This is a genomic window from Breoghania sp. L-A4 (assembly GCF_003432385.1).
Lineage (GTDB): Bacteria > Pseudomonadota > Alphaproteobacteria > Rhizobiales > Stappiaceae > Breoghania.
The window spans coordinates 3,260,315-3,372,288 of the sequence record NZ_CP031841.1 but is presented as its reverse complement, the minus strand read 5'-3'; the positions used below and the strand labels follow the sequence as shown (position 1 = coordinate 3,372,288).

The 111,974-nt window shown below is 64.6% G+C and carries 108 protein-coding genes, 1 tRNA gene and 5 pseudogenes (2 of these 114 running past the window's edge); 59 read left to right on the top strand and 55 right to left on the bottom strand.

Going from position 1 to position 111,974, the window contains the following annotated elements; all coding sequences use genetic code 11:
* The 3 genes from D1F64_RS15425 to D1F64_RS15415 all read right to left on the bottom strand — a co-directional run.
* Positions 1-373, bottom strand: partial view of a metallophosphoesterase family protein gene (locus tag D1F64_RS15425; protein ID WP_117413146.1) — the beginning only. Its footprint begins 374 nt before the window's first position; the window shows 373 of its 747 coding nt (coding positions 1-373); it begins with the start codon at positions 371-373; its stop codon lies beyond the left edge, outside the window.
* A 4-nt stretch (positions 374-377) separates the two neighbouring features.
* Positions 378-1,706, bottom strand: a complete 1,329-nt coding sequence (purB, locus tag D1F64_RS15420) for an adenylosuccinate lyase (RefSeq protein WP_117413145.1) — start codon at positions 1,704-1,706, stop codon at positions 378-380.
* A gap of 165 nt (positions 1,707-1,871) precedes the next feature.
* The gene (locus D1F64_RS15415; protein ID WP_117413144.1) at positions 1,872-2,573 is read right to left on the bottom strand and encodes a hypothetical protein; all 702 of its coding nucleotides are present in this window, start codon (positions 2,571-2,573) and stop codon (positions 1,872-1,874) included.
* Between the two features lie 590 nt (positions 2,574-3,163).
* Here D1F64_RS15415 and amt point away from each other — a divergent pair.
* The 4 genes from amt to D1F64_RS15395 all read left to right on the top strand — a co-directional run bounded on the left by amt (position 3,164) and on the right by D1F64_RS15395 (position 8,113).
* Positions 3,164-6,403, top strand: coding sequence for an ammonium transporter (gene amt, locus D1F64_RS15410; protein WP_205470493.1), 3,240 nt, complete (start codon positions 3,164-3,166; stop codon positions 6,401-6,403).
* A gap of 224 nt (positions 6,404-6,627) precedes the next feature.
* Complete coding sequence (locus tag D1F64_RS15405) at positions 6,628-6,978, top strand: hypothetical protein (RefSeq protein WP_117413142.1); 351 nt, start codon at positions 6,628-6,630, stop codon at positions 6,976-6,978.
* A gap of 39 nt (positions 6,979-7,017) precedes the next feature.
* Entirely contained in the window at positions 7,018-7,842 is an 825-nt protein-coding gene (locus D1F64_RS15400) for a helix-turn-helix transcriptional regulator (protein ID WP_117413141.1), read from the top strand.
* Positions 7,826-8,113, top strand: a complete 288-nt coding sequence (locus tag D1F64_RS15395) for a hypothetical protein (protein WP_117413140.1) — start codon at positions 7,826-7,828, stop codon at positions 8,111-8,113. Before D1F64_RS15400 ends, D1F64_RS15395 begins: the two co-directional genes overlap by 17 nt.
* A gap of 2 nt (positions 8,114-8,115) precedes the next feature.
* On the opposite strand, the gene D1F64_RS15390 is transcribed toward D1F64_RS15395, so the two are convergent.
* From D1F64_RS15390 to D1F64_RS15380, 3 genes are read right to left on the bottom strand one after another with little or no spacing between them, the layout of a single operon-like run.
* Complete coding sequence (locus D1F64_RS15390; RefSeq protein WP_117413139.1) at positions 8,116-9,336, bottom strand: crosslink repair DNA glycosylase YcaQ family protein; 1,221 nt, start codon at positions 9,334-9,336, stop codon at positions 8,116-8,118.
* Between the two features lie 16 nt (positions 9,337-9,352).
* Positions 9,353-10,117 carry a DUF2259 domain-containing protein gene (locus D1F64_RS15385; RefSeq protein WP_117413138.1) on the bottom strand — a complete coding sequence of 255 codons (765 nt, stop codon included), beginning with the start codon at positions 10,115-10,117 and terminating at the stop codon, positions 9,353-9,355.
* A gap of 10 nt (positions 10,118-10,127) precedes the next feature.
* Positions 10,128-11,114, bottom strand: a complete 987-nt coding sequence (locus D1F64_RS15380) for a sodium:proton symporter (protein WP_117413137.1) — start codon at positions 11,112-11,114, stop codon at positions 10,128-10,130.
* A 118-nt stretch (positions 11,115-11,232) separates the two neighbouring features.
* Between D1F64_RS15380 and D1F64_RS15375 the strand changes: the two genes are divergently transcribed.
* Entirely contained in the window at positions 11,233-12,483 is a 1,251-nt protein-coding gene (locus tag D1F64_RS15375) for an FAD-binding oxidoreductase (protein WP_117413136.1), read from the top strand.
* A gap of 11 nt (positions 12,484-12,494) precedes the next feature.
* Here the strand turns inward: D1F64_RS15375 and D1F64_RS15370 are convergent, their stop codons facing one another.
* Positions 12,495-12,974: an Lrp/AsnC family transcriptional regulator gene (locus D1F64_RS15370; protein WP_117413135.1), complete on the bottom strand. Its 480-nt coding sequence runs from the start codon at positions 12,972-12,974 to the stop codon at positions 12,495-12,497.
* A gap of 167 nt (positions 12,975-13,141) precedes the next feature.
* Between D1F64_RS15370 and D1F64_RS25490 the strand changes: the two genes are divergently transcribed.
* Together D1F64_RS25490 and D1F64_RS25485 are read left to right on the top strand one after the other, a co-directional pair.
* Positions 13,142-15,346, top strand: coding sequence for an indolepyruvate ferredoxin oxidoreductase family protein (locus D1F64_RS25490; RefSeq protein ID WP_346432248.1), 2,205 nt, complete (start codon positions 13,142-13,144; stop codon positions 15,344-15,346).
* Complete coding sequence (locus tag D1F64_RS25485) at positions 15,343-16,647, top strand: DUF6537 domain-containing protein (RefSeq protein ID WP_346432247.1); 1,305 nt, start codon at positions 15,343-15,345, stop codon at positions 16,645-16,647. Before D1F64_RS25490 ends, D1F64_RS25485 begins: the two co-directional genes overlap by 4 nt.
* A 179-nt stretch (positions 16,648-16,826) precedes the next feature.
* Here the strand turns inward: D1F64_RS25485 and D1F64_RS15360 are convergent, their stop codons facing one another.
* The 3 genes from D1F64_RS15360 to D1F64_RS15350 all read right to left on the bottom strand — a co-directional run bounded on the left by D1F64_RS15360 (position 16,827) and on the right by D1F64_RS15350 (position 19,382).
* A complete protein-coding gene (locus tag D1F64_RS15360; RefSeq protein ID WP_117413134.1) occupies positions 16,827-17,846 on the bottom strand; it encodes a P1 family peptidase in 1,020 nt (339 codons plus the stop codon).
* Positions 17,843-18,796: a helix-turn-helix domain-containing protein gene (locus D1F64_RS15355; protein ID WP_117413133.1), complete on the bottom strand. Its 954-nt coding sequence runs from the start codon at positions 18,794-18,796 to the stop codon at positions 17,843-17,845. The genes D1F64_RS15360 and D1F64_RS15355 overlap by 4 nt, the downstream gene beginning before the upstream one ends.
* Positions 18,797-18,860: 64 nt before the next feature.
* Positions 18,861-19,382 carry a flavin reductase family protein gene (locus tag D1F64_RS15350; protein ID WP_117413132.1) on the bottom strand — a complete coding sequence of 174 codons (522 nt, stop codon included), beginning with the start codon at positions 19,380-19,382 and terminating at the stop codon, positions 18,861-18,863.
* Positions 19,383-19,884: 502 nt separating this feature from the next.
* On the opposite strand from D1F64_RS15350, the gene D1F64_RS15345 reads away from it, so the two are divergent.
* The 6 genes from D1F64_RS15345 to D1F64_RS15320 all read left to right on the top strand — a co-directional run bounded on the left by D1F64_RS15345 (position 19,885) and on the right by D1F64_RS15320 (position 25,719).
* Positions 19,885-20,820: a branched-chain amino acid ABC transporter permease LivH gene (locus D1F64_RS15345; protein WP_117413131.1), complete on the top strand. Its 936-nt coding sequence runs from the start codon at positions 19,885-19,887 to the stop codon at positions 20,818-20,820.
* Positions 20,821-20,823: 3 nt separating this feature from the next.
* Positions 20,824-22,362 (top strand): high-affinity branched-chain amino acid ABC transporter permease LivM, encoded by a 1,539-nt coding sequence (gene livM / locus D1F64_RS15340; RefSeq protein WP_117413130.1) that lies wholly within the window; start codon positions 20,824-20,826, stop codon positions 22,360-22,362.
* Positions 22,359-23,204, top strand: coding sequence for an ABC transporter ATP-binding protein (locus D1F64_RS15335; protein WP_117413129.1), 846 nt, complete (start codon positions 22,359-22,361; stop codon positions 23,202-23,204). The genes livM and D1F64_RS15335 overlap by 4 nt, the downstream gene beginning before the upstream one ends.
* Positions 23,201-23,989 (top strand): ABC transporter ATP-binding protein, encoded by a 789-nt coding sequence (locus tag D1F64_RS15330; RefSeq protein WP_117413128.1) that lies wholly within the window; start codon positions 23,201-23,203, stop codon positions 23,987-23,989. The genes D1F64_RS15335 and D1F64_RS15330 overlap by 4 nt, the downstream gene beginning before the upstream one ends.
* Positions 23,989-24,327, top strand: coding sequence for a DUF6867 family protein (locus D1F64_RS15325; RefSeq protein ID WP_346432246.1), 339 nt, complete (start codon positions 23,989-23,991; stop codon positions 24,325-24,327). Before D1F64_RS15330 ends, D1F64_RS15325 begins: the two co-directional genes overlap by 1 nt.
* A 288-nt stretch (positions 24,328-24,615) precedes the next feature.
* Complete coding sequence (locus D1F64_RS15320; RefSeq protein ID WP_117413126.1) at positions 24,616-25,719, top strand: branched-chain amino acid ABC transporter substrate-binding protein; 1,104 nt, start codon at positions 24,616-24,618, stop codon at positions 25,717-25,719.
* A 118-nt stretch (positions 25,720-25,837) separates the two neighbouring features.
* Here D1F64_RS15320 and D1F64_RS15315 read toward each other — a convergent pair whose 3' ends face one another.
* From D1F64_RS15315 to pcaB, 3 genes are all read right to left on the bottom strand, one after another.
* Positions 25,838-26,098 (bottom strand): c-type cytochrome, encoded by a 261-nt coding sequence (locus D1F64_RS15315; RefSeq protein WP_205470492.1) that lies wholly within the window; start codon positions 26,096-26,098, stop codon positions 25,838-25,840.
* Positions 26,099-26,274: 176 nt separating this feature from the next.
* Positions 26,275-27,060, bottom strand: coding sequence for a 3-oxoadipate enol-lactonase (gene pcaD, locus D1F64_RS15310; protein WP_117413124.1), 786 nt, complete (start codon positions 27,058-27,060; stop codon positions 26,275-26,277).
* A gap of 10 nt (positions 27,061-27,070) precedes the next feature.
* The gene (pcaB, locus tag D1F64_RS15305; protein ID WP_248304784.1) at positions 27,071-28,378 is read right to left on the bottom strand and encodes a 3-carboxy-cis,cis-muconate cycloisomerase; all 1,308 of its coding nucleotides are present in this window, start codon (positions 28,376-28,378) and stop codon (positions 27,071-27,073) included.
* 280 nt (positions 28,379-28,658) lie between these two features.
* On the opposite strand from pcaB, the gene D1F64_RS15300 reads away from it, so the two are divergent.
* Complete coding sequence (locus tag D1F64_RS15300; RefSeq protein WP_117413123.1) at positions 28,659-29,612, top strand: MoxR family ATPase; 954 nt, start codon at positions 28,659-28,661, stop codon at positions 29,610-29,612.
* Between the two features lie 13 nt (positions 29,613-29,625).
* Complete coding sequence (locus tag D1F64_RS15295; protein ID WP_117413122.1) at positions 29,626-30,855, top strand: VWA domain-containing protein; 1,230 nt, start codon at positions 29,626-29,628, stop codon at positions 30,853-30,855.
* Between the two features lie 16 nt (positions 30,856-30,871).
* Here the strand turns inward: D1F64_RS15295 and D1F64_RS15290 are convergent, their stop codons facing one another.
* Genes D1F64_RS15290 through D1F64_RS15280 form a run of 3 tightly spaced genes read right to left on the bottom strand, consistent with a single transcriptional unit; the run spans position 30,872 to position 31,913 of the window.
* Positions 30,872-31,336, bottom strand: coding sequence for a hypothetical protein (locus tag D1F64_RS15290; RefSeq protein ID WP_162901593.1), 465 nt, complete (start codon positions 31,334-31,336; stop codon positions 30,872-30,874).
* Positions 31,333-31,668: a methyltransferase gene (locus tag D1F64_RS15285; protein ID WP_117413120.1), complete on the bottom strand. Its 336-nt coding sequence runs from the start codon at positions 31,666-31,668 to the stop codon at positions 31,333-31,335. The genes D1F64_RS15290 and D1F64_RS15285 overlap by 4 nt, the downstream gene beginning before the upstream one ends.
* Before the next feature lie 5 nt (positions 31,669-31,673).
* Positions 31,674-31,913, bottom strand: coding sequence for a DUF2007 domain-containing protein (locus D1F64_RS15280; RefSeq protein ID WP_117413119.1), 240 nt, complete (start codon positions 31,911-31,913; stop codon positions 31,674-31,676).
* Positions 31,914-32,273: 360 nt separating this feature from the next.
* Here D1F64_RS15280 and D1F64_RS15275 point away from each other — a divergent pair, with 360 nt between their 5' ends.
* Positions 32,274-33,287: a polyprenyl synthetase family protein gene (locus tag D1F64_RS15275; RefSeq protein WP_117413118.1), complete on the top strand. Its 1,014-nt coding sequence runs from the start codon at positions 32,274-32,276 to the stop codon at positions 33,285-33,287.
* A gap of 126 nt (positions 33,288-33,413) precedes the next feature.
* A complete protein-coding gene (locus tag D1F64_RS15270; protein WP_162901592.1) occupies positions 33,414-33,770 on the top strand; it encodes a hypothetical protein in 357 nt (118 codons plus the stop codon).
* 88 nt (positions 33,771-33,858) lie between these two features.
* Here D1F64_RS15270 and D1F64_RS15265 read toward each other — a convergent pair whose 3' ends face one another.
* The gene (locus D1F64_RS15265) at positions 33,859-34,746 is read right to left on the bottom strand and encodes a 4-(cytidine 5'-diphospho)-2-C-methyl-D-erythritol kinase (protein ID WP_117414636.1); all 888 of its coding nucleotides are present in this window, start codon (positions 34,744-34,746) and stop codon (positions 33,859-33,861) included.
* A 19-nt stretch (positions 34,747-34,765) separates the two neighbouring features.
* Complete coding sequence (locus tag D1F64_RS15260) at positions 34,766-36,556, bottom strand: tetratricopeptide repeat protein (protein WP_117413116.1); 1,791 nt, start codon at positions 36,554-36,556, stop codon at positions 34,766-34,768.
* Here D1F64_RS15260 and D1F64_RS23490 point away from each other — a divergent pair.
* From D1F64_RS23490 to cueR, 6 genes are all read left to right on the top strand, one after another.
* Positions 36,541-37,035 (top strand): hypothetical protein, encoded by a 495-nt coding sequence (locus D1F64_RS23490; RefSeq protein WP_162901591.1) that lies wholly within the window; start codon positions 36,541-36,543, stop codon positions 37,033-37,035. The two genes, D1F64_RS15260 and D1F64_RS23490, sit on opposite strands and share 16 nt — an antisense overlap.
* A 198-nt stretch (positions 37,036-37,233) precedes the next feature.
* Positions 37,234-39,903, top strand: a complete 2,670-nt coding sequence (gene ppdK / locus D1F64_RS15255; RefSeq protein WP_117414635.1) for a pyruvate, phosphate dikinase — start codon at positions 37,234-37,236, stop codon at positions 39,901-39,903.
* Between the two features lie 49 nt (positions 39,904-39,952).
* Positions 39,953-40,918 (top strand): methylmalonyl Co-A mutase-associated GTPase MeaB, encoded by a 966-nt coding sequence (gene meaB, locus D1F64_RS15250; protein ID WP_117413115.1) that lies wholly within the window; start codon positions 39,953-39,955, stop codon positions 40,916-40,918.
* A gap of 166 nt (positions 40,919-41,084) precedes the next feature.
* A complete protein-coding gene (locus D1F64_RS15245; RefSeq protein WP_162901590.1) occupies positions 41,085-43,142 on the top strand; it encodes a nitrate- and nitrite sensing domain-containing protein in 2,058 nt (685 codons plus the stop codon).
* An 81-nt stretch (positions 43,143-43,223) separates the two neighbouring features.
* Positions 43,224-44,111: an NAD(P)-dependent oxidoreductase gene (locus D1F64_RS15240; protein ID WP_117413113.1), complete on the top strand. Its 888-nt coding sequence runs from the start codon at positions 43,224-43,226 to the stop codon at positions 44,109-44,111.
* A 37-nt stretch (positions 44,112-44,148) separates the two neighbouring features.
* Positions 44,149-44,580, top strand: a complete 432-nt coding sequence (gene cueR / locus D1F64_RS15235) for a Cu(I)-responsive transcriptional regulator (protein ID WP_117413112.1) — start codon at positions 44,149-44,151, stop codon at positions 44,578-44,580.
* Between the two features lie 56 nt (positions 44,581-44,636).
* On the opposite strand, the gene D1F64_RS15230 is transcribed toward cueR, so the two are convergent.
* The 6 genes from D1F64_RS15230 to D1F64_RS23485 form a co-directional block, all read right to left on the bottom strand.
* Positions 44,637-46,970: a bifunctional diguanylate cyclase/phosphodiesterase gene (locus D1F64_RS15230; RefSeq protein WP_117413111.1), complete on the bottom strand. Its 2,334-nt coding sequence runs from the start codon at positions 46,968-46,970 to the stop codon at positions 44,637-44,639.
* 161 nt (positions 46,971-47,131) lie between these two features.
* A complete protein-coding gene (radC, locus tag D1F64_RS15225) occupies positions 47,132-47,854 on the bottom strand; it encodes a DNA repair protein RadC (RefSeq protein WP_117413110.1) in 723 nt (240 codons plus the stop codon).
* Between the two features lie 422 nt (positions 47,855-48,276).
* Complete coding sequence (map, locus tag D1F64_RS15220; RefSeq protein ID WP_117413109.1) at positions 48,277-49,107, bottom strand: type I methionyl aminopeptidase; 831 nt, start codon at positions 49,105-49,107, stop codon at positions 48,277-48,279.
* Positions 49,108-49,797: 690 nt separating this feature from the next.
* Entirely contained in the window at positions 49,798-50,406 is a 609-nt protein-coding gene (locus D1F64_RS15215) for a DUF4145 domain-containing protein (protein ID WP_205470491.1), read from the bottom strand.
* A 119-nt stretch (positions 50,407-50,525) separates the two neighbouring features.
* Positions 50,526-50,611, bottom strand: a tRNA-Leu gene (locus D1F64_RS15210).
* Positions 50,612-50,634: 23 nt separating this feature from the next.
* Positions 50,635-52,230 carry a hypothetical protein gene (locus D1F64_RS23485; protein ID WP_248304478.1) on the bottom strand — a complete coding sequence of 532 codons (1,596 nt, stop codon included), beginning with the start codon at positions 52,228-52,230 and terminating at the stop codon, positions 50,635-50,637.
* Between D1F64_RS23485 and D1F64_RS15205 the strand changes: the two genes are divergently transcribed.
* Together D1F64_RS15205 and D1F64_RS15200 are read left to right on the top strand one after the other, a co-directional pair.
* Positions 52,205-57,139, top strand: coding sequence for an autotransporter outer membrane beta-barrel domain-containing protein (locus D1F64_RS15205; RefSeq protein WP_248304477.1), 4,935 nt, complete (start codon positions 52,205-52,207; stop codon positions 57,137-57,139). The two genes, D1F64_RS23485 and D1F64_RS15205, sit on opposite strands and share 26 nt — an antisense overlap.
* A gap of 224 nt (positions 57,140-57,363) precedes the next feature.
* Positions 57,364-57,927 (top strand): hypothetical protein, encoded by a 564-nt coding sequence (locus D1F64_RS15200; protein ID WP_162901587.1) that lies wholly within the window; start codon positions 57,364-57,366, stop codon positions 57,925-57,927.
* 575 nt (positions 57,928-58,502) lie between these two features.
* Here the strand turns inward: D1F64_RS15200 and D1F64_RS15195 are convergent.
* Entirely contained in the window at positions 58,503-59,126 is a 624-nt protein-coding gene (locus D1F64_RS15195) for a hypothetical protein (RefSeq protein ID WP_117413105.1), read from the bottom strand.
* A 296-nt stretch (positions 59,127-59,422) separates the two neighbouring features.
* On the opposite strand from D1F64_RS15195, the gene D1F64_RS15190 reads away from it, so the two are divergent.
* From D1F64_RS15190 to sfsA, 4 genes are all read left to right on the top strand, one after another.
* Positions 59,423-60,388, top strand: a complete 966-nt coding sequence (locus D1F64_RS15190; RefSeq protein ID WP_117414634.1) for an ABC transporter substrate-binding protein — start codon at positions 59,423-59,425, stop codon at positions 60,386-60,388.
* Between the two features lie 109 nt (positions 60,389-60,497).
* Positions 60,498-61,382 (top strand): ABC transporter permease, encoded by an 885-nt coding sequence (locus tag D1F64_RS15185; protein WP_117413104.1) that lies wholly within the window; start codon positions 60,498-60,500, stop codon positions 61,380-61,382.
* Positions 61,379-62,170 (top strand): ABC transporter ATP-binding protein, encoded by a 792-nt coding sequence (locus tag D1F64_RS15180; RefSeq protein ID WP_117413103.1) that lies wholly within the window; start codon positions 61,379-61,381, stop codon positions 62,168-62,170. Before D1F64_RS15185 ends, D1F64_RS15180 begins: the two co-directional genes overlap by 4 nt.
* A 906-nt stretch (positions 62,171-63,076) precedes the next feature.
* The gene (sfsA, locus tag D1F64_RS15160) at positions 63,077-63,775 is read left to right on the top strand and encodes a DNA/RNA nuclease SfsA (RefSeq protein ID WP_117413102.1); all 699 of its coding nucleotides are present in this window, start codon (positions 63,077-63,079) and stop codon (positions 63,773-63,775) included.
* A gap of 33 nt (positions 63,776-63,808) precedes the next feature.
* Here sfsA and D1F64_RS15155 read toward each other — a convergent pair whose 3' ends face one another.
* From D1F64_RS15155 to D1F64_RS15120, 8 genes are all read right to left on the bottom strand, one after another.
* Positions 63,809-64,477, bottom strand: a complete 669-nt coding sequence (locus D1F64_RS15155; protein ID WP_205470490.1) for a L,D-transpeptidase — start codon at positions 64,475-64,477, stop codon at positions 63,809-63,811.
* A gap of 95 nt (positions 64,478-64,572) precedes the next feature.
* On the bottom strand, positions 64,573-64,932 hold the full coding sequence (locus D1F64_RS15150; protein ID WP_162901586.1) for a hypothetical protein: 360 nt from the start codon (positions 64,930-64,932) through the stop codon (positions 64,573-64,575).
* 100 nt (positions 64,933-65,032) lie between these two features.
* Positions 65,033-65,539 (bottom strand): xanthine phosphoribosyltransferase, encoded by a 507-nt coding sequence (gene gpt, locus D1F64_RS15145; protein ID WP_117413100.1) that lies wholly within the window; start codon positions 65,537-65,539, stop codon positions 65,033-65,035.
* 64 nt (positions 65,540-65,603) lie between these two features.
* The gene (locus tag D1F64_RS15140) at positions 65,604-66,383 is read right to left on the bottom strand and encodes a molybdopterin-binding protein (protein ID WP_117413099.1); all 780 of its coding nucleotides are present in this window, start codon (positions 66,381-66,383) and stop codon (positions 65,604-65,606) included.
* Positions 66,384-66,494: 111 nt separating this feature from the next.
* Positions 66,495-67,685: an FAD-dependent monooxygenase gene (locus D1F64_RS15135; protein ID WP_117413098.1), complete on the bottom strand. Its 1,191-nt coding sequence runs from the start codon at positions 67,683-67,685 to the stop codon at positions 66,495-66,497.
* An 11-nt stretch (positions 67,686-67,696) separates the two neighbouring features.
* Entirely contained in the window at positions 67,697-67,966 is a 270-nt protein-coding gene (locus D1F64_RS15130) for a zinc-finger domain-containing protein (RefSeq protein ID WP_117414632.1), read from the bottom strand.
* A gap of 124 nt (positions 67,967-68,090) precedes the next feature.
* Complete coding sequence (locus D1F64_RS15125) at positions 68,091-68,378, bottom strand: type II toxin-antitoxin system RelE/ParE family toxin (RefSeq protein ID WP_117413097.1); 288 nt, start codon at positions 68,376-68,378, stop codon at positions 68,091-68,093.
* A gap of 3 nt (positions 68,379-68,381) precedes the next feature.
* Positions 68,382-68,630: a type II toxin-antitoxin system ParD family antitoxin gene (locus tag D1F64_RS15120; protein ID WP_117413096.1), complete on the bottom strand. Its 249-nt coding sequence runs from the start codon at positions 68,628-68,630 to the stop codon at positions 68,382-68,384.
* Positions 68,631-69,080: 450 nt separating this feature from the next.
* Between D1F64_RS15120 and D1F64_RS15115 the strand changes: the two genes are divergently transcribed.
* The 8 genes from D1F64_RS15115 (at position 69,081) to D1F64_RS15085 (ending at position 74,785) form a co-directional block, all read left to right on the top strand.
* A complete protein-coding gene (locus D1F64_RS15115) occupies positions 69,081-69,869 on the top strand; it encodes an alpha/beta hydrolase (protein WP_117413095.1) in 789 nt (262 codons plus the stop codon).
* Positions 69,866-70,294: an alpha/beta fold hydrolase gene (locus D1F64_RS25480; RefSeq protein WP_346432245.1), complete on the top strand. Its 429-nt coding sequence runs from the start codon at positions 69,866-69,868 to the stop codon at positions 70,292-70,294. Before D1F64_RS15115 ends, D1F64_RS25480 begins: the two co-directional genes overlap by 4 nt.
* Positions 70,240-70,746, top strand: coding sequence for an alpha/beta hydrolase (locus D1F64_RS25475; RefSeq protein ID WP_346432244.1), 507 nt, complete (start codon positions 70,240-70,242; stop codon positions 70,744-70,746). The genes D1F64_RS25480 and D1F64_RS25475 overlap by 55 nt, the downstream gene beginning before the upstream one ends.
* Before the next feature lie 415 nt (positions 70,747-71,161).
* Positions 71,162-72,157 carry a hypothetical protein gene (locus D1F64_RS15105; protein WP_162901585.1) on the top strand — a complete coding sequence of 332 codons (996 nt, stop codon included), beginning with the start codon at positions 71,162-71,164 and terminating at the stop codon, positions 72,155-72,157.
* Between the two features lie 181 nt (positions 72,158-72,338).
* A complete protein-coding gene (cysE, locus tag D1F64_RS15100; protein WP_117413093.1) occupies positions 72,339-73,178 on the top strand; it encodes a serine O-acetyltransferase in 840 nt (279 codons plus the stop codon).
* A gap of 137 nt (positions 73,179-73,315) precedes the next feature.
* Complete coding sequence (locus tag D1F64_RS15095; protein ID WP_117413092.1) at positions 73,316-73,531, top strand: DUF3126 family protein; 216 nt, start codon at positions 73,316-73,318, stop codon at positions 73,529-73,531.
* Positions 73,532-73,875: 344 nt separating this feature from the next.
* Positions 73,876-74,202, top strand: a complete 327-nt coding sequence (locus D1F64_RS15090) for a hypothetical protein (RefSeq protein ID WP_205470488.1) — start codon at positions 73,876-73,878, stop codon at positions 74,200-74,202.
* Between the two features lie 55 nt (positions 74,203-74,257).
* The gene (locus D1F64_RS15085) at positions 74,258-74,785 is read left to right on the top strand and encodes a gamma carbonic anhydrase family protein (protein WP_117413090.1); all 528 of its coding nucleotides are present in this window, start codon (positions 74,258-74,260) and stop codon (positions 74,783-74,785) included.
* Between the two features lie 150 nt (positions 74,786-74,935).
* Here the strand turns inward: D1F64_RS15085 and D1F64_RS15080 are convergent, their stop codons facing one another.
* Positions 74,936-75,553 (bottom strand): transglutaminase-like cysteine peptidase, encoded by a 618-nt coding sequence (locus D1F64_RS15080; RefSeq protein WP_117413089.1) that lies wholly within the window; start codon positions 75,551-75,553, stop codon positions 74,936-74,938.
* A gap of 740 nt (positions 75,554-76,293) precedes the next feature.
* Here D1F64_RS15080 and D1F64_RS15075 point away from each other — a divergent pair.
* Entirely contained in the window at positions 76,294-76,917 is a 624-nt protein-coding gene (locus D1F64_RS15075; RefSeq protein ID WP_117414631.1) for a PilZ domain-containing protein, read from the top strand.
* 47 nt (positions 76,918-76,964) lie between these two features.
* Here the strand turns inward: D1F64_RS15075 and D1F64_RS15070 are convergent, their stop codons facing one another.
* Positions 76,965-77,597, bottom strand: a complete 633-nt coding sequence (locus tag D1F64_RS15070) for a PAS domain-containing protein (protein WP_117413088.1) — start codon at positions 77,595-77,597, stop codon at positions 76,965-76,967.
* A gap of 623 nt (positions 77,598-78,220) precedes the next feature.
* Here D1F64_RS15070 and D1F64_RS15065 point away from each other — a divergent pair.
* Positions 78,221-78,967 (top strand): rhomboid family intramembrane serine protease, encoded by a 747-nt coding sequence (locus D1F64_RS15065; protein WP_117413087.1) that lies wholly within the window; start codon positions 78,221-78,223, stop codon positions 78,965-78,967.
* A gap of 17 nt (positions 78,968-78,984) precedes the next feature.
* Here D1F64_RS15065 and D1F64_RS23480 read toward each other — a convergent pair whose 3' ends face one another.
* Positions 78,985-79,293, bottom strand: coding sequence for a hypothetical protein (locus D1F64_RS23480; protein WP_162901584.1), 309 nt, complete (start codon positions 79,291-79,293; stop codon positions 78,985-78,987).
* A gap of 15 nt (positions 79,294-79,308) precedes the next feature.
* Between D1F64_RS23480 and D1F64_RS15060 the strand changes: the two are divergent.
* Positions 79,309-79,739 (top strand): annotated as a pseudogene (locus D1F64_RS15060) (CBS domain-containing protein).
* Here D1F64_RS15060 and D1F64_RS15055 read toward each other — a convergent pair.
* The 3 genes from D1F64_RS15055 to folE all read right to left on the bottom strand — a co-directional run bounded on the left by D1F64_RS15055 (position 79,721) and on the right by folE (position 82,097).
* On the bottom strand, positions 79,721-80,836 hold the full coding sequence (locus D1F64_RS15055) for a patatin-like phospholipase family protein (RefSeq protein WP_346432243.1): 1,116 nt from the start codon (positions 80,834-80,836) through the stop codon (positions 79,721-79,723). The pseudogene D1F64_RS15060 and the gene D1F64_RS15055 overlap by 19 nt on opposite strands.
* A gap of 88 nt (positions 80,837-80,924) precedes the next feature.
* Positions 80,925-81,395, bottom strand: coding sequence for a phosphoribosyl-AMP cyclohydrolase (gene hisI / locus D1F64_RS15050; protein WP_117413086.1), 471 nt, complete (start codon positions 81,393-81,395; stop codon positions 80,925-80,927).
* 75 nt (positions 81,396-81,470) lie between these two features.
* Positions 81,471-82,097, bottom strand: a complete 627-nt coding sequence (gene folE / locus D1F64_RS15045) for a GTP cyclohydrolase I FolE (protein WP_117413085.1) — start codon at positions 82,095-82,097, stop codon at positions 81,471-81,473.
* Positions 82,098-82,401: 304 nt separating this feature from the next.
* Between folE and D1F64_RS15040 the strand changes: the two genes are divergently transcribed.
* Both D1F64_RS15040 and D1F64_RS15035 read left to right on the top strand, forming a co-directional pair.
* On the top strand, positions 82,402-82,848 hold the full coding sequence (locus tag D1F64_RS15040) for an iron-sulfur cluster assembly scaffold protein (protein WP_117413084.1): 447 nt from the start codon (positions 82,402-82,404) through the stop codon (positions 82,846-82,848).
* 133 nt (positions 82,849-82,981) lie between these two features.
* Positions 82,982-83,290 carry a DoxX family protein gene (locus D1F64_RS15035; RefSeq protein WP_346432242.1) on the top strand — a complete coding sequence of 103 codons (309 nt, stop codon included), beginning with the start codon at positions 82,982-82,984 and terminating at the stop codon, positions 83,288-83,290.
* Positions 83,291-83,377: 87 nt separating this feature from the next.
* On the opposite strand, the gene D1F64_RS15030 is transcribed toward D1F64_RS15035, so the two are convergent.
* Together D1F64_RS15030 and D1F64_RS15025 are read right to left on the bottom strand one after the other, a co-directional pair.
* The gene (locus D1F64_RS15030) at positions 83,378-85,018 is read right to left on the bottom strand and encodes a BCCT family transporter (RefSeq protein WP_117413082.1); all 1,641 of its coding nucleotides are present in this window, start codon (positions 85,016-85,018) and stop codon (positions 83,378-83,380) included.
* Positions 85,019-85,103: 85 nt separating this feature from the next.
* Positions 85,104-85,520: a universal stress protein gene (locus D1F64_RS15025; RefSeq protein WP_117413081.1), complete on the bottom strand. Its 417-nt coding sequence runs from the start codon at positions 85,518-85,520 to the stop codon at positions 85,104-85,106.
* A 451-nt stretch (positions 85,521-85,971) separates the two neighbouring features.
* Here D1F64_RS15025 and yidD point away from each other — a divergent pair, with 451 nt between their 5' ends.
* The 5 genes from yidD to D1F64_RS25470 all read left to right on the top strand — a co-directional run bounded on the left by yidD (position 85,972) and on the right by D1F64_RS25470 (position 89,724).
* Positions 85,972-86,286, top strand: a complete 315-nt coding sequence (yidD, locus tag D1F64_RS15020; protein ID WP_117414630.1) for a membrane protein insertion efficiency factor YidD — start codon at positions 85,972-85,974, stop codon at positions 86,284-86,286.
* A gap of 130 nt (positions 86,287-86,416) precedes the next feature.
* Entirely contained in the window at positions 86,417-86,941 is a 525-nt protein-coding gene (locus D1F64_RS15015) for a hypothetical protein (protein WP_117413080.1), read from the top strand.
* A gap of 158 nt (positions 86,942-87,099) precedes the next feature.
* The gene (locus tag D1F64_RS15010; protein ID WP_117414629.1) at positions 87,100-88,209 is read left to right on the top strand and encodes a GNAT family N-acetyltransferase/peptidase C39 family protein; all 1,110 of its coding nucleotides are present in this window, start codon (positions 87,100-87,102) and stop codon (positions 88,207-88,209) included.
* A gap of 28 nt (positions 88,210-88,237) precedes the next feature.
* Positions 88,238-89,218, top strand: coding sequence for a RimK-like ATPgrasp N-terminal domain-containing protein (locus D1F64_RS15005; RefSeq protein WP_346432241.1), 981 nt, complete (start codon positions 88,238-88,240; stop codon positions 89,216-89,218).
* Positions 89,218-89,724: an ATP-grasp domain-containing protein gene (locus D1F64_RS25470; RefSeq protein WP_346432327.1), complete on the top strand. Its 507-nt coding sequence runs from the start codon at positions 89,218-89,220 to the stop codon at positions 89,722-89,724. The genes D1F64_RS15005 and D1F64_RS25470 overlap by 1 nt, the downstream gene beginning before the upstream one ends.
* A 14-nt stretch (positions 89,725-89,738) precedes the next feature.
* Here the strand turns inward: D1F64_RS25470 and D1F64_RS15000 are convergent, their stop codons facing one another.
* Positions 89,739-91,325 (bottom strand): cation:proton antiporter, encoded by a 1,587-nt coding sequence (locus D1F64_RS15000; protein ID WP_248304476.1) that lies wholly within the window; start codon positions 91,323-91,325, stop codon positions 89,739-89,741.
* A gap of 984 nt (positions 91,326-92,309) precedes the next feature.
* On the opposite strand from D1F64_RS15000, the gene thrS reads away from it, so the two are divergent.
* The gene (gene thrS, locus D1F64_RS14990) at positions 92,310-94,268 is read left to right on the top strand and encodes a threonine--tRNA ligase (protein WP_117413078.1); all 1,959 of its coding nucleotides are present in this window, start codon (positions 92,310-92,312) and stop codon (positions 94,266-94,268) included.
* 47 nt (positions 94,269-94,315) lie between these two features.
* Here thrS and D1F64_RS14985 read toward each other — a convergent pair whose 3' ends face one another.
* On the bottom strand, positions 94,316-95,164 hold the full coding sequence (locus D1F64_RS14985) for a hypothetical protein (protein WP_205470487.1): 849 nt from the start codon (positions 95,162-95,164) through the stop codon (positions 94,316-94,318).
* Positions 95,165-95,706: 542 nt separating this feature from the next.
* Here D1F64_RS14985 and D1F64_RS14980 point away from each other — a divergent pair.
* Complete coding sequence (locus tag D1F64_RS14980) at positions 95,707-96,279, top strand: nitroreductase (protein WP_117413077.1); 573 nt, start codon at positions 95,707-95,709, stop codon at positions 96,277-96,279.
* A gap of 10 nt (positions 96,280-96,289) precedes the next feature.
* A complete protein-coding gene (locus D1F64_RS14975; RefSeq protein WP_117413076.1) occupies positions 96,290-96,916 on the top strand; it encodes a flavin reductase family protein in 627 nt (208 codons plus the stop codon).
* A gap of 84 nt (positions 96,917-97,000) precedes the next feature.
* On the opposite strand, the gene D1F64_RS25465 is transcribed toward D1F64_RS14975, so the two are convergent.
* The 3 genes and pseudogenes from D1F64_RS25465 to D1F64_RS14965 form a co-directional block, all read right to left on the bottom strand.
* The gene (locus tag D1F64_RS25465) at positions 97,001-97,192 is read right to left on the bottom strand and encodes a hypothetical protein (RefSeq protein WP_346432338.1); all 192 of its coding nucleotides are present in this window, start codon (positions 97,190-97,192) and stop codon (positions 97,001-97,003) included.
* A gap of 65 nt (positions 97,193-97,257) precedes the next feature.
* Positions 97,258-97,883 (bottom strand): annotated as a pseudogene (locus tag D1F64_RS14970) (CoA ester lyase); the annotation flags it as partial.
* Between the two features lie 5 nt (positions 97,884-97,888).
* Entirely contained in the window at positions 97,889-98,362 is a 474-nt protein-coding gene (locus D1F64_RS14965) for a MaoC family dehydratase (RefSeq protein WP_117413075.1), read from the bottom strand.
* A 23-nt stretch (positions 98,363-98,385) separates the two neighbouring features.
* Here D1F64_RS14965 and D1F64_RS14960 point away from each other — a divergent pair, with 23 nt between their 5' ends.
* A complete protein-coding gene (locus D1F64_RS14960; RefSeq protein WP_162901583.1) occupies positions 98,386-100,035 on the top strand; it encodes a hypothetical protein in 1,650 nt (549 codons plus the stop codon).
* Between the two features lie 150 nt (positions 100,036-100,185).
* Positions 100,186-101,331 (top strand): DUF2336 domain-containing protein, encoded by a 1,146-nt coding sequence (locus tag D1F64_RS14955; protein WP_117413073.1) that lies wholly within the window; start codon positions 100,186-100,188, stop codon positions 101,329-101,331.
* Between the two features lie 49 nt (positions 101,332-101,380).
* On the opposite strand, the gene D1F64_RS14950 is transcribed toward D1F64_RS14955, so the two are convergent.
* Positions 101,381-101,893 (bottom strand): Hpt domain-containing protein, encoded by a 513-nt coding sequence (locus D1F64_RS14950; protein ID WP_162901582.1) that lies wholly within the window; start codon positions 101,891-101,893, stop codon positions 101,381-101,383.
* A gap of 192 nt (positions 101,894-102,085) precedes the next feature.
* Positions 102,086-102,910, bottom strand: a complete 825-nt coding sequence (locus D1F64_RS14945; RefSeq protein WP_117414627.1) for an NAD kinase — start codon at positions 102,908-102,910, stop codon at positions 102,086-102,088.
* A 423-nt stretch (positions 102,911-103,333) separates the two neighbouring features.
* Here D1F64_RS14945 and cutA point away from each other — a divergent pair.
* Positions 103,334-103,689 (top strand): annotated as a pseudogene (cutA, locus tag D1F64_RS25460) (divalent-cation tolerance protein CutA).
* Positions 103,690-103,746: 57 nt separating this feature from the next.
* Here cutA and D1F64_RS25145 read toward each other — a convergent pair.
* From D1F64_RS25145 to D1F64_RS14930, 3 genes and pseudogenes are all read right to left on the bottom strand, one after another.
* Positions 103,747-103,872 (bottom strand): hypothetical protein, encoded by a 126-nt coding sequence (locus tag D1F64_RS25145; RefSeq protein ID WP_256372904.1) that lies wholly within the window; start codon positions 103,870-103,872, stop codon positions 103,747-103,749.
* Between the two features lie 156 nt (positions 103,873-104,028).
* On the bottom strand, positions 104,029-104,943 hold the full coding sequence (locus D1F64_RS14935) for a cytochrome c (RefSeq protein ID WP_117413071.1): 915 nt from the start codon (positions 104,941-104,943) through the stop codon (positions 104,029-104,031).
* Between the two features lie 51 nt (positions 104,944-104,994).
* Positions 104,995-105,317, bottom strand: a pseudogene (locus D1F64_RS14930) (cytochrome c).
* Here D1F64_RS14930 and D1F64_RS24690 point away from each other — a divergent pair.
* The 6 genes and pseudogenes from D1F64_RS24690 (at position 105,237) to D1F64_RS14905 (ending at position 109,246) form a co-directional block, all read left to right on the top strand.
* A complete protein-coding gene (locus D1F64_RS24690; protein ID WP_248304837.1) occupies positions 105,237-105,425 on the top strand; it encodes a hypothetical protein in 189 nt (62 codons plus the stop codon). The pseudogene D1F64_RS14930 and the gene D1F64_RS24690 sit on opposite strands and share 81 nt — an antisense overlap.
* 280 nt (positions 105,426-105,705) lie before the next feature.
* The gene (locus tag D1F64_RS14925; RefSeq protein WP_117413069.1) at positions 105,706-106,506 is read left to right on the top strand and encodes a pentapeptide repeat-containing protein; all 801 of its coding nucleotides are present in this window, start codon (positions 105,706-105,708) and stop codon (positions 106,504-106,506) included.
* Positions 106,507-106,753: 247 nt separating this feature from the next.
* Complete coding sequence (locus tag D1F64_RS14920; RefSeq protein ID WP_117413068.1) at positions 106,754-107,098, top strand: metalloregulator ArsR/SmtB family transcription factor; 345 nt, start codon at positions 106,754-106,756, stop codon at positions 107,096-107,098.
* 55 nt (positions 107,099-107,153) lie between these two features.
* Positions 107,154-107,703: pseudogene (locus tag D1F64_RS14915) on the top strand (arsenate reductase ArsC).
* Positions 107,700-108,773, top strand: coding sequence for an ACR3 family arsenite efflux transporter (arsB, locus tag D1F64_RS14910; RefSeq protein ID WP_305764465.1), 1,074 nt, complete (start codon positions 107,700-107,702; stop codon positions 108,771-108,773). Before D1F64_RS14915 ends, arsB begins: the two are co-directional and overlap by 4 nt.
* A gap of 143 nt (positions 108,774-108,916) precedes the next feature.
* Entirely contained in the window at positions 108,917-109,246 is a 330-nt protein-coding gene (locus D1F64_RS14905; RefSeq protein WP_117413066.1) for an SMR family transporter, read from the top strand.
* A 57-nt stretch (positions 109,247-109,303) separates the two neighbouring features.
* Here the strand turns inward: D1F64_RS14905 and D1F64_RS14900 are convergent, their stop codons facing one another.
* The 4 genes from D1F64_RS14900 to D1F64_RS14885 form a co-directional block, all read right to left on the bottom strand.
* Positions 109,304-110,227, bottom strand: coding sequence for a LysR family transcriptional regulator (locus D1F64_RS14900; RefSeq protein WP_248304782.1), 924 nt, complete (start codon positions 110,225-110,227; stop codon positions 109,304-109,306).
* Between the two features lie 226 nt (positions 110,228-110,453).
* The gene (locus tag D1F64_RS14895; protein WP_117413064.1) at positions 110,454-111,395 is read right to left on the bottom strand and encodes an AEC family transporter; all 942 of its coding nucleotides are present in this window, start codon (positions 111,393-111,395) and stop codon (positions 110,454-110,456) included.
* Positions 111,395-111,697 carry a YciI family protein gene (locus D1F64_RS14890; protein WP_117413063.1) on the bottom strand — a complete coding sequence of 101 codons (303 nt, stop codon included), beginning with the start codon at positions 111,695-111,697 and terminating at the stop codon, positions 111,395-111,397. Before D1F64_RS14890 ends, D1F64_RS14895 begins: the two co-directional genes overlap by 1 nt.
* A 245-nt stretch (positions 111,698-111,942) precedes the next feature.
* Positions 111,943-111,974, bottom strand: partial view of a hypothetical protein gene (locus D1F64_RS14885; RefSeq protein ID WP_117413062.1) — the 3' portion only. It continues 439 nt past the right edge of the window; only the last 32 of its 471 coding nucleotides appear in the window; the start codon falls outside the window, past its right edge; it ends in the stop codon at positions 111,943-111,945.

Sequence of the window (111,974 nt, the reverse complement as noted above, 5' to 3'; positions counted from 1 at the left end):
TCGTCTCGCACAGATAGGTCAGATCATCGTCAGGGGTGCCGTGGCACAGAAGCATGTCCTGCGTCCAACGGATGACCGGCGGCAGATCCTGAAGCCATGAGCGGCTTTCCGCAGACAGGCGCTCGATTGTGAAGCTGTCCGTGCGGTTGCTGGGCGGGATGGTGCCCGCCGCGACGACTCGGTCGTGATTGCCCCGCACGGTTGGCCAGTTCGTCTCGCGAAGGATCGCGGCGGTTTGCTCCGGCCACAACGGACCCGAGACGCAGTCGCCGAGATTGACCACGGCATCGGGTGCCTCGCGCTTGAGGTCGGCGAGGACCGCCTCAAGCGCCAGCACATTGCCATGGATATCCGCGACGACCGCCAGTTTCATCCGCTCAACTTTCGCCAAAAACCCGCTTGAAGATCACGTCGACGTTCTTGGTGTGATAGCCAAGGTCGAAGCGCTCGCGGATCTGTTCCTCGGAGAGGTACTTGCGCACGTCGGCATCGGCCAGAAGCTGCTCTAGGAAGTCGACCGAGGCGGAGCCGGCAACCTGGTAGCTGTCCCAGACCTTCATGGCGTTGCGCTGCACGAGGCGATAGGCGTCCTCGCGCTGCGCGCCTGCCTGGGTCAGCGCCAGCAGGATGCGTTGGGAATGCACCAGTCCGCCGAGGCGGTTCATGTTGCCCAGCATGCGCTCGGGATAGACCAGCAGCTTGTCGATGACGCCGGTCAGCCGCACCAGAGCGAAGTCGAGCGTCACGGTCGCGTCCGGCCCGATCATCCGCTCGACGGAGGAATGGGAGATATCGCGCTCGTGCCACAGCGCCACGTTCTCCATGGCGGGCAGGGCGAAGGAGCGGACCATGCGCGCCAGCCCGGTGAGGTTTTCCGTCAGCACCGGGTTGCGCTTGTGCGGCATTGCGGAGGAACCCTTCTGGCCCGGCGCGAAATATTCCTCCGCTTCGAGCACTTCCGTGCGCTGCAGGTGCCGGACTTCGGTCGCCAGGCGCTCCACCGAAGACGCCACGACGGCCAGCGTTGCGAAGAACATGGCGTGGCGGTCGCGCGGGATAACCTGCGTGGAGACGGGCTCCGCCGTCAGGCCCATGGCCTTTGCGACATGCTCCTCGACGCGGGGGTCGATGTTGGCGAAGGTGCCGACGGCGCCGGAGATCGCGCAGGTGGCGACTTCCGCGCGCGCAGCCACCAGACGGGCGCGGTTGCGCTCGAACTCGGCATAGGCCTGGGCCAGCTTCAGGCCGAAGGTCACCGGCTCGGCGTGGATGCCGTGCGAGCGGCCGATGGTCACCGTGTCCTTGTGCTCGAACGCCCGGCGCTTGATGGCGGCCAGCAGCGCGTCCATGTCGGCCAGCAGCAGGTCGGCGGCCTTGACCAGTTGCACGTTGAGGCAGGTGTCCAGCACGTCCGACGAGGTCATGCCCTGGTGCACGAAGCGCGCGTCGGGGCCGACGATTTCCGCCAGATGGGTCAGGAAGGCGATGACGTCGTGCCTGGTCTCGCGCTCGATCGCGTCGATGCGGTCGATGTCGAAGGTGGCCGCACCGCCCTTTTCCCAGATCGTCTTCGCCGCTTCCTTGGGGATGACGCCGAGTTCCGCGAGCGCGTCGCAGGCATGCGCCTCGATCTCGAACCAGATACGGAATTTCGATTCCGGGGACCAGATGTCGGTCATCTCGGAGCGGGAATAGCGCGGGATCATGGCGCGGCCTTTATGCGGTGGGAGGATTTGCGCCCGCATCTAGCAGGAAACGCCCGTGATCACAATTGGCGCCGACCGCTTCTATGCGGCATATGGTCGGCTACGGCCGGAGGCAGCCACAATGCTGGTTCCGCCGTCTCGTTCTATACTGTCCGACTCGGGGGTTCAGGTGCCGCCGCTGGTAGTCTCGTCCAGCGCCTTCATGTCGTCAGGATTGTTCAAAGTGCAGGTGAATTCTTTGATGGACGCGGCGCCAACCTGCAACCTTCGGCTCGGATGGTCGTTGCAGATGGTCCCGGTCCGTTTCGCGGCGACGAATGTGAACTGATTTACGGAGTTTCCAAGCGCGCCAGACAACGTTTCCCTTGCTCGTTCTATCCATAATTCTTCGTCAGAGGTTGGCGGAAGTACGACCACGTAGCCCGGTTTGAAACGAGTTATGTAGGTGTAGTCACCTGCACGGAAAATGGTCTTGTTGAGGTTCCCGATATTTCGCAGGCCATGGGAGTATGCGTAGATATTGTCATCTCGGGCTTCGCTTCGTTTGAAGATCAGGCGCATGTCCTGTGTGCCTGAAACCGCCAGGGTGCTTTGTGCCGTGATGGCATCGGAGACTGTTGCAGGCGGCACGATATCGAACTTGATGCTTTTCGACGCGGGGCAGGAGTCGAACACGCCTTCGGACGAAACAGGGCAAAATTCTTCTGGGTACAAAATGTTCTCGCCGCTGAAAAATTTGACGATGTAAACGTCCCGGACGTTGACGTGGTTCACATCAACCGAACCGGGACCATCAGGATAAAGTGCGGATGCGCATCCTGCGAGAAGCGTCATGAACATGCACACCGCGAAACCTTGTTTCATCATCAAACACTTCTTTTGGAGGGAAATGGAGCAATTACGGGACGCGTGGCGTCACCTGATGCGGTGATGTCAGTTTTGTCAATAATGCCCGTGGGTTTGTCAGGCGGTCAACGTGTCATTCCGTCATCTGTCGCAAGCGGGTTTCAGTGTCTCGCCTGACGGGTGCTTTGTCCGTGGGCGTGGTTGCCGGCATTGGCATGCCTCGGCACGTCAGATGTCAAAGCATCAATGCAGAAACGATGTCATGTCGATTGCAACCCGAAAGCGCTGCGTTCGGAACGTTGGTCGTTGGCTTTGATCAGTTTTCCTCGATCGCGTGAGCCGTGAGTGCTGATTTTTTACATGAACCGTGATTTGATTGCTTTTTAAGCAATGAGCGCGTTTGCGAGGCAATTTTACTCGACTTAATAAGTCGTCAATAATTTCCTCGCTGTATCCCGGGCGTTTCTTCATATTCTTGAGTCGACTATTCTGAAAATTATTTCAATTTTAACGGTACCTCCCGAAAACTGACACCATCAAATTCAGAACAGATCAGGTATGCGGGGATCCTGATGAGCGCATGTTGGCGTCACCTTGCTGCTGTTGCAGCGTTGAGTTTTTCGATCGGCCTTGTTGCCGTCGCACCGGCTGTTGCCTCCGATCCGTCGGACGTTGGACTGGCGGAGATCCATGACGCATTGAAGGTCGCGCAACAGCGGCTCGACTACGTCTGGATCCTGATTGCCGCGGCGCTGGTGTTGCTGATGCAGGTCGGCTTCATGCTGCTCGAAGCCGGCATGGTGCGATCCAAGAACTCCGTCAACGTCGCCCAGAAGAACATGCTGGACTTCACCTTCTCGGTGCTCGCCTTCGCCTGCGTCGGTTTCATGATCTCGTTTGGCGCGGGCAACGGCTTCTGGATCGGCGTTGATTCGAAGTTCTTCATGCTGCGCGAGGTCGAGAGCTGGGGGCTGGCCTTCTTCGTCTTCCAGGTGATGTTCTGCGGCACGGCGGCGACGATCGTTTCCGGCGCCGTCGCCGAGCGCATGCCGCTGATCGCCTATCTGCTGTGTTCGCTGCTGATCGCGGGTCTTGTCTATCCGGTCTTCGTGCACTGGGCCTGGGGCGCGGCTCTGGTCGAAAACTCTTCCGCCTTCCTCGGCAACATGGGCTTTGTCGATTTCGCCGGCTCGACCGTGGTGCACGGCACCGGCGCCTGGATCGCGCTGGCCGCCTGCATCGTGGTGGGCGCGCGCAAGGGCCGCTTCGACGCCGCTGGTCGGCCGGTGCGTATTCAGGGTCACAGCCCCGTGCTGGCTACCGCGGGCGCGTTCTTCATCTTCGTCGGCTGGATCGGCTTCAACGGCGGCTCGACCATCGCCGCGGTGCCCGACATCGCCCATATCGTCGCCAACACGGTGCTGGCCGCGGCGACGGGCGGCACGGCCGGTTTCCTCGTCGGCTGGCGGCAGGACGGCATCTTCCTGCCGGAAAAGGCGATTTCCGGCATGCTGGGCGGGCTTGTGGCGGTCACCGCCGGCTGCATGGCGCTGGGGTCGCAGGGCGCGATGCTGGTCGGTGCGCTGGGCGGGCTCGCCGCTGTCTACAGCAACACCATCCTGGAAGCGCGGTTCAAGATCGACGACGCCGTGGGCGCGGTCGGTGTGCACGGCGTGGCGGGCGTGGTGGGCACGCTGTCGGTGGCGCTGTTCGCGCCGCTCGAGCATCTGCCGACCGGCGCCCGTCTTGACCAGCTCGGCGTCCAGGCTCTCGGTTCGGGCGTGAATTTCGTCTGGGCGTTCGGCGTCAGCTACCTGTTTTTCGTCCTGCTCCGGTCCGTCATGCCGATCCGGGTCAGCGCGGAGGACGAGGAGCGCGGTCTGAATGAAACCGAACACGGTACCCGCCTGGGCATCGGCCACGTCGAGGATGCCTACAGCGCCCTGATCAACGGGGAGACGGATCTTTCGTTGCGGCTTCCAGTCACCCAGGGGGATGAGGCCGAGCGGCTGTCGGGACTGTTCAACCGGTTGATGGATTCGATCCAGAACGAGGAACTCGCGCGCAACTTCGAGACCGAGAAGCAGCGCTCGGAGGAAGAGGCGGAACGGCTGTCCGCGCTCGCCAATTCCACCTTCGAGGCAATCACCATCTCGATTGGCGGCATTGTCGCGGACGGAAACGCCGCGCTCGAGGAACTGCTCGGCATACCGATCGACCATCTCAAGGGCCGCAAGGTGCTGGATCTCGTCGATCCTCAGGACCATGACCTGGTGCGCAAGCGCTCGCGGCTCAAGGACAGCAAACCCTATGAGTTGCGCGTCATTCACGTCGATGGAACCGTCATTCCCGTCGAGGTACGCAGCCGCCAGATTGTCTATCGCGGAAAGCGCACCATGGTCTCCGCCGTCGTCGACCTGCGCGATCGCAAGAAGGCGGAGCAGAAGATCCGCCACCTCGCCCAGCACGACCCGCTTACGGATCTGCCCAACCGCGCCGTGTTCACCGATCAGCTCGAGGCCGCCGTGCGGCGCCAGGATGCCCAGGGGGCGATGACCGGCGTGCTGCTCATCGATCTGGATCGCTTCAAGGACATCAACGATCTGCATGGCCATCCGGTCGGCGATCAGGTCATCCGGGAGACCGCGCGGCGGCTGCGCCAGGCGGTGCGGCCGACGGACACGGTGGCGCGTCTGGGCGGCGATGAATTCGCGATCATCCAGTCGGAAATCGGCTTCGCCAACCAGGCGGCGGATCTGGCGCACCGGCTGCTGTTCCTGATCGCCCAGCCGATTGACTGCGGCGGCGGCCTCGTGGTGCGCAACGCCGCCAGCATCGGCATCGCCATCTGCCCGCTCAACGGCACGGGCATCGGCACGCTCATCTCGCGCGCCGACACGGCGCTATACAAGGCCAAAAGCCTCGGCCGCGGCACCTATTGCGTGTTCGAGGAGGGGATGGATGCCGCGGTGAAGATCCGCCGGCACCTGGAAGCCGATCTCACGATGGCGATTGAGCGCGACGAGTTCGAGATTTACTTCCAGCCGCGCCTGGGCGCCGCGACCGCCGAGATCCTCGGCTATGAGGCACTTATCCGCTGGCATCATCCCACCCGCGGCACCGTCAGCCCCACGGACTTCATCCCCGTCGCCGAGCAATCCGGTCAGATCGTGCCGATCGGCAAGTGGGTGATGGAGAACGCCTGCCGGATCGCGCTGTCGGAGTTCGGCGGCAAGCGCGTGAGCGTCAACGTCAGTCCCCTGCAATTCCGCGACAAGGGATTCGTCGAGGCGGTGGAGACCGCGCTTGCGCGTTCAGGCCTGCCCGCCGAGCAGCTCGAGATCGAGATCACCGAGAGCGTGGTGTTTGATGACGACCAGCGCGCGTTCGGCGTTTTGAAGGCACTGAAGAAATTAAACGTGCGCATTGCGCTCGACGACTTCGGGACCGGTTATTCCTCGCTCAGCTATCTCAGCCGTTTCCCCTTCGATGTCATCAAGATCGATCGCTCGTTTGTGTCCTCGATGCCGTCGAGTGCCAGTGCCTGCGCCATCGTCGAGACGATCCTGCGCCTGGGCAACGCGCTCGGCATGGACATTGTCGCCGAGGGCGTGGAAACCGTGAACCAGCTCGACATGCTGGTGCGCGAGGGCTGCGACGAGATCCAGGGTTTCCTTGTCGGCAAACCGGTGCCGCTGGCCGAACTGTTGCGCGAGGTGCCGGCAGAGGTGCGCGAGACTCTGGAGACGGCCCATGCGGCTGCCGACGGGGTCGTCAGCCTCGAGGGCATGGCGGAGCGCATGCGCGATGCGGCCGGCAAGGCCCCGGCACGCGCCACCGAGCGGGCGTAGTGCCATGCGCGCTACGTGGGTGCTTGCCATCGAAGGGGCCGAGGGACACTCCGTCAATATTGCGTTTCCGCAGCGCTGTCGGCAGGATGTTGAGTGCACCTCATGGGCGATCTGGAAAGCCGTCAACGCCTGTGGCCTTCAGTGGGAGCGGGGAGATAGGTTTATCTTTTTGAATGAATTGACTTGAAAATTTTATCCTAAAGAATAAATTTGAGGAGCGTTTCGTGACGGACTGGGACAAGGTTCGGATATGGTACGCCGAGACGGTCAGTGAGGACTGTGAAACGTCGATCGATGCGGCATCGAGTGGGTGTGGAGCGTCGCTGGGGCGTTTGTACGCTTTTCTCGAGAGTCTTCGGGGCCGGCCGTTGGCGCATCTGGAGGCTCTGGTCGAAAGACCTCTTCGGTTCGGCGTCGATGCAAAGCACCCCGGCATCGCCGTCAGTTTCGCCGGCCCCTTCGAAGCCGGCGGGCAGCCGGTCCGGCGGTACACGGTTCAGCATGAGCGGAAACTCGCCGTTCTCCTCGATGTCGGCGCCAGCGAAACAACGATCGTCAGATTCATTTGCCTATGAACCGGTTGGTGCGGTTCTCGAATCAAGCAGGTCCACGTCATGTCGGAACAGGCTCTTGGCTTCGTCAAATACATTGATCTGATTTCCGCAACCGCGGTTATTCATCCGATCGGCGGCGGACCGGATTTGCAGGTGCGCGTCGGAAACCTGGAAAGCCTGAGTGCGCCGGGCTTGAGCAGGGCTGCAGACGAGCCGGTTGGTTTCGAGGTTCGGGAGGGGGTTGCGCATCTGACGCTCGATCCGATCCTTTCCGAGAGTCAAGCGGCGGATCTGCGCGGGCGCGATGTCCTGGGGGCGCCCGTGTGGTCTGGATTCAAGCCGCGGGTGTTTCTCGACCCCGAGGCAATGCCTGGCGACGAGAATTTTCTTGTCGTGGTCGACCCCGAGGAAGGCGCGCAGAGTGCGACGGCTGAACGGTCGGTTGACGATTTCGCCCAGCACCTCGACGCCAAGGTATCTCACATCCTGAAGCTGCTGGAGACGGGACGAGACGAGGCCGCGCCTGGTGAGACGCGCAAGTGGCCGCGGGTCCGTCCGCTGGAGCCGGAACTGCCCGGGACCGGGGAACAGGATGGACTGCAGCGGGTGCGCGCGTCCGTCGCCAGGTCGGATGATGCCCGGCGCGGCTATCACGCGCAGCGCGCGGTCCTGGCGTTCGGCGCATGGCTGCGCGCTCAGCGCGAGGCGCGCGGCATGACGTTGAAGCAACTGGCGGGCAAGGCGGCGACGACCGTGTCGCAGCTATCGCTGGTCGAGCGCGGTCTTGGTGAGCGGGGGCCTTCTCTCGATCTGGTGGCGCGACTGTTGTGGGCTCTGGATCTTGGCCTCGATTTCGGGGAGCCGGACAATGCTGCTGACGAGTAAAGTTCTGAACTTCGCGGCGGCACTCCTGCTCGCCATCCCCGCCTTGCACGCGCTGTTGCGCAGTCAGGGGGCGGATCGATTCGTGTCCGGGGAGCACCGGGACGCGCTGTCGAAGATCGGCAAGGGGATCGCCGGTCGCATGCGCGCGCTTGACAGCGTGCGGTTCGGCCGGTGGTACGTTCTGGCCTCGGTGCTGGGCATTGCCGCTGCCGTGACCGGTTTCTTTCTCGATCTCGCCTGCACCGCGCAATGGTTCGGGGCTTGCAGCTAGGCTTACGAGCGCCGCCAGCCGTTCTCGAAGGTGATCTCGGCGGCGCCGGTGAAGCGGCGAATGCGCTCGAGTTCGGCCAGAAGGGCCTCTTCGCGGGCCTTTGAGGCGCGCACGCAACGCTCCCACCAAAGGCCCTTGACGCGCAACTCGCCTTGCTTGCGGTGGTGCTTCATGTCGATGCGGCCGACCAGCCTGTCGCCCTCCAGCAGCGGGAAGACGTAATAGCCGAACTCCCGCCTGGCCTCGGGCACAAACACCTCGATGCGGTAGCGGTAGCCAAACAGCCGTTCGGTACGGTTACGGTCGCGAATCGCGGGGTCGAACGGGCTCAGGACGCGCAGGCGTCTGGGTGGAGGCGGGGCGGCGGCCAGCCTCTGTTCGATGTCCGGGAAGGCGAGGGCGGGGCGCGTGTCGCCGCCGGCGCCCTCGATTTCGACCTCGACCAGCGTTTCGCCATGGTTGCGGGCGCACCAGTCCTTGACGGTCTCCAGCGGCAGCGCTTCCCAGAAGGCAGTGATCTCAGTGGGCGTCGCGAAGCCGAGCCGGTCCAGCGCGCTGTGGCAGGCCCAGTCAACGAACGCCTCTTCCGTGACGCTGTGGTCGTGATGCTCGGGCGGGATGGCGCGGGCGGACAGATCATAGACCTTCTGAAATCCCTCCCGCCGGATGACGGAGACTTCTCCGGTGCGCCACAGGTATTCCAGCGCCGTCTTCGACGGATGCCAATCCCACCAGCCGTCGCCGCCCTTCTTGGGTGCGCCGGTGCCGCCCGTGGCCTCGTCCAGGCCGAGGTCCCGCGCCATTGTCGGGCCATTGGCCTCCACATGGGCGCGCACCGTACCGATCAGTTCCGCGAACCCGTCGCGGCGCCATTTCTGCCAGCGCTCGCGCAATCGCTCCTGCTCGCGCGCAAACCGGTGCCGCCAGTAGGGAAAATATTTCGACGGGATGATCGAGGCGTCGTGGGTCCAGTTCTCGAACAGGGTCGCCTCCGTTTCGTGTAGATGCTTCAGATCGTCGGGCCGGTAGGACTGCGAACGCGAGAACAGGATCTGGTGGTGGGCGCGTTCCACCGTGTTGATGCTGTCGAGCTGCACAAAGCCGAGATCCTCGATCAGCGCCTGCAGCCCGGCGGCATCGAGCCGCGCGCGCGGATCGCGGGACAGGCGCTGGCCATGCAGAAACAGGCGGCGGGCGTCGGCGTTGGAGATGCGAAGAGTCATGCGGGCCGGAACTGATCTATTGGTCGGACGGGTTTGAAAAATTGTCAAAGGTGCTGGCAATGGCGATGTACCGTCGGTCGAGACCCTCGAAGCCGAACCGGTAGACGGAGACGAGGACCACCAGCACCGGCCCAATGCCTGGGCGCGGGAATGCCAGCACGTCGGAGATGCCATAGTGCACCGGGCAGCCGCGGGAGGCGGGGATCTCGGTGTCCTCCTGCAGGATGCGCAACGGTTGCCCGGACTCGTCCTCCAGCACAAGCGCAAAGCCGCGGTTGACGACGCCCAGCGCGGCGCAGTCGTCTCGGCTCATGGCGATCTCGCTGAGCCGCAGTCGCACGGGGTCTTGGGCGGGGCCGTCGCCGGCCAGAAAAAATGGCAGGAAGCGGGCCGCGTCGCGCGCATTGTCCGCATTGTCCGAAACCAGCTCCCTGCCGTGCTGGGAGCTGATCCGAAGACGCGTCAGAATCGGACGCGCCTCGCGCCGGGCCTCAGCGCGTACCGCCTCCAGTGTGGCGGCTTCGTCGCGCAGCACGGCATGTGCCGGGGTGCCCCGCACCCAGGTGTCGGTCGCGGTCTCCAGCACGAAGATGTCCGAATAGGGGAAGCCGGAGCCGTCCTGCACGCCGAATTGCTCAAATGCGAAATAGGCGCCGTCGGGCGAGAAGCCGATGATCTCGCGGGCCGCGGCATCGGCCGCGTGCGCAGGCATCGACAGGGCGGCCAGCGCACAAAGTGCTGCTATCACGTGGATGATGGTGTGATGCATACGATGGATCATTGCTGCGGCCTCATGGTCTGGTCCCGCCCTTGTCTCCGGTTGCGGTGTTGCGGAGCGGGGGGAGCATTCTTGCCGCGAGCGGCTTGAGCATCAAGGGCAACAGGTAGATGGGCAGTTGACCGAGGGCGAAATAGAGCCAGGCGAGGTCGGGGAGCGATCCGCCCAGGGCCGCCACCATCAGCCCCATGTTGCGGTTTCCCGCCGCATGCGCCACGACAAAGGCGTCTGAGCTGGCGGCCTTTGGCAGTGCCAGCATGGTCAGGGCGATCTGTGTGAATGCGACGCCGAAGCTCAGGGCCGCGATGCCCAGCACAAGCAAGGGGTCGATCAGGAATCGGCTGGCGACGCCGTCCATGGCGGCGATGATGAAACCAAACAGCAGAATCACGTTCAACCCGTCGATCTCGCGCCGGCGCACGACCAGCCGCGCCGGGGTGGCCAGCCGCCGGATCACCCATGACAGCGCCATGGAGCCGGCCAGCAGCGCCACCAGCCGCAGAGCCAGCGACAGCGCGGAAATCGGCAGGGCCGCATCCAGCATGACGCCGGCGATCAGCGGCGCCGTCAGCGGTGTAAGCGCGGTCGCGGCGATCAGCACGGTGAGACTTAGCGCGCCGTCCAGTCCCATCAGGGCGGCAAAGGCCGGCGCGGACATGACCGGCGGCGCGGCGGTGACGATGAACACCGCCAGCATCAGGCCCGGGCTCCGCGCGTTCAGGCCGGTTGCATGCATCAGGAGAGCGGCGAACAGCGGCACCGCGAGCATGATCCACACGGCGGAGACCAGCACAAGCGTGGGCTTGCGGACGCGGGCGATCACCGCCTGCGGATCGACGCGCAGGAAGGCCAGCACCAGAAGCATGAAGATGGCCACTCCGATCATCGGCCGCAGAACGGAAGAGAGGCCCGGCAGCAACAGCCCCAGCACCGCGCTTGCCGCTACGGCGCGCACGCCGCAGTCGCCGAGCCATCGCAAGCCGCGCCCCGATTCGCTCATGGCACGGCTAGCCAACTTATTGATCATGCGGTACTTTCCCCAAACGCTGGAAGTTTCGTCCTGGACGTGATCTGGCTGAGTATTGACACGTTTGTCGGTGGCGAAAAGGAAACTCCAAGTGCAGCGCGTGGATGCGATCGTGTTGGGAGCCGGTATCGCCGGGGTTTCCTCGGCGTTTCACCTGCTCAAGCGGGGGCGTTCGGTCGCCCTGGTCGATCGGCGCGCGCCGGGCGAGGAGACGTCCCACGGCAATGCCGGCGTCATCGAGCGCGACGGGTTCGTGCCGATCACCTTTCCCGACAGTTTCCGCGCGTTGCTCACCTATGCGCTGAACCGCAGTCCGCAGGCGCACTATCACCCGAGCTTTCTGCGTGGCCTGCTGCCATGGCTGTGGAAGTTCCGCGAGCACTCCACCAATGTTGCCGTCGACCGGTTTGCCCGCGCCATCGATCAGCTTGAGCGGCATGCGGCGGCGGAGCACTGGGCGCTGGCGCATTCGACGCCGGCGGAGCGATTCTTTCGCGATACCGGCTGGATCCACCTCTACCGCAGCAAGGCCGGCTTTGCCGATATCGAGCGCGATTTGCACTACGCTCGGATTTTCGGCGCCGGCTACGACATTCTCGAGCCTGGAGACCTGAACGCGCTGGAGCCGCATCTGCGTCCCGTGTGCCACAAGGCGGTCTACTGGAAGGATTCCAGATCCGTCTCCAGTCCGGGCGGTGTCACCAAGGCCTATGCCGAGACGTTCAAGCTGATGGGCGGGGACATATTGCGCGGCAATGCGCTCAGCCTGCGCCGCGAGGGCGAGGACTGGGTGGTGGAGACCACGACGGGCGAGGTGGCGGCCAGGGATGTGGTGGTGGCTCTGGGGCCATGGTCGATGGATCTGCTGCGGCTTTATGGCTACGCGCTGCCGCTGGCGGTGAAGCGCGGTTATCACATCCACTACACAGCGCAAGGCAACGCCAGTCTGAACCGGCCGATCGTCGACATCGACAACGGTTTCGTGCTGACGCCGATGGAGCGCGGCATCCGCCTGACGACGGGCATCGAATTCGCCGACCGCGACGCGGACCCCACGCCCGTGCAGATTCGGCGGACCAAGCCGTTGGCGCGGCAGCTCTTTCCCATTGCCTCGGAGGTCGAGGATGCGCCCTGGATGGGGTCGCGGCCGTGCTTTCCCGACAGCCTGCCGATGGTCGGCCGCGCGCCGCGCCACGATGGTATGTGGTTTAACCTCGGCCATGGCCACACGGGCTTCACCAATGGGCCGGTAACCGGGCGCCTGCTGTCGGAGATGATGACGGGCGGCCGGACCATCGTCGATCCCGCGCCCTATTCGCCCTCGCGTTTCATCGATATTTGAGCTGGCGGGCCTCAGTTTTCCCGTAGCGGCAGTGCCACCGTATCCTTCACGGTGTGCACGACGATGCGCGACTGCACGTCGGAGACCAGGGCGCCGTCGAGCAATTTGAGGCGCAAGAACGTGTCGTAGCTCTTGATGTCGTCGGTCACCACCTTGATCAAATAGTCGACGGCGCCGGTGATGCGCTCGCAGATGGTTACCTCCGGCCAGTGATGCACCAGCTTGTCGAAGGTCTCCATGTTCTCGCGGCTGGGTACCGCCAGCTTGACGAAGGCATAGGCGACAAAATTCAGCCCCACCGCCTCCCGGTCGACGATGCCGGCGATCTGGCGGATGACCCCGGTTTCCTTCAGCTTCTTGATCCGCCGCCAGCACGGGGTCTGGCTCATGCCCGCCTGACGCGCGATCTCGGCGATCGACAGCGAGGCGTCGCGTTGCAGAATCTGCAGCACGCGGATGTCCGTGGGATCGAGAAGGATTTTTTCACTCATACGCTCATTTCCGGAAGAAATTCACAAAATTTATCATGGGAGATGTCACGTTAGCACGAAAATTGCGGTGAAACAGGAGCATTCTCGAGGCGAAGTTGCGCGCACCGCCATGTCCTTGGCGCGCTTTCAGCATTGTGCCGCGCGCTCAGGCTTTGAGGAATGCCCCCATGAATGCATTTGTGAAAACCGTCACGCTTGAAGACAAGTACCTCGCCCAAAAGGGGCGGGTCTACATGAGCGGCATTCAGGCGCTCGTGCGGCTGGGGCTCGACCGCGCGCGGCTGGACCGGGCCGCCGGGCTCAACACGGCGGGCTTCATCTCAGGCTATCGCGGATCGCCGCTTGCCGGCTATGACACGGAACTCCTGCGCGCGAAAAAGCACCTCGCGGCGGCCAACCTGGTGTTTCAGCCCGGGGTCAACGAGGAGCTGGGCGCGACCGCCGTGTGGGGCACGCAGAAGATCAATCTGCAGGGTCAGGGCAGCGACTACGACGGTGTTTTCGGCATCTGGTACGGCAAGGCGCCGGGCGTCGACCGCGCCGGGGACGTGCTGAAACAGGCCAACATGAGCGGCACCGATCCCAACGGCGGCGTGCTGGCGCTGGCCGGGGACGATCATCTGGCGAAATCCTCCCTCATCGCGGCGCAAAGCGAGTTCTTCTTCCTGCATGCGGAAATGCCGGTGTTCAATCCCGCCGATATCCAGGACGTGCTGGATTACGGACTGCACGGTTTGGCGCTGTCGCGCTATTGCGGCTTGTGGTCCGCCATGATCTGCCTGGCGGACACAATGGACGCTTCCGGCATCGTCGATGTCGATGACGCGCGGCTATCGTTCCGCACACCTTCGGGATTCGAGGGGATCGATATCGGCGCGCGCGACCGGCAGTTCCTGCTGGCCGGACGGCTTGAGAGCGAGCGGCTCTTGCGCGACGCACGGGTGCCGGCGGCGCAGGCCTATGTCCGCGCCAACGCTCTGGACGGCAACCGGTTTGGTGCGGAGTTCCCGCGTATCGGGATTGTAGCCACCGGCAAGGCCTATCGCGACCTGCGCCAGGCGCTTGCGCTGATGGGTATCGACGAGGCCCGCGCCCGCGCGATGGGACTGGCGATTTACAAGGTGGCGGTTTCCTGGCCGCTGGAGCCCACCGGCATCTCGCGGTTTGCCCGTGGTATCGACCGGCTGCTGGTGGTCGAGCACAAGCGCGCCTTCCTCGAGCCGCAAATCAAGGAGCTGTTCTACAACTGGCCATCGGACCGCAGGCCGCCGGTCTGGGGCAAACGTACGCCTGAGGGTGAATCGTTCCTCTCCGACGTGCTGGAACTGGGCGCGGCGGAAATCGTCGCCAGCCTGCTGAGTTTCCTGCCGCAGGACATGGTCACCGACGAAATGCGCGCCGTGGCGGACACCATGTCGCGTCAGGCACAGTGGGCCGCCTCGCACACGACGAGCACGGTGCGCACGCCGTATTTCTGCTCCGGCTGTCCGCATTCCACCTCCACCAAGGCGCCCGAGGGTGCGCGCGTCCTGCCCGGCATCGGCTGCCACGTCATGACGGAAATCTCCGGACGTTCCACCGATGGGCAGATCGCCATGGGTGGCGAGGGCGTTCTGTGGATCGGCCAGGCACCGTTCTCGCGCGACAAGCATGTCTTCGCAAACCTCGGCGACGGGACCTATTTCCATTCCGGTATTCTCGCCATCCGACAGGCGGTCGCCGCCAAGGCGCCGATCACCTACAAGATCCTGTTCAACGACGCCGTCGCCATGACCGGCGGGCAGGCGCATGACGGGCCGCTCGACGTGCCCACGCTGACGCGGCAACTGGCGGCCGAGGGCGTGCAGCGCATCGTGGTGCTGTCCGAACGGCCGCATCTGTACGAGGGCCGCACGGATCTGGCGCCCGGTGTCCCGGTGCATGACCGGGACGAACTGATGAATATCCAGAATGAGCTGGCGACGTTCCCGGGCGTCTCGGCGATCGTTTACGACCAGACGTGCGCGGCCGAAAAGCGCCGTCGCCGCAAGAAGGGTCTTTATGAGGATCCAGATATGCGGGTGTTCATCAACGACCGCGTCTGCGAGGGCTGCGGCGACTGTTCGGTACAGTCCAGCTGCCTGTCGGTGGAGCCGCTGGAGACCGATTTCGGCCAGAAGCGGCGCATCAACCAGTCCAGTTGCAACAAGGATTTCTCCTGTGTGAAGGGCTTCTGCCCCTCGTTCGTCGAGGTGCACGGCGCGCAGCTGCGCAAGGCCGAGGGCCTCGGCGTGAATCTCGACGCGCTCGTGGCCCATCTGCCCGAGGTCACGATCGCCGGGCTCGATCAGCCGGTCAACATGCTGCTTGCCGGCATCGGCGGTATGGGGTGACGACGATCGCCGCGGTGCTCGCCATGGCGGCGCACGTGGACGGGGTCAACGCCTCCACGCTCGACATGACCGGCCTTGCCCAGAAAGGCGGGCCCGTCACCTCGCACATCCGCTTCGCCGCGCGTGATACGGCGATCGAGGGACCCCGTGTGCCCACGGCCGCGCTCGACGTGCTGTTGGCCAGCGATATGGTCGTCTCGTGCGGCGCGGAGGCGCTGGCGCTGATGAACGGTGAGCGCACGCGCGCCTTCGCCAACGGCACGGTGGCGCCGACCGCGGAATTCGCCATTCGGCAGACGCAGTCCATCGACGAGGCACAAATGGTCCGCACGCTGGAGCAGGCGGCGCGGGACCTGCAGGTCCGCGATGTCGCGGGCATTGCCGAAACGCTGTTCGGCGACACGTTGTATTCCAACATGATGCTGGTTGGTATGGCGTTCCAGGCCGGCAGCCTGCCGCTCTCGCTTTCCGCCATCGAGGCGGCGATCCATTTGAACGGCGTGGCGATCGACGCCAATCTCAAGGCGCTGGCGGCGGGCCGCATTCTTGTCGCGAACCCCAAGGCGTTGCTTGACGTGCTGCCCGGACGGACGACCGTGCAGCCCATGGAACTCGATGAGCGCATCGCCTTTCTCGCGGACGAGCTCACCCGCTACCATGATGCGAAATATGCGGCGCGCTATCGCGATCTGGTTGAACGTGTCCGGGAGGCCGATTCAGCACGTGGCGTCGGCGGGATGCGGCTCACCCGCACGGTCGTCGAGAATCTCTACAGGCTGATGGCGGTGAAGGACGAGTACGAGGTCGCGCGGCTCTACAGCGAACCGGAGTTCCGCGAGAAGCTGCTGGCGACCTTTGCTGATCCGAAGACGCTCAAGGTGATGCTGGCGCCGCCGCTGCTCTCGCGTACCGATCCCGCCACAGGCCGGCCGAAGAAGCGCGCGTTCGGGCCGTGGATCTTCTCCGCGTTTGCGCTTCTGGCAGCATCGCGCAGGCTGCGCGGGACGGTCTTTGATCCCTTCGGGTACACGGCCGAGCGCAAGGCTGAACGCGCGCTTCTGGCGCGCTATATGGATGATCTGGCACTGATCCTGAACCAGCTCGAAGAGGGCAACTATGGCTTGCTGGTGGAGCTTGCCCGCGTGCCGGACATGATCCGCGGTTTCGGCCCGGTGAAGGAAGCGAGCATGGTCAGGGCGCATGAGAAGCGCGCGCAGCTTCTTGGCCGCTTCAACGCCGGCGGTCCGGCGACCAATCTCGACGACGACAGCGATGGGCATTTCCGGGAGGCGGCGGAGTAGGGGGCTTTTTGCTGTGAGCCCTGCTGTCGCCCATCCTTCGAGACGGCCCTTCGGGCCTTCTCAGGATGAGGTTTCCGTGTTGAAAGTCAGTGCCTTACATAAGAAATCCACATGTCTCACCTCATCCTGAGGAGGCCGCGCCAGCGGCCGTCTCGAAGGATCGGAAACGGCCCCAATTCCTACTTCGCGAACCGCGCTTTCCACGTCGGCAGCGTGTCGCCCTCGGCTGCCTCCGCCTCATACACGCCGCGGGCGATGGCGCGGGCAAGTGTGGCCGCGGCCGCCGCGCCCAGCGCCACGAGGTCGACGGCGGGATTCGTCAGCACGCGCTTGCCGGTCGACAGTGCGAAAACGAGATCGCCGTCGAGCGGCGTGTGCGCCGGCCAGATGGCGCGCGCCATGCCGTCGTGCGCCATAACCGCCAGCCGCTTGGCTTCCGACTTGGTCAGCATCGCGTCGGTGGCGACGATCGCGATCGTGGTGTTGGCGCCCGGCTTCAGCGTATCGAGCTTGGTGTGCACGGCGGTGGCATCGGCGGGCAGGGGGTGCGGCAGGCCGAGTCCGCCGAACTCGCCGTCGAGTTCGAACGGCGCGGCCCAGAAATGCGGTCCATTGCCGATGGTGACCCGTCCGAGCGCGTTGACGGCGACGAGTGCGCCGACTGTGGCGCCCGCCATAGTGCCGGTTTCGATCTCGCACGAGGCCGATCCCAGACCGCCTTTCAGGTTGGCCGTGGTGGCGCCGGTGCCCGCGCCCACGGTGCCGAGCGCGAAGAGGCGGGCGACGTCCTCGCAGGCCGCCCGGCCCAGGTCGCGATAGGGCGTTGCCCGGCCCCAGTCCTTGTCGCCGCCGTTGAGCAGATCAAACAGGATCGCGGCGGGCACAATGGGAACGTTGACCGGTCCGACCTGGTAGCCGCGGCCCATTTCGGCGAGCCGTGACTGGACGCCAGCCGCCGCGTCCAGCCCGTAGGCGGACCCGCCGGAAAACACCAGGGCGTCGATGTGCTCCACCGTCTGGTCGGGTTCCAGCAACGCGATCTCGCGGGTGCCGGGCGCGCCGCCGTGAATGGCGACGGAGGCGACCGCGGGCGCGTCGGGCAGCAGCACTGTGGCGCCCGACTTCAAGGCGTGATCCGCCGCATTGCCGACCATCAGGCCGGGTACGTCGGTGATCAGGTTGGTGGGACCGGCCTTCACGAGCGGGAGACCTTCACAGACGTGGGGCCTTTGTCTGCGGGTGGCGCCTGGAAGACACCCGGCGCGCGCTGGCCGGCGCGAAACTCCTGCGGCGGCATGCCGGTGTGGCGGCGGAAGAAGCGCGAGAAATGCGACGGATCCGCGAACTTGAGATCGTAGGCGATCTCCGATGCCGCGCGGTCGGTGAACATCAACTGTCGCTTTGCCTCGGTGATCAGCCGCTGGCGAATCAGGTGGCTGACTGTGACGCCGGTGACCCGTTTGCAGTGTTCGTTCAACCGGTCGGAGGTCATGTTGAGCGCGTCGGCGTAGTCACCGATCTTGCGGGTGACCCGGAAGCGGTCCTCGATCATTTCGCGCAAGTTTGCAATGGTCTGGTCCAGGCCCGACAGGGTCACCTCGGCGTAGCGCTGGCGCGAAGCGCGGGCGCGGCTGATCTCGATGATCAGCAGGGCGAGATGCGCGCGCAGCGCGATCTGATGGCCGTCGCGCGCCAATGTGAGTTCCTCATGCAGCCCGCGCATGTCGGCATGGATCCGCTCAAAGGTTTCGCCCGGCTCCAAAGGCAGCAACGGTTCGCAAAACAGGGTCTCCAGCCGGGAGCGCACCGAGCCGGCGGCATCGCGCAGGCCCCGGACCACGTCGTCGGTGAAGGTGGCGACGTATCCTTTCACATCCTCGTCGAACGTGAAGCCGTGCACCATCGTGGCGGGCACCGGAATCACCAGCGGGCCGTGGAAGGGGAACTCGTCACCTTCGAACCGCGCGATCCCGCAACCGGATGCGATCACCAAAATCTGGTGCAGGTAGCGGTGGTTGTGCGGGGCGATGGTCCAGGCATGGCGGATGGAGCGCGCCGCGATGGTTTCCACATGAATGAAGTCGAAGGCGGCCTCAAGGGGGGCTTCGCCGAACAGGTGAAACTGCGGGATCGCTTGGCTCTGGATCATAGGTGAATTTAGGCGCTGAGCCTCGCTCAGGGCAAGGACCGTCTTGCGTAATGGCGCTCCGCGTTCAGAGCCCGCGGAACGTCCGTTCCAGATAGACGAGCGCTTCCGGTGTCGCGCCGCTGTGGATCGCGAGCACCTCGCCGAAGACAACCGAATGGGTTGCCACGGTCCGGATTTCGGTGACCCGGCAATCGAGTGCGCCGTGGGCGGAATGCAGCACCGGCGATCCAGTGGCCAGATCCATCCATGAGGCCTGGGCGAAACGGTCGTCCTGGTCGAGTCCCGTGCGGCCCGCGAAGGCTTCCGCAAGCGCGACGCTGGGCGCGCCCGCCGCCAGCGTGTTGATGCAGAAAACGCCGTTTTGCTTGAGCTTCGGGGTGAACGTGCTTGCGCGATTGAGGCAGAAGAGGATGGTTGCCGGCGCGTCGCTGACGGGTGTCATCGCGGTCACCGTCACGCCGGCGCGTCCGGCCGGACCATCGGTCGTGACGACGTGGACGGCGGCGGCGATGCGGCTCATGGCATTGCGAAAAGCCTCCGCGTCGGCGGGCGCGATTTGCGCCGCCTCGGCCTGATCGTCGCTCATGTGCTTGATGTCCGTCTCTCTTGACCCTTACAGCGCCGGCGGGTGTTGCCGGCTTCGGCCCGTCGGCGTTCGGTGCCGCTGAAGCGGCCGCGGTTTTGCCGGTGGTACCCGTTCCCGGCGGCAATCACAAGTCCGTGGCCGTCCCGATCGTCGCCTCGTGCGCGGAGCGAGGGCGGGCACTGGGCATGAGCGCGCCTGTCTTTTCGTCAACGCCCGTGGACACCCCCGCTCGCCGTGCGAGAGGCACGTGACAGCGAATATCCACAACCGGCGGAATGCAACTTTCTTCCGCTTTTCATCGGTTTGCGGAAACAATATCTTTTCATCGGCGAGGTCGTATGATGGAATTGTCTCGCTCGATGCTCCTTGCTAGTGTTCGATCAGTGAATTAGAGCTGTTGGTCAAATCGCCGGCGTCAACGGCGGGAACAACCGTCTATCGGCGCTGGTGGCAGGCTGTATGCTTTCCATCTCTCCTCAAGGTCCGGTTTAGCAAGGGTGTCATGGAGTATTTTTTTCAACAACTGATCAATGGAATAACGCTCGGCTCGATCTACGGGCTGATCGCCATTGGTTATACGATGGTCTATGGCATCATCGGCATGATCAACTTCGCTCACGGCGATATCTTCATGGTTGGCTCGTTCGTGGCGCTGATCCTGATCATCGCGCTGGGGATCACCGCGGCAACGCCGCTGTTCATGCTCATCGTGGCGCTCGGACTGGTGCTGATCGTCGCCATGCTGCTCACATCCGTGTGGGGCTGGACGGTCGAGCGGTTGGCCTATCGTCCGTTGCGCGGATCGTTCCGCCTGGCGCCCTTGATCACCGCCATCGGCATGTCGATCACCTTGCAGAACTTCGTTCAGATCAGCCAGGGCGCGCGCAACAAGCCGCTGCAGCCGCTGCTCGGGGGCGGGTTCAAGTTGACCATCGCCAGCAGCGACCCGGGCGCCTTCGGCGTGCAATTGTCCTACATGCAGATCCTGATTATCGTGACGACGATTTTGTTGATGATCGGCTTCACGCTGCTGATCGCCAAGACGTCGCTCGGCCGAGCCCAGCGCGCCTGCGAGCAGGACCGCAAGATGGCCTCGCTCGTCGGCGTCAACGTGGACCGCACCATCTCGCTGACCTTCGTCATGGGCGCGGCGTTGGCCGCCGTCGCCGGCATGATGTTCCTGCTGTACTACGGCGTGATCGACTTCTTCATCGGCTTCGTTGCCGGAGTGAAGGCCTTTACGGCGGCGGTGCTCGGCGGCATCGGCTCCCTGCCGGGCGCCATGCTCGGCGGATTGCTGATCGGGCTGATCGAGACCTTCTGGTCGGGCTACTTCTCGGTGGAGTACAAGGACGTGGCCGCGTTCTCGATCCTCGTCATCGTGCTGATTTTCCTTCCCGAGGGTCTGCTCGGCAAGCCGGAAGTCGAGAAGGTCTGATAGATGGAAGAAGCAAAAGTACAAGATCGGCTGACGGCATCCGCTATGGATGCCGCTGTCGCGGGCCTCATAACTCTAGCCCTTTTCGTGCTGCTGATCGGCTTGCGAACGAAAATCGACTCAGGCGGTCTGGAACTCGAGTATCGCTGGTTCCATGTGGCCTACGCGGTGATCGGCGTCTTCACCGGGCGCTGCCTGCTCAACCTTCATGTCTGGAAGGCCGAGCAACCGATTTCCTCGCCGGTCGGCCTGTTGGTTCTGGTCATTTCGGTCGGCGCCGCCGCCAGTCTGCTGTTTGGCGCAAACTGGCTGTTCGGCTTCGCTGATGCCGGGATCGTCGCCGAATTCCTCGATGATCCGGGCATCCTCGCGGTTGTTATGGCTGTCGTCATCATCGTGCTGAGCGTGGTCTTCATGAGCGTGCTGACGCGGCTGGTCAGCCGCTCCGAAGCGCGTAACATCGTCGCCTACAAGCCGAAACCCGGCAGCATGGTTGGCGTCTCCAAGGTGCTAAAGATCATCCTTCTGGTGCTGGCCTTCACGGGGCCGTTCCTGCTGATGGCGACGCTGGGAATGAGCGGATCGCGGCAGTACATCGATCTGGGCATCCTGGTGCTCACCTATGTGATGCTCGGCTGGGGGCTAAACATCGTCGTCGGCCTCGCCGGATTGCTCGATCTGGGCTATGTCGCCTTCTACGCCGTGGGCGCCTATTCCTACGCCTTGCTGGCGCAGAATTTCGGCTTCTCCTTCTGGCTGTGCCTGCCGCTTGCGGGCATTCTCGCCGCCTTCTGGGGGATTATCCTGGGTTTCCCCGTGCTGCGTCTGCGCGGTGATTATCTCGCCATCGTGACGCTGGCGTTCGGCGAGATGATCCGGATCATCCTGCTCAACTGGTATGATTTCACCGGCGGCCCCGACGGCCTGTCACAGATCCCGCGCCCGAGCTTCTTCGGTATCGAGTTCACCAGGGGCGAGGGCGGATTTGCCGATGTTTTCGGGCTCGACTACTCGTCGATCCACCGCATCGTGTTCCTGTATTTCCTCATTCTTGCGCTGGCGCTACTGACCAACTTCGTCACCAACAGGCTCCGCCGCCTGCCGGTCGGGCGCGCCTGGGAAGCGCTGCGCGAGGACGAGATCGCCTGCCGCTCGCTGGGCATCAACACAACCAACACCAAGCTTTCGGCTTTCGCCACGGGCGCCATGTTCGGCGGCTTCGCCGGCGCCTTTTTCGCAACCCGGCAGGGCTTCATCTCGCCGGAGAGCTTCACCTTCATCGAAAGCGCGGTGATCCTGGCCATCGTCGTGCTCGGCGGTCTGGGCAGCCAGATCGGCGTGGTCATCGCGGCCATGGTCATGATCGGAGGCTTCGAGTTCTTCCGCGGGCTGGAAGAATACCGCATGCTGGTCTTCGGCATGCTGATGGTCATCATTATGGTCTGGAAGCCGCGCGGTCTGGTGTCGACCCGCATTCCGACAATTGCGTTGCGCAAGCGAAAAGCCATTAGCGGCGATCTCGTGCAGGAGGGCCACGGATGAGCCGTTGGAAAGACGATCCCGTCCTGAGTGTCGAACATCTGACCATGCGCTTCGGCGGCCTGGTCGCCATCAACGACCTGTCATTCGACGTGGGCCGCGGCGACATCACCGCGCTGATCGGGCCCAATGGCGCCGGCAAGACCACCGTCTTCAATTGCGCCACGGGGTTCTACAAGCCCACGGAAGGCCGGCTGACCATGCGTCAGGCCAAGGGCAGCCGGTTTCTGCTCGAGCGGATGGCGGACTTCAAGATCTCGGCCGATGCGAAGGTCGCGCGCACGTTCCAGAACATCCGCCTGTTCGCGGGCATGACGGTACTGGAAAACCTGATGGTGGCGCAGCACAATACACTGATGCTGGCGTCCGGCTTCTCGCTTCTCGGCATCTTCGGCATCAAGAGCTTCCGCAACGCGGAACGCGCGGCGGTGGAGCGCGCCAGATACTGGCTCGAGCAGGTCGATCTCACCGCGCGCGCCGACGATCCGGCCGCCGATCTGCCCTATGGCGCTCAGCGGCGGCTGGAAATCGCCCGCGCCATGTGTTCCGGCCCGGAGCTGCTGTGCCTGGACGAACCCGCGGCGGGCCTCAACCCGCGCGAGAGCCAGCAGCTCAACGAGCTGCTGATGTTCATCCGCAAGGAGCACGGCACGTCGGTGCTGCTGATCGAGCACGACATGTCCGTTGTGATGGAAATTTCCGACCATGTGGTCGTTCTCGACTATGGCGAGAAGATCTCCGACGGCACGCCGGATGAGGTGAAGAGCGATCCGCGCGTGATCGCCGCCTATCTCGGCGTTGCCGACGAAGAGGTCGAGCTGGTCGAGGAGGAAGTGGGCCTATGAGTGAGATTGATGTCGACGCCTCGGTCTCTGTGACAGCCTCCGTGGCCGGCGCTGATAGCAGCCGCGAGCCGCTGCTCAAGGTTCGCGGCGTGCAAACCTACTACGGCAATATCATCGCGCTGAAAGGCGTGGATCTCGATGTGCACGAAGGCGAGATCGTCACGCTGATCGGCGCCAACGGCGCCGGCAAGTCGACGCTTATGATGACCATCTGCGGCGACCCGCGCGCGCGCAGTGGCCAGATCGAATACGCAGGCGTCGATATCACCAACATGCCGACGCATGACATCATGCGCATGTCGATCGCCCAGTCTCCGGAAGGCAGGCGGATCTTCTCGCGCATGACCGTCGTGGAGAACCTCCAGATGGGCGCGTCGATCACCGACATGTCGCATTACGACGAGGACCTGAAGCGGGTGTTCGAGCTGTTCCCGATCCTGCAGAAACGGCAGGGGCAGCGCGGCGGCACGCTTTCTGGCGGCGAACAGCAGATGCTGGCGATCGCGCGTGCGCTGATGAGCCGGCCGCGGTTGCTGCTGCTTGACGAGCCCTCGCTCGGTCTCGCGCCGCTGATCGTCAAGCAGATTTTCGAGATCGTTCGCGAGCTGAACGAGAGCCAGGGGCTGACCGTGTTCCTCGTCGAGCAGAATGCCTATCACGCGCTGAAGCTGGCGCATCGCGGCTACGTGATGGTCAACGGCCTGATCACTCTGAGTGGAACCGGCAAGGAGTTGCTGACCCGCAAAGAGGTTCAGGCGGCTTATCTCGAAGGAGGAGCACACTGATGGGTGTGGTGTATGAAACCTCCCTGGGCGCGTTCATCCTGCTGACCGTGTGCATCGGCGGCGGCGCCGCTTGGATGACCGGACGAGGCGCCGCGCTGACATGGCGGCCTCTGTGGGTCCTGGCCTGGTTCACGCTGTTGCTGTCCTTTGCGCTGCGGTTCCTGCATTTTTCGCTTTTCGAAGGCACCTTGCTGTCGGTGCATTACTGGATTGTCGATCTGGTGGTTCTGTCGGTGATCGCCGTGGCGGGTTGGCGTTACACACGCACCGCGCAGATGGCGACCCAATACCGCTGGCTCTACGAGAAGACCGGCCCGTTCAGCTGGCGTGAGCGCTAGCTCCGGCTCTTTTGCGCCCATGCCGGGATGGCAAAGCATTCGACCGGACCACGTGGTCCGGCCACGAAATTCGGAAGTGGAAAAACATTGCCATTTCCGGGCGTTGGGGGGCAGAATGCCCGCCAAGATCGGCATCTCGCCGGGCACGCTTGTCCGGAGTGATGACAACGGTCGAAACCACAGCGAAAGGGTGTTCCGCAAGACGTCAAGCGGGCGCGGAATGCCTCAGCTGGAAAGACCCGCATCCAGATAGGTTCACAGTCTGCATCACAAACTGGGAGTAGTTTGATGAAAAAGTTTCTTATGGCAGGCGTTGCCATGTCTTTCGGCATGGCCATGTCCTCCGCCGCATGGGCCGACATCGCCATCGCCACCGTCGGTCCGATGACCGGTCAGTACGCGTCCTTCGGCGCGCAGATGAAGGCCGGCGCCGAACAGGCGGTCGCTGACATCAACGCGGCCGGCGGCGTCAATGGCGAACAGCTCGTGCTGGAAGTGGGCGATGACGCTTGCGATCCCAAGCAGGCCGTGGCCGTCGCCAACCAGCTCGTCGGCAAGGGTGTGGTCTTCGTGGCCGGCCATTTCTGCTCGGGCTCCTCGATCCCCGCTTCCGCGGTTTACTCGGAAGAAGGCATCATCCAGATCTCGCCGGCGTCGACGAACCCCAAGTTCACCGACGAGCGTCCCGGACCGGGTACCTTCCGCGTTTGCGGTCGTGATGATCAGCAGGGCCAGGTTGCCGGCGCATTTCTTGCTGAAAACTACGGCGACAAGAACATCGCCATCGTTCACGACAAGACTGCCTACGGCAAGGGTCTCGCCGACGAGACCAAGAAGTACATGAACGAAGCCGGCAAGCAGGAAGCCCTCTACGAAGCCTATACGGCCGGCGAGAAGGACTACACCGCGCTGGTCTCCAAGCTGAAGCAGGAGAACATCGACGTTCTCTACGTCGGCGGCTATCACACGGAAGCCGGCCTGCTGGCGCGTCAGATGCGTGACCAGGGCATGAAGACCGTGCTGGTGTCCGGCGATGCGCTGGTGACCGACGAGTATTGGGCGATCACGGGCGACGCCGGCGAAGGCACGCTCATGACCTTCTCGCCGGATCCGCGCAAGAACCCGGTCGCACAGCCCGTCGTGAAGGCGCTGGAAGCCGCCGGCAAGACCACCGAAGGCTACGCGTTGTACACCTACGCCGCGATCCAGGCATGGGCCAATGCGGCGGGAGCCGCCGGGTCGACCGATTTCGAGCCGGTCGTGGAAGCGCTTAACGCCGGTGACTTCTCGACCGTCCTTGGCGATCTCTCGTTCGACGACAAGGGCGACGTTACCCTGCCGGGTTACGTCTTCTACGAGTGGAAAGACGGCCAGTACGACTATCTGAAGTAAGCTTTCGCCCCTGTGGTGTTTGCATACGGAAACCCCCGGCGCGTTGCGCCGGGGGTTTTTGCGTTCTGGAATGGAGGTTGAGCCGCGTGTTTCCGACACGGGTTCCGTCGGCCCCTTCCTACTGCGTCTGAATGGTCTCCAGATAGGCGATGAAGGCGATGATCTGGTCGGTGTCCCATTCGATTTCGGGCATCGCGTCGTGGCCAGTGACGATGCCTTCCGCCAGCGCCTCTTCCAGATGGCTGACCGGATAGCGCTGCCCGAGGTCGCGGAAGGCAGGGGCCGCCGCCAGCGTGCTTGCGTCTTCCGTGCCGGTCGCGTGGCAGGCGCCGCAGTTCTCCACCGCGAGCTGCCGGCCGAGCTCGATTTCGTCGGGCATTGCCGCCTGCGCTCCATGAGCGGACCACAGCAGGCCGCTTGTCAATGCAACTGCCGTCCAGATTCGTGCGCGCATTCCTGCGTCTCCCAATTTCTCACAAGAATTCAAGCCGACTCGACCCAACGGTCGCCGTTTGGAAGTATACGCCTGATATCCCGCGCCGTTGGTGATCTGGATCAGGCGTCGAGAAAATCCTTCAGCGCGGCATTGAAGAGCTCCGTCTGCTCGATGTTCGACAAATGCGCCGCCTTGGGGAGCACGACGAGTTTGGCGCCCTTGATCACGCCTGCGATGCGTTCGGCGTGATCGGGCGGTGTCGAGGGATCGTCCGCCCCCGCGATCACCATCACGGGCAGGGAAATCGTCCTGATGCTGTCGCTCTGGTCCATCTCGGCGATGGCCTCGCAGCAGGCCGCGTAACCTTCGCCCGGCGTTGCGTCGATCATCGCGGCGACCTTGGCGACGCGCTCCGGCGCGGTCTTCTGGAATTCCGGTGTGAACCAGCGGTCGACGATCTGTTGCCCGATCGAGGCGACGCCGTCGGCGCGCACCTTGGCGGCGCGATCCGCCCACATCTGCTTGGTCGGCATGTGCGCGGAGGTGTTGGAGTAGACCATCTTGCGGAAGCGTTGCGGCGCGTTGGTGCCGAGCCACATGCCCACCATGCCGCCCTTCGACAAGCCGCAATAGTCAACCGTGTCGAGGCCCAGCGCGTCGAGCAGCGCCAGCACGTCGCGGCCCAGAATCTCGATGGAGTAAGGGCCCTTGGGCGCATCGGATTGACCATGGCCGCGGCTGTCATAGCGCAGGATGCGATGGTCGGCGGAGAAGGCCAGCATCTGGTCGTCCCACATATGCAGGTCGGTGGCGAGAGAGTTGGAAAACAGCAGCACCGGCTTGTCCGCCGCGCCTTCGAACTCGTAGTGGATCCTGGTTCCGTCGTCCATTGTGATCGTCGGCATGCGTTTCCCCTCAGGCCTTCTTTGTGAACGCCGCCCATGCGGCCAGCGCCCGGTCGATGAATGTTGCGGATGAGCCGACGTAGCCCATCGGCTCGAACAGGGCCTCCAGGGCGGCGGAGTCGAGGCGCGCCGCGACGGTCTCGTCTTCGCCCAGCACGTCCCTGAGGTGGCGCTTTTCGGCGATCGCCGTCTTGCACGCCGCCTCCACCACGTGATGCGCTTCCATGCGGCCGATATCAGGCGCGAGCTTCATCATGGCGGCCTCCGCGAACACCAGTCCGCCGGTGATCTCGAGGTTGGCGCGCATCCGCTCCGCGTCGACCTCAAGGCCTGCGAGTGCCGAGGCCAGCGGGGCGATGGAGGCGGCGGTGAGCACGAAGAGTTCCGGGACGAGGCCCCATTCCGCTTGCCAGCCGCCCACGGCGCGTTCGTGCTGCTGGTCCATGGTCGTGAACATGGCGGCCGCGCGCGCCTGCGCCTGCAGCGCCGCGCCGCGGGCCGTTGCCGCTCCCACCGGGTTGCGTTTGTGCGGCATGGTCGAGGAGCCGCCCTTGCCTGGGGCGGCGGGCTCGAAGACCTCGCCGACCTCCGTCTGCATCATGAGAACAATGTCGCCGGCGATCTTGTTCATCAGCCCGGCGGTGATACCGAGTGCGGACGTGATCTCCACCAGCCGGTCGCGCAACGTGAACCAGGGCGTTGCCGGGGCGTGCAGGTCGAGATCCGACGCCAGCCGGTCGCGGACCCGGGCGCCGTCCTCGCCGAGCGAGGCGAGGGTGCCCACCGCGCCGCCGAATTGCAGCGCCAGGGTCTCCTTGCGCAGCCGCGCCAGCCGTGTGATCGCGTTGTGCGCGGCTTCCAGCCATCCGGCGGCCTTCAGGCCGAAGGGCATCGGCAGACCGTGCTGCATGAACGAGCGGCCCACCATCGGCGTGGCGCGGTGCGCGTCCGCAAGCATGGCGCAGGCATCGGCGAGGGCCGTGAGATCGTCTTCCAGAAGGCTCAGGCCTTCGCGGATCTGCAGCATCAGGCCGGTGTCGATGACGTCCTGGCTGGTGGCGCCCCAGTGCACGTAGCGCTTGGCGTCCCCGTCGACCCGCTCGGTCAACGCCTTGACCAGGGGGATCGCCAGATTGCCGCCGAGCACGGCCTTGCGGCCGATGTCCGCCATGTCGTAGAGGCTTGCGTCCGCCTGTGCCGCGATTGCCGGAGCGGCGTCCGCCGGGATCACGCTGAGCGCGCTCTGGGCCCGCGCAAGGCCGGCTTCGAAGTCGAGCATGCCTTGCAGGCGCGCACGGTCGCCGAAAACCGCCTTCATGGCGGCGGTCCCGGCCAGTTCCCCGAGCAATTCGGAATCGATCGCGCTGACGCCGCTCAAATCGTCCACTCCCGCATGGCCGTCGTTGTGACAGTGATATGAATCCAGAAAGACCGCTTCTCATTAGCCGCCGGCGCACCTCGGGTCCAGCCCCGGACAGCGGTTGCGGGGCTGCGCGCGATGCCCGTTCAAGGGATTGTTCGCAAGGCGAGACAAGTGCCGGGCAACTTTCCTATAGTCGGACAAATCGCCAGACCACGAAGCGGAAACGGAAACCTTCATGAGCAATCAGACGCCTCGACAGACGGACGAACGATCCGACACGGGCCTGCCGGCCACGATCGATGACACCCTGGCGCTGCTCGGATCGGCGGGCTACATCGGCGACCGGTCGCTGGCGACGGTGCTCTATCTCGCGCTGAAGATGAAGCGGCCTTTGTTTCTCGAAGGAGAAGCGGGCGTCGGCAAGACGGAGATCGCCAAGGTCCTGTCGCAGACGCTGGGCCGCGATCTCATTCGCCTGCAGTGCTACGAAGGGCTGGACGTGTCCACCGCGGTCTACGAGTGGAACTATGCCGCGCAGATGGTGGAGATCCGCGTCGCGGAAGCCGCCGGCGAGACGGATCGCGAGCTACTCGGCAATGATATTTTCTCGGAACGCTTCCTGATCGAGCGGCCCGTGCTGAAGGCGATGCGGCCGCATATCGGCGGCGCGCCGGTGTTCTTGATCGACGAGCTTGACCGGGCCGATGAAGCCTTCGAGGCGTTCCTGCTCGAGGTGCTGTCGGACAGCCAGGTGACGATCCCGGAAATCGGCACCATCGAGGCGCCCGAGCCGCCGATCGTCATCATCACCACCAATCGCACCCGCGAGATCCACGACGCGCTGAAGCGCCGCTGTCTCTACCATTGGGTCGACTATCCCGATGCCGAGCGCGAGCTGAAGATCGTCCACACCAAGGTTCCGGGCGTCGGCCAGCGGCTGTCGGCGGAGGTGGTCGCCTTCGTGCAGAAGCTGCGTCACGAGCACGAGCTGTTCAAGCAGCCGGGCGTGGCGGAGACCATCGACTGGGCCACCGCGCTCACCGAACTCGACCAGTTGGCGCTTGACCCGCAGGTGGTCTCCGACACGCTGGGCGCGCTGTTGAAATACCAGGATGACATCGAGCGCATCCAGGGGTCCGCCGCCAGACAGATGGTCGACGAGATCCGCAAGGAAATGACGGGCGCATGAGTGAGATGGACGCATGAGTGAGACCGGCGTCAGCGAAGCGGCACCGGGCGGCCGGCTCGCCGATAACATCGTGCATTTTGCGCGCACCCTGCGCGCCGCCGGTCTGCCGGTGGGACCGGCCGCGGTGGTCGACGCCATCCGCGCGGTGGAAGCGGCGGGTCTTTCCGACCGGGAAGATTTCTATTGGACGCTGCATTCGATCTTCGTGAAGAAGCGCGAGCACCGCGCGGTCTTCGACGAGGCTTTCCGCATCTTCTGGCGGTCGCGGGGACTGGTGGAGAAGATGCTGGCGCTGCTCTCGCCCGTTGCCCCCACGCGCGCCGCGCCCGAAAAGCCCAAGGCGGGCCAGGCGCGCGTCGCCCAGGCGCTGAACGAGGGGCACGGGCGCCAGGCGGAGCAGGAGAAGGAGCGTATCGAGGTTGACGCCACCTTCACCGTCTCCGGCAAGGAAGTGCTTCAGAAGAAGGATTTCGCGCAGATGACGGCGTTGGAGATCGAGGAGGCCAAGGCGGCGTTGCGCCGTCTGGTCCTGCCGGTCGACAAGATCCGCCAGCGCCGGCTGGTGGCCTCCGCGCGTGGCCGCAGGCTCGATGCACGCCGTACCATGCGCGCCTCGATGCGCGCGGGTGGTGACATCATCGCGCTCAAATTCCGCAAGCCCGCCTTGGTGCATCCGCCCATTGTGGCGCTGTGCGATATTTCCGGCTCCATGAGCCAGTATTCGCGTCTGTTTCTGCATTTCCTGCACGCGCTGACGGAAAGCCGGCGCAACGTGCACACGTTCCTGTTCGGCACGCGGCTGACCAACGTCACCCGCCAGTTGACCATGAAGGATCCTGACGAGGCGCTGGACGCCTGCAACGAGAGCGTGGAGGACTGGTCCGGCGGCACGCGCATCGCCACCGCCTTGCATGAATTCAACCGCAAATGGTCGCGCCGCGTCATGCACGGCGGCCCCATTGTGCTGCTGATCACCGACGGTCTGGAACGCGACACGGAAGAGGAACTGGGCCCCGAGATGGACCGGCTGCATCGATCGTGCCGCCGGCTGATCTGGCTCAATCCGCTGCTGCGCTACGACGGCTTTCAGGCCAAGGCGCGGGGTATCCGCGCCATGCTGCCGCATGTCGACGAGTTCCGCTCGGTGCATTCGCTGGATGCGGTGGAGGACCTGTGCAAGGTGCTGGCCGGTGACAAGACGGACGCCATCACCGATCCGCGCGACTGGATGCGCGCCGGATAGGATGGTCCCGTTTCGGTCAGGTTTCCATGTCCAGTCCCGCGCCATGGCGCAGGATGTCTTCGACAATTGGCATATAGCTGTGTCCTGCATCTGGATGCAGGACCAGGCCAGGCCGCAAGGTCATTGGCGAGCGTGATCCCCTGATGCCGCGTACCAGAATGCGCGAGGCGCTCATGCCGGGCCGCGGGAACAACGGGTACACGATAATCCCTCCGAAGCGGCCGCGCATCGCGGCGAGTACGTCGTCGAGCCCGGCGGCATGAAAAATAAGGGTCAGGCTGCCGTCGGGGACCAGCAAGTCGGACGCGGTGCGCAGCCAGGGTTCCAGGCCGCCGTCCGCCAGAATGTGCGCTCCGGCGCGGTCCGCGTGCGGCGAGGCGTGGTGATGTGCGCTGGCGTAGAATGGCGGGTTGATGATGACGTGGTCGGCAGTGTCGGACGCGAGACCTTGCGCCTTGCGGTCTCGGGCCGCGGCGATCACATCGGCCTGGATGACCCGCACCCGGGGGAGAAGGCGGCATTCGCGGAAAGCGCCAGGTTTTCTTGCGCGAGGCCCGCCGCCAGCGGATCGCGTTCCACGAGCGTCACCGTGATATCGGGGAGGCGGGCTGAGGCGCACAGGCCCGCGACGCCTACGCCGGAGCCCAGATCATAGACCCGGCCCAGCGTATCCTGAGGGAGGCTCGCCGCGAGGAACACCGCGTCCAGTCCGGAGCGATGCCGCCGTGTGCGCGGCTGGAGGACTTCCACCGCGCCGCCGAGAAACAGATCGCGGGTGACATCCGCCCGCGCGCCGGAGGCGTCTGCCTGCATGACTGTCACTGACCGGGGCTTGGGGGCGGGACCAGTTCGTGGCCCAGACCGGCGTCGTTCAGGATGACCCGGGCATGGGCCGCCTTGTCCTCGTCCACCAGCAGCCTGCGCGGCAGCGCGCCGATTGAGCCTTCCAGGATGCTCATGTTCTGATCCAGCACGACATGCTTGATACTTGCGTCGCCGAGCAGCGCTTCGACAAATGATATCAGCACGATATCGTTGGTTCTCAGAATTTCCTGCATCCGATCCCGTTCCCGCATAGGGTCTTCGGCACTTTTATGGATTGCGATGATCGACAATCACCTGCATCCATTCGGCCGGTGAGACACCCTATACGGAAGAATACGCGGAACCGAGAAAAATATGCCGGTGCGCCATCGGCAATACCATTGGCAATTCGTTCGTGTGTGTCCACATGCTCTGCAGCCGCGTGGGCGCGCCCGCGGCTGATGCCGCCAGTCGCACGGCATCCTTGTTGGGCGAACAGGCGGGGCGGCGTCCCCGGCAATCCCGCCGTGGCGAATTGAACCATGGATCGGCTTGCCCGGTCATGGTAGGGACCCTATTGTCGCCACGAGCGCGGTAAAGCGGAGAATATGAGAGTGGGCGTCGTCGTTTCGTTCGAAGAAAAGAAGCAGGAAACCGGAGTTGCCGGTCTCGTGGCGCTGGTTGCCAGCGACATGAAGCTGGTCAACCAGTTGATCCTGTCGAAGGCCGGCTCCGATGTGGAGATGATTCCAGAGGTCGCGAACCACCTGATCTCCTCGGGCGGCAAGCGCCTGCGGCCGATGCTGACGCTCGCCACCGCGCGGATGTTCGGCTATGGCGACAGCGGCCACGTGCGGCTGGCGGCGGCGGTGGAGTTCATGCACACCGCGACTCTGCTGCATGACGATGTTGTCGATGAGAGCGACCTGCGGCGCGGCAAATTGGCCGCGCGCAAGCTCTGGGGCAATCAGGCCAGCGTATTGGTCGGTGATTTTCTTCTCGGTCAGGCCTTCAAGATGATGGTGGAAGTCGGCTCGATGGAGGCGTTGTCCGTGCTCGCGGATGCGGCCGCGGTCATTGCGGAAGGCGAGGTCCTGCAACTGGGCGCGGCCAAGAACACCGAGACGACCGAGGATGAGTATCTGGCGGTGATCAAGGCCAAGACGGCGGCGCTTTTTTCCGCCGCCGCCGAAGTCGGACCGATTATCGCGGGCGCCAGCGTCGCTGAGCGCGCGGCGTGCCGGTCCTACGGCATGAACCTGGGATACGCCTTCCAGCTCGTCGACGATGCCCTGGATTATGGCGGCAAGAGCGCGGATCTCGGCAAGGAAGTAGGCGACGATTTCCGTGAAGGCAAGATCACGCTGCCGGTGGTGCTGTCCTACCGCCGCGGCTCCGACGAAGACCGCGCCTTCTGGAAGCGCTGCCTCGAGCAGGGCGATATTCAGGACGGGGATCTGGAGCGGTCGATCGAATTGATCCGTGAGCATCGCGCATTGGAAGACACGGTGGAGCGTGCGCGCCACTATGGCGCGGTCGCGCGCGACGCGCTGGCGCCTCTGGCAAAATCTCCCCACAAGCAGGCACTGCTCGACGTGGTCGATTTCTGCATCGAACGCGTTCACTGAAGGCGGCTGCCCGCTGACCGGAATTCAAGCGCCGCCCGGTTCCGCCGGGCGGCGTTTTTTTGTTGATACTGGGAGACATGCCGCCTAGCTTTTTTGAATTGAGCGTAGATGGAAAGGCGTTGGACAATGATTTTGAAGGTCGCGCTTGCTGCTTTTTCTTTGTTCCTGTGCAGCTCGGCAACGTCACTTGCGGCGGATATCAAGTATCGAGGGTGGGTGACGCTCAAGGTTGGTGAATCGATCGTCTTGAAAGGCGTGCGCAACGCGGATTGCGACAATACGGTTCCCAGCTGGGACCATGTCCGCCGCGGTCTGCCGCGATCCAAGCTCGGGGTATTTTCCGATGGTGGCGCGGGGACCGTTCAGAGCAAATCGTGCGGCAACAAGCGCGTGGGCGCGCGGGGAGTCCGGTTCAAGGCCCGGAAGACCGGCACAGAGCAGCTTTCAATTTTTTCCGATGGCGTTCGGGTGACGGTGAAATAGGGCCTCGGGCCCGATTACACAAACCGGCTCTCGTTGACTGCGGCGCCGGGAACACAACCTCCACGCACCGCCGGAACCGACACGTGTCTCAGCGTGGTGTGCAGAGTGCCGCCGCGCGGACCCACCAGTGCGGGTGGTCGTGGCCAAGCCGCGCGGCCGCACCGGTTGCCGCCCTGGCTGACCGGCAAACCCCGAAACAGGTGGCTCCGGATCCCGACATGCGGGCCAGCATCACCTCCGGTCGCGCGCCGAGGGCCGCGAGCACTTTGCCGATTTGTGGGGCCAGAGCAGTCGCCGGGGCTTCGAGGTCGTTGCGGGTGGCTGCAAGCCAGTCGCACAGGGCGTCCGCGCCGTCGAAGTGGTCGGGCATGGCGGGCAACGGCGAATTGTCCGGGTCTTCCAGGCGCCTGAAGACGGCGGGCGTCGACAAGGCAGCGCCGGCATTGACGAGAATGATGCCGGCGTCGGGTAGCGGCGGCAGCAGGGTGATGTCGTCGCCGATGCCACGGGCGATCAGCGGCTTGGATGCCAGGCACATCGGCACGTCGGCGCCGATCTCCAGCGCCAGGGCGGACATTTCTGCGACTGTGATATCGACGCGCCAGAGGTCCTTGAGCAGCCGGAAGGCCGCCGCCGCATCGGCGGAGCCGCCGCCGATGCCGGAGGCGAGAGGCAGTCTCTTGTCCAGAACCAGCCGCGCGCCGGTTTTCACGTCCGCGCGGTTCGCCAGCAGCCTTGCCGCCTTCATCACGAGATTGCTCTCATCGGCCGGCAGACCGGCTCCGAAGGGACCGGTGATTGTCAGCGACAGGGCCTCGGCGGGTTCCACGCTCAGCCTGTCGCCGAAATCGGGGAAAGCTACGAGCGTGTCGAGCAGATGATATCCGTCCGATCGCCGGCCGGTCACATGCAGGGCGAGATTGATTTTCGCGCGTGCGACGATCGTTGCCGCGCCGCTTCCAGACCCATCGTCCATGTCGGATATCGGCGGCCGGTCAGCCGCCATTCTTCTCGACAATGGGCACGGGGGCCTTGCCGTTCAGGCCGACCTTGAGCTTGTTCTCGATTTCAGCCAGGGCGTCGGCGTCCGGTTTCAGATCACGCGCGTGGCTCCACTGGAAGGTGGCTTCAAGTTTGCGTCCGATCGTCCAGTAGGCGTCGCCCAGATGATCGTTGATGATCGGATCCTCGGGCCGCAACTCCACCGCGCGTTCGAGTTCGGCGACGGCCTTGTCGTATTGGCCGAGCCGGTAGTAGACCCATCCGAGGCTGTCGACGAAATAGCCGTCGTTGGGCCGCAGCTCGACGGCCTTCTGGATCATGCCCAGCGCCTCGTCGAGGTTCAGACCCTTGTCCACCCAGGTGTAGCCCAGATAGTTCAGCACCAGCGGCTGGTCGGGAAACAGCTCAAGCGCCTTGAGGAAATCCGCCTCAGCCAGTTTCCAGCGGCCCGTCCGCTCGTAGGTGATGCCGCGGTGATAGTAGAGCGGCCAATGGTGTTCCTCGGGCGTCGCCAGTGTCTCGATGCCGCGGGTGTAGACCTTGGAGGCCTCATCGAAGAGGTCATGGCTGCGCAGGACGGTTCCCAGCGCGGTCAGCGCGTCCAGATCCGGCGGCGTGGTCTCCACCAGTTTGGAGAGATGCGCGCGCGCCTGGTCAATATTGTCCAATGCGTTGTAGTTCATGCCGATCTCGATCTCGGCGCGATGCTTGAGCGGCGACGTCTCCGGAATCTTGCTGAGGATCTCGATGGTCCGTTCGTGGTCGCCAAGCTGCTGGAACAGTGCCGACAGACCCATCATCGCCAGTTCCGCTTTCGGATCGAGGTGCAGCGCCAGTTGCAGGTAGGCGGCCGGGTATTCGTCGCCGCCGTCGCGGCCGAGGATCGATCCAAGACCGTACAACACCTCCGCGGCGCCCGCCTGGGCGGAGCCGATCATCGGCGGCGGTACGCGGCCGGCCGCGATCACGGCCTTGGTCTCGTCCATGAGCGGATGACCCGGCAAGCCCTTTTCAAACTGGGCGATGACGTCGAGCGCCTGGTCCTTTTCGCCCGCCAGCGCCAGCATGCGGGCGCGGGCCTGGACAATGCGCAAGGCGCCCTGATCGGCCTTGTAGGCGGCCGCGATGCGGGCCGCGGCTTCCTCGCTGCGGTTGGCGAGATTCAGGATCATGCCTGCATGGTAGGCGCGGTAGACCGCATACCAGTCCGGCCCCTGCAGCGTATCGATCAACTCCAGTGCTTCGTTTGTCTTGCCGGCGCCGGCAAGCGCCCACGCGGACAGCAGCTTGCCGGTCAATTCCGGGAGCGGCCCGCGGCCCGTCTGCGACAGATGCTTGCGCGCGGCCACGAAGGACCGTTCCTTGAGCGCGGCGGTTCCCAGCGTCAGCCGGGCGAGCAGGTTGTTGCGGTCAATGCCGATGAGCTGTTCGGCCAGCTTCTGGGCCTCGGGTATCTCGCCGTTCGCAAGCTTCAGGGTGAAAGCCCGATCGAGCAGGAAAGCGTTTTGGGGATCAGCCTTCAACGCGTCGGCGTAATAGGTGGCCGCTTCCGCGAAATCACGGCTCTTGTTGGCGAAGCGGGCGGCCAGGTAGCTGCCGGAGAAGGAAATCGGATACGTGGATACCGCGGGGGTTTCTGCCTTTGCTTCCGCGAAGGCTGCTCCGTGGAGGCCGAGAAGGGCAATGGCGGACATGGCGGCCAGGCGCACCAGCGGGCCGGCCTTGCGGGTCGCCAAGCCGGAAACAGGGGCGCCGGAGAGAAGGGCGATTGTCGGATCAGCCATGGAACCTCGCTCAAGCGCGAATCGCGCAATATCGCATCATGATAGGGTCTGGCTCGGCCAAACGCTTGAGGATGCTGCGTGTCCGCATCGGATTGCTCCGGTACGGTTTCCAGAATCTCAACAATGCGGCCCGCGGAATGCCGCCAGGCATCGCCGCGCAATGGTCAAGCCGACCCACCAAAGGCGTAAGACGGAGTGCGGGAAAGCGCCGCCGAATCAGCCACCCCGCAGGGTCATTCAACAGTCTTTCTCACTCTCCGGGTGCATCGCCGTTCAGCATGGCGCTTTTGTGGCTCAGCGGCAAGAATTTGCCGCCTGCTTCAGCGATGTGGCGTCTGCGTACGACGTTCATGCGGATGCCGTGGTGCCGCGTCGCGTTGATTTCCGGCTGGATATTCGCCGTTCAGGTGCGTCATTTTTCCGCTAAATGTCAGTTCCCCTTGTTTTGCCGGGTCTGGCATTGCATTGCACTGCGGTGACGGGTCGCAGGGGGCGACCGTCGCCGCGTATCCGCTGTACGCAAGACTGCCGCGTTTGGGCCGGCCAGCATCGCGCGAGACGCGCAAGGTTTGCCCGGGTGCGTTGGGACTGATCGGGTGGAATGCCGGAAAGCGATGTCGATTTCCGGCGGCGCGATCGACCAACCGCGCTGGATTGGATCAAAAGGAACGAAAATGATGGCCAAATGGGTCTACGGTTTCGGGGATGGACGTGCCGAGGGTGCCGCCGAGATGCGCGACTTGCTGGGCGGCAAGGGCGCCAACCTGGCTGAGATGTCCAATCTCGGTCTGCCGGTACCTCCGGGTTTCACGATCACCACGGAAGTCTGCACCTGGTACTACGACAATGGCCGTCAGTATCCCGCCGATCTGGACACGCAGGTTGACGCGGCCCTGACCGCGATCGGCGACATGACCGGCCGGGTGTTCGGCGACAAGGACAACCCGCTGCTCGTCTCGGTGCGCTCGGGCGCCCGGGCCTCGATGCCCGGCATGATGGACACGGTGCTCAATCTCGGGCTCAACGACCAGACCGTGCTGGCGCTGGAAGCGGCTTCTGGCGACGCGCGTTTCGCCTACGACAGCTATCGCCGGTTCATTCAGATGTACTCCGACGTGGTGCTCGGCGTCGAGCATCACGCGTTTGAGGAAATCCTCGACATCTTCAAGGAAGGCAAGGGCCACGCGCTCGATACGGACCTGTCGCCCGACGAGTGGAAGCAGGTCATCGAGCGTTACAAGGCGCTGGTGGAGGAGGAGCTGGACCAGCCGTTCCCGCAGGATCCCCGCGAGCAGCTCTGGGGCGCGATCGGCGCGGTCTTCGGCTCGTGGATGAACCCGCGCGCCAACACCTACCGCGCGCTCTACAATATTCCCGCGAACTGGGGCACAGCCGTCAACGTTCAGGCGATGGTGTTCGGCAACATGGGCGACACCTCGGCCACCGGGGTCGCCTTTACCCGCAATCCCTCGACCGGCGAAAATGCGCTCTATGGCGAGTTCCTGGTCAACGCGCAGGGCGAGGACGTGGTTGCCGGCACACGCACGCCGCAGAACATCACCGAAGCGGCGCGCATCGAGGCCAAGTCCGACAAGCCGTCCCTGGAAAAGGTGATGCCGGAGGCCTTTGGCCAGTTCCTTGAGATCTGCAACAAGCTCGAGCAGCATTATTGCGACATGCAGGACCTCGAGTTCACCATCGAGCGCGGCCGGCTGTGGATGCTGCAGACGCGTTCGGGCAAGCGCACCGCCAAGGCCGCGATGAAGATTGCCGTCGACATGGCGGACGAAGGGTTGATCAGTCACGAAGAGGCGATCCTGCGCGTCGATCCGGCGGCGCTGGATCAGCTTCTGCACCCGACGATCGATCCCGCGGCCCGGCGTGACATTGTCGCAACCGGCCTGCCGGCCTCGCCCGGCGCGGCGTCCGGTCAGCTCGTGTTCACCTCCGACGAAGCGGTGGAACTGGCGGGCACCGAGCAGAAGGTGATCCTGGCGCGGGTGGAAACCAGCCCCGAGGACATCCACGGGATGCACGCCTCGCAGGGCATTCTGACAACCCGGGGCGGCATGACAAGCCATGCGGCCGTGGTGGCGCGCGGCATGGGCAAGCCCTGCGTGTCCGGCGCCGGGTCGATCGTCATCGACTACCGCAAGGAGACGCTGACGGCGGGCGGCCGCACCTTCAACAAGGGCGACATCGTCACGATCGACGGCGGAACAGGCGAGTTGCTTGCCGGCGCCGTGCCGATGCTGCAACCGCAGTTGTCGGGCGACTTCGCCGAGTTGATGGAATGGGCCGACGATGTGCGCCGGATGAAGATCCGCACCAACGCCGACACGCCGACCGACGCGCGGCACGCGCGCGACTTCGGTGCCGAAGGCATCGGCCTGTGCCGCACCGAGCACATGTTCTTCGACGACGAGCGGATCATCGCCGTGCGCGAGATGATTCTGGCGGAGACGGAGACCGGACGGCGCACGGCGCTGGCCAAGCTGCTGCCGATGCAGCGCCAGGATTTCACCGAGCTGTTCGAGATCATGCACGGTCTGCCGGTGACCATCCGCCTGCTGGATCCGCCGCTGCACGAGTTCCTGCCCAAGACGGAGAAGGGGATCGCCGAAGTGGCCTCGGTCATGGGCGTCGATCCGGAACGTCTGCGTGCCCGGACCCATGCTCTGGTCGAGCTCAATCCGATGCTTGGCCATCGGGGCTGCCGTCTTGCGATCACCTACCCGGAAGTCGCCGAGATGCAGGCCCGCGCGATTTTCGAGGCGGCCGTTGCCGCCGCCAAGACAACGGGCGAGCCAGTGGTGCCGGAAATCATGGTGCCGCTCGTCAGCCTCAAGCCGGAGTTCGACTTCGTCAAGGCACGCATCGACGCCATGGCGGAAGCGGTCGCGCAGGAGACTGGCGTCACGGTCGCGTATCAGGTCGGCACGATGATCGAGCTGCCGCGCGCCTGCCTGCGGGCCGCGGAAATCGCCGAGACGGCGGAGTTCTTCTCCTTCGGCACCAACGATCTGACGCAGACGGCCTTCGGTATCTCGCGCGATGACGCCGCCTCGTTCATTGGCGATTACATGAAGAAGGGACTGATCGACCAGGATCCGTTCATCTCGCTGGATCCCGAGGGTGTGGGTGAGCTGGTCCAGATCGGCTGCGAGCGCGGCCGTGCGCAGCGTCCTGACATCAAGCTCGGCATTTGCGGCGAACATGGCGGCGATCCCGCTTCCATCGATTTCTGCGAAAGCGTCAAGCTCGATTATGTGTCGTGCTCGCCGTTCCGCGTGCCGATCGCGCGGCTCGCCGCCGCCCAGGCCACGCTGAAGGCGCGCAAGGGCTGAAGGGACGCCGGAGCATCCGGCTGATGAAACCATCGGGGAGGGCGCAAGGATGAGTGCAACCGACGCCGTCCCCGATATCGAGACGGTCCGCGCCGGCGGCAAGCCGGCGCTGGCGCGCGCCCTCGCTCAGGTGGAAACCGCCGAGGGAAGCGCCGGTCTTGCGTTGTTCCTCGATAAGGCGGCGTCAGCCGCGCGCGCGCATGTGCTGGGGCTCACAGGGCCGCCCGGCGTCGGCAAATCCACACTCACCAATGCGTTGATCCGCCAGGCGCGGGCACAGGGAAAGACCGTCGGCGTCATCGCGGTGGATCCATCCTCAAGGGTCTCCGGCGGCGCGCTGCTGGGCGACCGCACGCGGCTTGCCACCGATCCCGAGGACGACGGCATCTTCGTGCGCTCCATGGCCGCGCGCGACCGGCTCGGCGGGCTCTCCGATCACGCCATTGCCGCCGTCGTGGTGATGCGCGCCGTGATGGATCTGGTCATCGTCGAGACGGTCGGCATCGGTCAGTCGGAAGCCGACATCGCGCATGTGGCCGACACGGTGGTCCTGTGCATCCAGCCCGGTTCCGGCGATTCCCTGCAATTCATGAAGGCCGGCGTCATGGAGATGCCCGATGTTTTCGCCGTCACCAAGGCGGACATGGGCGAGGCGGCGCGGCGCGCGCGGGCCGATGTGGAGGGCGCGCTTACGCTGGCGCGGCCCACCGGCTTCAAACCGCCCGTCGTTCTGCTGTCCGCCTCGAGCGGCGACGGGCTGGAAGACCTTGCGGAGGCGATCGAGGCGCATCGGGCATGGCTCGCGGGTGAGGATCAGCTTGAGCGTCGGCGCGCCGGCCAGGCTCGCGCCTGGATTATTGACGCAATCCGCCAGCGCTGGGGTAGCGAAGGGCTGGCGCGTGCTGATCTCGCTGCACCGGCACACTGGGCCGATGGCGATCATCCGTTTCAGGTAATACGCCAGGTTGATGACGAATTGCGCCAACGTTTTGACAGTCGAAACGCCGTACAATAACTTTCGTATACTGCGACATTATTACGCATCGTGGAGATGCATGTCGATTATATTTCATGTTTTCTTAATTGAAACTTCACCTTGGAATTTTTGCATGGCATCGGTAAGGAAAGAATTAGCAATTTAAACGGATATTTCAATGAGGTTTTTCATTGGGAGCTCCGCCGTGGTTATTTTCTCCAGGTTTTCCATTGCACTGCGGATCGCGGTGTTGTGCCTGATCCCGTCTGTGGCGCTCGTGGCTCTCGGCATACAGCGTCTTGTCGATGAGCGCGGCAACGCCGTGCGGGCCAGGATTATCGCCGGTGTCGTCGAATTGGCTCCGATCGTCTCGGGTCTGGCGCATGAGTTGCAGAAGGAACGTGGCGCGTCCGCCGGTTTCATTGGCGCCAAGGGTAGCGCGTTCATCGACCGCCTGACGGCCCAGCGCGCCGAGACGGACGCGGCGCTTGCCCGGTTCCGCGGCGCTGTCCCGCGCGCTGGTGGCGATCTCGACTACCCGGCGTTTTCGGCGCCCTTCGGGCGCGCACAGTCCATCCTCGCGCAGCTTGACGAGACCCGGCGCGAGATCGATGGCCGGCGGATCGTGGTCGGCGAGGTGGCCGGCTACTACACGCGGCTGATCGGCAACCTCTTGTCGATGGTCAAAAGCGTATCGACGATTGCCGACAAGGGGCGGATGGTGCGCAGTCTGACTGCCTATTCGGCGCTGCTGGAGGGCAAGGAACACGCCGGCATCGAGCGCGCGATGGGCGCCAACGGGTTCGGTTCCGGCACGTTCGACGCGGCCATTTATCGCCGTTTTGTCGGTCTCGGCGCGACCCAGACGAGCTATTTCGAGATGGTGCGCGACAACGCGCCGAAGGGCGCCGGCGAATTGCTCGCGACGGTGCTCGACGGACCGGTTTCCGAGAGCGTCCAGGAGATGCGCGACCTCGCCTATTCCGCGCCGTTCGGTGGTGACATCTCGGCGGTGACGGGACCGCAATGGTTCGCCGCCAGCACGGCGCGGATCGACGAGCTAAAACGTGTCGAGGATGTGCTCGCCCGCGACATCGTCGCTGCCGCTCAGGCCGGCGCCGCCGTCGCCAGATCGGCGTTCCTGATGGTCGCGACGACTTTGGGGTTGCTGCTGGCGACGCTCGCCGCGCTGTCGATCGCGATCGCCCGATCGATCGCCACGCCGATCCGCAAATTGTCTGTCGACATGCGTCTGCTGGCGGAGGGCGACGTTGGTATCGATATCGCGGAAAGACGGCTGCACGACGAAATCGGCGGTATGGCCCGCGCTGTGGAAGTTTTCAGGGACAACGCGATCGCCAAGACGGCCCTGGAGACGGAGGCGGACGCGGCCGCCGCTCGGGAGGAGGAGCGCAAACGGGAGACAATGAACAAGCTTGCCAACGATTTCGACAGCGCGGTGGGTGCCATCATCGTTTCGGTGAGTGAGACGACCAACGAGCTGAAACTGGCCTCGCAGGGCATGTCGGCCATGGCCGAGCAGACCGCCAACCAGTCGACCGCGGTGGCGTCTGCGTCGGAGGAAATGTCGGTCAACGTGCAGACGGTGGCCAGCGCGACGGAGGAGATGGGCGGTTCCGTCGACGAGATCGGCCGCCAAGCGATGCTGTCGTCGGAAAAGGCGCAGGCGGCGTCTGCGGCGGCGGCGCAATCGGTCGGCCGGGTGCGCGCCCTGTCGGGGTCCGTCGAGCGCATCGGCGGAATCCTCGGGCTGATCCAGGCGATCGCCAAACAGACGAACCTGCTGGCGCTCAACGCCACGATTGAGGCTGCGCGGGCGGGCGAGGCGGGCAAGGGCTTCGCGGTGGTCGCCAGCGAGGTCAAGCAGCTTGCCGCGCAGACCGCCGAGGCGACGGAGGAAATTTCCTCGCAGATCGGCGTCATCCAGGGCGAGACCAATGCCTCTGTCGCCTCGATCGAGGAGGTGACGCGGGCCATCGAGGATCTGAGCGGCATGGCCTCGGTGATCGCCGCCGCCGTCGAGGAGCAAGGCGTGGTGACGCGTGAAATCGCATCGACAATACAGCAGGCCGCTCTCGCAACCGAGGAGGTCACGGGCAACATCACGGGGGTCGGCCAGGCCGCTGGCGATTCGAGCGCGGCCGCGGCGAAGGTGCGCGATCTTGCCGGCATGATGGCCGCACGCGCCGCCGATCTGCGCACCGAGACAGACCGCTTCGTGGCAACGGTGCGCACCGGCTGAGTGGAGCGCTCCGGGGCCTCTGGACAGTGGCCGCCACTGCCGCCATGTTCGACCGCATCAAGGCAGGCGGAGGAACATGCGATGACGGACCGTCCGAAAGTGGCGTTTCTGGGAACAGGATTGATGGGTGCGCCGATGGCGCGGCGCATCCTCGGCGCCGGATATTCGCTGAGTGCCTGGAATCGGACGCCGGACAAGGCCGCGGTGCTGGCGCCAGCGGGTGCGCGGGTGGCGTCAACGCCCGCGGATGCGGTCGCGGACGCCGATATCGTCATTTCCATGGTTTTCGACGGTGCCACCGTCGCCGACCTCTATTTCAATCAGGGCGCGGTCGATGCGGCGAAGCCGGGCGCCCTGTTCATTGACATGAGTTCGATTCAGCCGTCGGTGGCGCGAGACCTTGCCGCACGGCTGGCGGAGCGCGGATTGCGTTATCTTGATGCTCCCGTGTCCGGCGGCACGGCGGGCGCCGAAGCCGGCTCGCTGGCGATCATGATCGGCGGCCCAATCGAAGACATCGAGGCGGCGCGCGGCGTGCTGGAGGCCATGGGGCGTGTGACCCGCATCGGTCCGCATGGAACCGGTCAGCTCTCCAAGCTGTGCAACCAGGCCATCGTGGGTATCACGATTGGCGCCGTGTCCGAGGCGCTGTTTCTTGCCGAGAAGGGCGGTGCGGATCCGGCCGCGGTGCGCAACGCCATTCGAGGCGGATTCGCCGAGAGCCGCATTCTGGACCTGCACGGCCAGCGCATCGTCGATCGCGACTTTGCACCCGGCGGTCCCGCTCGCTTGCAGCTCAAGGATCTCGACAACGTGCTGGCGGCGGCGGGCGAAGCCGGCGTCGATCTTCCGCTCAGCCGGCAGATGCGCGACCGTTATTATTCACTCGTGCATGAACTGGGGGGCTCGGAACTCGATCATTCCGCCCTATATCTGGAGTTGGAGGCCCGCAACATGGCGGACGCCTGAGCGGCCCTTCGCTGCGTCAACAGACGGGACATGCGCAATGAACATCGGTGAAGCGGCGGAGATTTCGGGCCTGCCGCCGAAAACCATCCGCTATTACGAGGACATCGGATTGCTGACCCCGGCGCGCCGGGGCAATGGCTATCGCGACTATGCCGCGCGCGATGTTCACAAGCTCAGCTTTCTGCGCCGGGCTCGTTCGCTGGGATTTGTCATTGAGGACTGCCGGCAGTTGCTCTCGCTTTACGAGGACAAGGGCCGGGCGAGCGCAAGCGTGAAGACGATGGCAGAGGCGCGCATCCATGACATCGACGCCAAGATCCTCGAACTCGAGGCCTTGCGCCAGACACTCTCCAGTCTCGTGTCGGCGTGTCATGGCGACGACCGGCCCGACTGTCCGATTCTTGATGATCTGGCGGGCTTGGGGATGCGTTCCGACGGTCTTGGGACCGCGCCGGCCCCGACACGTTAGGCGCCAGCCGATCCTTGCTCGGTCGGAGATTTGTATGTCGGGGTGTTGGAGGCTGATCAGGCGACGCTTGATTCGGCGCGTTCCAACGGGGTCACGTTGGAGTCGGTTTCCGCTTCATCGCGAAGCCTGGCGGAAATGATCTCCTCGCGCACCGGTCTTGAGAACAGGAAACCCTGCAGCGTCTCGCAGCCCGCGGCTTGCAGGAAGCGATGCTGGCCCTGGGTTTCGATACCTTCCGCCGTCACATGCATTCCCAGCGCGTCGCCCAGGCCAATCAGCGTGTGCACAATGGCGGCGGCTTCGGGTTCCGTCTCGACCGAGGTGATGAACGAGCGGTCGATCTTGAACTTTTCGAACGAAAAGCGCCGCAGGTAGCTGAGGCTTGAGTAGCCTGTGCCGAAGTCGTCCAGGGCGATCCGAACGCCGATCTCGCGCAATTCCCTGAACACGCGCATGGCGGCGTGGGTGTGGTCCATGACCACGGTCTCGGTTACTTCCAGTTCCAGGCGGCGGGGGTCGAAGTTCTCTTCTTCCAGGATGGTTCGCAGCAGCTCTGCGAAGTCGGCGTGGCGAATTTGCGCCGGCGAGACGTTGACGGAGATCAACAGACCCGGCCAGGCGTGGCCCGCCCGGCATGCGGTGCGGATGACCCAGGCGCCAATCTGCCACATCAGGTCCGAGCGCTCGACGACCGGCATGAAGTGGCCGGGCGAAAGCATGCCCTTTTCGGGGTGGTTCCAGCGGATCAGGGCTTCCACGCCGACCGTCGTGGCGCCGTCCGAGGTCACCTGCGGCTGGTAGAGGAGTTCGAACTGATCTTCGACCAGGGCCGTGCGCAGCTCGCGCTCGATCTGCCGGCTGAGCCGCAGCTTGTCGTCCATGCTGCTCTCGTACTGGACATAGCGGCCGCGGCCGTCGGCCTTGGCGCGGTACAGCGCGATGTCGGCCCGGCGCAGCAGCTCAACCGGCGTGTGCCCTTCGCCGCTGGAAATCACGACACCCATGGAGCAACTGGTGTGCAGGGTCTGGTCGGCGATGGTGAAGGGCTCGGAGAAGGCGGCTTCCAGCTTGCGGCAAACGTCGGTGACGCCGGCGACGTCGTGCCGGCTGACGGCCAGCAGCGCGAATTCGTCGCCCGAGATGCGCGATACGGTGTCCGCGGGAGAAATGCACGATTGCAGGCGGCGCGCCACCGCCTTGATCAACTCGTCGCCGGCATAGTGGCCCAGCGTGTCGTTGACTTCCTTGAAGTGGTCGAGATCCACATAGACCACGCCGAGGCAGGTTTCGGTGCGTCGCGCCTGCAGCAGCGCTTCTTCGAGGCGGCGGGAAAACAGCACCCGGTTGGGCAGGCCGCTCAGATCGTCGTGCAGGGCCTGATGTTTCGCGAAAGCCTCGCTTTCGGCAAGGCGGACGGTCGATGTGTGGGCGTGGCGCAGGACGCCGACGGCGAGCAGCAGGATGACCGAGAGCGCCAGCACCATCATCGGCCCGGCCTCATCCATCATGGCGGAGCCGTGTTTGCTCGGCGTCCACACGAGATGGCCGAGCAGCTTGCTCTTGCTGTCGTAAAGGGGCAGGGCGCTTTCGGAATTCCCAGTCCTCTCGGCGCCGGCGACAAAGTGCAGGTCCATCAGCCGGTTGACCGTGGAGATTCGCTGCAGGAAGGCGTCGTCGACATAACGCACGGTGACCAGGGTGCTCGGCAAACCTTCGAGCAGTGCGACATTGGCGCTGAGCGGGGCGATCGCCATGATCGTCACCAGCGCCGGAACGCCACCGACCAACTGGAACGTCGAGCGGTAGGCTGCGTCAATATTGCCAGTGAAATCAGGCATGAAGACCAGTTTGTTGCTGGGTCTCCTGTAGACATGCTCGGCGAATGCGAACTGGGTTTCGCGCACCAGGTAGTCGATGTTCTCGGCAAGCAGTTCGTCATAGATGCTCGGCACCCAGACGCTGCCATTCTTGTTGGCGTAGATCGGCCGGCGCAGCGGCGTCAACACCATGACAAGGTCGTGGCTGTAGGACTCGGCCAGCCGGCTCGCAATATGGGTGTGCACCCAGTTGGCGCGATAGCGGCTGTGGGCAAAATGGTAGATGGCATCGCCGACGGCGTAGTGCTCGACTTCCTTGGCGATGCGCTGCTGTTCGGCGTCTAACCCATTGCGCAACAAGCTAAGTTCGTAGCGCATGGCGGAGTTGTCGGCCTTGCGGGCAGCCCAGACCAGCCCGGCAATGGCGATCGAGACCGCGATCAGCATCAGCGCCGCGACCGAGGTGGTGATGCGCACGCTCAATCCCCGCCGGCTGCCGAGCCCGTCGGGCACGGCGGAGGGGTCGCGCGCTTCCACACTGATGGGGTTCATCTCCTCCATAGGGAAAGTCATATAGAGCGATCGTTAAGTTTTTCTGATTATCCGAAAAGTACCTCACCTTTTACTGATTTGATAAATACCTATGGACAAAGGAACTTTCGGCGTTACTCAGACGCTGACTTACGGTCAATCCGGCCAAGCGCTCGCGCGAGAGGCAATCCAGGGCCGGGCGCTCAGATCAGCTTCAGCCCGCGAAAACTGGCATGGCCGCCGCGGGCGACGATGATGTGATCGTGAAGCTCGATTCCCAGCGGCCTGGCGATGTCGGCGATCTGGCGGGTCATCTGGATGTCGGCGCGCGACGGCGTGGGATCGCCGGAGGGATGATTGTGCACCAGGATCAGCGCGCTGGCCGATAGCTCCAGCGCGCGCTTGACCACCTCGCGCGGATAGACGGGGGTGTGATCCACCGTGCCGCGCTGCTGTACCTCATCGGCGAGCAGGCCGTTCTTCTTGTCGAGAAACAGAATGCGGAACTCTTCGCGCTCGGCATAGGCCATGGCGGCGCGGCAATAATCGAGCACGGCGTTCCACGACGACAGCGGCTTGCGGCTGGCCACCTTGGCGCGCGCCGCGCGCAGGGTGCTGGCGTGCACGATCTTCAGATCGTCGATGGCGGAATCCCCCACCCCCTTGATTTCCTTGAGCAACTTAGGCGGGGCGGCGAGCACCTCGGTGAAGGAGCCGAACCGCGCGATCAGCGCCTTGGCAATCGGTTTGGTGTCCTGACGCGGGATCGAGCGGAACAGCAGGAGCTCGAGAAGCTCATAGTCCTCCAGCGCGTCGGCGCCCTTGTCGCGAAAGCGCGCGCGCAACCGGGTGCGGTGCCCGTGATAGTGGGGCTGTTTTGGCCGGGTATCCATGAACCCCGGCGCGTCACCGTCGCTCGCCGCCATGCGCCTTCCCCGCCGCGCCGTCCTTGTTCTCGCACAATCCCCTGGCGCGCCGTCGCCGGGCACGTCCGATCCCGGCCCTGGAGCACTTCAAATCCACGCAACTGGGCATAATAATTTCCGGCCTTTTGCATCGAATTCGAACAGAATTAGACTCTTTTTTGAATCAAATTTGAATCACTTTCGAGACCCGTCCGGCGTTGGCGAGGGACTGGCGTTGCACGCCAATACTTCAATGTGCCGTATGGTAAATACTCGCGAGGCCGCGTCCACCGACTTTCGCGCGAACAAGCGCGCGCATGCACGGAGCGGGTTGGACGCCGGAGCTCGGCCGTCACCGGCCCGGCGCGTCGCCACGGCTGCAATGCCGCCGTGCGCTGGCATGACGGATCCGGCGAGGCAGGCCAGTCGCGTCCGGCCGATGGTCAGGCGCTGATGAGCGGCGGCATGAACAGGCCGGCGGGGGAGGCGGTGAAGATCTGGCACCCCTCGGCCGTCACGCCGATGGAATGCTCGAACTGCGCCGACAGGGAGCGGTCGCGGGTGACCGCGGTCCAGCCGTCCGACAGCACCTTCACATGCGGCCGGCCGAGATTGACCATCGGCTCGATGGTGAAGATCATGCCCGGCTTCAGTTTCACGCCCTCTCCGGCGCGGCCGTAGTGCAGGATGTTGGGGGCGTCGTGAAACAGCTTGCCGACGCCGTGGCCGCAGAAATCGCGCACCACGGAGCAGCGCTGGCCTTCCACATAGTCCTGAATCGCCGCGCCGATGTCGCCGGTGGTGGCGCCCGGCTTCACCGCGGCGATGCCGCGCATCAGGGATTCATGGGTCACCTCGATGAGCCGCTCCGCGGCGCGCTTGATGCGGCCCACGCCGTACATGCGGCTGGAATCGCCGTGCCAGCCATCAACGATGAAGGTCACGTCGATGTTGACGATGTCACCTTCCTTCAGCGGCTTGTCGTTGGGAATGCCGTGGCAGACCACATGGTTGATCGAGGTGCAGCTCGATTTGGTGAAGCCGCGGTAGTAGAGCGTCGCGGGCGGGGCGCCGTGCTGCTTGCCGAAGCCATAGACGAAATCATCGATTTCCCGGGTCGTGACGCCGGGTTTCACGATCTCCACCAGCGCATCCAGGCAGCGCGCCGTCAGTTGGCCGGCCGCCTGCATTCCCGCGAAGTCCCGCGGACCATAGAGCCGGATCTGGCCTGTATTTTTCGGCGGCGCCTCGGCCGCGTCGACGTAATTCACCATCGGGAAGTCCTGTTCGCCATCGATACCGGCGCTCTGGAGCAGATCCGTTTCCTACAGAACCGGTTCCTGGCTCCAAGTCCTTGTTTTGGCGCAAATCCGGACGGGCAACCGGTACCCGCTTATCCTGGATTTGCTCCAGTGGCCGCGCGCGCCCCGGATTGGCCGTCACTGCACGGCGCCGTGCGCTGATTGCCCGCCGATCATGCGCGGGCCGCTGCGCTGACGCATGGCGGAGCGGCTCGCGCGGGAGCATACTCATGTCGCGTTGCTTTCTGTCATATAGAGCACTCCTTGAGCGGGCGCAAAACTCCGGGCCGAAATAATTGCGTCGGCGCGCAGGATGGCCGTGTCGCGTTGGGGCGCATGGCCGCGTTCCGGAGCCGCGCCTCGGCCCCGGATGCGCCTCGCGCGCGCCGATCCCGGGGGCTTCCGTCACCGCGGAGGCGATCACTTGATTGTCGTCCGGGGCCGGGCTACTCAACACGTTCGACGCGGGCGTGGCGGAACTGGTAGACGCAAGGGACTTAAAAATCTTTTGTATCCACTCTCCGATATCAGACGCGAATATTTTTGATCAGATTTTTCAATGCATTAGGTCCGTATTACAATGCCCGATATTGCAGGTGCATCGGCATCGAAGTGTCATGAGCATCCGAAGATAATTCAGCTCAATCTTAAGACTAATGTCTTCTAACTATTGCGCCGTAAATCCCTGCGTTCGCGCGCAATTTCTAGACGCTTAGGGTAGGTATATAGACGTTCAAGTAGTTCGTAGGCAAAATCTTTAAGGTCACTTACATCGGCTTCAGTTAGCGTTCCATCGTGGGCCCCATCATTGCCATCCTGCTGGATACATTCAGCTAGGTCTTTTAGTTCCGCTGGTAATCGGTTGTTATCGAAAAGCCACTCTAAGCGCAGGCCCAACGAACGCCGTATTCGGTTATTCGGTTCTTCGTCTTCCGCTGGTAGGAGAGTTTTTGTCGCAAGGTCTATCGCTGAGCGGAACATTGATCCAGCAGCATTCCAACATTCAACGCTTGCACACGTAGAGGCTTCTCGAAAAACAGTATCAATAGTTTCAGGAACGTGTTCTGGTGGCGAAAAAATATTATTGTTTGTAATATTTATATATCCTATCTCATTCATGAAATCATTTATGGATCCACCGTATTTGTATAATGAATTGTCTTCTGAAAGGTAATCTTTACGGGTGTAATCATTAAGTTCGACAACAAATATTGTTCCAGCATGGCAATGCCTACAAATTGAGTAAACTTCGTACCTCGCGATCCAAGCCACATGTCCTATCCCACAAAAATTCTGAGCGAGAACGTCAAATGTGGTTTGCTTAACGCCACAACGAGGGCAGTTGGCAATTAATTGACCCATTTTCCGTCGACTTCCGCGTTGAGTTCAAATGGTGCGGGCGGCGGGACTTGAACCCGCACGGCCTAGGGCCTCCAGATTTTAAGTCTGGTGTGTATACCAATTTCACCACGCCCGCGTTGGGTACCTGATTTATCTACCTCACAGAATATTGCAACTCGATAGCCCTTGACCCACGACCGATCCGACCGGTTGCGCTTGCGAAGCCGGGCGTGCCATCGCTGTGCCAAACCGTGGCACGGGTGGAATGAAAGTGGTCAAAGCCTGAAGGGCTTCGGCCATTCCCATTGGACTTAAAATCCGTCGGCCATTGGTCATGCGGGTTCGAGTCCCGCCGCCCGCACCATTTTTCGTGCCTCCCGCAAGGCCTTGCGCCCCATTCCGGCTGGCGGTCCTGTTGCCGATCCTGTCCGCTCGGGGCGCCGTGATTCGGCCGCTGGCGCTGATCCGTGAGGCGGCGAGCGCCGCGGCGGGCGCGGCCAAATGGCCTGACAGGCGCGCGGAATCTGCCGCAACGGCACTAGAATTCGTATTTATACTTATAATGCGAATGCGACATGTGGCTCCACTGCCACTCTTTCGCCAGAATGTGCCGGACCGCTCCGCGTGCTCGTTGACGCATCGGAATTGTACGAACATTGTTGGCGATGTATTAATACGCCAGTCACGCGCACGATTTTGGCAGTCTTGAGCAGTACTGTTGCCGGTCCGGACCTTCTTGCCGCAATGCGCAATTGCTGGTGGAGTTAAGGTTAGCGGTTGGCAACAAGCCATGATTCGAATTCCGGATTCTTGCGTGTGGCGTTGCTGGGTGGGGAAGCTGCGGATGTTCCGGGCGCTAATTTTTCTTTTTTCTTTGCTGATCGCCGCAATCAGCGGCCCGGCGTACGCGCAAATTGTTCCCACGTTCTCGCAAGCTTTCTCGCCGAGCACGATTGCTTCCGGCTCGGTGTCGCGAGTCACCTTCACCATTACGAACCCGAACGCGTCTGCGGTTACCGATCTCGCGTTCACCGATAATTTGCCTGCCGCGGTGACGGTTGCGTCAATTCCCAATGCGACCACCACCTGTACCAACGCGACCGTGACGGCGCCTGCCGCCGGTGCGACGATCACTTTCGCCGGCGACGGCGCGGCGAGCGGCGCGGCGGTTGGCGCCAATAGTTCCTGCGTGGTCGCCGTCAACGTGACCGCGACGACAGCAGGCACACATACCAACACGACGGGCGCGCTTTCGTCGTCGGCGGGATCATCGGGCACATCGTCCGCGGATCTGACGGTGGATGCGGCGCGGCCGATTCTGTCCAAGGCGTTCTCGCCATCAACCGTGGCGTTCAACGGAACCTCCACGCTGACGTTCACGATCGAGAACCCGACCGGGTCCACGGTGACCAATGTCGCGTTCACCGACACTCTGCCCACAGGCATGGTGGTCGCCTCACCCGGGGGCGCGACGAGCAATTGTACCGGCGGTACCGTCAGCGCCGTTGCCGGAAGTTCCACGATTTCGCTCAGCGGCGCGTTCTTCACGGCCGCCACCACCTGCACCATCACGGTGCCGGTCAAGGCGAGCGCGGTCGGAACGCTGGACAACGTCACGAGCAATTTGAGTTCAAGTGCCGGGACCTCGGGGTCGGCGACGGCGAGCCTCAACGTCACGGCGCCGGAACTCATCGGCGCGGCGCTGACCAAGCAGTTTCTGAGTTCCTCGGTGGCGCCCGGTTCGACGATCGTCACGCGTTTCACGATTCAGAACACCGACAGTTCGTTCGCGGCGACCGACATCAGCTTCACCGACGATCTGGATGCGATGCTGTCCGGGGCGACGGCGACGGTCCTGCCGGCGGCTGGGTCCATCTGCGGCGGCGGGACGATCTCCGGCACGTCCTTGCTGATGTTTTCCGGCGGATCACTCGCCTCGCGCAGCAGTTGCACGTTCGATGTCACGATTCAGGTGCCCGGCGGCGCGCCCGATGGCCAGGTGACCAATACCACGAGCGCCACATCGGCGACGATCAACAGCGCCACGGTGGCGGGCACCGCCGGGGTGGCGAATTTCACCGTCGACAGCACCGTGCCGCTTCTCACGAAGAGCTTCGGCACCAACCCGGCGGCCGCCGGCGGCTCGACGACGCTGGACTATACAATCACCAACACAAGCGCCGGTTCGGCGATGACCGGCGTCGCGTTCACTGATCCGGTCACCCAGGACCTGCCGATCACGTCAGCCGATATCACGTTGGGCGGCTCGGGCACCTGCGGGGGATTTGTCTTCGTGCAGGACGTCATGGGAGTACCGAGTATCTCTATGTCGGGGGGGGCTGTGGCCGCCGCCTCGAGCTGCTCCTTCTCCGTGACTCTCGCGATTCCCGAAGCCGCGCCGGCGGGGGACTATGCAAGCACGTCGGAGGTGATTTCGGCGACGGTCGGCGGCAGCACGGTGACCGGTTCGCCGGCGAGCGACACGCTGAGCGTAACGGCGCCGGATGTGTCGGTGTCGTTTACGAAGACGTTCACCGATGACCCGGTGGTTCCCGGCGGCTCGGCGACACTGCAGTTCGAGCTGATCAACTCGACGGAAGGTGTCGCGCTTTCCGATCTTGGCTTTACAGACGATCTGGCGATGACATCCGGTTCGGGGCCGCTGCCGGGCGGAGTGACGGCCACCGGTCTTCCGGCGGACGGGTTCTGCGGCACGGGGTCCTCGCTTGTGGTAGCCGGGGGCGTGCTCACCATGACCGGCGGGCAGCTTGCCGATGCCGCGAGTTGCACTTTCTCTGTTTCCGTTCAGATTCCGGCGGGTGCAACGCCGGACACCTATACCAACACGACCAGCGCCGTGAGCGGAGACGCCGGCGGAGGCGTGGTGTCCGATCCGACCGCGGTCGCCAGCGATACGCTGGAGATCAGCGACCTGCTGGCGGTGACGGGGACCAAGAGCTTCACCGACGATCCCACGCCGGCCGGCGGCAACGTGACGCTTCAATATACGCTGACCAATCCGAATGCCGGCGACGATGCGACGGCCATCTCCTTCACGGACAGTATGGATTTCGGCCTGCCGGGGACCGGGCTCGAGCTGGTCGGGGCGCTGCCGACCGATCCCTGCGGCACCGGGTCGTCGTTGGGTCTTTCCGGCACGACCAACGGCGTCCTGTCTCTGTCGGGCGGCAACATTCTCGCCACAGGTTTCTGTACCTTCTCAATTACACTTACGGTTCCGGCTGCAACCTCGCCCGGCAGTTACGGCAGCGTCTCCAGCGCCATTTCATCAACCATCGGCGGCACCGGCGGTTTTTCCTCCTCGGCGGCGTCGGACACGCTGAGCGTGCTTTCGGCGGCCAGCGGATTGGTGCTGACCAAGAGCTTCACGGACGATCCCGCGCTGGCGGGCGATCCGGTGACGCTGCGTTTCACACTCGACAATACCGCCGGCACGAGCGACGTCACCGCGATTTCCTTCATTGACGATCTGGACGCGGCACTGAGCGGACTCGCGGCAACCGCTCTTCCGGCGACCGGCTTCTGCGGCGCGGGATCCGCGATCTCGGGAACGTCGACATTGTCGATCACGGGTGCGAATCTGCTCGCCGGCGCCAGCTGTTTCTTCGATGTCACGCTGCTGGTGCCCGGCGGGGCCGCCGCCGGCACCCACATCAACACCACCAGCACGGTGTCGGCCACGGCGAACAGTGTTGTGGATACGATCGCCGCCGCAACCGATGGATTGCAGGTCAGCCCGTCCAACGTGACGATCACCAAGTCGTTCACCGACGATCCGGTGCTTCCCGGCCGTCCCGTGACGCTGGAGTTCTCGATCCTCAACCCGGCCGCGGGCGGCGCGCTGTCCGACATCCGCTTCTCCGACAATCTCGATGGCGCGCTGACCGGGCTGGTGGCCACCGGGTTGCCCGCCTCCAACGTCTGCGGCAGCGGCTCCACGCTGAGCGGGACGTCCTCCATCGCGCTGACCGGCGGCGCGCTGGCGCCGGGCGGCAGTTGCACGTTCCAGGTGACCCTGCAGGTGCCCGCGAGTGCGCCCGCGGGCAGCTACGTCAACACCACGAGTGACGTGACCGAAGGCGTGGCGACGATCGCCAGCGCGGTCAGCGACACGCTGGTGGTCTCCTCGCCGGTGCCGAACATGACGTTCGCCAAGTCGTTCACCGACGATCCGGTGATCGCGGGTGACACGGGAACGCTGCAGTTCACCATCACCAATCCCGATACCGTGGCGACGATCACGGCCATCGGGTTCACCGATGATCTGGATGCGATGGCCACGGGCACGACCGTCGCGTCGGTCGCCGGAGCCGGGTTCTGCGGCGGCAGCGCGGCGCTCGCGGGCACCGGAACCGGCACGCTGACGATGACCGGCGGCAGCCTGGCGCCGGGCGCAAGCTGCGTGTTCACGATCGGGTTCATGGTTCCGGGCAGCACCGCCGCGGGGGACTATGCCAACACAACCAGCGTGCTTTCGGGCACGGCGAACACCGTCGCAGGGACGGCGGGCACCGCGTCCGATACGCTCTCGGTGCTCAATCCGGTCGCGGACACCACGTTCAGCGCGAGCTTCACCGAGGGAACCGTGGGCGTCGGCGCGACCACGCCCGTCCAATTCACCATCACCAATCCGAATACGACGCTGAGCGTCGATGCGATCGGATTCACCGCGGATCTGTCGACGATCTTCGCCGGGGTGACGAGCGCCAGCCTGCCGGCCAACGGATTCTGCGGCGCGGGCGCGACCATGACCGGCGGCGGAACGCTCTCGATGAGCGGCGGCTCCCTTGCGGCGAACACGAGTTGCACCTTCACCGTTCAGGTCCAGCTTCCGGGCACCATCCCGACCGGCGGCTACACGCTGACCACCAACAATCTGTTCGGCTCGGTCAATGGCGTGCCCACGACGGGGCCGAATGCGACGGCGATGGTGACGGTTGTGGCGGCGCCGACGCTGGCGGTGACGCCGGCGACGAACCTGTCGGGGACCGGCCCGCAGGGCGGACCGTTCACGCCGCCCTCGATCACCTACACGCTGGAAAACCAAGGCACGGTGCCGCTCAACTACACCGCCGCCGCGGACGTGGCGTTCGTCGACGTCACGCCGCCCAGCGGCACGATCCCCGCAAGCGGCACCACCACTGTGACCGTGGCGTTCAACGCCGCCGCGGACGCGCTTGCCGCCGGCGCCCACAACGGCATCGTCACCTTCACCAATCTCTCCAACGCCTCGGCCACGACGACGCGCACGGTGTCGCTGTCCATCCAGGCGCTGGGGACGGTGACGCTGGTGCAGCGGACGCAGGCCGGTGACGGCACCTTTACCTTCTCCTCGGTGACGGCGGCGCTGAACGTGGCGGTGACGACCACCGACGGCACCGGCACCTCCGGCGGGATCTCGCTCGCCGCGGGCACCTACATGGTGACCCAGACGCCGCCCGACGACGGTTTCGGGCTTACCGGGGCCAGTTGCGATGACACCGACAGCACGGTCGATCTGGCGACGCGCACGGCGACCATCGTGCTGGCGACCAACGAATCCGTCGTCTGCACGTTCGATAGCGCCAATTCGCGCGAACGCACCGTGGAGGTGATCAACCGCTTCCTGCACCGCCGCGCCGATCTGATCCTGTCGAGCGAGCCCGACAGCGGACGCCGCATCGACCGGTTGCGCAATCCCAACGGCGGGGCCAGCGGCTCCGGCGCGCCGTTCGAGTTCGGCATGACCGCGCCGGGCTCGGTGTCGGCCACCTTCGAGACGTCGGTGTCGCAGATCCGCGCCGCCTACGCCGCGCAGGACAACGCCAAGGCGGCGATGATCGCCACCTCGGGCGCCTTCGCCAATCCCGCGATCACCACGCCTGAGGCCAAATGGGATTTCTGGGTCAGCGCGCAGGTGACCCAGTTCAATGACGACACCGGCGGCAGCGACGGCGACGGCATGTTCGGTATTCTCTACCTGGGCGGCGATTACCGGGTGAATTCCTCGCTGCTCATCGGCGCGGTGGTGCAACTCGATTATCTCGACCAGAGCTGGAACGACATCTCGGCCAGCGCCTCGGGCACCGGCTGGATGGCGGGTCCCTATGCCACCGTGCGGATCACCGACAATCTGTTCTTCGACAGCCGCGCCGCCTGGGGCATGTCGTCGAACGAGATCAGTCCGTTCAACACCTATACGGACAATTTCGACACCACCCGCTGGCTGGTGCGCGCGGGGCTGATCGGCGACTGGCGCTTTGGCGACTTCTCCTTCCGGCCCAGCGCCAGCGTCGCCTATATGCAGGAGACGCAGGACGCTTACGTGGACTCGCTCGCCGTCACGATCCCGAGCCAGACCGTCAGTCTCGGACAGGCGAACTTCGGGCCCAGCGTCGCCTATCGCTACACCACCGAGGACGGGCTGACGTTCGAGCCCTCCGCGTCGCTCAAGGGCATCTGGAACTTCTCGTCGGATACCTCCGGCGCGACCACCACCACGAGCGCCGCGGGCGTCGATTTCCGCGCCAAGGCGGAAGTCGGGCTGAGGGTGCGCGGCGTGAGCGGCGTCTCGCTGCAAGGCTCGGCCAGCTATGACGGCATCGGCGTGGACGACTACGACGCGGTCACGGGCCGGCTGGAGCTGTCCGTGCCGTTCAACTAGGCACGCCGCGTCTCTGGATTGGAGGCGTGCCGCTCTTGTCCCTCTCCCTCGACGGAGAGACGGGAGCAATTGGGCGCATCCGGCAGAACGGATCTGGAGCCAATGATTTGGGCGTCGGCCCGGATCCGCGCCGCCGGCTTGGTCAGACAGGTAATCCTTCCGCAACGTCATTTTTTCAAAATTCGGACTCGCGGGCGGAGGGTGGAAGCCGCTAGACTGTGCCGATGCGAGCACGGCTGGCTGCCCTGGGCCTGGCCTGCGCGGTTCAGCCCGCGGCCGCGCAGGACCTCAATCTCGTGTATTTTTCCACCGAGCCGGATTTCGCCGGCGCCGGCTGGACGCACGCGCCCCTGGGGCTCGGCGCCTCGGGCCCCATCGGCAGCCTGGAGCTCGGCGGCACCTTCGACGGCACGCCGGTGATCAGCCTGACGCTGGGATGGCGGATGGTCGCCGGGCGGCTGGTGGCGACGCTGACCGGCGGCGCGGAGATCACCGGCGACATCACCCCGCTGGGCTCGCTCGATCTGTGGTGGGACCGGGACGCGCTGATGGCGGCGGGCAGTTTCGAGGCGACGCCGGACTATGTGGACTGGCGCGTCGCCACCGGCTGGCGGCCGCAGGAGGGGTGGCCGTGGATCGGGCCGGAAGTCTCGGCCGCCGACGGGCCGGCGCGCTTCGGCCTGCACGCCACCAATATTCCGCTGCCGTTCGGCGCCGAGGGCCGCGCGTCCGTGGCCTTCTCGGACATCGAGACCTATTGGGAACTGTCGCTGTGGCGGCGGTTCTAGGGCATATCCGGTCTTCGCGGGATCGGCCGTTTCGACGTGGCATGGCGCGCAGGCGCAAGATGCCAAGAGGTGGAGGCCTGGCCGAACAAGCGGCCGATCCTTCGAGACAGCCGCCTTCGACGGCTTCCTCAGGATGAGGTCATCGTGTTGATATCTTTACAAGATCACCACACATGCAACGTCACCGTGGTGAGGCGCGCCCGGGTCTGGCCTGTGGCCGGCTCAAGGACAGGCTCCGCGCCGTCTCGAAGGGTCGATCACGTGGCCGCAGGCGCCTCCCGCAAAGCCCCCTGATGGACCGCTGCGGCCATCTGTTTCCATGAAAAAACGGGTCTGCTCTGGAGCCGCGCCGGTCTCTTTCGTCGATCGCGCCGGGAACCAAAGGCGCGTCCGCGCATTATCACCTCGCAACAACGGAGGTTATCATGGGACGCGGCATTCTTCTCTGGCTCATCGGCCTGCCCCTGCCGGTCATTCTCGTTCTCTGGCTGCTGGGTTTCCTGAGCTGATTGTCCGGGCGGCCATGGGCCGCCCTTTTTTCCTTCTCCACAGACGTAACGCGACGACAGCGAAGCTCACGGCTGCGCACCGTTCGCTTCCCGCTTGGCTGTTGCCGCCGGCATCACGAACGCCATCAGAACAATCGCGCCGATGAGCAAGACGGCGTCGATGGTGACATGCAGAAGGAACAGTCCGACGGCGCCGTAGAAGACGCCCAGAGCGCCCAGGATCAGCGACCACGCGCGCGACAGGCCGCCGAGCGCCAGCGCCAGTCCGATGGTCATGGCAAGCGTGGGGCAGGGAAGCAGTCCGGTCGGCGCCGCATGGAACGCGTCGGGCAGGGTGAGCGATCCCGTGAAATGGGGGTAGACCCAGCCGAAGGCGAACAACGCCGCGCCCGGCAAGACCATCCACCACGGCGCGATACGGACCCGTCCGGCCGGCACGGGCAACGCCGCGAGTACCACCCCGGCTACCGCGAATGCTGTGCCGTTGAACGGATTGCCGGTCGTCCAGGCAAGCGCGCTCACGGAAAAGAGCGGGATGCCAAGCATGATGCCGGCAAGCCGCTTGACCGGGCGGAGCCCTGCGAACAATCCAACCGCCAACGCCGCGTAGTAGAGGTGCCAGACAACCGCAAGCCATCGCCACAGTTCCGCGATGTCGTTGAGATTGGCGAGAATGGCGTCGGCGGACATCCCTTGCTTTCCTCCCAGCACCGGATCTGTTCCCGGCCTTGAATTGACGGAGCCCGGCGGCATGTGTTGCTTCGCAGACTCCAGCCGGCTTCGTGATCGTGGGTAGCAGTCCCTGCGCTTCCCGGCCTTGACCCGCATCAACCCGCCACGTCCGCCGCCTGACGCGACGTTTCCGGTGATAGCGGGCGGCGATCGTCCGGCGGACGTTGACTCCGCCTGAAAATCATCGTTTTTCAGAGGCAGCACGCGCCGGGAACACCGTGTTTCCGCCGCAAGACAAAGGGGAGGTGCATTCCATGCGCAAGTTATTCATCGCGTGCGCGGCCGCGACCGCGCTCGTCACGCCGCTGGCCACACCGGCGTTCGCCCAGACCGTGACCGTCGCCGTCACGGCCATCGTCGAACACCCGGCGCTCGACGCCTGCCGCGACGGCGTGAAGGACGCGCTCGAGGCGGCCGGCTACAAGACCGGCGAGAACCTGAATTTCGTCTACGAGTCGGCGCAGGGCAATCCGGCGACGGCGACGCAGATCGCGCGCAAGTTCGTCGGCGATCGCCCCGATGTGATCGTGCCGATTTCCACGCCGTCCGCGCAGGCCGTGGCCTCCGCCACCAGGGACATCCCGATCGTCTTCTCCGCCGTCACCGATCCGGTCGGCGCGCAGCTTGTTGAATCGATGGACAAGCCGGGCGCCAATGTCACCGGCATCTCCGACTTCTCGCCGATCGCCGAGCAGCTTGCGCTGATCAAGGAAATCAGGCCCGACGTGAAGACGCTCGGCGTGATCTACAACGCGGGCGAGGCGAATTCCGTCTCTACCGTGGCGGCGCTGAAAAAGCTGGGCGCGGAGGCGGGCATCGAGATCGTCGAATCCACCGCCACCAAAACATCCGAAGTGCAACAGGCCACCCGCGCGCTCGTCGGCAAGGCGGATGCGCTCTATGTGCCCACGGATAACACCATCGTCTCGGCGTTCGAGGCGGCGGTGAAGGTGGCGGTCGAGAACAAGCTGCCGCTTTATGCCGCGGACACTGATTCCGTGGAACGCGGCGCGCTGGCCGCCATCGGCTTCAACTACTACGATGTCGGCAAGCAGACCGGCGAGGTCGTGGTGGCGATCCTCAAGGGCACCGCGCCGGCCGACATTCCCGTGACGGTCGCCAAGGGCACCAACCTGATGGTCAACGTGAAGACCGCGGCCGCCATCGGGCTGAACATTCCGGCCACCGTGCTGGATCGGGCGAGCAAAGTGGTCGAATAGACCACGCCCGCGAGACAAGCTTTCGCCGCCGCGCCCGGATCCCGTGCGCGGCGGTTTGGTATCGGGCCCGCCTGCGGGCTGACGCGATCTCCAACATGCCGGGTGTGCCGTGACTGAAATCGCCTTCTGGGGCGCCGTCGAGCTGGGCCTCGTCTATGCGTTTGTCGCGCTGGGCGTCTATCTCGCCTTCCGCGTTCTCGACTTTCCCGATCTCACCGTGGATGGATCGCTGCCGCTGGGCGGCGCGGTGGCGGGCGTGCTGATCATCAACGGCGTCAATCCATGGGCGGCGACGCTTTGCGCCATGGCGGCGGGCGCCGTGGCCGGCATCGTCACGGCGACGCTGAACGTGCGCTTCAAGATCCTGCATCTTCTGGCCTCCATTCTCACGATGATCGCGCTGTTTTCCATCAACCTGCGCATCATGGGCCGGCCGAACATCGCGCTCTTGCGCGAGGAGACGGTGCTCACGCCGTTCTACGGGCTGGGGCTTGCCGATTATCTCGTGCGCCCGGCCTTCGTCTTCGTGCTGGTGGTCGCAGCCGTTATCGCGCTCGCGTGGTTCCTGCGCTCGGATTTCGGGCTGGCGATGCGGGCGACGGGCGCCAATGCGCGCATGGCGGCGGCGCAGGGCGTGCGCACCAATCTGCAGATCTATGTCGGCATGGCGCTGTCCAACGCGCTTGTCGGGCTGGCCGGCGCGCTGTTCGCCCAGACCAACGGCTTCGCCGACGTGACCTCGGGCGTCGGCACCATCGTTGTCGGACTGGCGGCCGTCATCGTCGGCGAGACGCTGCTGCCCAGCCGGCTGATTGCGATCGCTCTGGTTGGCGCCGTCATCGGCTCGGTGGTCTATCGCATCGCGGTGCAGCTCGCGCTGTCGGCCGACGTCATCGGGCTGCAGGCGTCCGATCTCAATCTGGTGACCGCGGCGCTCGTCGCCTTCGCGCTGATCCTGCCGCAGATGCGCAAGAAGGGGAGGGCTCGGGCATGATCCGCGTCTGCAACCTCGGCGTCACCTTCGGCGCGGGCACGCCGTTGGAAAAGCGCGCGCTCAACGGCATCGATCTGACCATCGAGGAGGGCGAATTCGTCACGCTGATCGGGTCCAACGGCGCGGGCAAGTCGACGCTGCTCGGCGCGGTGGCCGGCGATGTCAGCGCCTCCGAGGGCACCATCACCATCGGTGATGCGGATGTGACGCGCTGGGGCACGGCCCGGCGGGCGGGCCTTGTCGCGCGCGTCTTCCAGGATCCGCTGGCGGGCTCCTGCGGCGGACTGTCGATTGCCGAGAACCTGGCGCTGGCGGTGGCGCGCGGTACGCGGCGCGGGCTTGGCGGCGCGCTGTCGGCCGAACGCCGGGCGCTGTTTCGCGAGCGCATCGCGCCGCTGGGGCTGGGTCTCGAGAACCGGCTTGAGGATCAGATGGGGCAGTTGTCCGGCGGCCAGAGGCAGGCGGTGTCGCTGGTGATGGCGACGCTGACCGACAGCCGGGTGCTGCTGCTTGATGAACACACGGCGGCGCTCGACCCGCATATGGCGGAGTTCGTGCTCGATCTGACGGTGCGGGTGCAGCGTGAGCTGTCGCTGACCACGCTGATGGTCACCCATTCCATGCGCCAGGCGCTGGACGTCGGCACCCGCACGGTGATGCTGCATGAGGGCAAGGTGGTGCTGGATGTGCGCGCAGAGGAGCGCGCCGGCCTCACGGTCGCGGATCTCGTCGCCATGTTCTCAAAGGTCCGCGGCCAGGAGATCGCCGACGACGCGCTGCTGCTGTGAGGGGCATTTGTGCAGGGACCCATCCTTCGAGACGGGCCTTCGGCCCTCCTCAGGATGAGGTCCATCGTGTTGATGGCCTGAAAATATTCGCCTCACGCACGTCCTCATCCTGAGAGGAGCGCGCGGGTCTCACGGTCGCCGATCTCGTCGCCATGTTCTCCAAGGTCCGCGGCCAGGAGATCGCCGACGATGCGCTGCTGCTGTGAGGGGGCATTTGTGCAGGGACCCATCCTTCGAGACGGGCCTTCGGCCCTCCTCAGGATGAGGTCCATCGTGATGAGAGCCTGAAAATATTCGCCTCACGCACGTCCTCATCCTGAGAGGAGCGCGCCGGGCTCACGGTCGCCGATCTCGTCGCCATGTTCTCAAAGGTCCGCGGCCAGGAGATCGCCGACGACGCGCTGCTGCTGTGAGGAGGCATTTGTGCAGGGGCCCATCCTTCGAGACGGGCCTTCGGCCCTCCTCAGGAAGAGGTCCATCGTGTTGATGGCCTGAAAATATTCGCCTCACGCACTTCCTCATCCTGAGAGGAGCGCGCGGGTCTCACGGTCGCGGATCTCGTCGCCATGTTCTCAAAGGTCCGCGGTCAGGAGATCGCCGACGACGCGCTGCTGCTGTGAGGGGGCATTTGTGCAGGGGCCCATCCTTCGAGACGGGCCTTCGGCCCTCCTCAGGATGAGGTCCATCGTGTTGAGGGCCTGAAAATATTCGCCTCACGCACGTCCTCATCCTGAGGAGGCCGCTTCAGCGGCCGTCTCGAAGGATGGGCGGTGTATTGCCCATGCGCTCCGCGCGCGCGGTTTGTAATGGCGCCGGGAGAATTCTGTTCCGCCATTTCACATCATTGGTAAGGATCATGGGGATGGCGATCTTGCGTCCATTTTTCTTATCCCTAAGATCCATCCCATGAACCTTCCTCCTCTCGTCTCCGGACGCCTGATCAAGCGCTACAAGCGGTTCCTCGCCGATGTCACCCTCGACAGCGGCGAGATCATTACCGCGCATTGCGCCAATCCGGGCTCGATGCTGGGGCTGAAGACGCCCGGCAGCCGGGTGTGGCTGTCGGTGTCGGACAATCCCAAGCGCAAGCTGAAATACTCCTGGGAGCTGGTCGAGGTCGGCGGCGTGCTGGTGGGTGTCTCCACCGCGCATCCGAACGCGCTGGTGGAAGAGGCTATTCTCGAAGGCACGATTTCCGAGTTGTCAGGCTACGCGACGCTCCGGCGCGAGGTGACATACGGCAAGAACTCGCGCATCGACATTCTGCTGGAGGACGACGCGCGGCCGAAGGCCTACGTCGAGGTGAAGAATGTCAATCTGGTGCGCGAGGCGGGGCTGGCGGAATTTCCCGACGCGGTCACGCTGCGCGGCGCCAAGCACCTCGCCGAGCTCGGCGACATGGTCGAGCAGGGCCACCGCGCGGTGATGGTCTATCTGGTGCAATATCCGGGATGCGAGCGCTTCTCGCTCAGCCGCGACATCGATCCGGCCTATGGCGCGGCGTTCGATCAGGCCCGGGCGCGCGGCGTCGAGGCGCTCGCCTATGTCTGCGACATCACGCAGGACGCGATCCGCCCCGCGCGCGCTATTGAGATCGCGGAGTAGCCGGCGGTCCCGCCGCCGGCCTGATTTTCCCGCTCAGCCGACCAGCGTGCTGCTGTCCTGTCGCACGAGGATGCGGCTGCCGTCGGGCACGCGGTTGTAGAGATCGATCACGTCCTGGTTGAGCAGACGGACGCAGCCCGAGGAGACGGCCTTGCCGATCGACCATTCCTCCGACGTGCCGTGGACGCGGTACAGGGTGTCTTGGCCACCCTCGAAGATGTAGAGCGCGCGGGCGCCGAGCGGATTGTCGAGGCCCGGCTCCATTCCCTGGCGATATTTCTCCAGCTCCGGCTGGCGGGCGATCATCTCCGCCGGCGGCGTCCAGGTCGGCCAGGCGCGCTTCCAGGCGATGCGCGCCTCTCCGTCCCAGGAGAAGCCGGCGCGGCCGATGCCGACGCCGTAGCGCATGGCCTGGCCATTTTCCATCGTCAGATAGAGATAGCGGTTGGGCGTGTCCACGATGATGGTGCCGACGGGTTCCGCCGTGGGGTAGTCGACCATGGTGCGGTAGAAGGCGGGGTCCACGTTCTTGAGGTTCACCGCGGGCAGCGGAAAGCGTTCCTGCGGCATGGCTGCGTACATGGCGAGATGCACGGGCTCGGCGGCGAGCGAAGGCGCGGCGAGCTGGCGTGTCTGGGCGCTGCAGCCGGCCAGAAGCAGGCCGGAGGAGCCGGCCAGGAAGGCGCGTCGTGTGATGGGCATGGTTCGGTGATTCCTGACGGCGACGGCCGGACGGGAAGGCGTCCGGTCGCATCGCATGAAAGACAGTGTGTTGGGATGTAGGCCCCGGAGGGGCGTCAGACGCGGCCTCTGGGCGGCGGTGTGGCGACGCGTTCGTAACGCTGGTCCGGGCGCGCGACGGGCTCAACGCCCATGGCGATGCGGTGTGGCGCGCGGGCGTCGAGGATCTCGCCGGGGCTCAGCGTCGCGTCGAGGCACAGCCGTTGCCCGCACCGTTTGGCGCCGGCCGGTTGGGCCGTCGCCGGACGCTGGGCGGTCCGTGCCCAGGCGTCCTGACTCTGCGCAGGAGCATCGGCACGGGCAAGCGTCCGCGATCCGCCCTGCTGCAGGCCGGAGGTGAAGACCGCCGCGATCAGCAGCAGGCTGGCGCACAGGCGCAAAAAGGGGGTGGTGGCGCGCCACGGGGACCAACTCATGGTGCGGTGTTAGCACCGCCCCGCGCGGCCAAGAAGGCGGTTGCGTTCACATTCGCGTCAAAGGTGCGATTTGCGGCAGAAATGACACGCCCGCCGTGCCTCAGCCTTGGCTTTCCTTGGACAGCGGCGGCTGGAAGGTCAGGCCCATATCCCAGGGGAAATAGATCCAGGTGTCCTGGGAGACCTCGGTGATGAAGGTGTCGACCATCGGCCGGCCCATCGGCTTGGCGTAGACGGTGGCGAAATGCGCCTTGGGCAGCATCTCGCGCACCACCTGGGCGGTCTTGCCGGTGTCCACCAGATCGTCGATCACCAGAACGCCGGCGCCTTCGCCGCCGTCCAGCCCGATGACCTTGGGATCGACCGGCTTGATGACCTGCAGCCCGCCCTGGTCCTTGTAGTCATGGTACGAGGCGATGCAGACCGTCTCGATCATCCGGATGCCGAGCTCGCGCGCCACGATGGCCGCGGGCACCAGCCCGCCGCGGGTGATGCAGACGATGGCTTCCCATTCGCCCTGGCTGGCGAGGCGCCAGGCAAGGGCGCGGGCGTCGCGGTGGAACTGTTCCCAGTGGACGGGAAAGGCTTTCGGCTGGCCGGTTTCCATGGTGCGGTCTCTCAATTCAGGTGGCGCGCGCGGCAGGCTGCTGCAGGGCGGGGATTTGCGACGGTCAGTCTTCTGCGCGCAAGGCGTCCAGCGCCTGCTCGACCTCGGCGGTGACCCGGTCGAGCAGCGCCTGGTCGCGGGCGCGCACGACGATCTGCGTGGTGAAACGGGCGCCATCGGCGCGCGGGTAGGAGCCGATCAGCACGCCCTCGTGCGCGTCCTGGATGGCGGAAATGGCCTTGGCGACGCGGCTTTCCGGCAGCCCCGCCTCAATCGCCGCGGACAGCATCACCTTGCCGGTCTTGAGGCCAGGCGCCAGCGCGTCGAGCATCGCCTGGAAGATCGCCGGCACGCCGGCCATCACATGCACGTTGCCGATGCGAAAGCCCGGCGCAGTGGAGACCGAGTTCTCGATCAGCTCGGCGCCTTGCGGGACCCGCGCCATGCGCATGCGCGGATGCTCCATGTCGACCGATCCGTAGCGCTCGCACAGCATGGCGACGGCGCGCGGGTCGAAATCGATGGGCACGCCGAAGGCGGCGGCGATGGAATCGGCGGTGATGTCGTCATGGGTCGGGCCGATGCCGCCGGAGGTGAAGACGTAGTCGTAGCGCGGGCGCACGGCGTTGATCGCCTCGACGATGCGTTCGCGCACATCGGGCACCACGCGGACCTCCTCGAGATCGATGCCGATGGCGGTGAGATATTCGGCGATGTAGCCGATGTTCTTGTCCTTGGTGCGGCCGGACAGGATCTCGTCGCCAATGACAATGAAGGCCGCCGTGACGAGATCGTCACCGGCGGACGGCGTGCCCGGCGTCGTCTGTGCTGCTGCGTCGCCCATGCGGCTCTCCCCATGATGGATGTGCGGTACCGATCGGCTCGTGTAGCGCAGGAAAGGGCGCTTCTCAAGCGGTTTGGCGCAGGCCGCCCCGCGCCCGGACGGGAGCGTCCGTCACATCCGCCAGCCGTAGAGCCAGTCGTAGCGGTGGAGCAGCTTTTCGCCTGAGAGAAAGCGGATGCCCATGTCTCGGATCATCGCGCCGACGCCGTCCTGATGATAGGTGCGAGCATTGTCGCGCGCGGTGCGCATGACGCGTTCGACGCGGTCCTTGCGGTCCCGCTCGTAGGCGAGAAGGGCAGCGGGCGTGTCGGCGTTCTCGGTGAGGGAGCGCGCGAGCACCGCGGCGTCCTCGATCGCCATGGCGCCGCCCTGGGCCATGAACGGCAGCATGGCATGGGCCGCGTCGCCCAAAAGCGAGATGCGCCCTTCCGTCCAGATGGTGCCGGGGCCGACGTCGCACAGGGCCCATTTGAGCCATGTGTCGGGCCGCTGCAACAGACTGCGCGGCGCCTCGGGCCAGTCGGCGAAGCGCGGCAGCAACTGCTCGGGGTCGCCCGGCGCCGACCATTCTTCCTCATGCCAGTCGTCCTCGACCACGGCGACCAGATTGAGCGCCTCGCCGCCGCGGATGGGGTAGTGCACCAGATGCGCGCGCGGCCCCATCCAGACGCTGGAGGAGACCCGGTCTTCCGCGCGCACATGGGTGGCCGGGATCAGCGCGCGATAGGCGATGCGGCCGGAGAATTGCGCGGACGGCAGCCGCAGCATGCGGCGGCGCACCGCCGACCAGACGCCATCGGCGCCGATCAGCGCGTCGCCGCGCAGGGTGGAGGCGCCATCCTCGCCCTGGACCTCGACGGTGACGCCGTCATCGTCGCTCTCGGCGTCGGCAACGGCCGCGCCCAGGTGAATGTCGATGTCGCCGCGCGCGGTGACGGCGGCCAGCAGCGCGCGGTGCAGATCGCCGCGATGCACCACGCAATAGGGCGCGCCATAGCGTTTCACGGCGGTATCGCCCAGCGGCACGCGGCCGACAAGGCCGCCGGCGCGCACGGAGTTCAGGCGGATTTCCAAAGGCTGCACGCAGTCGCGCCCCAGCCGCTCGATCACGCCGAGGCTGTCGAGAATGCGATGCGCGTTGGGAGAAAGCTGAATGCCGGCGCCCAGCTCGCTGAGCGCGGCGTTGCGCTCGATCAGCGTGACCCGGAATCCGGCCCCGGACAACGCCAAGGCGGCGGTCAGTCCGCCGATGCCGGCGCCCGCCAGGACAATATGTCTTTCGGGGCTGGTTTCCGGCGTCATCGGCCGACCCGCTATCCGGTCGCCCGCAGGACGACATCGGCGGCGTCATGGCGCCACTCGCAGCCGTCGGGATTCGATTCGGTCGGCTTCAGGCCGGCGTCGAATTGATAGAGCGTCGAGCAATAGGGGCAGACGATCGCGTCGTCGCCGCCCATGTCGAGAAATACATGCGGGTGGTCGAACGGCGGCGTTGCGCCGATGCACATGAATTCATGCGCGCCGATGCCGATGCGTTCGACGCCCTGGTCGTTCTGGAAATGGGGAACGGCTTGATCCGCCATCGTGGTGTCCTGCCCATGCCTGTTTGCCTTGCGCGGACCATAACGGGCCGCGCGCGCCATGGGTAGGGGGTATGTGGGGGAGGGATGTCGCTGGAGGGGGAAGGCGCCGTAAGACCGTGCGACGTCAGAGATGCCGCTCGACGTCCATGCTCTGGTGCAGGATGCGGACGACGATGAGCCGCTCGTCGGCCAGTTTGAAATAGATCATGTGAGATCCTGACGCCGCCTTGCGGTAGCCACTGCGCACGTGCTCGGCCGAGCGACCCTTGATGCGACCGGCGCGCAGACTTTCACAGGTCGCCTGCATGTCACGAAGATAGCGCTCGGCCTGCGCCAGTCCCCATTGTTTCACAGTGTAATCAAAAATGGCGTCCAGATCGGCTCTCGCGGCTGGTAAAAACTGGAGCCGCATGGGTCAGCCGCCCGTGCTTTTTGACGTCTTCCCGGCGATGTAGGCATCGAAATCGAAGTCTTCCGGCTCGCCGGAGGTTTCGCCGGCGGCCAATGCTGATCTCAGGATATCCAGCTTTGCTTCCTGTTCTTCGAGCAGCCGGAGGCCTGCGCGCACCACATCGCTGGCGCTCGCATATCGGCCGGTCTTGACACTCTGGTCGACAAAGCCGGCGAAATGATCGCCCAGCGAGACGGATGTGTTGCGGGACATGAAATGCTCCTTTGTGCGGATAGTACCAAGATTTGGTATTTTCGGCAATGAAGGTGGTCCGATGCGGTTATTTCAGGAGGGCAGGATTGGTTGCGGTTTGGGAGGTGTTGAAACTCAAGTTTGGTACCGGTGCGGCTCTCTTCGAATTTTCAAATAAAACCAGTGTCATCCCCGCGTCGGCGGGGATCCAGTATCCACCGCCCCAAGTCGGGCGCGTCAAGGCCGGCCAAAAGGATGCTGGATCCCCGGGCAGACTTCCCCGAGGATGACGCAGCGGAGGAGATCGCATCGGGGGGCAGCAGAGTCGATGGCGTCCCACGAGGGTTGGGACGCACGCGCCGATACTCGACTGACTCCGCTATGTCTCATCTCACCCCTTCCCAAGTCCCGGCCTTGCGCTTATCGTCTGCATCCAAACCCCTCTCCTGCTTACGTAAACGTCAGGTGCTTATGTCCTCCTTTGATGCCGCCGCGCTGAAAACCAAAACCTTCGATTCCGATGGCGTCGAGATTGCCTATCTCGATGTGGGCGCCGGCGAGCCGATTTTGCTGATCCACGGGTTCGCGTCGTCCAAGGCGGTGAACTGGGTACATACGGGCTGGGTGGAGCTGCTGGTGAAGGCCGGGCGGCGGGTGATCGCCATCGACAACCGCGGCCACGGCGAGAGCGAGAAACTCTATGACACGGAGCAATATGGCGCGCCGATCATGGCGGAGGACGCCTATCGGCTGCTCGATCACCTGAAAATCGAGAAGGCCGACGTGATGGGCTATTCGATGGGCACGCGGATTTCCGCGTTTCTCACCATGAACCATCCCGAGCGTGTTCGGCGTGTAATTTTTGGCGGGCTGGGCTACGGCATGATCAAGGGCGTGGGCGCGTCCGAACCGATCGCCGAGGCGCTGGAGGCAGAGAGCATCGATGACGTCAGCGATCCCGTGGGCCGGGCGTTTCGCAAATTCGCCGAGCAGACCAGATCCGACCGGATGGCGCTGGCCACCTGCATCCGCTCCGCGCGGCAGAAGATCCACGCGCAGGACGTGGCGCGGATCACCTGCCCGGTGCTGGTGGCGGTGGGCACGCGCGACGACATCGCAGGTTCCGCAGCAGATCTCGCCAGCCTGATCCCCAAGGCGCGGGTGCTGGACATTCCTGATCGGGATCACATGCTGGCGGTGGGCGACAAGGTCTACAAGCAGGGCGTGCTGGATTTTCTCAGCCAGCCGGTGGCGTCGTGACGGCGGTCGAGGCGCGCGCCATCCGCTTCACGGGCGCGACGGGCAACCGGATTGCCGGCGACGTGCGCGGACCCGAGGGCGATGCGCCCGTGGTGCTGCTGGTGCACGGCGGTGGCCAGACCCGGCACTCCTGGGAGTCGACGGCTGAGCAACTGGCCGAACTCGGCATGACGGCGATCACCATCGATCAGCGCGGCCACGGCGACAGCGACTGGCTCGCCGACGGCCGCTATCATTTTGCCGACTATGCGGCGGATCTCGTCGCGGTGGCGCGCGCGATCGCGGAAAAATTCGGCGCCCGTCCTGTGGCCATCGGGGCCTCACTGGGGGCATCGCCGCGACGATCGCGGAAGGTGATGCGCCGGGCGTCTTGCGCGCGCTCGTGCTCGTCGACGTGGTGCCGCGCATGGACCCGGAAGGGGTGAGCAAGATCACCGGCTTCATGGCCGAGCGCATGCGCGAGGGCTTCGCGACGGTGGGCGAGGCCGCGGAAGCAGTCGCCGCCTATCTGCCGCAGCGCCGCCGTCCGAAGAACACCGAGGGCCTGCGCAAGAATCTGCGGCTGCACGACGACGGCCGCTACCGCTGGCACTGGGATCCGCGTTTCATCGACGGACCCTACAGCGTCGATTCGGGCGCGGCGGCGGGCGCGGCGCGGATGGAGGCGGCGGCGCGCGGGTTGGCGCTTCCGGTGATGCTGGTGCGCGGCGGACGCTCGGAGCTGGTGCCGGAGGAAAGCGCGCGGCACTTCCTCGAGCTGGTGCCCCATGCCGAGTATCGCGATGTGACGGAGGCCGGGCACATGGTGGCGGGCGACCGCAACGACGCGTTTTCGGAAGCGGTCATCGACTTCCTGCGCTCGCTGGATGCGGTGTAGGTGAATTTCTCAGTTGTTGCCGATACTTACGCATATTTGCGGATAAAATGATTCAGGCGCCCGGGTGAGCGGCATGGGTATTTCCGCGCATGCGCCGGGCGGCGAAAGGCGAGTCCGCGGAGTCGCTTGGCACGTGGCGCTTGCCGCCCGCCGCAGCTCCGGGCCTGTCATCTTGAGTCAACGTCTTCAGGTATTGGGTGCGGCGGCGGGACTTCATGCGATGAATCAGGTTGAACGCACGGCTGCCGACCGGGCTTCCTCATGCGGTGAATCCACTTGAACGCGGGCTGAAATCGCGAGTCGTTTGAATCGCTTGCGGCTGGCTCTTGCGGTGTGACTGCGCCGTGCAAGCTCCTGGCGCCATCATCACTTCAAGAGCCTGAGACGGTGATTCAAGACGGGCTGCGGCGTGTTGTTGAACGGCGGCGCCCATGGCGTGGTGCCCCGTAAAGCTGACAGGGCGGGCGCGAAGTGCGATGATCAAGCGTGGCTTGCGCGCAGCCCACGACTGGGGCGCGCGCTCCCATGCGGCGGCGAGGCAACGCCGAGCGGGTCCGATATCCCGACCGCCGCAACACTCCCATGGATGCAGCCTGTTTGGCCGCCGATGAATGGAGTTGATTTCATGACCTTGAAATTTGGAACGCCGCGCGTCAGCTCGCGGACGCGGCGAGACCCCGACACGAGACGCGACGTCACGACCTATACGATTTGCGTGACGGTCGAGAACGATGACGGGTCGGCGGATGTCGATACCAGCGTGACGCTGTACTATCAGGATCGCGACACGACACCGGGGACGCCTCCGGGTGCGATCATCAGCACGATTTGCACCCGAAGCATCACGGTGCCCAGGCGCCGTGTTATCCGCGATGCCGGCGGCAATGTCGTGATCGAGGCGAACGGCACCATTGATGTATGCTGTACCTTGCGCGGACGGCCGCTCGACGGGCAGGAGTTCATCGCCGTTGGAGGCACCACCAAGGACAGCGATGGAGATGTCCAGTCCGGAGGCCGCGGCAATTTCTATTCGCCGACGCTGACCTACACCCGTCCGCGGCGCGTCTCGATGCGCCCGGGCGAAAAATTGCCGTACAGCTCGCTGGTCGGCGTTGGCTTCGACAAGGTGGAGGCGCTCAAGGTCACCGCCGCGCTGGAGGTGCCTCCGGGATGGGATCTCGATTTTCCCGGTCCCGCGCCGAAGGGCCCATACCCGGCGGCGTTCGAGTTCACCGTGCGGGCGCGACCCGGCGCCGCGGCCGGCGAGACCATGCGCCTGACGTTGCGCACGCACCTTCCCAGCGAAGGCGACGCGCAATGCGAGGAGACCATCATGGATTTCGTCGTCGGCGATCCGGACACCTGTTGTCCGTGCTGCGGCGCGTCGAAGGATGGCGGGCCGCCGGTGTAACGGTCATCGGGCTCGTTCCTTTTGGCGAGAGCCGGCGGGCAACCTATATGCAAGACTTGCCGCTTAGGCTGATGGCCGCCTGTGGGCGTTTTGGCGTATAGTGGGCGAAGCGCTTGACCGAATGCCGGATCGAATGTCCGGGCGCGCTGCCTGGTGCGCGAGATGATGCGAGGAGCATGGGATGACCCAATCGACACGCCTTGCCGGGAAGCCCGGTATCGCCAGTCACGATCCCGTTTGGGATCAACTGCGCGCCGAAGCGGAAGCCGCCGTCGCGCGCGAGCCCGTTCTGGGCGGCTTTCTGCATGAGAATATCCTCAATCACCGGCGGCTCGAGGACGCGGTCGTGCACCGTATCGCCGACCGGCTGGACCATGCGGCGGTGTCCGGCGCGCTGATCCGCCAGACCTATCACGACGCGCTCGACGACGATCCCGAGATTGCGGCGATCTTCCGCGTGGATCTGGCCGCCGTCTGCGACCGCGATCCCGCCTGCACGCGCTTCATCGAGCCGATGCTCTATTTCAAGGGCTTCCATGCGCTGCAGTCGCACCGTTTGGCGCACTGGCTGTGGGGCCGCGGCCGCGAGGACATGGCGCTGTTCCTGCAGTCGCGGGTCTCGGAAGTGTTTCAGGTCGATATCCATCCCGCGGTGCCCGTCGGGCGCGGCATCTTCTTCGACCACGCAACCGGCATCGTCGTCGGCATGACGGCGGTCATCGAGGACGAGGTCTCCATCCTGCAGGGGGTGACGCTGGGCGGCACCGGCAAGGTGCGCGGCGACCGGCACCCGAAAATCCGCCGCGGCGTGCTGATCGGCGCGGGCGCGAAGATCCTCGGCAACTTCGAGGTCGGCTGCTGCTCGCGGGTGGCGTCGGGCTCCGTCGTGCTGGCGCCTGTGCCCCCCAACACCACCGTGGCGGGGGTCCCGGCGCGCATCGTCGGCAAGGCCGGTTGCGCCGAGCCGTCGCGGTCGATGGACCAGCTGCTTGGTGAAAAGGCCGAGAAAAGCGACGGCTGACAGTTGGCATCACCGCCCGATCGTGGTTTAGCTGCGCGGAGCATGTTCGCGCGGCGGGTATGCCGCACGCGCCGCAATTTCGTGACATTTCCAGCCCAGCACGGCCGTTTCACGACAGCCTTCAAAGGAGACAACCGGTGAAGCCACAGGAAATCGCCAAACTTCAAGCCTATCTGCAGCGGAAGTTCGACCTTCCGGCGATTTCGATCAGGGCGCGGCCCCGCAAGGACGATTCAGCCGAGGTCTACATCGGCGAGGAATTCATCGGTGTGCTCTATCGCGACGACGAGGACGAGGATCTGAGCTGGAGCTTCCAGATGGCGATCCTCGAGATGGATCTCGACGAGGCATAGGCGAGCCTGTCGCGGACAGGCTGCTGTTTCAAAGTGGGACGAAGGCGGGGCTGGCGTTGCGCCCGGAGCTGTCCCAAAGCCGCTCCCGGGGAATGCTCCGGGAGCCGGCGGAGAGCCCGGACCGCGATGGATCGATGCGTCCACGGCTCCCCAGGCACTTCCCAAAATTCTGCAAACCTCTGACATAAAAGATGAATTCTTTCGCGCGGGCCGGAAGCCCGTGGCGCTCGCTCGCCCACGGCGGATCTGGCTCCATCCCGGCACGGTCATTGCTTAATGATATGTTAATATCGGGGCCGTCGCACGATGACGCATGGCGACGCGGCTGAATGAGGAGTGTTGGGGTGCCTTGGGATCTTATTGTCGCGAGTTACGCGGTGTGTACCGGATTTGTCTGCGCCGGCATTATCGGCAGCCTGTACCAGTTGCTGAAAAACAGTCCGCCGCGGTTCGATTTCGGCGCCGAGACCATCGGCGCGATCGTCTCGGCCATTTTCGTGTGCCTGTTCGCTGGCCCCTTCATCATCATGCGCAACGCCATTCGCGGACGCCGTATCGAGCAGCGGCCTCTGGGCTGGCTGGTTGCCAGTTCCACGATCGCCGGCATGTGGAGCCTGTGCTCGGGGATCGTCATCCTGCAATTCGCGCTTGCCGTCGCGCACACGGTTTGAGACCTCCCGTGCAGGCGCGCCACGCGAGCCGCGCGCAAACGGGGCAGGAGACGACGTGACCATCTATGCTTTCGAGGGGATTGCGCCCCAGCTGCCGCCGGACGGCACGTTCTGGATCGCGCCGGATGCGGTGCTGATCGGCAACGTCATTGTCGAGGAAGACGCCAGCATCTGGTGGAAGGCGGTTCTGCGCGGCGACAATGAGCCGATCCGACTCGGCGCGCGTTCCAACATCCAGGACGGCTGCGTGTTGCACACCGACCCGGGCTTTCCGCTGACCATCGGCGCCGATTGCACCATCGGCCACATGGCGATGCTGCACGGCTGCACGATCGGCGACAACTCGCTGATCGGCATGGGCGCGACGTTGCTCAACGGCGCGAAGATCGGCCGCAATTGCCTCATCGGCGCCAATGCGCTGATACCCGAGGGCAAGGAAATTCCCGACAATTCCCTGGTGATGGGCATGCCGGGCAAGGTGGTGCGCACGCTGGACGCGGACGCCGGACAGGGGCTGATGCGCTCCGCGGCGGGCTATGTCGCCAAATGGCGGCGCTATGCGGACGGGCTTGTGCCTGTCTGAGCGCCGCGTGATCGATCTTCTGAAAAATGTCCCCGGAAAGTTAGCCGGTCCGCTGGCACAGCGGACCGGCTTTGGCGCACCCGGTCGGGGGCGGGGAGGGGGACGTGACCGGGTGTCCAATTCGCAAGGCATCGGCTGATACGCGGGGACCTATCCGCCGATGCTCGCCACGGCTCCGACGCGCTGGTCGGAAATGCTCCGCCATTGAGCCGCGTTGGTCTCCGATTGTCTTTTGATGTAGCGGTAAGGCGTGCGGTACCACGGCAGCACCGCCTCGATCTGGTTGTCGAGGATCAGATCGCCACGATCGGTGCGTGCGGTGAGGACGGCGTGTCCACCGCCGTCGCTGTCGCGCACAACGGTGATCAGCAGCGAACCCGCGGGCCAACCGGCGTTGATCAGCGTGCGCCGCTTTTCCAGCACGTAATCCTCGCAATCGCCCGCGCCATTGGGATAGGTCCAAAGCTCGGCGCGTGCGTAGAGATCCTGGTCGGTGACCGGAGCCACCGTGTTGTTGACGCTGGCGTTGACCGCAAGCAGTTCATCCCAGCGCTGTCGCGTCAGATGCATGGTCACGGGCTTGCGCGCCGTCACCCGGCAGTCACGCGTCTCGCGCTTGCAGAATTCAATGTGACCGACCGGCGCGGATGCCGCGCCGCCCACGTGCATGAACAACGGTTGGCCCGGAGCCGCATCGGCGTTGCTGTTGAATCCAGCGCCAATCGCAAGTCCGAATGCAAGTGCCAAAGAAACTTTCGAGAAAACCATGTCAAACCCTCCAATGTGCCGGGAATGACTGTATGGCCTTGGTTTTTATACTGAGCTAAACCGCGCAATAACTATTTATACAAACAATAGAAGTTATTTATTCAAATAATCTGCAAAGAAAAATCAATGTTTATTCTGTTTTTGATCAAATTTGAATCAAACTTTTTCTTTCTCTATTGCCGGCGTCCGTCCGCGGCGACTGGGGGAGGACTAAGCCTCTGATATTTCGTGAGGAAGGCGCTCGCGGCACCCGGGGCCCCGTTTGCGCCGATCGCGGCGCACGGCGTCAGATGCCGGCGGCGGGCACGCAGCGCCGCGGGGCCGGCGGGGGCGTCAGGTGCGTTGACCGCGCTGCAAATGCGGCCAAAAAAAGCCGAAAAACAGATGGAATCATGCAATGAAAAGTCGCCGCGATCCGTCCGTTCGGGGCTGGAGCTGTCGTTCCCGCGCTTTGCGCAGTTGCATTTAATGCTACATGGCTGTGCGATGGCGGCTGCGCCCCTTACGCGGAGCGGCCGGTCAAGGACCTGGACGCGGCAGCCGGCCGGGAGCGGGAAACAATCCATCCGGCGATCGGGCCGCTGCGTCATTAAGCAGTTTTGCACTGCAGCCGCGCAATCGTCACCGCGCCGCCGCATTTCTAACCGCTTGTTAACCACGCGCGCGCTAGCGTGACGCGATCTGTGAAACGCTGTCACGCGCCGGGCATTATCGGCAGTCAGTTAGGAGACATGGCCGACATGAGGTCAGCTCAGGCCAATGCTCGTGTTGCAAATATAGCTGCGAGGAAGCAGGACCGGCGCCGTCATCAGCGCGTCGGTGTGAGTCTTCTTGGCCGCTTCATGCTGGAAAACCGACGCGAATATCCTTGCCAGGTAAGCGACATGTCTCCCGGCGGCGCCGCGCTGATCGCGCCGGTCACCGGGGAGGTCGGCGAACGTGTGATCGCCTACATCGATCATCTCGGCCGCATCGAGGGCAAGATCGTCCGCCATATCGAGGGCGGTTTCGCGATGACGCTCAATGCGACCGCGCGCAAGCGCGACAAACTGGCCAGCCAGTTGACGTGGCTCGCCAACCGGCACGAGCTCAACCTGCCGGAAGATCGCCGCCACGACCGCTTCACGCCCGACAGCTCCGCATCGCGGATCATTCTTCCCGACGGACGCGAGTATCCGTGCCGGGTGGTCGACGTCTCGATGTCCGGCGCAGCGCTGGCGATCGAGGTCAAGCCCGCGATCGGCACGGCGATCAGTCTGGGCAAGATGCGCGCGCGCGTCATCCGTCACACCGAGGACGGCGTCGCGGTGGAGTTCGGCGCGGTCCAGAACATCAATGTCCTGAAGAACCAGATCACCATCTGACCCAAGCGGGCCGCACTCGGAGACGGCGCGGCGCTGTTCGCGTGAGATCAGCTCTTGCCGCCTTCATAGACCATGAGATGGCCGACACGGCGGCGCTGTTGAAGTTCCGCCGTCACCGGATCGCCAGTGACCGGCCCGGTGGCGAGCGTGTTCTGTTGCGCGGCCTGGCGCAGGAAGTAGGGCTGTTCGTCCGGCCAGATCAGCCGCAGGCTGGAAATCGACTGGCTGGTCACCGGGTGCATGCCGATCCAGTAGGGCTTCTCCATCGGCGCGCAGACACCGAGAATGCGGGAGAAGCCTTCGCCGCGCATGCGTAGCGGCAGCAGGATCATTTCCATGTCGAGAGTCTGGTTGCGGTCGGTGCGGCCTTCCACGCCGAGGACGGCGGCGGCGGCATCATCGGTGATCGCGGCCAGCATGGTCGTCATGGCCTCGACATCCTGCACGCTCCAGGTCTTCAGGAAATCCCGGCCTTTCAGTTCGCGGCAGTAGGCGGCGCACATGCGGGTGCCGGCCAGGCGGAAACGGTAATTCTGGCGCGAGACGGCTTCCAGGATGAAGGTGTCGCCGAGGATGCCGCGGATATCGCCCGGCTCAATGTCGCTGCGTTCCGGCGCGGGCTGGCTGCCGCGCAAGCGGTTCCAGTAGTCGTAAAGCGCCTGTGTCGATGCGTGTTTCATTGGTTGCAAGCCCCACTGCAGAAGCGTTTCGTTTTTCGAATGTCGTCTGCGCGACCGGATATCGCACTGAATTCAATGAGTTGATGCAAATCCACGTCGCCGGAAGATGCCCCAACGCGAGTGCCGCGTGTCGATCTGGGCCGAAAATCGGTCCAGTCCGGGACGCTGCGCCCGCATGCAATGGTTAAGAGCAGGTTACGTGCCAGCGGGTGCCACATTTCAAAAGCGGTGCGGTTTACCGCTTGTTAGGGTTAACGAAAGCTTGACGTTGCAGCGCCGGACGCGCTGCAGCACACTCCTGGCAACAACGCGGGGCCGATACAGGACGGTCAACGCTTTGAAAATATTGCGTTTGTGCGGGGAGCACAGGGGGCGTGACGGGCCGTCCGGGTGTTGCGAAAGCAGCCCGGGCGGCCTTTTTGTTGTCACGGGTTGCAGCCCGCGCGGTCCGTGCAAGGGAACCAGCGCGGGTTGGCACGGGTCCGAGTGCCGCCGCCGCCGCGCGCCGGCGGTCCCCGGCGGCGTTGCACGCGCGGTATCGACCCCATATAGAACCAACATGCCCATGGCCCGGCGGGGAAACCGCCGCGGCCGCGTTCGGGCACGACGGCAAGGAGACCGCGATGACTGACGACGCACACGCGCAGCGCGAACCGATTTTTCACATGCCGGGTGTCGTCGTCTGGCTGATCGGCATTCTCGTCGCGGTGCACCTCGGGCGCACCTTTCTGCTCTCGACGGACGCGGACTTCGAGTTTCTGCTGACCTTTGCGTTCCTGCCGCTGCGCTATGCCTCGGAGGCCGGCGTTCAGGGCATGCTGCCGGGCGGCGCGGGAGCGGATCTGTGGACCTTCGTGAGCTACGCGTTCCTGCACGGCGGGACCATGCATCTGGTTGTCAACAGCCTGTGGCTCGCGGTCTTCGGCAGCGCGGTGGCGCGGCGCTTCGGAACGATGCGATTCCTGGTGTTTTCCGCTGTGGCGGCGGCGGCCGGGGCGGGGCTGCATCTGGCCGCGCATTTCGGGGAGCCCATTCCAATGGTCGGCGCCTCGGCGGCGATTTCCGCGCATATGGCGGCGGCCGCGCGGTTCGTGTTCGAGCCGGGTGGGCCGCTGGGCACTTACCGGTTTCGCGAGGACATTGCCTACCGGCTGCCTGCCGTATCGCTGCTGCAGGCGCTTTCCAATCCGCGCGTGCTGACGTTTCTCGGCGTGTGGTTCGGCGTGAACCTGCTGTTCGGCCTCGGCTCGGTGCAGCTCGCGGGTCAGTCGGGCTCCATCGCCTGGGAAGCGCATATCGGCGGCTTTCTTGCCGGGCTGGCGCTGTTTTCCCTGTTCGACCCGGTGCCGCGCGCCGGCCGCGCGCAATAATGCGCGTCAGGAGGGTGTCACTTTGAACCTGTGAAAGGTGCGGAGCCGGCATCGCCCTGCGACGTCTCGCCGCAGTTGGCTGTTTGCTTGGCCCTCTTTTTTTGCCAAGATGAGGCAACCGCGAACAAAACCGAGGGAATCGGGCGGGTGTGCATCGCGCGGCGGATCGGGGTTGCCCGTTTGTGCCGCAGTGCTTCACGAAACTGTTGCGGGAGCGGTGTCCATCGTGCCGGCGTGATGCCGGTGGGAGGCCGCTTCAGCACCTTGGCCAGATGGCCGTTACGCCGATCGCCGCGGATGCGGGCGACGACGTGAATATCGACCACTTGGAGGACCGCCAGATGACAGTTGCCTCGATCCTGAGAAACAAGGGAACGGATATCATTTCCGCGTCTCCTGAAAACACCTTGTCGGAAATCATCGCCATTCTGGGCTCCAAAAAGATCGGCGCCGTGATGGTGCTCAATGGCGATGGCAGCATTGCCGGCATTATTTCCGAACGCGATGCGGTTGCCGCGATCAGCCGCGAGGGAAGCGCGGCGCTGGAGAATCCGGTTTCCGCCTATATGACCAGCAAGGTGATCACCTGCGCGGGCGACGATTCCATCAACGACGTGATGGGGAAGATGACATCGGGGCGGTTCCGCCACCTGCCGGTGATGAAGGACGGCGCGCTGGTGGGCTGATTTCCATCGGTGACGTGGTCAAGGAACGCATCGCGGAAGCGGAGCGCGAAGCCGAGGAAATGCGTACCTATATCGCCATGGCGTGAGGTGCGGACGCCTGTTGGCGGCCGTCAGGCGAGGGCGGCGATGTAGTCGGTGATCTCGCGCTGCATACGGCAGCCATGCTCGTAGCCGACATCAATGGCTTCCTGCGCGCGATGGAAATCGAACAGGCCCATGTGTCCCAGCTTGGGCCGATGATCACATCGGGCGGATCACCGGCGAGACGCGAGCGGCCGATGCGGTCCTGGATGACGCTGAAGGCTTCCATCATCACGCCGGCGATGCCGGGCAGGCTCGCGCTTTTTCCGAAAATGTCGCGGAGGATGCTGCGCCCGCTCCAGGCGGCCTGCATCACCATGGACGAGGTGTCGACGTCGGGCAGGCTGTTGGCCGGGCCCGGCGGCATCAGATGGACGACCGATGAGCCGTGGCCGAAGACATCGGCGTTCGGATTGACCGCGATCACCACGCGGGCGCCGAGCGCCCGGCAGACGGAGACCGGGATTGGATTGACCAGCGCGCCGTCGACAAGCCAGCGGCCGCCGATCTGCGCGGGCTGGAAGATTCCGGGCAGGGCATATGAGGCGCTCATCGCCTCGACCAGGGAGCCGGAGCGCAGCCAGATCTCGTGCCCGGTGCCCAACTCCGTGGCGACGGAGGTGAAGGCGCCGTCGAGGTCCTCGATCGCGATGTCGCCGAGATCCTTTTTCAGCAGGCGCATCAGTCGATTGCCGGAAATCAGGCCCGAGCCGCCAAGGGTGAAGTCCATCAGGCCGAGCATGCGGCGGCGGGTGAGGCCCAGGGCGAATGTCTCGAGCATGTCGAGCTTGCCCGCCAGATAGCAGCCGCCGACGACCGCGCCGATCGAGGTGCCGGTGACGATGTCCGGACGGATGCCGGCTTCTTCCAGTGCCTTGATCACGCCGATGTGGGCCCAGCCGCGCGCGGCGCCGCTGCCCAGCGCCAGGCCGACGCGCGGACGGAACGCGGGCTCCGAGGAGTCCGTCGCCTCCTGCACCGTGTCGCCCAGGGGCGGGGTCATGGCCGCGCCGGCGGCGACGCTCGCGGCGGCCAGCGGGATACCAAGGCTGACAGGTTGCACCGGCTTCATGAACAGCCAGCGGGAAAGGCCCTCAAGCATGCGCGCCTCCTGACGCGATCTACATCGTGTGGCGCAAAGTCTACTCCGCAATTCGTCGATTTTCAGTGAAGATGCGGCGCGCGTGCATCTACGATCCCTTGGGATAGACCTCATCCGGGTCATAGACGCGATCGGCGTCAGCCATCTTGAGGCGGACTTCGTCTCCGGACCTCGTGCCCATCTCGACGGTGCGGTAGAAGCACGAGCGGTAGCCGACATGGCAGGTGGCGCCGTTGCCGCTGACCCGGACCTTGATGAGAATGGCGTCCTGATCGCAGTCGGTGCGCATTTCGACGACCGTCTGGATCTGGCCGGAGGTGGCGCCCTTCTTCCAGTATTCCTGGCGCGAGCGGCTCCAGTACCACGCCTCGCCCGTCTCGATGGTGCGCGCCAGGGATTCTTCGTTCATGTAGCCGACCATCAGCACCTCGCCGCTGTCCGCATCCGTGACGACGCAGGCGATCAGGCCCTTCTCGTCGAACTTCGGCAGCAGCCGGGTTCCGGTCTCAAGCTCGGCCTTGTTGCCACGGGTCGGAATCTGGGCGTCGGTCAGGGGCATGGGTGTTCTCGTCGCGGGGAATAACGTGGGCCGCCACGCGAACGCGTGGCGGGCTTGTTCGTCGAGCGCCGGGCTTCAACCGCGGATCATGGTCATGAAACGGGTCTGCTCGTTGGGATCGTCGCGGAAGACGCCCGTGAACTGCGTCGTCAGCGTGGAGACGCCGGATTTCTGGACGCCACGCAACGACATGCACTGGTGCTCGGCCTCGATCATCACGGCGATGCCGCGCGGCGCCAGCGCCGTGTCCAGCGCGGTGACGATTTCCATCGTCAGGTTTTCCTGGGTCTGCAGGCGGCGGGCGAAGACCTCGACCACGCGGGCGATCTTCGACAGGCCGATGACGCCCTCATTGGGGTAGTAGGCCACGTGGGCAACGCCGATGAACGGCACCATGTGGTGCTCGCAGTGTGAATAGAACGGAATGTTGCGCACAAGGACGATGTCGTCATAGCCGCCGACTTCCTCGAAAATCGTGCCCAGGTGATTGGCGGAATCGTCCTGATAGCCCCGGAAGAATTCGCCATAGGCCTTCACAACGCGCTTGGGCGTGTCGATCAGGCCCTCGCGGTCGGGATCCTCGCCGATCCACGCCAGCAGAGTGCGCACGGCGGCTTCCGCCTCCTCGCGGCTGGGTTTCGGCGCTGGCTGCTTGTCGCTCGTCGGGCCGGTCTTGGCAGGCGAGTTGAGAATGGCGTCCATGAGGACCTCCGGTCTGTGATCGGCGCGAACTGGTTAGCGATAGGAATTTCCGTTTGCCAGTCACTGTCACCGACCCCACGTCAGATCCCCATCGGGCCTTGGCCGGGCACCACTTTCGCGGCGGGTGGCGAGCGTCTGGTTCCGGGGCTGCCTTGCGGCAGCACGGTGACCACGCGCGTCTGCTCATCTATAGTCGGCCATCGTTGCCAAAGAGATCAACTCATGGGCGACGAAACCGTTCCGCCTTCCTATATAGAAAGCGTAAGGGGTCTGTGAAGCCGCTCCGCATCACAAAGAGGCGATAATGCTCGACGAGGTCTACAATTCCAAAATTCTCGAACTGGCCGGCAACATTCCAAGACTGGGACGGCTGGAGCATCCCGACGCCAGCGCCAAGGCGCATTCGCGGCTGTGCGGCTCCACGGTGATCGTCGATCTGAAGATGGACGGGGATGTGGTCACGGATTTCGCCCATGAGGTGAAGGCCTGCGCGCTGGGGCAGGCGTCCTCCTCGATCATGGCGCGGCATGTGATCGGCGCGACCGCGCAGGAGCTGCGCGACGTGCGCGACCAGATGAAGCGGATGCTGAAGGAAAACGGTCCGCCGCCGACGGGGCGCTTCGCCGAATGCTCCTTCCTGGAGCCGGTGCGCGAGTACAAGGCGCGGCATACCTCCACCATGCTGACCTTCGAGGCGACGGTGGACGCGCTCGAGCAGATCGAGGCGGCGCGCCAGAGCGTCGCTTCGTGAACCCATCGCAAGGCGTCGCGCCTGACGCTCCGCTTTCCAAGGCGGGCTGTCGGCTGCGCACGGGTCTGCGCTGGGGCTGTCGGCGCTGTTTCTTGCGGCCGGCATCGCCCATCTGCGCAATCCCGCACCCTTCGTGGCGATCACGCCGGAGTGGGTGCCCTATGCGCGCGCGGTGATCCTTGTCACCGGCGCGTTGGAAATCGCCGGCGGCATCGCCTTGCTGACGGCGCGGATGCGCAAGGCGGCGGGCATCGGACTTGCGCTCTATGCGCTGTGCGTCTGGCCGGCCAACGTCAAGCATGCCTTTGGCGGGATCGATCTGGACGCGCTGCCGTCGAGCTGGTGGTACCACGGTCCGCGGCTGGCGCTGCAGCCGCTGATCATCTGGGCGGCGCTGTTCGCAGGTACGGTGACCGACTGGCCGTTCAGGCGGCGCGGCTGACCTTCTGTTTGTTCAATTTGTTCAATTCAATATGCGAAAGGGCGCCGCGGCGCCCTTTCTTTTCGTCTTGCCGATTTTTCGGACGGTCTAGGCCGCCGCGGCTGCTTCCTTGAGGATCTTGTGCTCGCTGAGCAGCCCCTTGATGATGGCGTAGCATGCCAGCAGCAGCACGATGGTGAAGGGGAAGCCCGTGGAGACCGCCATGGCCTGCAGCGCTCCCAATCCCCCGCCGAGCAGCAGCGCGATGGCCACCAGTCCCTCGAAGCTTGCCCAGAACACGCGCTGGGGCACCGGGGCGTCGACCTTGCCGCCGGCGGTGATCGTGTCGATCACCAGCGAGCCGGAGTCCGACGAGGTGACGAAGAAGACGATCACCAGGACGATGCCGATGAAGGAACTGATCTGGTGCAGCGGCAGCGGCTCCAGCATGGTGAAGAGCTTCAGTTCCAGCGGCGCGTCGGCCACGGCCTGATAGCCGTCGTTGATCAGCTGGCTGATGGCGGTGCCGCCGAAGGCGGTCATCCAGAACACCGAGACGATCGACGGGATCAGCAGCACGGAGATCAGGAACTCGCGCACGGTGCGGCCGCGCGACACGCGGGCGATGAACATGCCAACGAAGGGCGACCAGGAGATCCACCAGGCCCAGTAGAACGACGTCCAGCCCTGACGGAAGTTGTCGTCGGCGCGGCCGAACGGATTGGACAGGGCCGGCAGATATTCCACGTAGGCGCCGAGGTTTTTGACGAAGCCGGTGAGAATGGCGATCGTCGGGCCTGCGAGCACCACGAACAGCAGCAGCGCGCCGGCCAGCACCATGTTGAATTCCGAAAGCCGCTTGACGCCGGCGTCAAGCCCGGCAACCACCGACAGCAGCGCGACGGCGGTGATGGCGACGATCAGAAGCACCTTGGAGGCGTCGGTTATCGGCACGCCGAACAGGAAGTTCAGTCCGGCGTTGGCCTGCTCCGCGCCGAAGCCGAGCGAGGTTGCCAAGCCGAACAGCGTGGCAAAAACGGCCATGATGTCGATGACGTGGCCGGTCCAGCCCCAGACGCGCTCGCCGAAGATCGGATAGAACACCGAGCGCATCGTCAGCGGCAGGCCCTTGTTGTAGGAAAACAGCGCCAGCGCCAGGGCGACGATGGCGTAGATCGCCCAGGGGTGCAGGCCCCAATGGAAGATCGTCGCGGCCATGCCCAGACGCGCGGCCTCGGCGGTGTCACCCGCGGCTCCGCCGAGCGGCGCCCAGCTTTCCGGCGAGCCCGCGCCTTCCGCCACCGAGGACGAGAAGTGCGAGATCGGTTCGGAGACGCCGTAGAACATGAGCCCGATGCCCATGCCGGCGGCAAACAGCATGGAGAACCAGCCGGTGTAGGTGTATTCCGGCTTCGCCTCCGAACCGCCGAGGCGGATCTTGCCGAGGGGCGAGACGATGAGCGCCAGACACAGAACGACGAAAATGTTGGCGGCGGTCAGGAAGAACCAGTCGAAGGTTCCGGTCAGCCAGCCACGCATGGCGTTGAAGGCCGGACCAACGCTGTCCTGAAACGCCAGGGTGACGAGGACGAAGGCGACGATGGTCAGCCCCGAAACCGCGAAGACGGGATTGTGGATGTCGAGCCCGAAGGGGCCGACGCTGGCCTGGATGTTGTCCTGACCGATCTCATATTCCGTGTCGATCACGTCGGAGTGCCCGTCCGGTGACAAGTCGTTTGGTTCTGTCATGGTGCGTTCTCTGAATTCTTGTTGGGTTTCATGACCGGGCGCCGGCCGGTTTCAGGGTGCGATCGGATGCGGGGTGGCCGCGGCGTTACGGGCGCACAACCATCACCGAAACCCGTGCGTGCGCCGCGAGGTGGCCGGCATTGGAGGCGAAGATATGCTCGGGCATGCCGGGGACATGCGAGGCCATGACGACGAGGTCGATCTCGCCATCGGCGATTGCTCGCATCAGCGTGTCGTCCAGGTCGATGCTCGGATCATGGCTTGCATAGGCGCGCGCCGATGTCGGAATGCCGCGCGCCGAGCCCTGGCTTGCGGCAAAGGCCTCGAGCTTCTCGGCGAACTCTTCCGGATTGTGGGCGACCGGACCCGGCGTTGTCGCCGTGACACCGACAAACAGGACTGATGCCCCGTAGCGTTCAGCAATGTCCGCGGCCGTCTGAAGAGCCTTCTCGAGCTGGTCCAGATGTGCCAGATCCACTGGCACCATGATCCGTTTGTACATCCTTTGTTGTATCCCCATTGGTTGTTGTGCTCCCGTTTTTACTTTTTCGGGATGTCAAGACGTCGGAACTTATAGTGTGAATTAGTGCTCACTTAAGTAGCATCCAATCGGATCTTACGACCGATGCGATGATTTTTCAATCAACTCATGCCTAAGAGCCTGTGGGCGATATATATATCGTCCAGTGCAGTTGGAGAGAAAACGGCTGTTCAACGGCCTATACGATCGCTGTATTTTTGTTGTATTTCGACAGTCGTGTCGCGTATCTGCAAATTAACAATCTGTTTTCGATGTTGATCTTTGCGGGGACGTACGTCGTTTCCGGCCATTGGAAGTGCGGCGGTGCGAGTCCGTGCGCGATTGGCTTCGCGGACTGGTCTTGATGCGCGACCGGGCCCATGTTGCGGGTATCATCGCATCCTCGACCCTCCGGCCCACGACGCGAGACGACATGCTCAAGACCGCTGCCATCGGCCTGATCCGGCTTTACCAGCACACGCTGTCGGCCTTCATGGGCCGCTCGTGCCGCTACGCGCCGAGCTGCTCGCACTACACGGAAGACGCGATCCGCCGCTTCGGCCTGTGGCGCGGTGGCTGGATGGGGCTGGCGCGCATCCTGCGCTGCAATCCGCTCGGCGCATCGGGGTACGATCCGGTTCCCGAGGCGCCGCCCGGGGACGCACGCTGGTATCTGCCCTGGCGCTACGGCCGCTGGACGGGCGCGCATATCGATCCCAAGACGCGCTTCGATCTCGACGACGGCTGATCCCGCGCCGGCCGGCATGTCCGATGTGCTTGCCGGTTCCGCAGGGCATTTGATATTGTTTCGCTTTGGCACGTGATTTCAGGGGCACGGCCCCGAATTTTTCATTTTCGCGCAGCATCGGGAGGATGTCATGGGCGCGCAAACGAATACCGATCCGAACCTGAACCCCATTCTCGAGCCCGCTCCGAACCCGGATTTCGAACTCGCCAAGGAGGCGTGGCGGACGCATGAGATCGAGCGCAGCGACGCGTTCAAGGGCGCCGATTACGGAATGATGGCCTTGCGCACGGCGACCTTCATGAACGCGGGCGCCTTCGCCGGTATCATTGCCTTTGCCAGCAACAACAGCGACACGATCGCCGAGCATGGCGGGCTGTTGCTGTTCATCCTGCTCGTGAACGGCATCGGCCTGTTTCTGGCGACGGTTGCGTCGGGCTCTGCCTATATGAGCCAGATGTTCAACTACAAGGCCTGCCTGGGCGCGCAAAAGTCCGCTGTCGCACCCTATGTCCGGTTCCCGGACGAGGCGAGGCGGCGGCGGTTTCTGGGACGCGGCAGCTTTTTCCAGTTGGCCGCGATCGCGTTGATCAGCCTGGCGTATCTCGGCTTCATCATCTCGATCTTCCCCATCGTCAGGCTTGTGACCAGACTGTAGATTTACCGCTTGCACGGCGCAAAAAGCGGTGTATGTAGCAAAGGATCGCGAGTGATCCTGCAGCGTCGCCCTGGATCTGCACGGAACCGGCACGATTGGCACCTGCCGCGGCGACTGTCTTGTCCTTTTCGCGTATGCCGCGCTCCTTCGGACGCCCGATGTCACCGCCGCTCCCCATCATCCGCCATGCCACTGCCGAGGATCTCGACGCGCTCGTCGCGCTCGAGCAGCGCTGTTTCGAATCCGACCGGATCAGCCGGCGCAGTTTTCGCCGGTTCCTCAAGGTGGAGAGCGCCGTCGTGCTGATCGCGGCGACGGAGAGTGGTGTGGCCGGGTCCGCGGTCATGCTGTTTCGCAGCGGTACGGCGCTGGCGCGGCTCTATTCGCTGGCGGTGGATCCCGCCGCGCAGGGCCGGGGTCTCGGCGCGGCCTTGCTCGAAGCCTGCGAGACGGCGGCGATCGAGCACGATCGGCTGATCCTGCGGCTCGAGGTGCGGGCGGACAACGCGGCGGCGTGCGGTCTCTACCGCTCACGCGGCTATCGCGCCTGCGGCCAGGTCCCCGACTATTACGAAGACGGCATGACGGCGCTGCGGTTCGAGAAGCTGCTGCACGACACGGGCTTTGCGAACGCCGCAGCGCCCTACTACCAGCAGTCGACGGAATTCACCTGCGGCCCGGCGTGTCTCGCCATGGCGTTGAAGCACTTCGAGTCCGGGGTTGAGCTGACCCAGAGGCTGGAGCTGCGGCTGTGGCGCGAGGCGACGACGATCTATCTGGCGTCCGGCCACGGCGGCTGCGGGCCCTATGGGCTGGCGGTGGCCGCCGTGCGCCGCGGGCTTGCGGCGGAAATCCGTATCAACACAACGGACTTTCTGTTTCTGGCCAGCGTACGAGACCCTGAAAAGCAGCGCGTGATGCGCATCGCGCAGCAGGACTACCGCGACGAGGCGGCGCGTCTGGGCATCAAGGACCGGCGCGAGATTCTCGGGCCCCGCGAGCTTGCCGAACAGGTGGCGGGCGGCGCCGTGGCGCTGGTGCTGATCTCCGGCTACCAGATGTTCCGCCGCAAGGAACCACATTGGGTGCTGGTGCATTCCAGTGACGCGCGCCATCTTGTCATTCACGATCCCTGGCTGGAATACGAGGGCTTCGAGAGTGCTACCGATTCATCCAATCTGCCGATTCCCGATGCCGCGTTCGACCGGATGGCCCGCTGGGGCCGCGCCGGCGTGCGCGCGCAAGTGCTTTTGAGAAGGGCCGGATGACGGTCTGAGTTTTAAGGAAGTCCCGCCCATGGCCTCTTGGGTCGTTCTCGTCGACAGCGCCAAGGATTTTTCCAACGCCGACACGCCGCACAAGGTGATGACGGTGCGCGAATACATCACCAGCCCGACGCTGTTTCGCGGCGCGCACCCCACGATTGTCAACCTGGCGCGCTCCTACGCCTATCAGGGCGCGGGCTATTACGCCTCGCTGCTGGCGGAGGCACGCGGCCACCGGGTGGTGCCCAGCGTGGAAACCATGCTGGAGCTGTCGAAGAAAGCGCTTTACCGCCACGCCCTGCCCGAACTGGAGGACCGGCTCAATTCCGTGCTGCGCAAGAACCCCGAGGCCGCTGCGGCCAAGCTGCGGCTGGTCGCCTGTTTCGGCGCCTGCGCGGACAAGCGGTTCGAGCCGTTCACGCGGCTGTTGTACGACTGGTTCCGCGCGCCGCTTCTCGAACTGACCGCCGAAAGCGACGGGGCGGGCGGCTGGACAGTGATCTCGCGCATCCGCCCGGTGCCGGTCAACGATCTGTCAGCTGAGGAGCGGGCGTTTTTCGTGCAGGGGCTGGAGGGCTATTCGCGCCGCTCCTGGCGGGCGCCCAAGAGCCGGGTGACGCTGAAATACGCGTTGGCGGTTCTCTGCGATCCCAAGGAGGAACTGCCGCCGTCCGCGCCGGCGTCGCTCAAGCACCTGGCCCGTGTCGCGCAACGCCATGGTGTGGAAGTGGTGCACATCGGCAAGGACGATCTCGACCGGCTGGCGCAGTTCGACGCGCTGTTCATCCGCGAGACCACCTCGATCGACAATCACACCTATCGCTTCGCCCGCCGCGCCGCGCAAGAAGGCATGCCGGCGATCGACGACACCACCTCGATGATCCGCTGCACCAACAAGGTGTATCTGGCCGAACTGCTGGACGCGCACGGGGTGCCGACGCCGAAAACCGCGATCCTCAATTCCATGAAGGATGCCAAGGGCTGGAGGAGCGGCTCGGCTCGCCGGTGGTGATGAAGATTCCCGACGGATCGTTCTCGCGCGGCGTCTTCAAGGTTTCGGGCACGGAGGCCATCGAGGCCAAGCTCAAGGAGCTGTTCGCCGATTCCGACGTGGTGCTGGCGCAGGAATATTGCCCCACGGCGTTCGACTGGCGCATCGGTGTGCTCGACGGCGAGCCGCTGTTCGCCTGCCAGTACCTGATGGCCAAGAAACACTGGCAGATCGTGCGCCACGAGGACGGCAAGAAATCGGTGGAAGGCTCGTTCAAGACCGTGCCGCTGAACGAGGCCCCGCTCGCCGTCATGGACGCGGCGGTGCGCGCGGCGCGGCTCATCGGCAACGGGTTTTACGGCGTCGACATCAAGGAAACCGACGGCCGCGTCGTCGTCATCGAGGTCAACGACAACCCCAACCTCGATCACGGCGTCGAGGATGCGGCCGAGAAGGACATTGTCTGGGACCGGCTGATCCAGTGGTTCGTCCGGAGGCTGGATGCCTATTACTCGCCCGGCGCGTGAGGACGAGCCGGGCGCTACTCCGGAATCGCCGGTCTCTTGGCGGCCCGGCGCAGCGGCTCGGGGCGGATCTTGTTGATGGCGTCTTCGCGGCCGGCGGCGGCGGCGGCGATGCGGGCCTGTTCGCGCAGGCGCTCGGCGTCGCGCTGGCGCAGGTCGAGAAGCAGTTCGTCGATCCGCTCCTGCGGCTGACCGAGGGCGGCGAGCGCGTGGCCGCCGAGCAGGATCGCGGATTCAAAGGTCTCGCGCACCTCCGCGTGCAGCCCCAGATCGGCGACCTGGATCGCGTGGATGCGGTCGTAGGTGCGCGCGATCAGCCTGGCCTGCGGGAACTCGTGCCTGATGAGGCGGATCATCGCGCTGGTCTGTGTGTGGCAGTTGCTGCAGATGGCGATGAGATCGGCGCTGGCCGCGCCGGCGGCGCGCAGCACGTCGCGCCGGGTTCCGTCGCCGAAATGCACGCGCGAGCCGAATCGCCGCGCTTCGCGGACGCGCTCGGCGTCATTGTCGATGATGGTGACGGAAACGCCGGTGGCGAGCAGCGGCTGCGCCACGATCTGCCCCACCCGGCCAAAGCCGATGATCAGCACGCTGCCGCCGGCGTCGGAGAAGTCCTCGTCGATGGTGTCGGGAGCCTCGGAGCGGATGAGCAGCGGGCGCAGGCGCTCGACCATCGGCGACAGGGCCATCGAGAAGGTGATGATGGCGATGAGGATCGAGGCGGTCTCCAGGGGCAGTACCGCGAGGGAGGCGGCCGAGGAGAAGAGGACAAAGCCGAATTCGCCGTGCTGGGCGAGCGCCAGGGAGGTTTTGACCGACGTCGGATGGGTCAGTTTTCCGGCGCGCGCGACGGCATAGATCGTCACGCCCTTCAGCGCCATCAGCGCGGGCACGGCGATGAGCACGATCAGCCAGTTGTCCGCGACGACCCGCAGGTCGAGCGAGATGCCCACCGCCATGAAAAACAGGCCAAGAAACAGCCCGCGGAACGGCTCGATATTGGCCTCGATCTCGTGCCGGTAGGAGGATTCGGCCAGCAAGACGCCGGCGAGAAAGGCGCCCATGGCGTAGGACATGCCGGCGATGTCCATGATCAGGGCGGCGGCGATGACGACGCCGAGCGCGCTGGCGGTCATGATTTCGGGCAGGCGTGTTTTCGCCAGCAGGCTGAACATAGGGTCGAGCAGATAGCGGCCGACAATGATCAGCAGGAGAATCGCTGCAATCGCGATGCCGGCGTTGGTGAGGCTCTCAACAAGGCTCGGCTCGGCGCTGCCCGGCGCCATCAGTTGCACCAGAAGCAGCAGCGGCACGATGGCCAGATCCTGAAACAGCAGAATCGCGAAGGCGGCGCGGCCGTGCGGCGCCAGCCGCTCGCCGCTCTCGTCCAGGGTCTGCATCACCTGGGCGGTCGAGGACAGGGCCAGGCCGAGACCGATGACGAGACTTGCCTGCCATGACAATCCGAAGGCCAGCGGCGCGGCGGCGAGCACCACGCCGCAGACCAGAACCTGGGCGAGGCCGAGGCCGAAGATTCCGCGCCGCATGTCCCACAGGTTCGAGGGCTTGAGCTCCAGCCCGATGACGAAGAGGAACAGCACCACGCCGAATTCGGCGAAATGCAGCAGCTCCTCGGGTGGACGTTGAGGCTGAGATTGACCGTCGATCCGACGCCGACGCCGGCCGCGAGATAGCCAAGCACGGTGCCCAATCCCAGACGCCGGAACAGCGGCACCAGCATGCAGGCGGCAATGATCAGCGCCAGTGCTTCCCAGAACAGCAGTTCGATGTGATCGGGGGTGTACCAGGACACGGGACTCTCCAGGCTTTTATGACCGGTTTGGACACATTGTGCGCGATTCCCGCCGCTCGCGCCTCAACCCTTGCGGGGACGTGGAAACGGGTCGCGCTCACCGCAGGAATGAGCGTCGCCGGGGCCAGCAGATGTATGCAGGTGAGAGCAATGTGCTCGTAGGCTATTTTGTTGGCAACGGGCTGTACTGCGTCGATTTTGAGGAGGAGGCAAAGGATGTCGTTTTAGACGGATTGATCCAGAGGCTCATCCGTGGTGTGGAGTGTCTTTTCGCGGAGGAGTGCTTGCACGCGTTCAGTGTTGCAGTTCGCATCCATGTGGATCTGGCACTGTGGATAGAAATTCGATGAACTTGATTGATCGAATAAATTCAAATAAGTTATTGATAATAATAATTTATATGAGATGAGTTTTGCTATGATAAATAGGCTTGTTGGCATTTTTTTTGGTGTGGTGTTAGGGGCGGTCCTTGGAGGGGGCACTGGAATAGTAGGTGGCTTTGGAGGCATTCGGGGTGCTCTGGTTTTCATGGTTCTCGGTGGGGTGATCGGCTTTTTCGCCGTGCCGGATGTAAAGCGAATTCTCAGAAAATTCGGCATGTGCGAATAACGAAGTTTCGTTGGTAATGCCTACTTGGTGAAGCGGTTGCTGTGTCAGAACGGAGGCTCTGCGGTTCCGCTGTATTGCTCCTTCAGCTCAATTCGCTTATTTGGGGCTCGACTAAAGCAATCAACGCTTACCCGCACTCGTTTGCGGGAGTGAGCAGGAGAGAACGATGATCAACCTGACCTTTCCCGATGGATCCGTGCGCGAATTCGACTCCGGTGTGACCGGCGCGGCGATCGCCGAGGGCATTTCCAAATCGCTTTTGAAGAAATCCGTCGCCATGACCGTGGACGGCGAGCTGCGCGATCTGTCCGATCCGATCGAGGCGGACGCGAAGATCGAGATCGTCACCCGCGACGACCCCCGCGCGCTTGAGCTGATCCGCCACGATGCGGCGCATGTGATGGCGGAAGCGGTGCAGGAACTGTGGCCGGGCACCCAGGTGACCATCGGACCCGTCATCGAGAACGGATTCTATTACGATTTCGCCCGCAACGAGCCGTTCACGCCCGAGGACCTGCCGGTCATCGAGAAGAAGATGCGCGAGATCATCCAGCGCGGCGATGTGTTTACCAAGGAAGTGTGGTCGCGCGACGAGGCGAAGGCCTATTTCGCGGAGAAGGGCGAGAGCTACAAGGTCGAGCTGATCGACGCGATTCCCGAAGATCAGAGCCTGAAGATCTATCGGCAGGGCGCCTGGCTGGATCTGTGCCGCGGGCCGCACATGGCGAGCACGCGCCAGGTCGGCAACGACTTCAAGCTGATGAAGGTGGCCGGGGCCTATTGGCGCGGTGATTCCAACAACGCCATGCTGACGCGCATCTACGGCACCGCCTGGGCCAACGACAAGGAGCTCAAGGCCTATCTCCACATGCTGGAGGAAGCCGAGAAGCGCGACCATCGCCGGCTGGGCCGCGAGATGGACCTGTTCCATTTCCAGGAAGAGGGCCCGGGCGTCGTCTTCTGGCACGGCAAGGGCTGGAGCATCTTCCAGAGCCTGGTCGCCTACATGCGCCGGCGGCTGATCAACGACTACGAGGAGGTCAACGCGCCGCAGGTGCTGCACACCTCGCTGTGGGAAACCTCGGGCCACTGGGGCTGGTACAAGGAGAACATGTTCTCCGTGCAGTGCGCCGACACCGAAGCCGAGGACGACCGCGTCTTCGCGCTCAAGCCGATGAACTGCCCCGGCCACGTGCAGATCTTCAAGCACGGGCTCAAGAGCTACCGCGATCTGCCGCTGCGCATGGCCGAGTTCGGCATGGTGCACCGTTACGAGCCCTCGGGCGCCATGCACGGGCTGATGCGCGTGCGCGGCTTCACCCAGGACGACGCGCATATCTTCTGCACCGACGCGCAGATGGCCGACGAGTGCCTGAAGATCAACGATCTGATCCTGTCGGTCTACAAGGACTTCGGCTTTGACGAGATCGTGGTCAAGCTGTCGACCCGGCCGGAAAAGCGCGTCGGCTCGGATGAGCTGTGGGATCACGCGGAAGCGGTGATGACCGATGTGCTCAAGCAGATCGAGGCGAAGTCCGAAGGCCGGATCAAGACCGACATCCTGCCGGGCGAGGGAGCCTTCTATGGACCGAAGTTCGAATACACCCTGCGCGACGCCATCGGCCGCGAATGGCAGTGCGGCACCACGCAGGTGGACTTCAACCTGCCGGAGCGCTTCGGCGCCTTCTATGTGGACAGCGACGGCGAGAAGAAGACGCCGGTGATGATCCACCGCGCCATCTGCGGCTCCATGGAGCGCTTCCTGGGCATTCTCATCGAGAACTACGCCGGTCATTTCCCGCTGTGGCTGGCGCCGCAGCAGGTTGTCGTGACCACGATTACCCAGGATGCGGACGACTATGCGCTCAAGGTGCTGGCCAAGCTGCGCAAGGCGGGCCTGCGCGCGGAAGCGGATATCCGCAACGAGAAGATCAACTACAAGGTGCGCGAGCACTCGCTCGCCAAGGTGCCGGTGATCCTCGTCTGCGGCAATCGTGAGGCCGAAGAGGGCACCGTCAACATCCGCCGTCTCGGCTCCAAGGACCAGACGTCCATGACGCTGGACGCCGCGCTGGCGGCGCTGACCGATGAGGCGATCGCGCCGGACATCAAGCGCGAGGCGTAGGCGCGGCGGCCCCGGGGCGCAGATCAGGGTGACGCGATGCGTCGCGATCAGTTGGTCGCGACCGTCGTCTTGACCTCGACCTCGCTGTCGCGCCCTGAATCCACCTCGAACTCGCGGGTGTAGATCTTGTCCATGTTGCGCGCGATGACGGTGTAGGTGCCCGCGGCCAGCACATAGCTGGGGAAGGCGCCGGTGCCGTCGACCACGGCGTCGCCGCCCGGCGTCAGCACGGACCATGTGGTGTTGGCGAGCGCCTCGCCGCCGGTCTCATTGACCAGCTTCAGCGTGACGCGCGCGGCGTTGTGATAGATCGTCGCCTCGGTCAGCTTGCCCGGCTCCACGCGGATGTCGGCGCGCACCGTGGCGTTGACATCTCCGTAGCGGCTGACCACGTGGTAGGTGCCCACATTGAGACGCAGAATGGACGCGGGTCGGATGTCGCGCGCGACCACGCGCCGCTCGCCGCGTTCATCGAAATCCATCTCATAGATGTCGAAACGCAGATCGTCGCTGACCAGCGGGATCGTTTTCGCGACGACGGCATTGAGCTTCAGCCCGCCCGCGTTGAGCACCACGGATTCCGCGTGCCCCATCTTGCTGATGGTGATCCGCCGCGTGGTCCCGGCATGGCCGTAGGCGGCGTGCACCAGATAGGTGCCGGGATCGAGGGCGAACTGCGTTGCGCCGCCCGTGGCGGTGGCCAGAAGTTCGAGCCGGCCGCTGGTGTCCACCGCATCGGAATAAACGCGCCAGATCACGCCGCTGTCGATCTTGGGTCCGTCCGGCATCAGCCGTGCGGACAAGTAAAGGGGCGCGTGGGTGGATTCGTCCGGGGCGTCGCTGCCGCTGGGCGCGTAGGGCAGGGGCTCGGTGGGCGCTTCATTCGAGAAACGCACGGCGGGGGTGCTGAAGAGATCGTCGAGCGTCGTCGGCGCGGCCGCAGTGTCGTCCAGAGCGAGCCGTGTCGGCTGCGGGGCCGTCCGCGCGGCATCCGGCGTCTTCGCGATGGCCGCCTGCGCCGGGGCTGGGCCGCCGCCTTGTGCGCGGCGCTGCCGTGCGCCGTGACGATGGCGATGCCCGCCACGAGCAACAGCGCCATCGTGACCATCATGCGTGCCGTCGACGCAAGCCAGACCAGAAGAGCGGACGGAGAGGCGGCGCGGGCCGGCTTGTAAAACATGTTCTCGCACATATCTCCTGTGAGCCCTAAAATCATGGCGAATTCAAGCCCCGATCCGCCACCATTGACAGCATTCCCGGCCACCCGTAAAGGGGTCGGCTCCTATGCGTCGCCCACCGATCGCCATCAGACACCCGGCGCAAACGGGATTTTAGCGAAAATCCCGCCTCTTGGCATCCGTTTCAGCGGCCCGATCCGGCCCGCAACCCCAAGACCCGATGGCCGGCTCGGCCAGCAACACGAAGGCGACGTGATATCATGCCAGACGCTCTGGACCTACTTCTTACCCGCCGCTCGATTCCCGCAGTCAATCTCGGCGACCCCGGTCCCGACGCCGAACAGCTGCGCCGGCTTCTGACCATCGGCGCGCGGGTGCCCGACCACGGCAAACTGGCGCCGTGGCGCTTCATCGTGTTTCAGGGCGATGCTCGCACGGAGGCCGGCGAGGCGTTGTGCGCGTTGAGGCTGGCGCGCGAGCCGGATCTGGACGCCGCCCAGCAGGAGCAGGAACGCACCCGGCTGTCGCGCGCGCCGCTGGTCATCGGCGTGGTGTCCACCGCCTCGCAGCATGCCAAGATTCCTGTCTGGGAGCAGGAGCTCTCCGCCGGCGCCGTGTGCATGAACCTGGCCACGGCGGCGCACGCCCTGGGGTTCGTCTCGCAGTGGCTCACCGAGTGGTACGCGCATGACGCGGAAGCCGCGGCGTTGCTGGGCTTGCGCGACGGCGAGCGCTTCGCCGGATTCATTCATATCGGCACGCCCAAGGAGCCGCCGTTCGAGCGGCCCCGGCCCGATATCGACGCTCTCACCACCCACTGGTCGAAGGACTGATCTCACCGCCATGTTTTATGACGCAGCGATAAATGCCCACGGCCTTCGCCATGACCCGTTCAAGGCGCTGGTCGCCCCGCGCCCGATCGGCTGGATCTCCTCGCTCGATGCCGAGGGGCGGCCGAATCTGGCGCCCTACAGCTTCTTCAACGCGATCAGCGACAATCCGCACATCGTCATCTTCTCGTCGACGGGCTGGAAGGACAGCGTGCAGAACGTCGCGGAGACGGGTGAGTTCGTCTGCAATCTCGCCACCTGGGACCTGCGCGAAGCCGTCAACGCCACCTCGGCCCCGGCCGGGCACGGGGTTTCCGAATTCGAGCTGGCCGGATTGACGCAGGCGCCGTGCACCATGGTCAAGGCGCCGCGTGTCGCGGAAACGCCGGTGGCGATGGAGTGCAAGCATCTGCAGACCATTCACCTCAAGGATGTGGACGGCAAGGATGTCGATCGCTGGATGGTGATGGGCCAGGTCGTGGGCATCCACATCGACGATGCCTTCATCCATGACGGCATGGTCGACATCACCGAGCTGAAGCCGTTGGCGCGCCTTGGCTACAAGGATTACTCGATTGTCGACAGCGTCTTCCAGATGGCGCGCCCGGCGGGCGGCGGCGGAAACGCCGGCGGCGCGTAACCCCTCGATCAGGGCCGCTTCATATGAAATGAAACGGGCACGTGGCGTGGTCCATGCGCCCGTTTTCGTTCGCCATTCCAGCGATCATGCGGTCCTGCCCGCGAGGCGGGCGCGCTCGAGGGTCTTCTCGGCGCGCTTGAGGTGGGGGCGGTCGAGCATCTCGCCGTCGACGCCGATGACGCCGGCGCCGGGCGTTCCGGCAAATGCATCGACGATGGCGCGGGCGCGGGCGATGTCGGACTCATCCGGCGTGAACGCCTCGTTGATGACCGGCACCTGCGCGGGTGGATCGCCATCTTGGCGACGAAACCGTCGCGCGCTGCCTCGATGCATTCCCGCCGAAGGCCCTCGGTGTCGCGGAAGTTGGTGTAGACCGTGTCGATGGGCGCCACCTCGGCGGCCACGGCGCCGAACAGGCACAGGTTGCGCGCCAGCGCGAAGGGCGCGGCGAAGCGGCCGTCGTCACCCCGGGTGGCGGACGCGCCGATATCGGCGGACAGATCCTCCGCCCCCAGCTCAGGCCCTTGAGCCGCCGGCTCGCGCCTGCGTAGCTGTTCAGCCCGAAGAGCGAGGCGGCGGTCTCGGTTGCGACCACCAGAATGCCCGTCGAGCCGTCTTCCAGGCCGGCCTCCGCCTCGTGCACGGCGAGCATGGCGTGGAGGCGGGCGACGTCACGGCCGGAGCTGCATTTGGGCAGCATGATGCCATCGGGCGCCTGCGGCATGACCGCGGCGAGATCGTCCTCGCACAGGCCGGTGTCGAAGGCGTTGACGCGCACATAGAGCTTTGGACGCAGAACCTCCCGCATGGCGACCTTCAGCACGTCCGCCGTGACGCGGCGCGCGTCGACCTTGGCGGAGAGGGCGACGGAATCCTCGAGATCGATCAGCAGCACATCGGCGCCGCTTTGAAGACCCTTGTCGATCTTGCGGGCGCTGTCGCCGGGATTGAAGAGCAGGGAGCGCATGCGGCCTAGGCCTCCATTACGTCGGGCGCGGGCTGGCGCTTCATGAAGGCCTGGCGCCGGCAGACGGCCACCAGCACATCGTTCTGATTGTAGGCCTTGTGCTCGAAATCGACGATTCCGGCGTCCGGACGGGAGCGGGATTCGCGCTTGGAGAGCACCTCGGTAGTCACGCGTACGGTGTCGCCCTGGAACAGCGGATTGGGAAATTTCACATCCGACATGCCCAGATTCGCGATTGTCGTGCCGATAGTGGTGTCATTGACGGAAATGCCGATCATCAGCCCCAGCGTGAACAGCGAATTCATCAAAGGCTGGCCGAATTCGGTCTGAGTCTCGCAGAAGTGACGGTCGATGTGCAGCGGTTGCGGGTTCAGAGTCATGTTGGAAAACAGCATGTTGTCCATCTCCGTCACCGTCCGCCGCAGGGTGTGGTCGAACATCGCGCCGATCGCGAATTCCTCGAAATAAAGCCCGCGCATCAGCCGCTCTCCCTGGCATCGTGTTGGTCGTACGGGTTAGCGCGCAACGGCGGTGCTCCGCCGATTTGCGCATTATAGTTAACGGTCTGTTAACGAGTTGGGGCGAGTGTGAAAAGCATGTTAAACCAGCCTTATCCGTCGATCGCCCCGAGGAGGCGATGAACATGAAAGTGGCCCCCTCTCCATCCATCGCGTCTCGCATCGAACTGGCGTTTCAATCCGCCAGCACGACGACGGGAGCCGATTTCGGCTACCTGGTCAAGACCGCGGAGCGCGAATCCAATTTCAATGTCAGCGCCAAGGCGCCGACATCGAGCGCGACGGGACTGTTCCAGTTCATCGAGTCCACGTGGCTCGAGACCATGAAGCAGAGCGGCGCGCAGCACGGGCTGGGCGATTACGCCAAGGACATCACGCGCAGCGCCAACGGCAAATATCGTGTGAGCGATCCGGCGCGGCGGCGCGAAATCCTCGATCTGCGCAAGGACCCGGAAATCGCCTCGGTGATGGCCGGTGAGCTGACCGCCAAGAACGGGGCCTATCTGGAGAACCGGCTGGGTCGCGAACCGACCAACGGCGAGCTGTATATCGCGCATTTTCTCGGCGCCAATGGGGCCTCGCGGCTGATCGGCATGGCCGAGGGCAACCCGGACGCGCGCGCCGACACCGTGTTCTCCCGTCAGGCGAAGGCCAACCGCTCGATCTTCTACGAAAAGTCCGGTCACGCCCGCAGCGCGTCGGAAGTCTACGACAAGCTGGTGCGCCAGCACGACGCGCCGGCCCAGACCCGCTATGCCGCGGTGATCCCGGCGGGTGAGGACGTTCCGATGCCGGTCGCCAAGGCGACTGTTTCCGATGCGCTTCAGCCGGTGGCCGTTGCCGCCGCCGACATCCTTCAGGCCGTTTCCAGTGACACCGGCACCGTGTCGCCGCTGGCGATTGCGTCCGTGGTCGCGTCGTCCGTGATGGCGGCGAAATCGGCGGATGAGGATGACAAGACCACATTTCCCGCCGCGCGCGCCGAGCCGCTGGGCGGCTTTGCGTTTCTGTCGCAGAGCGTCGCCGGCCTCCAGGACCGGTTGACCGCCATGCATGCGGATGCCGGCGCCGAAGATCCCGGCGAGACGCCCGTCGATCCCGCCGACACGGTTGTCGCCAGCGCGGCGCCGGCTTCGAATGCGGCCGATGCGGTCGCCGATGATGCCAACGCCGGGCTCAGGCCCGCGCCGAATTCCGATGCGGCGGTGCTGCTCGCCGCAGAGGATCCCAATCAATTCGCACGACTGTCCACGACGGCCGTACCGGTGTCATCCAGCCAGGCTTCCGCATCGGCGGAGCCGCGTGACCGGGTCGCGAGCGCCTGGCGCGCGACGGCGCCGTCCTCGGCCTTCCAGGCTCTGTTCCGCAATGATGCATCCGCCTCGCGCGGGCCGATCAATCCGTCCTATCTGAACGCGTTTGCGGCGCAGCCCGATGCGGGCCGCTCGCCGCTTTTTGCCGGCCGTCAGGCCGGTGAAACCGATGAGCGCGCTGCCGTGGACGCGGCCGCGCCGGTTGCGATCGCGCGCGTGGCTGCCAATGACGAGAGTGAGCGGCATGGCCCGCTCAACCTGATCGGCGCCCTGCGCTACCAGATCTTCAAGGAACCCGAGGATCTGCTGCCGCCGGTGTGACGCCCGGCGCGCGGCAAGATTGGCGAGCCGACTTTTTGCGCTTGCGACGCCCGCCTCCGGCGGGCTTTTTCGTGTCCGCGCAATTATGGTGAACCGATTCTTAAGTCTTGAGTGGCAAGGTGTTTTCTCGCTTCACGCGGAGACGGGACGATGGTTATTCGAGACTTTTTGCGATGGATTGGAACGGCGCCGGCATCCGCGCGCGCGGATGCGACGAACGCACTGGCGCGCGCCTGGCTGCACTCCCGTCTCGACCCGATCGATCGCGACGCGGCGGAGGCCGCGATGACCTTTTTGCTCGACGATCCCGCGCCTGTGGTCCGCGCCGCGCTGGCCGATGCCCTGGGGGCGAGCAGCCGCGCGCCGCGCCACATCATCCTGGCGCTGGCCAATGACCTGCCGGCGATCGCTTCGCTTGTGCTGATGCGTTCGCCGCTGTTTCTCGATACCGAACTGGTGGATTTCGCGGCCGCGGGTGATGTCGAAATTCAAGCGGCCATCGCGCTGCGGCCACAGGTTTCGGCCGCTGTGTCGGGCGCCATCGCGGAGGTCGGGGCCGTTGACGCGTGCCTTGAGCTCCTCGCCAACCCGGGCGCCGCGATCTGCCGCGGCAGCTTCGAGCGTCTGGTCGAGCGCTTCAAGGAAGACAGCCGCTTGCGCTGCGCCATGATGCAGCGGCCCGGTGTGCCGCTTGCGGTGAAGCAGAAGCTGGTGGCGGACCTTTCCGAGACGCTGGCCATGATGCCCTTCGTCCGCTCCGGCATTCGGTCGGGCAAGGTGGAGAACGTTGTGGGCGAGGCCCGCGACAAGGTGACCGTGGCGCTGGCGGGGGAGGCGGAGGATCACGAGATCCCCGGTCTTGTCGAACATCTGCGCCTGAGCGCCCAGCTTACGCCCACGCTGCTGTTGCGAACGGTTTGTTCCGGCAACATCCGGTTGTTCGAATGCGCGCTGGCGAGTCTCACCGGAATGCCGCGCACGCGCGTTGCCGTGCTATTGGACAGCGCCCAGGTAACCAGCCTGCGGGCGCTGTTCGCCAAGGCGGAGTTGCCGCGCAGCACCCATTCGGCCTTCGTGGCGGCGGTGGAAACCTACCGCGTCATGCGGATGCGGGGCGACCGGCTGTATGGGCATGAATTCACGCGGCGGATGATCCGCGAGGTTCTGGCGCGCTATCACGGTGCGGCGGGGCAGGATGATCTGGATCAGTTGCGCGGATTGCTGCACCGGCTCGAAGGCGAGGCCGCTCGCGAGGCCGCGCGGCATTTCGTGCATGGCGCGCTGACCGCTGCGTAACGCGGCGCCACAGCGCGCGTTCTGGAGAAGCCTGCTTGGCACCGCCGTATCAGTTGCGCTTCAGCGTGGAAATGAATTGCTCGGAAATTTCGGCAAGCTGATTGGCGAGCTCGGTCGCGACCGGATCGCAGTCCGTGCACGCGCCATCCGCGTAGATCGCGCGAATTGACTGCACATGCTGCTCGATCAGCTGGTTCGGGATCTGACGCGGGTCCTGAACCGTTTCCAGCAGGTGACAGAGGCTGTCGGCGATCGTCGAGGCCAGCGGAAAGCCGAGGGTCACGCCCTGACCCTTGATGTCATGGGCCGCGCGAAACAGCGAGTCACGGTCATCCGGAGTGAGCGCGCGCAGCCGCATGCCGCTCCATAGCTTCACCAGCGTTCCGGTCTCTTCCGCCATCCAGTTGGAAAAATTCCCGGAGAGGTTTTGCAGCGCCTTTTCAGCGGCCGCCACGGGATCGAAGTCGCCGTCTTCCTGGTCGGACTTCACGCGGACCTTGGTGCGCAGATTGACCGGTGGCGTGATGTATTCGCAGTCCTGGGTGTTCGCGCTGCTCGTCATCTCGCATTCCTTCACCCGGGCTTTGCCCGGTGCGTCGGCGGTCCAGTGGCCGAACAAATCCGTCTGTTCGACGTCCCCCGCGGTTACCGATGTCTGGCGCGCGTGGATTCGATCATGGAACAATGCGCAATTTGTCTTAACGATCTGTATCGTCATGGCAGTGAGGTCTGTTTTTCTACGCAAGCGGGCCCGTCAATAGCGGAACATCTCGGTAAGGATCCGCTCGTCCCAGCTATGATCTTGGTCGAACATGGCGAGGCTTTGCGATGTCATGTCCTGTTCGATGAACACTGAGGCGACGTTGCGGATCTCCGTATGATCAGCCGCCGCGCTGACCGGGCGCTTGGCGGGTTCCAGCACGTCGATACGGACTTTGGAGCGGTCCGGCAGCAATGCGCCGCGCCAACGCCGGGGGCGGAAGGCGGAGATCGGTGTCAGCGCCAGCAGCGGCGCGTAGATCGGCAGGATCGAGCCATGGGCGGAAAGGTTGTAGGCGGTGCTGCCGGCGGGGGTGGCCAGCAGGATGCCGTCGCACACGAGTTCCTCCAGCCGCAGTCGCTCGTCCACGGTGATGCGCAGCTTGGCCGCCTGGTATGTCTGGCGCAGCATCGAGACCTCGTTGATGGCGCGCGCCACGTGCTCGCGCCCGTCGACGTCGGTGGCTCGCATCAAAAGCGGATGGATGGCGGTGGCCTCGGCCTTGCGAATGCGCTCCAGCAGATCCGTCTCACGGTATTCGTTCATCAGGAATCCGACGGAACCGCGGTTCATGCCGTAGATCGGCTTTCCGGTGTTCATGAACCGGTGCAGGGTCTGCAGCATCAGTCCGTCGCCGCCCAGCGCCACGATGACGTCGGCGTCCTCGGGCGCCACGCCGTCGTAGCGGGCATGCAGCGCGTCGCGCGCGGCCTCGGCTTCCGGCGTGTCGCTGGCGACGAAGGCCAGGGTCTCGATCGTGCGGACGGGCTCGCCGGATTGTCCGTCGGCGGGATTTGCCTGTGGCGCCTTGGTGCGCATGTCCATTGCCGGTTCGCTCGTGGTGTCCAAACGCTGCCTGTCCATGTCGTCCCGCCCCTCCGGACGCGACGATGGGGCGTGCGCTCCGGTGCGCGGTCGCCCGCGTGTTTATCTTTCGCCCCGGCGCGCCGGAATGTAAATCGGGCGCCCCGCGCGGCGTTGCGTTGCATCCTTAGGAGCACAGACAGCGCGGGCAGGCAAGCGCGCGGACGGTATCCCGCGCGAAATCGATCCGCCATTCGGCGTGGCAAATTGTACCGGAATCAAGATGTTGGCCACGATCCTCCGGCCCGCTTCCGCCGCGATTGGCAATGCCCCATGATCACGAAAGGCGCATGCGCCGGACTTGCGCCGCCTTGCGCCGCGGGTGCGCATGCCTATCATGCGTGAACACACGAGGCTTGGGAGGATGGGGTGAGCGCCATGGGACTGGACGAGGCGGACACGGAAGCGGTTCTGGTCTATTCGACATTTCCCGACATGGAGCAGGCCAAGAAGGCGGCCAACGCGCTGGTGCGCACCGGGCTGGCGGCCTGCGTCAACATCGTACCTGGCATGGTGTCCGTCTACATCTGGGAAGGGTGGTCGAGGAGGCGCAGGAGGTCGTGGTTCTGGTCAAGACGGTTTCCGGCCGGGTGGTGGACGTCATGGAGGCGATCGGCGAACTCCACCCCTACGAGAAGCCCGCGCTTCTGGTGCTGCCGACAGCGGGCGGCGCGCGCGATTATCTGGAATGGATCGTCGCGGCGACACAGATCATTCCTGACAAGCCGCACTGAGCACAGCTGTATGGGACGGCTGCCGCGGAGCCGGCCGGGACTGCGATTGCGCGTGTGTCAGCAGACAACGCTTGCCGCGATGATCATCGACCACAGGGCGGCCGCCATGGCAAAGCCATAGGCGACGGACTGCTCCTGGCTCGCTTGGTTCAAGAGGCAGGTCACGGATGCCGTTGGTTTCATTGCAACGCTCCATCGCGAATAGTCTTTAACGGGATGCCGTCCGGATCGTCCGGGCGCCACCACGGATCAGTCTATACGAATATCCACGGGTATGGCGTGTGGCGGATATCACAAGTTCGCGCGCGGCATGCACGCGCGCAGCGGCGCGGCCCCGGATCACGGCCGATCCGAGGGCAGCGGCGGAATGCTTTTCAGATAGGTGGCGATGGCCGCGCGATCCTCGGCCGGCAGATGCGCGATGTTCTCCTGCACGGAGGTCATGCTGCCGCCCAGTGTGTCGAACTCCGGGGTGAACCCGCTTTCCAGCGCATAGGCGATGTCCGCCTCGCTCCAGCCGCCGATGCCCGTTTCATGCGGGGTGATGTTGGGCACGAAGCCGTCGCCCTCGGGCGCCTTTGCGCCGGCCAGCGCGCGGCCGGCGATAAATCCGCCAATGGCATTGCGCGGCGTGTGGCATTCGCCGCAGTGGCCCGGGCCCTGGACGAGATAGGCGCCGCGGTTCAGCTCGGCGGAGGCCATCGGATCGGGTTCGAACCGCTTTCCATCCAGATAGAGCAGCTTCCAGAGCCCGATGCCGCGCCGGAACGAATAGGGAAACGACACCTCGTGCGGCGGAACCGTGTTCACGACAGCGGGCAGGGTGTCGAGAAAGCCCCTCAGATCCAGCACGTCGCCGATGCTCATGCGCTGATAGGAGGTGTAGGGGAAGGCGGGAAAGTAGTGCCGGTCGTCCGGCGAGACGCCCTTGATCATGGCGGTCGCGAACTCGGCGTCCGTCCAGGTGCCGATGCCGGTCAGCCGATCTGGCGAGATGTTGGGGACGTTGAACGTGCCGAAAGGAGTCTTCAGCGCCAGACCGCCGCCGAGCCGCATCTTGGCATCGCCCTTGGCCTTTTCCGCCGCATGGCAGGAGCCACAACCGGCGGCCCAGAAGACCCGCTCGCCATTGGCGAGGTCCTTCTCATGCGCCACCAGCATGGATGTGTAGATTCTTTCCGGCGACGTCAGCCAGTAGAAGGTGACGCCGCCAAGGCCGGAAAGGACGAGAAACACCCAGAAAAACAGACGCATGAAATTCTTTCCGACGAACCAATGTGACGCGCGCGCCGGAATATCTTAGCGTCAGTCCTTCTTTACGCGATAGCCCTCATGGCACTCCTTACAGTTTTTGCCGATCGATCCGAGCGCGCCGCGCATGGAGTCAAGGCCCTGACCGATGACCGGAATCGCCTCCGCGGAAGCCATCTCGAGATTGTTGGCGATGGTCTCGAAGCCGTCCATGTCCGTCCAGATTTTCGGGCTGGCTTGGGTCTTGCCCTCGTTGGAGCCTTCGGGAAGTGATTGGGAAACGTCTGGATGTTGGTGTGGATCGTCTCGACCGCGGCCGTGGCCTTGGCGGCGTCATACTCGATCTCGCCCTTGGCCATCTGTCCGAGCGCCTTCATCGAGTCGCCGATTCCCTTCATCAACTCCTGACGCGCCTTGATCGGATCGTCGACCGCCAGGGCCGCACCACCGAAGCCGATCATGACAACGGCCGTGAGGGTGGATAGTGCGCGAAAATTCATTGGTCTTTCTCCGTTGGCCCGGTGCTGGTTGGGTGGCCAAAGTCTCCCTTGGTCAGTGACTTGCGGCAATAGACGGCACGTTCAATTGTCGGTGAGGCCGACCGGCGGCGGCGCGATTGAAGGGCGTCGGGGCGCTGCGCGCGCGTGCGGCGTTCACGCAGATGTGCGCTTGCCGCCGCCGTTTCTGTACGAGGGTTCAATTGGCATGCGGCGCCCGCGCTTCTTCAATAGCGGCGATGCGGATCCATCGTGAGGGAGAGAGAGGATGCAAGCGCGGGTGAGCAAGACCATCGTTATCGCGGCGGCTGCGTTGATCGCCGCGGCGTCATTCAGCGCTCTTCAGGCGCAGTCGATGTTCGATCACGTGGACATGGACAGCCCGCAGATGACCCAGGCGGACGTGTCGCGCGCGGACATCGAGGCGCGGATCGGCGACAGCGGCGGGACACTCGATCTCACCGGCGTGCGGATGAACGGGCTGGATCTGAGCGGACTGGATCTCTCCGGCGCCGACATGACGCGCGCGGCGCTGAACGGGGCGGACCTGCGCCGCACTGACCTGTCCGGCGCGCGGCTGGATCTGGCCTGGGCGATCGGGGCGAATTTCGAGGGCGCCAGCCTGCGCGGCGCCACGATCTTTCAGGCACAGATGCGCGAGGCGCGTTTCAAGGACGCTGATCTGTCCGGCGCTCGGATCATCGCCGACATGAGCGGCGCCGATTTTACCGGTGCGACGCTGGCCGGGGCACGGATGGGCGCGGACATGCGCAACCAGTCGATGGGATTGATGCGCGCGGTCTTCGCCTCGGCGATTCTCAGGGACGCGGATTTCTCCGACGCCGATCTGTCGCGCGCTGATTTCCGGTTCGCCAAGGCTCAAGGCGCGCGCTTCGATGGCGCGGACATGACCCGCGCCGACCTGGGCGGCGCGGTTTTGACGGGCGCGGGCGTGGCCGAAGTGCAGCTGGATGGCGCCGATCTGGCCGGGGCCGATTTCCGCGAGACCCGGGGCACGCCGCGCGGGCTCGATACCGCGCGCAATGCCGGCCGGGCGCTGTGGAAGTAATACCAACGATCGTAACGAATGACCCATTTGCCCACCGAAGGCCTGCTTTGCGCAACGACTGGGCAGCGTCGCGCTTCTTGAACGATGCCCCGCATCGCCCTGCGAACCGCTCCTTGCCAGACGCCGCGCAATACCGGTCAAATGAGTCATTCGTTGTGACCGTTGGTATAACTCCGGCGCGGATGATGCGGCGCCTGCTTGCAGATGCGGGTTGACTCCGGATATTTATATCAATAAATCATGATATATGGATACTTCAGACAACAATGCCGGCGCCCTGGCCGCCTTCTCCGCCCTCAGTCAGCAGACCCGGCTCGATGTGTTTCGCCTGCTCGTCAAGGCGGGCGCAGAGGGGCTTGCCTCGGGTGAGGTCGGCGAGACGCTGGGGGTGCGGCAGAACACCATGTCCGCCAATCTCGCGGTGCTGCTGAACGCCGGGCTGGTGCGCAACGAGCGCCATGGGCGCACCATTCGCTATTTCGCGGATTTCGACGCCATCCGCGGCCTGTTGGCGTTTCTGATGGAAGACTGCTGCGGCGGCCGGCCCGAGATCTGCCAGCCGATTATCGAGGAAATCGCCTGCGCATGCTGAGGCCTGGCGGATTCGGCGGCGGGACGAACCAATGGTCAATGACGGAAGGCACCCCATGAACGAGAGAGTCTACAACGTCCTGTTCCTGTGCACGGGCAATTCGGCGCGTTCGATCCTCGGCGAGGCGATCATGAACCGCGTGGGCGAGGGGCGGTTCAAGGCCTATTCCGCCGGTTCCGATCCGAAGGGCGCGGTGCACCCCAATCGCTGGCGCTGCTGGAGAAGCTGGGTTTTGATACGGGCTTCGCCCGGTCGAAGAGCTGGGACGAGTTCTCCGGTCCCGATGCGCCGAAAATGGATTTCGTGTTCACCGTTTGCGACAGCGCGGCGCGCGATCTGGATGGCGGGGAGAGGCGTGTCCGGTGTGGCCGGGTCAGCCGATGTCCGCTCATTGGGGCGTGCCGGACCCGGCGGCCGTTACCGGAACGGATGCGCAAATCGCGCTCGCCTTCGCCGACACCTACCGGATGCTGCACAACCGCATACAGGCCTTTTGCGCGCTGCCGCTGAAAAGCATCGACCGGATGTCGCTGCAAAAGCGTCTGCAGGCTATCGGCAAGACTGATCAAGACACCGACACGAAGGCTGGGGAAATGAACACATGAGCATGGCGAAATCGGAAAGCCGTCACGGCGCGGCCATCGAGGCGCCGTCCATCGGCGTCTTCGAGAAGTGGCTTTCGGTCTGGGTGGGGCTTTGCATCGTCCTGGGGATTGGCCTGGGGCAGGTGTTCCCGGGGATGTTCGAGCTTTTGGCGAGCCTCGAGATCGCGCACGTCAATCTGGTGGTCGCGGTTCTCATCTGGGCGATGGTCTACCCGATGATGATCGCGGTGGATTTCTCCGCCATCACCCATGTGGCCGATCAGCCCAAGGGCCTGCTGATCACCCTGGCGGTCAACTGGCTGATCAAGCCCTTCACCATGGCGGCGCTGGGCGTGCTGTTCTTCAAGTATCTGTTCGCCAACCTTGTCAGCGCGGAGGACGCGCAGTCCTATATCGCGGGGCTGATCCTGCTGGGGGCGGCGCCATGCACGGCGATGGTCTTCGTGTGGTCGCAGCTCACCCGCGGTGACCCCAACTACACGCTGGTGCAGGTCAGCGTGAACGACCTGATCATGATCTTCGCCTATGCGCCGATCGTCGCGCTGCTGCTCGGCGTCAGCAACATTCCCGTGCCGTGGGACACGCTGGTGCTGTCGGTGGCGCTGTATGTGGTGGTGCCGCTGGTGGCCGGCTGGATGACGCGGCGCTGGCTGACCGGCGGGCGGGCGAAGCCGGACGCGGTGGCGTCGTTCACCGCAACGCTGAAACCCTTCTCCATTCTCGGGCTGCTGGCCACCGTGGTGCTGCTGTTCGGCTTCCAGGGTGGCGTGATCCTGTCGCAGCCGATCCTCATCGTGCTGATCGCGGTACCCTTGCTGCTGCAATCCTACGGCATCTTCGCCATCGCCTATGCGGCGGCCTGGGTGCTGAAGGTGCCGTTCCGCATCGCCGCCCCTTGCGCGATGATCGGCACGTCGAACTTCTTCGAGCTGGCCGTGGCTGTGGCCATCAGCCTGTTCGGACTGAACTCGGGCGCGGCGCTGGCGACCGTGGTCGGCGTGCTGGTGGAAGTGCCGGTGATGCTGTCGCTGGTCGCTTTCGCCAACCGCACCCAGCGGCATTTCGGCTGACTGCCAGGGGCACGGTCTTCACGGCGGCGCGGGCATTATCCGCGCCGTCGGGGTGCCGCGCATTGCGCTTGTGCGAATCCGGTGGATAGATGGGGTGGGCTTCGTCGTTTTCCCGCGCCAAAGGATTTCCCGTGACTTTCGCCATGACCTATCTGTGCCTTGGCGCCGCGATCGCCGCCGAGGTCATCGCCACCAGCGCGCTGGCGCGCTCGGAGAGCTTTACCAGGCCGATCCCGACGCTGATCACCATCGTCTTCTACGCGGCCGCCTTCTGGCTGTTGTCCTATCCGCTGCGGGCGATGCCCACGGGCGTCGTCTACGCCATCTGGTCCGGCGCCGGGATCGTCCTGATCGCGCTGGTGGCCTGGGTGTGGTTCGGCCAGAAGCTCGATTTCCCCGCCATCGTCGGGCTGAGTTTCATCATCGCCGGCGTGGTGATCGTCAACGTGTTCTCGAAGTCGCTGACGCATTGAGCGAAGGGGTCGTGCCTGGCGGCGGTGTGCGCCGGCCGCTATGGCGCGGCCGGCCCATTATCGCGGATCGGGACCGGCGGAGCGGGCAAACAGCGCGACAAGCCAGTCGATCGCCACGCGGGTGCGTTTCGTGATCGCGAGGTTGGGGTGGACCAGCAGCCACAGTTCGCGCGACGGCAGCCCGTCGTGGCCGCGCAATTCCTCGAGATCCGGGACGTTGGCGGCGACGATCCTTGGCAGCAGGGTTTTGCCCGAACCGGCCCGCAGAGCGGCGATCAGTCCGTCGGCGTCGTTGCACCGCAGCGCACCGATTGCTTCCCCATGCCGGCTGGCGCGCTGCGCGATCCATTTGGCCTGCGGAAGTCCGGCCATGCCCTTCTCATATGTGATCCAGGGCAGGGTCTCCGCATGCGAGCCCTTCCGGCGGGCGCCGGCGTAGACCCCGTATTCGAGCTGCCCCAGCGAGCGGGTCAATGCCCCCATGTCCGATGTCGGCCGCGACAGCCTGACCGCCAGATCCGCTTCGCGGCGCATCATGCTCAGATCCGCCGGAAGTCCGATGAGCTCCAGCTCGACCCGCGGATAGCGCCGCAGAAAAGCAGGCACGGCGGGAATGATGACATGATTCATCAGGGTCGGGACCGTGGTCATACGCAGTATGCCGGCGGCCGTGCCATGGCGGTTTGCCGCCGCCTCCAGCCCGGCTTCCAGTTCGGCCTCCGCGCGCGACAGGTGCTCCGCGAGATCCTCGCAGGCGGCGGTCATGCGCATGCCGGTCGGCGTGCGCTCAAACAGATGCACATTGAGCGATGCTTCCGCCGCGCTGATATGGCGCGAGATCGTGCTCTCGGTCATGTTCAGATGCTGCGCGGCCCCTTTGATCGAGGCTGCGCGGGCGACCGCAAGAACGATCCTGAGATCACTCCAGTTGAGCTTCGCTGCGGAAATCGGAGGAGTGTTTTTTGCAATTGGGGATTGCATTTTCATAGGGCCACACCTCCACTGGGAGTGCCTGCCTTCGACGGCTCGGAGCGGCCGGAGCAAGGCTCGGATGTTGCGCGCGGTGATCTCATTCCAAGCTACCGAAAACAGGGCGTGCGGCAAGAGCGCGGCTTCCGCGGGCGGCAATTGTCTGGCGTCTGGACCGGTTCGAAGCGCGTTATGTGGCAAGGGGGGCGCTGGGCTCCTTCGTTGTTGAGAAATCCGGCTACAGCCGCAGGCAGAACAGGATCCAGAGTGGGACTGTGGCCAGCGACAGCAGCATTTGAACCGTACAACTGGAGGCATAGAGCTGCGCGTCGCCGCCCATTTCCTGCGCCACGACATATCCGTTCGTGGCGGTGGGCATCGCGGTGGCGACGGTCGCAACCGTCAGCACGGCGGTGTCCAGTCCGGCGAGACGGCCGATGAGCAGCACCAGTCCCGGCATCACGAGCAGTTTCAGCGCGCAACTGAGCGCGATGGGGCCGGTTCGGCCGTGAAAGCCGCTCAGGCTCAGGCCCGCGCCCAGGCTCAGCAGGATTGTCGCGATCGACGCGTGACCCAGCAGCGCGAGGCTGTCGGCGAGGGGCTGCGGCAGGGGGACGCGCGCGGCCGAGAGGCCGATGCCGGCGAGGCAGCCCAGGATGATCGGGTTTCTGGCCACGGAGATCAGCGTGGTCATTGCCGATCCGCGCGCGTCCAGCACGCGCACCATCACGGAAATATTGATCACATTCACCAGCGGCATCAGGATCACCATGATCAGCGCGATGATCGTGATGGCCTGCGGATCGTAAATGAGCCCCGCGACCACCAGCGCGATCGAGGCGTTCCAGCGCGTCGACGTCTGGAACAGGCTGGTGAAGGCGGGCGCGTCCATGCGGGCGGGCACGAGCAGCCGATAAAGCAGCAGCAGACTTGCGGTCAGCCCCAGCAGCGCGAGCGCAATGACACTCATGATCCGCAGGCTGGAGACCGCATGGATATCGTTGCCGGCCAGGGTTCCGATGATGAGGGCGGGAATGAGCAATCGGAAGTTGATGCGGTCGAGCGCCGCCCAGGCGGCCTGATCCCGGATCAGCAGCCGGCGCGCGGCGAGCCCGGTGACGATGAGCACGAGCACCGGCAGGCTGGCGGAGGCGAAATTGCCGAAGACCGCATCATCCATCACGAATTCAGGCGCTGCCCGTCGCGAAACACCTGCTTCCAGCCCAAAATGGTGACGTCCTTGCGCAGGCCGGTTGGCCAGAAGGGATCTTCGCGCACCAGCGTTTCGACCGTTTCGGCGTTCTCCGCCGAGACCAGCCACAGACCTCCCGCGCCCGCGCCGTCATCCGGCCTCATCAGCGGACCCGCCGCCTGGATCCGGTCGGCGTTGCGCCTGAGGAACTCCAGGTGTGCCGCCATGTGGCGCGGTCTCTCGTTGGCGCGATCGAGATTGTCCTGAAACAGCACGACGAATTGAGACATGTCCAACCCTCCCATTCGCCCCAACAGGGGCCCCAACCTCTGGGGGATGCCGCATCACCGTACCCGGTCGCGCGCCCGCCGATCAGCCGCAAATATTGCAACACCCGGTTTCGCGATTGGGAAGGGGGCTGCATGTTCTCGTGAGTGTCATTGTGGCACCGCGCCTTTTGCGATCGCAGCGTGTCTCCCATTTGCTTTGCAACGGCTGGGTCTGATCAGGGTGACAGGATCTGCTCGAGCAATGCCTACGAAAAATATTCAATAATGAGACTAATAA

Bases quoted from the DNA above. Each gene is read 5' to 3' on its own strand.
- D1F64_RS15385 (WP_117413138.1), bottom strand. From the start codon at position 10,117: ATGATCCATCGTATGCATCACACCATCATCCACGTGATAGCAGCACTT.
- sfsA (WP_117413102.1), top strand. From the start codon at position 63,077: ATGAACCTTCCTCCTCTCGTCTCCGGACGCCTGATCAAGCGCTACAAG.
- D1F64_RS15390 (WP_117413139.1), bottom strand. From the start codon at position 9,336: ATGACTCTTCGCATCTCCAACGCCGACGCCCGCCGCCTGTTTCTGCAT.
- D1F64_RS15115 (WP_117413095.1), top strand. From the start codon at position 69,081: ATGTCCTCCTTTGATGCCGCCGCGCTGAAAACCAAAACCTTCGATTCC.
- D1F64_RS15295 (WP_117413122.1), top strand. From the start codon at position 29,626: ATGAGTGAGACCGGCGTCAGCGAAGCGGCACCGGGCGGCCGGCTCGCC.
- cysE (WP_117413093.1), top strand. From the start codon at position 72,339: ATGACCCAATCGACACGCCTTGCCGGGAAGCCCGGTATCGCCAGTCAC.
- hisI (WP_117413086.1), bottom strand. From the start codon at position 81,395: ATGCCCCTGACCGACGCCCAGATTCCGACCCGTGGCAACAAGGCCGAG.
- pcaD (WP_117413124.1), bottom strand. From the start codon at position 27,060: ATGCCGACGATCACAATGGACGACGGAACCAGGATCCACTACGAGTTC.
- arsB (WP_305764465.1), top strand. From the start codon at position 107,700: ATGAGCATGGCGAAATCGGAAAGCCGTCACGGCGCGGCCATCGAGGCG.
- livM (WP_117413130.1), top strand. From the start codon at position 20,824: ATGGAAGAAGCAAAAGTACAAGATCGGCTGACGGCATCCGCTATGGAT.
- D1F64_RS15070 (WP_117413088.1), bottom strand. From the start codon at position 77,597: ATGAAACACGCATCGACACAGGCGCTTTACGACTACTGGAACCGCTTG.
- D1F64_RS15415 (WP_117413144.1), bottom strand. From the start codon at position 2,573: ATGATGAAACAAGGTTTCGCGGTGTGCATGTTCATGACGCTTCTCGCA.
- D1F64_RS15300 (WP_117413123.1), top strand. From the start codon at position 28,659: ATGAGCAATCAGACGCCTCGACAGACGGACGAACGATCCGACACGGGC.
- D1F64_RS15345 (WP_117413131.1), top strand. From the start codon at position 19,885: ATGGAGTATTTTTTTCAACAACTGATCAATGGAATAACGCTCGGCTCG.
- D1F64_RS15240 (WP_117413113.1), top strand. From the start codon at position 43,224: ATGACGGACCGTCCGAAAGTGGCGTTTCTGGGAACAGGATTGATGGGT.
- D1F64_RS15330 (WP_117413128.1), top strand. From the start codon at position 23,201: ATGAGTGAGATTGATGTCGACGCCTCGGTCTCTGTGACAGCCTCCGTG.
- D1F64_RS15260 (WP_117413116.1), bottom strand. From the start codon at position 36,556: ATGGCTGATCCGACAATCGCCCTTCTCTCCGGCGCCCCTGTTTCCGGC.
- D1F64_RS15350 (WP_117413132.1), bottom strand. From the start codon at position 19,382: ATGAGCGACGATCAGGCCGAGGCGGCGCAAATCGCGCCCGCCGACGCG.
- D1F64_RS15320 (WP_117413126.1), top strand. From the start codon at position 24,616: ATGAAAAAGTTTCTTATGGCAGGCGTTGCCATGTCTTTCGGCATGGCC.
- D1F64_RS15120 (WP_117413096.1), bottom strand. From the start codon at position 68,630: ATGTCCCGCAACACATCCGTCTCGCTGGGCGATCATTTCGCCGGCTTT.
- D1F64_RS25470 (WP_346432327.1), top strand. From the start codon at position 89,218: ATGAAGATTCCCGACGGATCGTTCTCGCGCGGCGTCTTCAAGGTTTCG.
- D1F64_RS15380 (WP_117413137.1), bottom strand. From the start codon at position 11,114: ATGAGCGAATCGGGGCGCGGCTTGCGATGGCTCGGCGACTGCGGCGTG.
- D1F64_RS15040 (WP_117413084.1), top strand. From the start codon at position 82,402: ATGCTCGACGAGGTCTACAATTCCAAAATTCTCGAACTGGCCGGCAAC.
- D1F64_RS15140 (WP_117413099.1), bottom strand. From the start codon at position 66,383: ATGGGCGACGCAGCAGCACAGACGACGCCGGGCACGCCGTCCGCCGGT.
- D1F64_RS15055 (WP_346432243.1), bottom strand. From the start codon at position 80,836: ATGCTTGAGGGCCTTTCCCGCTGGCTGTTCATGAAGCCGGTGCAACCT.
- D1F64_RS14975 (WP_117413076.1), top strand. From the start codon at position 96,290: ATGTTTTATGACGCAGCGATAAATGCCCACGGCCTTCGCCATGACCCG.
- D1F64_RS14965 (WP_117413075.1), bottom strand. From the start codon at position 98,362: ATGCGCGGGCTTTATTTCGAGGAATTCGCGATCGGCGCGATGTTCGAC.
- D1F64_RS15125 (WP_117413097.1), bottom strand. From the start codon at position 68,378: ATGCGGCTCCAGTTTTTACCAGCCGCGAGAGCCGATCTGGACGCCATT.
- D1F64_RS25145 (WP_256372904.1), bottom strand. From the start codon at position 103,872: ATGAAACCAACGGCATCCGTGACCTGCCTCTTGAACCAAGCGAGCCAG.
- D1F64_RS15370 (WP_117413135.1), bottom strand. From the start codon at position 12,974: ATGAGTGAAAAAATCCTTCTCGATCCCACGGACATCCGCGTGCTGCAG.
- D1F64_RS14900 (WP_248304782.1), bottom strand. From the start codon at position 110,227: ATGCAATCCCCAATTGCAAAAAACACTCCTCCGATTTCCGCAGCGAAG.
- radC (WP_117413110.1), bottom strand. From the start codon at position 47,854: ATGGCGGCGAGCGACGGTGACGCGCCGGGGTTCATGGATACCCGGCCA.
- D1F64_RS15325 (WP_346432246.1), top strand. From the start codon at position 23,989: ATGGGTGTGGTGTATGAAACCTCCCTGGGCGCGTTCATCCTGCTGACC.
- D1F64_RS15065 (WP_117413087.1), top strand. From the start codon at position 78,221: ATGACTGACGACGCACACGCGCAGCGCGAACCGATTTTTCACATGCCG.
- cueR (WP_117413112.1), top strand. From the start codon at position 44,149: ATGAACATCGGTGAAGCGGCGGAGATTTCGGGCCTGCCGCCGAAAACC.
- D1F64_RS15005 (WP_346432241.1), top strand. From the start codon at position 88,238: ATGGCCTCTTGGGTCGTTCTCGTCGACAGCGCCAAGGATTTTTCCAAC.
- D1F64_RS14925 (WP_117413069.1), top strand. From the start codon at position 105,706: ATGCAAGCGCGGGTGAGCAAGACCATCGTTATCGCGGCGGCTGCGTTG.
- D1F64_RS15265 (WP_117414636.1), bottom strand. From the start codon at position 34,746: ATGGACGATGGGTCTGGAAGCGGCGCGGCAACGATCGTCGCACGCGCG.
- D1F64_RS15335 (WP_117413129.1), top strand. From the start codon at position 22,359: ATGAGCCGTTGGAAAGACGATCCCGTCCTGAGTGTCGAACATCTGACC.
- D1F64_RS15075 (WP_117414631.1), top strand. From the start codon at position 76,294: ATGAGGTCAGCTCAGGCCAATGCTCGTGTTGCAAATATAGCTGCGAGG.
- D1F64_RS15400 (WP_117413141.1), top strand. From the start codon at position 7,018: ATGTCGGAACAGGCTCTTGGCTTCGTCAAATACATTGATCTGATTTCC.
- D1F64_RS14905 (WP_117413066.1), top strand. From the start codon at position 108,917: ATGACCTATCTGTGCCTTGGCGCCGCGATCGCCGCCGAGGTCATCGCC.
- D1F64_RS15395 (WP_117413140.1), top strand. From the start codon at position 7,826: ATGCTGCTGACGAGTAAAGTTCTGAACTTCGCGGCGGCACTCCTGCTC.
- D1F64_RS14890 (WP_117413063.1), bottom strand. From the start codon at position 111,697: ATGTCTCAATTCGTCGTGCTGTTTCAGGACAATCTCGATCGCGCCAAC.
- D1F64_RS15155 (WP_205470490.1), bottom strand. From the start codon at position 64,477: ATGCCCATCACACGACGCGCCTTCCTGGCCGGCTCCTCCGGCCTGCTT.
- D1F64_RS15135 (WP_117413098.1), bottom strand. From the start codon at position 67,685: ATGACGCCGGAAACCAGCCCCGAAAGACATATTGTCCTGGCGGGCGCC.
- D1F64_RS15080 (WP_117413089.1), bottom strand. From the start codon at position 75,553: ATGGTTTTCTCGAAAGTTTCTTTGGCACTTGCATTCGGACTTGCGATT.
- D1F64_RS14950 (WP_162901582.1), bottom strand. From the start codon at position 101,893: ATGACGAGCAGCGCGAACACCCAGGACTGCGAATACATCACGCCACCG.
- map (WP_117413109.1), bottom strand. From the start codon at position 49,107: ATGGTGAATTACGTCGACGCGGCCGAGGCGCCGCCGAAAAATACAGGC.
- D1F64_RS15010 (WP_117414629.1), top strand. From the start codon at position 87,100: ATGTCACCGCCGCTCCCCATCATCCGCCATGCCACTGCCGAGGATCTC.
- D1F64_RS15025 (WP_117413081.1), bottom strand. From the start codon at position 85,520: ATGTACAAACGGATCATGGTGCCAGTGGATCTGGCACATCTGGACCAG.
- D1F64_RS15285 (WP_117413120.1), bottom strand. From the start codon at position 31,668: ATGCAGGCAGACGCCTCCGGCGCGCGGGCGGATGTCACCCGCGATCTG.
- D1F64_RS15130 (WP_117414632.1), bottom strand. From the start codon at position 67,966: ATGGCGGATCAAGCCGTTCCCCATTTCCAGAACGACCAGGGCGTCGAA.
- D1F64_RS14935 (WP_117413071.1), bottom strand. From the start codon at position 104,943: ATGCGTCTGTTTTTCTGGGTGTTTCTCGTCCTTTCCGGCCTTGGCGGC.
- D1F64_RS14945 (WP_117414627.1), bottom strand. From the start codon at position 102,910: ATGCGCACCAAGGCGCCACAGGCAAATCCCGCCGACGGACAATCCGGC.
- D1F64_RS15355 (WP_117413133.1), bottom strand. From the start codon at position 18,796: ATGATCCAGAGCCAAGCGATCCCGCAGTTTCACCTGTTCGGCGAAGCC.
- purB (WP_117413145.1), bottom strand. From the start codon at position 1,706: ATGATCCCGCGCTATTCCCGCTCCGAGATGACCGACATCTGGTCCCCG.
- D1F64_RS15180 (WP_117413103.1), top strand. From the start codon at position 61,379: ATGATCCGCGTCTGCAACCTCGGCGTCACCTTCGGCGCGGGCACGCCG.
- gpt (WP_117413100.1), bottom strand. From the start codon at position 65,539: ATGGAAACCGGCCAGCCGAAAGCCTTTCCCGTCCACTGGGAACAGTTC.
- D1F64_RS15270 (WP_162901592.1), top strand. From the start codon at position 33,414: ATGATTTTGAAGGTCGCGCTTGCTGCTTTTTCTTTGTTCCTGTGCAGC.
- D1F64_RS15280 (WP_117413119.1), bottom strand. From the start codon at position 31,913: ATGCAGGAAATTCTGAGAACCAACGATATCGTGCTGATATCATTTGTC.
- D1F64_RS15190 (WP_117414634.1), top strand. From the start codon at position 59,423: ATGCGCAAGTTATTCATCGCGTGCGCGGCCGCGACCGCGCTCGTCACG.
- thrS (WP_117413078.1), top strand. From the start codon at position 92,310: ATGATCAACCTGACCTTTCCCGATGGATCCGTGCGCGAATTCGACTCC.
- D1F64_RS14895 (WP_117413064.1), bottom strand. From the start codon at position 111,395: ATGGATGATGCGGTCTTCGGCAATTTCGCCTCCGCCAGCCTGCCGGTG.
- D1F64_RS15195 (WP_117413105.1), bottom strand. From the start codon at position 59,126: ATGTCCGCCGACGCCATTCTCGCCAATCTCAACGACATCGCGGAACTG.
- D1F64_RS14980 (WP_117413077.1), top strand. From the start codon at position 95,707: ATGCCAGACGCTCTGGACCTACTTCTTACCCGCCGCTCGATTCCCGCA.
- meaB (WP_117413115.1), top strand. From the start codon at position 39,953: ATGAGTGCAACCGACGCCGTCCCCGATATCGAGACGGTCCGCGCCGGC.
- D1F64_RS15030 (WP_117413082.1), bottom strand. From the start codon at position 85,018: ATGACAGAACCAAACGACTTGTCACCGGACGGGCACTCCGACGTGATC.
- D1F64_RS25490 (WP_346432248.1), top strand. From the start codon at position 13,142: ATGAATGCATTTGTGAAAACCGTCACGCTTGAAGACAAGTACCTCGCC.
- D1F64_RS14955 (WP_117413073.1), top strand. From the start codon at position 100,186: ATGGTTATTCGAGACTTTTTGCGATGGATTGGAACGGCGCCGGCATCC.
- D1F64_RS14920 (WP_117413068.1), top strand. From the start codon at position 106,754: ATGGATACTTCAGACAACAATGCCGGCGCCCTGGCCGCCTTCTCCGCC.
- ppdK (WP_117414635.1), top strand. From the start codon at position 37,234: ATGGCCAAATGGGTCTACGGTTTCGGGGATGGACGTGCCGAGGGTGCC.
- D1F64_RS15315 (WP_205470492.1), bottom strand. From the start codon at position 26,098: ATGCCCGACGAAATCGAGCTCGGCCGGCAGCTCGCGGTGGAGAACTGC.
- D1F64_RS15015 (WP_117413080.1), top strand. From the start codon at position 86,417: ATGGGCGCGCAAACGAATACCGATCCGAACCTGAACCCCATTCTCGAG.
- D1F64_RS15150 (WP_162901586.1), bottom strand. From the start codon at position 64,932: ATGAGTTGGTCCCCGTGGCGCGCCACCACCCCCTTTTTGCGCCTGTGC.
- yidD (WP_117414630.1), top strand. From the start codon at position 85,972: ATGCTCAAGACCGCTGCCATCGGCCTGATCCGGCTTTACCAGCACACG.
- D1F64_RS15200 (WP_162901587.1), top strand. From the start codon at position 57,364: ATGCGAGCACGGCTGGCTGCCCTGGGCCTGGCCTGCGCGGTTCAGCCC.
- pcaB (WP_248304784.1), bottom strand. From the start codon at position 28,378: ATGAAGGCGGTTTTCGGCGACCGTGCGCGCCTGCAAGGCATGCTCGAC.
- folE (WP_117413085.1), bottom strand. From the start codon at position 82,097: ATGGACGCCATTCTCAACTCGCCTGCCAAGACCGGCCCGACGAGCGAC.
- D1F64_RS15230 (WP_117413111.1), bottom strand. From the start codon at position 46,970: ATGACTTTCCCTATGGAGGAGATGAACCCCATCAGTGTGGAAGCGCGC.